General features: G+C 53.3%; 110 protein-coding genes, 5 tRNA genes, 1 other RNA gene and 2 pseudogenes (2 of these 118 only partly in view). 82 read left to right on the top strand and 36 right to left on the bottom strand.

The genetic code is table 11. The annotated features are described in order from the left end of the window. The 34 genes from K349_RS0114975 to K349_RS18900 form a co-directional block, all read left to right on the top strand. Positions 1-1192 carry the 3' portion of a WecB/TagA/CpsF family glycosyltransferase gene (locus K349_RS0114975; protein WP_029166562.1) on the top strand. It extends 548 nt beyond the left edge of the window, so only the last 1192 of its 1740 coding nucleotides appear in the window; its start codon lies beyond the left edge, outside the window; the stop codon is at positions 1190-1192. Continuing rightward, positions 1189-1668 (top strand): CBS domain-containing protein, encoded by a 480-nt coding sequence (locus K349_RS0114970; protein ID WP_029166561.1) that lies wholly within the window; start codon positions 1189-1191, stop codon positions 1666-1668. The genes K349_RS0114975 and K349_RS0114970 overlap by 4 nt, the downstream gene beginning before the upstream one ends. Continuing rightward, a complete protein-coding gene (locus K349_RS0114965; RefSeq protein WP_029166560.1) occupies positions 1643-1999 on the top strand; it encodes a hypothetical protein in 357 nt (118 codons plus the stop codon). Before K349_RS0114970 ends, K349_RS0114965 begins: the two co-directional genes overlap by 26 nt. Further along, a complete protein-coding gene (locus K349_RS0114960) occupies positions 1996-3903 on the top strand; it encodes a V-type ATP synthase subunit I (protein ID WP_157367413.1) in 1908 nt (635 codons plus the stop codon). Before K349_RS0114965 ends, K349_RS0114960 begins: the two co-directional genes overlap by 4 nt. Beyond that, positions 3888-4106, top strand: coding sequence for an ATPase (locus K349_RS0114955; RefSeq protein WP_029166558.1), 219 nt, complete (start codon positions 3888-3890; stop codon positions 4104-4106). Before K349_RS0114960 ends, K349_RS0114955 begins: the two co-directional genes overlap by 16 nt. Positions 4107-4230: 124 nt before the next feature. Further along, positions 4231-4776 (top strand): hypothetical protein, encoded by a 546-nt coding sequence (locus K349_RS19535; RefSeq protein WP_211240370.1) that lies wholly within the window; start codon positions 4231-4233, stop codon positions 4774-4776. Continuing rightward, entirely contained in the window at positions 4709-5785 is a 1077-nt protein-coding gene (locus K349_RS0114945) for a V-type ATPase subunit (RefSeq protein WP_169731364.1), read from the top strand. Before K349_RS19535 ends, K349_RS0114945 begins: the two co-directional genes overlap by 68 nt. Before the next feature lie 14 nt (positions 5786-5799). Then, positions 5800-6066: a cell division protein gene (locus tag K349_RS0114940; protein WP_157367412.1), complete on the top strand. Its 267-nt coding sequence runs from the start codon at positions 5800-5802 to the stop codon at positions 6064-6066. A gap of 10 nt (positions 6067-6076) precedes the next feature. After that, on the top strand, positions 6077-7837 hold the full coding sequence (locus tag K349_RS0114935) for a V-type ATP synthase subunit A (RefSeq protein WP_029166554.1): 1761 nt from the start codon (positions 6077-6079) through the stop codon (positions 7835-7837). Then, the gene (locus K349_RS0114930) at positions 7834-9231 is read left to right on the top strand and encodes a V-type ATP synthase subunit B (protein ID WP_338022326.1); all 1398 of its coding nucleotides are present in this window, start codon (positions 7834-7836) and stop codon (positions 9229-9231) included. The genes K349_RS0114935 and K349_RS0114930 overlap by 4 nt, the downstream gene beginning before the upstream one ends. A gap of 2 nt (positions 9232-9233) precedes the next feature. Then, the gene (locus K349_RS0114925) at positions 9234-9887 is read left to right on the top strand and encodes a V-type ATP synthase subunit D (RefSeq protein WP_029166552.1); all 654 of its coding nucleotides are present in this window, start codon (positions 9234-9236) and stop codon (positions 9885-9887) included. After that, the gene (locus K349_RS20180) at positions 9862-10068 is read left to right on the top strand and encodes a DUF951 domain-containing protein (RefSeq protein WP_420834460.1); all 207 of its coding nucleotides are present in this window, start codon (positions 9862-9864) and stop codon (positions 10066-10068) included. Before K349_RS0114925 ends, K349_RS20180 begins: the two co-directional genes overlap by 26 nt. Next, complete coding sequence (locus K349_RS20175) at positions 10065-10529, top strand: 23S rRNA (pseudouridine(1915)-N(3))-methyltransferase RlmH (protein ID WP_029166551.1); 465 nt, start codon at positions 10065-10067, stop codon at positions 10527-10529. The genes K349_RS20180 and K349_RS20175 overlap by 4 nt, the downstream gene beginning before the upstream one ends. Before the next feature lie 36 nt (positions 10530-10565). Beyond that, positions 10566-10880 carry a YbaB/EbfC family nucleoid-associated protein gene (locus K349_RS0114910; protein ID WP_029166550.1) on the top strand — a complete coding sequence of 105 codons (315 nt, stop codon included), beginning with the start codon at positions 10566-10568 and terminating at the stop codon, positions 10878-10880. An 8-nt stretch (positions 10881-10888) separates the two neighbouring features. Then, on the top strand, positions 10889-11515 hold the full coding sequence (gene recR / locus K349_RS0114905) for a recombination mediator RecR (RefSeq protein ID WP_029166549.1): 627 nt from the start codon (positions 10889-10891) through the stop codon (positions 11513-11515). Between the two features lie 9 nt (positions 11516-11524). Next, positions 11525-12706 carry a PIN/TRAM domain-containing protein gene (locus tag K349_RS0114900; RefSeq protein ID WP_029166548.1) on the top strand — a complete coding sequence of 394 codons (1182 nt, stop codon included), beginning with the start codon at positions 11525-11527 and terminating at the stop codon, positions 12704-12706. After that, positions 12706-13893 carry a 2-C-methyl-D-erythritol 2,4-cyclodiphosphate synthase gene (gene ispF / locus K349_RS0114895; RefSeq protein WP_029166547.1) on the top strand — a complete coding sequence of 396 codons (1188 nt, stop codon included), beginning with the start codon at positions 12706-12708 and terminating at the stop codon, positions 13891-13893. The genes K349_RS0114900 and ispF overlap by 1 nt, the downstream gene beginning before the upstream one ends. 24 nt (positions 13894-13917) lie before the next feature. After that, a complete protein-coding gene (gene guaB, locus K349_RS0114890; RefSeq protein WP_029166546.1) occupies positions 13918-15393 on the top strand; it encodes an IMP dehydrogenase in 1476 nt (491 codons plus the stop codon). 19 nt (positions 15394-15412) lie between these two features. Continuing rightward, positions 15413-15601, top strand: coding sequence for a hypothetical protein (locus K349_RS0114885; protein WP_034265806.1), 189 nt, complete (start codon positions 15413-15415; stop codon positions 15599-15601). A 126-nt stretch (positions 15602-15727) separates the two neighbouring features. Then, positions 15728-16261 (top strand): ribosome maturation factor RimP, encoded by a 534-nt coding sequence (locus tag K349_RS17420; protein WP_169731363.1) that lies wholly within the window; start codon positions 15728-15730, stop codon positions 16259-16261. Continuing rightward, the gene (gene nusA, locus K349_RS0114875; protein ID WP_029166543.1) at positions 16245-17369 is read left to right on the top strand and encodes a transcription termination factor NusA; all 1125 of its coding nucleotides are present in this window, start codon (positions 16245-16247) and stop codon (positions 17367-17369) included. Before K349_RS17420 ends, nusA begins: the two co-directional genes overlap by 17 nt. Then, on the top strand, positions 17348-17662 hold the full coding sequence (rnpM, locus tag K349_RS18910; RefSeq protein WP_084460429.1) for an RNase P modulator RnpM: 315 nt from the start codon (positions 17348-17350) through the stop codon (positions 17660-17662). The genes nusA and rnpM overlap by 22 nt, the downstream gene beginning before the upstream one ends. After that, a complete protein-coding gene (locus tag K349_RS0114865) occupies positions 17646-18002 on the top strand; it encodes a hypothetical protein (RefSeq protein ID WP_029166542.1) in 357 nt (118 codons plus the stop codon). Before rnpM ends, K349_RS0114865 begins: the two co-directional genes overlap by 17 nt. Then, positions 17995-19977, top strand: a complete 1983-nt coding sequence (gene infB / locus K349_RS0114860) for a translation initiation factor IF-2 (protein ID WP_029166541.1) — start codon at positions 17995-17997, stop codon at positions 19975-19977. Before K349_RS0114865 ends, infB begins: the two co-directional genes overlap by 8 nt. Positions 19978-19980: 3 nt before the next feature. After that, entirely contained in the window at positions 19981-20367 is a 387-nt protein-coding gene (locus K349_RS20170; protein WP_084460428.1) for a DUF503 domain-containing protein, read from the top strand. After that, complete coding sequence (gene rbfA, locus K349_RS0114855; protein ID WP_029166540.1) at positions 20285-20650, top strand: 30S ribosome-binding factor RbfA; 366 nt, start codon at positions 20285-20287, stop codon at positions 20648-20650. Before K349_RS20170 ends, rbfA begins: the two co-directional genes overlap by 83 nt. Next, a complete protein-coding gene (locus K349_RS0114850) occupies positions 20595-21644 on the top strand; it encodes a DHH family phosphoesterase (protein ID WP_084460427.1) in 1050 nt (349 codons plus the stop codon). The genes rbfA and K349_RS0114850 overlap by 56 nt, the downstream gene beginning before the upstream one ends. Further along, positions 21616-22551, top strand: coding sequence for a tRNA pseudouridine(55) synthase TruB (gene truB, locus K349_RS0114845; protein ID WP_029166538.1), 936 nt, complete (start codon positions 21616-21618; stop codon positions 22549-22551). The genes K349_RS0114850 and truB overlap by 29 nt, the downstream gene beginning before the upstream one ends. Further along, positions 22551-23513: a riboflavin biosynthesis protein RibF gene (ribF, locus tag K349_RS0114840; protein ID WP_029166537.1), complete on the top strand. Its 963-nt coding sequence runs from the start codon at positions 22551-22553 to the stop codon at positions 23511-23513. Before truB ends, ribF begins: the two co-directional genes overlap by 1 nt. A 365-nt stretch (positions 23514-23878) precedes the next feature. After that, positions 23879-23955, top strand: a tRNA-Arg gene (locus tag K349_RS0114835). A gap of 98 nt (positions 23956-24053) precedes the next feature. Beyond that, positions 24054-24611, top strand: coding sequence for a DUF1850 domain-containing protein (locus K349_RS18275; RefSeq protein WP_029166536.1), 558 nt, complete (start codon positions 24054-24056; stop codon positions 24609-24611). 153 nt (positions 24612-24764) lie between these two features. Then, a complete protein-coding gene (locus K349_RS0114825; RefSeq protein ID WP_029166535.1) occupies positions 24765-26873 on the top strand; it encodes a TRAP transporter permease in 2109 nt (702 codons plus the stop codon). Between the two features lie 100 nt (positions 26874-26973). Further along, complete coding sequence (ileS, locus tag K349_RS0114820) at positions 26974-29760, top strand: isoleucine--tRNA ligase (protein ID WP_029166534.1); 2787 nt, start codon at positions 26974-26976, stop codon at positions 29758-29760. A 186-nt stretch (positions 29761-29946) separates the two neighbouring features. After that, complete coding sequence (locus tag K349_RS18900; protein WP_157367411.1) at positions 29947-30981, top strand: RluA family pseudouridine synthase; 1035 nt, start codon at positions 29947-29949, stop codon at positions 30979-30981. On the opposite strand, the gene K349_RS19795 is transcribed toward K349_RS18900, so the two are convergent. The 4 genes and pseudogenes from K349_RS19795 to istA all read right to left on the bottom strand — a co-directional run bounded on the left by K349_RS19795 (position 30914) and on the right by istA (position 34939). Beyond that, the gene (locus tag K349_RS19795) at positions 30914-31849 is read right to left on the bottom strand and encodes an NFACT family protein (RefSeq protein ID WP_245588071.1); all 936 of its coding nucleotides are present in this window, start codon (positions 31847-31849) and stop codon (positions 30914-30916) included. The two genes, K349_RS18900 and K349_RS19795, sit on opposite strands and share 68 nt — an antisense overlap. Before the next feature lie 300 nt (positions 31850-32149). Beyond that, positions 32150-32539 (bottom strand): annotated as a pseudogene (locus K349_RS20165) (NFACT family protein); the annotation flags it as partial. A 103-nt stretch (positions 32540-32642) separates the two neighbouring features. After that, on the bottom strand, positions 32643-33437 hold the full coding sequence (istB, locus tag K349_RS0114800) for an IS21-like element helper ATPase IstB (RefSeq protein ID WP_029165578.1): 795 nt from the start codon (positions 33435-33437) through the stop codon (positions 32643-32645). Beyond that, the gene (gene istA, locus K349_RS0114795) at positions 33434-34939 is read right to left on the bottom strand and encodes an IS21 family transposase (RefSeq protein WP_029165579.1); all 1506 of its coding nucleotides are present in this window, start codon (positions 34937-34939) and stop codon (positions 33434-33436) included. Before istA ends, istB begins: the two co-directional genes overlap by 4 nt. A gap of 572 nt (positions 34940-35511) precedes the next feature. Here istA and K349_RS0114790 point away from each other — a divergent pair. From K349_RS0114790 to K349_RS0114725, 14 genes are all read left to right on the top strand, one after another. Continuing rightward, a tRNA-Ala gene (locus tag K349_RS0114790) sits at positions 35512-35586 on the top strand. Positions 35587-35620: 34 nt separating this feature from the next. Further along, positions 35621-35698, top strand: a tRNA-Pro gene (locus K349_RS0114785). Positions 35699-35719: 21 nt separating this feature from the next. Further along, positions 35720-35796 (top strand) — tRNA-Gly (locus K349_RS0114780). Between the two features lie 393 nt (positions 35797-36189). Beyond that, positions 36190-36265 (top strand) — tRNA-Gly (locus K349_RS0114775). Positions 36266-36528: 263 nt separating this feature from the next. After that, positions 36529-36861 (top strand): hypothetical protein, encoded by a 333-nt coding sequence (locus K349_RS0114770; protein ID WP_029166531.1) that lies wholly within the window; start codon positions 36529-36531, stop codon positions 36859-36861. After that, positions 36842-38851: a V-type ATP synthase subunit I gene (locus K349_RS0114765; RefSeq protein WP_029166530.1), complete on the top strand. Its 2010-nt coding sequence runs from the start codon at positions 36842-36844 to the stop codon at positions 38849-38851. Before K349_RS0114770 ends, K349_RS0114765 begins: the two co-directional genes overlap by 20 nt. 56 nt (positions 38852-38907) lie before the next feature. Beyond that, positions 38908-39387, top strand: a complete 480-nt coding sequence (locus tag K349_RS0114760) for a V-type ATP synthase subunit K (protein WP_029166529.1) — start codon at positions 38908-38910, stop codon at positions 39385-39387. 19 nt (positions 39388-39406) lie between these two features. After that, the gene (locus K349_RS0114755; protein WP_029166528.1) at positions 39407-39988 is read left to right on the top strand and encodes a V-type ATP synthase subunit E; all 582 of its coding nucleotides are present in this window, start codon (positions 39407-39409) and stop codon (positions 39986-39988) included. A gap of 17 nt (positions 39989-40005) precedes the next feature. Continuing rightward, entirely contained in the window at positions 40006-41022 is a 1017-nt protein-coding gene (locus K349_RS0114750) for a V-type ATPase subunit (protein WP_029166527.1), read from the top strand. A gap of 22 nt (positions 41023-41044) precedes the next feature. Beyond that, the gene (locus K349_RS0114745) at positions 41045-41356 is read left to right on the top strand and encodes a V-type ATP synthase subunit F (RefSeq protein WP_034266330.1); all 312 of its coding nucleotides are present in this window, start codon (positions 41045-41047) and stop codon (positions 41354-41356) included. 117 nt (positions 41357-41473) lie between these two features. Then, a complete protein-coding gene (locus tag K349_RS0114740; RefSeq protein WP_029166525.1) occupies positions 41474-43267 on the top strand; it encodes a V-type ATP synthase subunit A in 1794 nt (597 codons plus the stop codon). Next, positions 43257-44675: a V-type ATP synthase subunit B gene (locus tag K349_RS0114735; RefSeq protein WP_029166524.1), complete on the top strand. Its 1419-nt coding sequence runs from the start codon at positions 43257-43259 to the stop codon at positions 44673-44675. Before K349_RS0114740 ends, K349_RS0114735 begins: the two co-directional genes overlap by 11 nt. A 15-nt stretch (positions 44676-44690) precedes the next feature. After that, entirely contained in the window at positions 44691-45317 is a 627-nt protein-coding gene (locus K349_RS0114730; RefSeq protein WP_029166523.1) for a V-type ATP synthase subunit D, read from the top strand. Positions 45318-45362: 45 nt separating this feature from the next. Beyond that, positions 45363-45887 (top strand): gamma carbonic anhydrase family protein, encoded by a 525-nt coding sequence (locus tag K349_RS0114725; RefSeq protein ID WP_029166522.1) that lies wholly within the window; start codon positions 45363-45365, stop codon positions 45885-45887. Here the strand turns inward: K349_RS0114725 and K349_RS0114720 are convergent. After that, positions 45869-46672 carry a CheR family methyltransferase gene (locus tag K349_RS0114720; protein WP_029166521.1) on the bottom strand — a complete coding sequence of 268 codons (804 nt, stop codon included), beginning with the start codon at positions 46670-46672 and terminating at the stop codon, positions 45869-45871. The two genes, K349_RS0114725 and K349_RS0114720, sit on opposite strands and share 19 nt — an antisense overlap. A gap of 187 nt (positions 46673-46859) precedes the next feature. On the opposite strand from K349_RS0114720, the gene rnpB reads away from it, so the two are divergent. The 29 genes from rnpB (at position 46860) to tpiA (ending at position 78716) form a co-directional block, all read left to right on the top strand. Next, positions 46860-47195: RNase P RNA component class A (rnpB, locus tag K349_RS18320), an RNA gene on the top strand. Positions 47196-47483: 288 nt separating this feature from the next. Then, complete coding sequence (gene mraZ / locus K349_RS0114715) at positions 47484-47912, top strand: division/cell wall cluster transcriptional repressor MraZ (RefSeq protein ID WP_029166520.1); 429 nt, start codon at positions 47484-47486, stop codon at positions 47910-47912. Next, positions 47912-48805, top strand: a complete 894-nt coding sequence (rsmH, locus tag K349_RS0114710; RefSeq protein WP_034265799.1) for a 16S rRNA (cytosine(1402)-N(4))-methyltransferase RsmH — start codon at positions 47912-47914, stop codon at positions 48803-48805. The genes mraZ and rsmH overlap by 1 nt, the downstream gene beginning before the upstream one ends. Positions 48806-48818: 13 nt before the next feature. Next, a complete protein-coding gene (locus tag K349_RS19240) occupies positions 48819-49220 on the top strand; it encodes a hypothetical protein (protein WP_157367409.1) in 402 nt (133 codons plus the stop codon). Positions 49221-49348: 128 nt separating this feature from the next. Next, complete coding sequence (locus K349_RS0114700) at positions 49349-50932, top strand: peptidoglycan D,D-transpeptidase FtsI family protein (RefSeq protein WP_245588069.1); 1584 nt, start codon at positions 49349-49351, stop codon at positions 50930-50932. A 182-nt stretch (positions 50933-51114) separates the two neighbouring features. After that, on the top strand, positions 51115-52611 hold the full coding sequence (locus K349_RS18895; RefSeq protein WP_029166516.1) for a UDP-N-acetylmuramoyl-L-alanyl-D-glutamate--2,6-diaminopimelate ligase: 1497 nt from the start codon (positions 51115-51117) through the stop codon (positions 52609-52611). Next, complete coding sequence (locus tag K349_RS17405; RefSeq protein WP_034265793.1) at positions 52608-54035, top strand: UDP-N-acetylmuramoyl-tripeptide--D-alanyl-D-alanine ligase; 1428 nt, start codon at positions 52608-52610, stop codon at positions 54033-54035. The genes K349_RS18895 and K349_RS17405 overlap by 4 nt, the downstream gene beginning before the upstream one ends. After that, a complete protein-coding gene (mraY, locus tag K349_RS0114680; protein WP_051464399.1) occupies positions 54032-54988 on the top strand; it encodes a phospho-N-acetylmuramoyl-pentapeptide-transferase in 957 nt (318 codons plus the stop codon). Before K349_RS17405 ends, mraY begins: the two co-directional genes overlap by 4 nt. 35 nt (positions 54989-55023) lie before the next feature. Continuing rightward, the gene (gene murD, locus K349_RS0114675; protein ID WP_084460423.1) at positions 55024-56382 is read left to right on the top strand and encodes a UDP-N-acetylmuramoyl-L-alanine--D-glutamate ligase; all 1359 of its coding nucleotides are present in this window, start codon (positions 55024-55026) and stop codon (positions 56380-56382) included. A gap of 5 nt (positions 56383-56387) precedes the next feature. Continuing rightward, positions 56388-57509 (top strand): FtsW/RodA/SpoVE family cell cycle protein, encoded by a 1122-nt coding sequence (locus K349_RS0114670; protein ID WP_029166511.1) that lies wholly within the window; start codon positions 56388-56390, stop codon positions 57507-57509. After that, on the top strand, positions 57506-58648 hold the full coding sequence (locus K349_RS0114665; RefSeq protein ID WP_029166510.1) for a UDP-N-acetylglucosamine--N-acetylmuramyl-(pentapeptide) pyrophosphoryl-undecaprenol N-acetylglucosamine transferase: 1143 nt from the start codon (positions 57506-57508) through the stop codon (positions 58646-58648). The genes K349_RS0114670 and K349_RS0114665 overlap by 4 nt, the downstream gene beginning before the upstream one ends. A 10-nt stretch (positions 58649-58658) precedes the next feature. Next, positions 58659-60044 carry a UDP-N-acetylmuramate--L-alanine ligase gene (murC, locus tag K349_RS0114660; RefSeq protein WP_245588092.1) on the top strand — a complete coding sequence of 462 codons (1386 nt, stop codon included), beginning with the start codon at positions 58659-58661 and terminating at the stop codon, positions 60042-60044. Next, positions 60022-60954 (top strand): UDP-N-acetylmuramate dehydrogenase, encoded by a 933-nt coding sequence (gene murB, locus K349_RS0114655; protein ID WP_029166508.1) that lies wholly within the window; start codon positions 60022-60024, stop codon positions 60952-60954. Before murC ends, murB begins: the two co-directional genes overlap by 23 nt. Next, positions 60926-61723 carry a hypothetical protein gene (locus K349_RS0114650; protein ID WP_157367408.1) on the top strand — a complete coding sequence of 266 codons (798 nt, stop codon included), beginning with the start codon at positions 60926-60928 and terminating at the stop codon, positions 61721-61723. The genes murB and K349_RS0114650 overlap by 29 nt, the downstream gene beginning before the upstream one ends. Next, positions 61720-63084, top strand: coding sequence for a cell division protein FtsA (gene ftsA, locus K349_RS0114645; RefSeq protein ID WP_029166506.1), 1365 nt, complete (start codon positions 61720-61722; stop codon positions 63082-63084). Before K349_RS0114650 ends, ftsA begins: the two co-directional genes overlap by 4 nt. A 51-nt stretch (positions 63085-63135) precedes the next feature. Next, positions 63136-64287, top strand: coding sequence for a cell division protein FtsZ (ftsZ, locus tag K349_RS0114640; protein ID WP_034265789.1), 1152 nt, complete (start codon positions 63136-63138; stop codon positions 64285-64287). Positions 64288-64347: 60 nt separating this feature from the next. Beyond that, positions 64348-65865, top strand: coding sequence for a B12-binding domain-containing radical SAM protein (locus tag K349_RS17400; RefSeq protein WP_029166504.1), 1518 nt, complete (start codon positions 64348-64350; stop codon positions 65863-65865). Positions 65866-66009: 144 nt separating this feature from the next. Next, complete coding sequence (locus K349_RS18890) at positions 66010-66666, top strand: SPOR domain-containing protein (protein ID WP_084460422.1); 657 nt, start codon at positions 66010-66012, stop codon at positions 66664-66666. Positions 66667-66702: 36 nt separating this feature from the next. Beyond that, positions 66703-67932 (top strand): molybdopterin molybdotransferase MoeA, encoded by a 1230-nt coding sequence (locus K349_RS0114625; RefSeq protein ID WP_029166503.1) that lies wholly within the window; start codon positions 66703-66705, stop codon positions 67930-67932. Next, the gene (locus K349_RS0114620) at positions 67929-69866 is read left to right on the top strand and encodes a substrate-binding domain-containing protein (RefSeq protein ID WP_051464452.1); all 1938 of its coding nucleotides are present in this window, start codon (positions 67929-67931) and stop codon (positions 69864-69866) included. The genes K349_RS0114625 and K349_RS0114620 overlap by 4 nt, the downstream gene beginning before the upstream one ends. Next, the gene (gene moaA / locus K349_RS0114615; protein ID WP_029166501.1) at positions 69854-70825 is read left to right on the top strand and encodes a GTP 3',8-cyclase MoaA; all 972 of its coding nucleotides are present in this window, start codon (positions 69854-69856) and stop codon (positions 70823-70825) included. The genes K349_RS0114620 and moaA overlap by 13 nt, the downstream gene beginning before the upstream one ends. A gap of 2 nt (positions 70826-70827) precedes the next feature. Further along, complete coding sequence (moaC, locus tag K349_RS0114610; protein WP_029166500.1) at positions 70828-71310, top strand: cyclic pyranopterin monophosphate synthase MoaC; 483 nt, start codon at positions 70828-70830, stop codon at positions 71308-71310. Between the two features lie 167 nt (positions 71311-71477). Then, a complete protein-coding gene (locus K349_RS17395) occupies positions 71478-72158 on the top strand; it encodes a MogA/MoaB family molybdenum cofactor biosynthesis protein (protein ID WP_211240369.1) in 681 nt (226 codons plus the stop codon). A 38-nt stretch (positions 72159-72196) separates the two neighbouring features. Then, complete coding sequence (rapZ, locus tag K349_RS0114600) at positions 72197-73084, top strand: RNase adapter RapZ (protein ID WP_029166498.1); 888 nt, start codon at positions 72197-72199, stop codon at positions 73082-73084. A gap of 65 nt (positions 73085-73149) precedes the next feature. Beyond that, the gene (locus tag K349_RS0114595) at positions 73150-74211 is read left to right on the top strand and encodes a uridine diphosphate-N-acetylglucosamine-binding protein YvcK (RefSeq protein WP_084460421.1); all 1062 of its coding nucleotides are present in this window, start codon (positions 73150-73152) and stop codon (positions 74209-74211) included. Between the two features lie 83 nt (positions 74212-74294). Next, positions 74295-75113, top strand: coding sequence for a DNA-binding protein WhiA (gene whiA / locus K349_RS0114590; protein ID WP_245588091.1), 819 nt, complete (start codon positions 74295-74297; stop codon positions 75111-75113). 428 nt (positions 75114-75541) lie between these two features. Next, positions 75542-76564, top strand: a complete 1023-nt coding sequence (gene gap / locus K349_RS0114585; RefSeq protein ID WP_029166495.1) for a type I glyceraldehyde-3-phosphate dehydrogenase — start codon at positions 75542-75544, stop codon at positions 76562-76564. 44 nt (positions 76565-76608) lie between these two features. Then, positions 76609-77802: a phosphoglycerate kinase gene (locus K349_RS0114580; protein WP_029166494.1), complete on the top strand. Its 1194-nt coding sequence runs from the start codon at positions 76609-76611 to the stop codon at positions 77800-77802. Between the two features lie 104 nt (positions 77803-77906). Beyond that, positions 77907-78716, top strand: coding sequence for a triose-phosphate isomerase (tpiA, locus tag K349_RS0114575; protein WP_245588067.1), 810 nt, complete (start codon positions 77907-77909; stop codon positions 78714-78716). Positions 78717-79116: 400 nt separating this feature from the next. Here tpiA and rsfS read toward each other — a convergent pair whose 3' ends face one another. The 7 genes from rsfS to rplU form a co-directional block, all read right to left on the bottom strand. Continuing rightward, a complete protein-coding gene (gene rsfS / locus K349_RS0114570; RefSeq protein ID WP_169731360.1) occupies positions 79117-79512 on the bottom strand; it encodes a ribosome silencing factor in 396 nt (131 codons plus the stop codon). A 76-nt stretch (positions 79513-79588) separates the two neighbouring features. Then, positions 79589-80911 carry an LCP family protein gene (locus K349_RS0114565; protein ID WP_029166491.1) on the bottom strand — a complete coding sequence of 441 codons (1323 nt, stop codon included), beginning with the start codon at positions 80909-80911 and terminating at the stop codon, positions 79589-79591. A gap of 6 nt (positions 80912-80917) precedes the next feature. Beyond that, positions 80918-81550 (bottom strand): nicotinate-nucleotide adenylyltransferase, encoded by a 633-nt coding sequence (gene nadD / locus K349_RS0114560; RefSeq protein WP_029166490.1) that lies wholly within the window; start codon positions 81548-81550, stop codon positions 80918-80920. Positions 81551-81800: 250 nt separating this feature from the next. Then, positions 81801-83177 (bottom strand): GTPase ObgE, encoded by a 1377-nt coding sequence (obgE, locus tag K349_RS0114555; protein WP_029166489.1) that lies wholly within the window; start codon positions 83175-83177, stop codon positions 81801-81803. 116 nt (positions 83178-83293) lie between these two features. After that, positions 83294-83584 carry a 50S ribosomal protein L27 gene (gene rpmA / locus K349_RS0114550; RefSeq protein ID WP_029166488.1) on the bottom strand — a complete coding sequence of 97 codons (291 nt, stop codon included), beginning with the start codon at positions 83582-83584 and terminating at the stop codon, positions 83294-83296. Continuing rightward, complete coding sequence (locus K349_RS20160) at positions 83571-83909, bottom strand: ribosomal-processing cysteine protease Prp (protein WP_084460419.1); 339 nt, start codon at positions 83907-83909, stop codon at positions 83571-83573. The genes rpmA and K349_RS20160 overlap by 14 nt, the downstream gene beginning before the upstream one ends. A 12-nt stretch (positions 83910-83921) precedes the next feature. Beyond that, the gene (gene rplU / locus K349_RS0114540) at positions 83922-84239 is read right to left on the bottom strand and encodes a 50S ribosomal protein L21 (protein ID WP_029166486.1); all 318 of its coding nucleotides are present in this window, start codon (positions 84237-84239) and stop codon (positions 83922-83924) included. Between the two features lie 356 nt (positions 84240-84595). On the opposite strand from rplU, the gene K349_RS0114535 reads away from it, so the two are divergent. Continuing rightward, positions 84596-85696, top strand: a complete 1101-nt coding sequence (locus tag K349_RS0114535; RefSeq protein ID WP_029166485.1) for an aminotransferase class I/II-fold pyridoxal phosphate-dependent enzyme — start codon at positions 84596-84598, stop codon at positions 85694-85696. Positions 85697-85827: 131 nt separating this feature from the next. After that, positions 85828-86121 (top strand): YerC/YecD family TrpR-related protein, encoded by a 294-nt coding sequence (locus K349_RS0114530; protein WP_029166484.1) that lies wholly within the window; start codon positions 85828-85830, stop codon positions 86119-86121. 154 nt (positions 86122-86275) lie between these two features. On the opposite strand, the gene K349_RS0114525 is transcribed toward K349_RS0114530, so the two are convergent. From K349_RS0114525 to K349_RS0114505, 5 genes are read right to left on the bottom strand one after another with little or no spacing between them, the layout of a single operon-like run. Continuing rightward, positions 86276-87430 carry a DUF362 domain-containing protein gene (locus K349_RS0114525; protein WP_029166483.1) on the bottom strand — a complete coding sequence of 385 codons (1155 nt, stop codon included), beginning with the start codon at positions 87428-87430 and terminating at the stop codon, positions 86276-86278. After that, positions 87423-88154 carry an endonuclease III domain-containing protein gene (locus K349_RS0114520; RefSeq protein ID WP_157367406.1) on the bottom strand — a complete coding sequence of 244 codons (732 nt, stop codon included), beginning with the start codon at positions 88152-88154 and terminating at the stop codon, positions 87423-87425. The genes K349_RS0114525 and K349_RS0114520 overlap by 8 nt, the downstream gene beginning before the upstream one ends. Further along, positions 88144-90654, bottom strand: a complete 2511-nt coding sequence (locus K349_RS0114515) for a Lon protease family protein (protein WP_029166481.1) — start codon at positions 90652-90654, stop codon at positions 88144-88146. The genes K349_RS0114520 and K349_RS0114515 overlap by 11 nt, the downstream gene beginning before the upstream one ends. Beyond that, positions 90651-91694 (bottom strand): tRNA 2-thiouridine(34) synthase MnmA, encoded by a 1044-nt coding sequence (gene mnmA, locus K349_RS0114510; protein WP_029166480.1) that lies wholly within the window; start codon positions 91692-91694, stop codon positions 90651-90653. Before mnmA ends, K349_RS0114515 begins: the two co-directional genes overlap by 4 nt. 19 nt (positions 91695-91713) lie before the next feature. Further along, entirely contained in the window at positions 91714-92244 is a 531-nt protein-coding gene (locus tag K349_RS0114505) for a cob(I)yrinic acid a,c-diamide adenosyltransferase (protein ID WP_029166479.1), read from the bottom strand. Positions 92245-92331: 87 nt separating this feature from the next. On the opposite strand from K349_RS0114505, the gene hypF reads away from it, so the two are divergent. After that, positions 92332-94635 carry a carbamoyltransferase HypF gene (gene hypF / locus K349_RS0114500; protein WP_029166478.1) on the top strand — a complete coding sequence of 768 codons (2304 nt, stop codon included), beginning with the start codon at positions 92332-92334 and terminating at the stop codon, positions 94633-94635. Positions 94636-94991: 356 nt separating this feature from the next. Here hypF and glpX read toward each other — a convergent pair whose 3' ends face one another. From glpX to prfB, 14 genes and pseudogenes are all read right to left on the bottom strand, one after another. Next, positions 94992-95984, bottom strand: a complete 993-nt coding sequence (gene glpX, locus K349_RS0114495) for a class II fructose-bisphosphatase (RefSeq protein WP_029166477.1) — start codon at positions 95982-95984, stop codon at positions 94992-94994. Between the two features lie 119 nt (positions 95985-96103). Beyond that, positions 96104-97414, bottom strand: a complete 1311-nt coding sequence (gene purB / locus K349_RS0114490; protein WP_029166476.1) for an adenylosuccinate lyase — start codon at positions 97412-97414, stop codon at positions 96104-96106. Further along, on the bottom strand, positions 97407-97868 hold the full coding sequence (locus K349_RS0114485; protein ID WP_245588089.1) for a DUF4416 family protein: 462 nt from the start codon (positions 97866-97868) through the stop codon (positions 97407-97409). Before K349_RS0114485 ends, purB begins: the two co-directional genes overlap by 8 nt. 47 nt (positions 97869-97915) lie before the next feature. Next, a complete protein-coding gene (locus K349_RS0114480) occupies positions 97916-98713 on the bottom strand; it encodes a hypothetical protein (RefSeq protein WP_029166474.1) in 798 nt (265 codons plus the stop codon). Then, a pseudogene (ftsY, locus tag K349_RS17390) lies at positions 98697-99637 on the bottom strand (signal recognition particle-docking protein FtsY). The gene K349_RS0114480 and the pseudogene ftsY overlap by 17 nt, the downstream one beginning before the upstream one ends. A 5-nt stretch (positions 99638-99642) precedes the next feature. After that, positions 99643-101142, bottom strand: a complete 1500-nt coding sequence (locus K349_RS17385) for a PSP1 domain-containing protein (RefSeq protein ID WP_029166473.1) — start codon at positions 101140-101142, stop codon at positions 99643-99645. Further along, on the bottom strand, positions 101114-101824 hold the full coding sequence (locus K349_RS19785; protein WP_029166472.1) for a hypothetical protein: 711 nt from the start codon (positions 101822-101824) through the stop codon (positions 101114-101116). The genes K349_RS17385 and K349_RS19785 overlap by 29 nt, the downstream gene beginning before the upstream one ends. A gap of 41 nt (positions 101825-101865) precedes the next feature. Further along, positions 101866-102216 carry a DUF327 family protein gene (locus K349_RS17375; RefSeq protein ID WP_029166471.1) on the bottom strand — a complete coding sequence of 117 codons (351 nt, stop codon included), beginning with the start codon at positions 102214-102216 and terminating at the stop codon, positions 101866-101868. Between the two features lie 98 nt (positions 102217-102314). After that, a complete protein-coding gene (tmk, locus tag K349_RS0114455) occupies positions 102315-102956 on the bottom strand; it encodes a dTMP kinase (RefSeq protein WP_029166470.1) in 642 nt (213 codons plus the stop codon). After that, positions 102956-104317: an MlaD family protein gene (locus K349_RS0114450; protein ID WP_029166469.1), complete on the bottom strand. Its 1362-nt coding sequence runs from the start codon at positions 104315-104317 to the stop codon at positions 102956-102958. The genes tmk and K349_RS0114450 overlap by 1 nt, the downstream gene beginning before the upstream one ends. After that, positions 104302-105081, bottom strand: a complete 780-nt coding sequence (locus K349_RS0114445) for an ABC transporter ATP-binding protein (RefSeq protein WP_029166468.1) — start codon at positions 105079-105081, stop codon at positions 104302-104304. Before K349_RS0114445 ends, K349_RS0114450 begins: the two co-directional genes overlap by 16 nt. Before the next feature lie 4 nt (positions 105082-105085). Next, the gene (locus K349_RS0114440; protein ID WP_029166467.1) at positions 105086-105871 is read right to left on the bottom strand and encodes an MlaE family ABC transporter permease; all 786 of its coding nucleotides are present in this window, start codon (positions 105869-105871) and stop codon (positions 105086-105088) included. Between the two features lie 25 nt (positions 105872-105896). After that, on the bottom strand, positions 105897-107876 hold the full coding sequence (locus K349_RS0114435; RefSeq protein WP_029166466.1) for a SpoIVB peptidase S55 domain-containing protein: 1980 nt from the start codon (positions 107874-107876) through the stop codon (positions 105897-105899). A gap of 130 nt (positions 107877-108006) precedes the next feature. Further along, positions 108007-109108 (bottom strand): peptide chain release factor 2 gene (prfB, locus tag K349_RS0114430; RefSeq protein ID WP_420834459.1). Its coding sequence is split into 2 segments (ribosomal slippage): positions 108007-109035 and positions 109037-109108, totalling 1101 coding nucleotides; the frame shifts between segments, so codons are not numbered across the junction. Positions 109109-109191: 83 nt separating this feature from the next. Between prfB and K349_RS0114425 the strand changes: the two genes are divergently transcribed. Next, the gene (locus tag K349_RS0114425; protein WP_051464387.1) at positions 109192-110217 is read left to right on the top strand and encodes a biotin--[acetyl-CoA-carboxylase] ligase; all 1026 of its coding nucleotides are present in this window, start codon (positions 109192-109194) and stop codon (positions 110215-110217) included. A 5-nt stretch (positions 110218-110222) separates the two neighbouring features. Next, entirely contained in the window at positions 110223-111257 is a 1035-nt protein-coding gene (gene selD / locus K349_RS17370; RefSeq protein WP_084460417.1) for a selenide, water dikinase SelD, read from the top strand. A gap of 120 nt (positions 111258-111377) precedes the next feature. On the opposite strand, the gene K349_RS0114415 is transcribed toward selD, so the two are convergent. From K349_RS0114415 to ftcD, 5 genes are all read right to left on the bottom strand, one after another. Next, positions 111378-112181, bottom strand: a complete 804-nt coding sequence (locus K349_RS0114415; RefSeq protein WP_157367404.1) for a hypothetical protein — start codon at positions 112179-112181, stop codon at positions 111378-111380. A 50-nt stretch (positions 112182-112231) separates the two neighbouring features. After that, the gene (locus K349_RS0114410; RefSeq protein ID WP_029166462.1) at positions 112232-113167 is read right to left on the bottom strand and encodes a bifunctional 5,10-methylenetetrahydrofolate dehydrogenase/5,10-methenyltetrahydrofolate cyclohydrolase; all 936 of its coding nucleotides are present in this window, start codon (positions 113165-113167) and stop codon (positions 112232-112234) included. A gap of 15 nt (positions 113168-113182) precedes the next feature. After that, positions 113183-113812 (bottom strand): cyclodeaminase/cyclohydrolase family protein, encoded by a 630-nt coding sequence (locus K349_RS0114405; RefSeq protein WP_029166461.1) that lies wholly within the window; start codon positions 113810-113812, stop codon positions 113183-113185. 82 nt (positions 113813-113894) lie between these two features. Further along, on the bottom strand, positions 113895-115160 hold the full coding sequence (gene hutI / locus K349_RS0114400) for an imidazolonepropionase (protein ID WP_029166460.1): 1266 nt from the start codon (positions 115158-115160) through the stop codon (positions 113895-113897). Next, a protein-coding gene (gene ftcD / locus K349_RS0114395; RefSeq protein WP_029166459.1) for a glutamate formimidoyltransferase crosses the window boundary here: on the bottom strand, positions 115157-115343 show its final stretch. The gene runs 737 nt beyond the window's last position; 187 of the gene's 924 nt are visible here — the last part of the coding sequence; the start codon falls outside the window, past its right edge — the gene reads right to left on this strand; it ends in the stop codon at positions 115157-115159. The genes hutI and ftcD overlap by 4 nt, the downstream gene beginning before the upstream one ends.

The raw sequence follows: 115343 nt of genomic DNA, 5'->3' as shown, positions 1-115343 counted from the left end.
CGTGTTCTGGAGCAGGCACGGACACATGTATCGACGCTTGGGGCAGCCTCTCGCGGCGTTTTGGGGCGTCCTCGTCGCAGGTACGTCCATGATGGGAGTGAATAAGGGGGTTACATTTTCGACCTTGCTCCTGCTTCCCCTCGGACTCTTTGCCGTTCCTCTCATGGAAGCCTCGGTGAACGCCATAAGCAGGGCCTTTCGGAACGAAAAGGAGAGGGGAGGAACCATGTTCCTCTATCGGAAGCTTGTGAACAAAGGTGTTGATCACCCGAGCGCCGTCCGGGCCGTGGCGGTGGTCTGTGCGTCTTTGGGATTTTCCGCTGCCGCGTATCAGCTCAGTCCGGAGGGGCCTGGCATGCTGGTGGCTTTTTTTGCACTTTGCGGGGCCGGTCTGTATGTGTGGAGCGTGCTCTATAGTGTGAAAGAACATAAGCCGGAGCGCAGGCCGGAGATTTGGGGAGTGCCTGTGGACAACGTTTCCACTCAGTATGCTCTCGGAAAGGTGCGCATGTGGATCAACGAGGAGGGCCGATTTGCTTCCATCGTCACACCCAATGCGCTCGCTGTCTATGAATGCAGGAAAAACAAGGAGCTGTTCAAAGTTTTCCGAGAGGCTGACCTGGCGATCGCCGATGGCATGGGGCTTTTCTGGGGAATGAATTTCCTGGGCCATCCCGTGCAGGAACGGATTCCCGGTGTCGACTTCATGGAGCAACTCTGCCGGCTTGCGGCGGGGGAGGGGTGGCCTGTTTTCTTTCTCGGAGGAAAACCGGGGATTGCTGAAAAGGCATCGCACTGCCTCGTGGAAAAATATCCGAAACTTCTCGTTGCCGGAGTGGAGGATGGTTTTTTTGATGAGGCGGCTTCCTTGGAGATCTGTGAAAGGATTTCGGCTTCCAAGGCGAAGTTGCTTTTTGTCGCTCTCGGATCACCTCGCCAGGAACTGTGGATTTCAGAGCACCGGGATGCCTTGGGCTCCCTCGTTGCCATGGGAGTGGGAGGCAGCTTCGATATTTTTGCAGGATGCCTCAGGCGTGCCCCTGAAAGGTGGCAACGCGCCGGTTGCGAATGGCTCTTTCGTCTTCTTCAGGAACCTTGGCGGTGGAAACGGATAGTGAAGCTCCCCCTTTATGCTCTCGCCGTCCTTTTAACGAGGTTCGGCTTGCTTGGAAAGGTGCGAAACGAAGAATGAATACCCCCGCAGCAGCGTTCATGGTGCGAGATTTGACGGCGATTGCCGAGGACGACTCCGTGTTGGAAGCGGTTCGTGTCATGTATTCTCAGCGTATTTCCGGCATCCCTGTGGTACGGGACAATTGGTATCTGGTGGGATATCTTTCTGAGACGGATATTCTTCGGGCTGCGGTTCCCACCTATCTGGAAGTTCTTGCACAGAGCACGTTCCTTGAGGATTCGGAGGGAAGTTTTCTCGATCGCCTCAAGGTTCTTGCTCACCGAAAGGTGAGCGATTTCATGTCCGTGAACCTCATTGCCGTGGAACCCACAACGAGTCTCATGACTGTGGCGGATCTCATGCTCCGAAAGCGGATCAAGCGCCTTCCCGTTTCGGAGAATGGTAAACTCGTGGGGATCATTGACAGAGGGGCGTTCTGTGAATTCATGATGGAAGCGGAGACATTCGATGAAAGAACAGGAAACAAGCGCTGAAAATCAGGAACGTATCCGTCGAGAACTGGAGAGCCTTCGCCTCGAGTATGAGGATCTTTTCCTCAGAGAGAAGGATGCCATCGAGAAAGAGCGCCTCCTCGCATTGGAAAAATTGGAGGAAATGGCGGTAAGGACACTGGAGGATATTCAAACGGAACGAACACTGTCTTTAAAAGAGGTGGAAGAGGAGGAGCGGCTTCTGCGAGAATCCGTGGAGTCCAAGATGGCACTCCTTCTTGCAACCCTCGACAAAGCGGAGATTGTGGAGACCCTTTATCGATACGCCTGGGGACGTCTCGTTCTTGAGTCGCCCGAGGAGAAATTCCCTTGATACGCCCTATGGTGCGGCTCGCCCTCTGGGGTGTCGCGAGCAGAAAAAACGAATTGGTTCGAACGCTGCATGAGATGGGGATTTTTCACCTCGTTGCTTCTCCTCGTGTGACGTCGCTGCCCGACGGAGACCTCCACAAGATGAGAGTTATCGGAGCGACGCTGTTGGGGATGTTGGAGGTTCTTTCCTGGGACGAATGGAATACCTTGGACGACGTGCAGCTCGAACGGGCTCGGGCGGGACTCGACCAACTCACTCCTGAGCTTGTCAATGAGGTTGAGCGAAGCATCGAGTCGTTCAGAGCACGACTTGGCAACCTTCTCCAGGAAAAAGAAGCCCTTGAGGAATCCCATAGAGCCCTGAGGAAATCTCACCAAATCACCTCTCATTTTTCCGGGTTTCTCAAAGAAGAGCGTGCCTCTGGAAACGAGGTGTCCCTGTGGTGGATCGTTCCGTCCCTGCAGAGTTCTCTCCTGGGGCGCGTACGAAAGATCCTCAAGAAATACACCTCTGTCAAGGAACGTGTATCACTTCGGTACCATAGCGTTCGCGTGGAAAAGGATGTGTTGCTTGCCGTGAGCGTTCCTCCGTCTGCGCTTGAAGAGGTGGAAACGCTCTTTCGGGAGAACGGCGCAGCGGCGTGGCGGGCTCCTCATGTCTTCGAGAAAAAGACGCCTTACGCATCCTTTTCGGCGGTGGAGGAGGGCTTGCAATGGTTGCCCGCCCGCCTCGACGAGATCGAAAGGGAGCTGTCGAAGACAAGGAAGGAATGGGGACCGAAGCTCGCTGCGCTCTTCATTGCTCTGGATGAACAGGCAGAGGTTGTCGAGGTAGAGAGGGGATTGACGGAGAAAGGAGAACTGTTTTTCGTCGAAGGCTGGGTTCCCGGTGATGCACTTTCTTCCGTCGTGTCACGTCTGCGCGAACGCTTTGACAGAGATGTGCTTCTTTCCTGGCGCTATCCCTCGGATGACGAATGGCACCAAGTGCCTACAGCGCTATCCAACCCAGGGCCGTTCGCTCCCTTCGAACTCTTTCTCAAGCTTCTTTCTCCGCCGAAATATTCCGGACTTGATCCTACCGTTCTCGTCGGCATCTTTTTCCCCTTTTTCTCCGGTTGCATGGTCGGCGACATCGGCTACGGTCTTTTTATCGCCCTCTTCGGTTTTCTTGCGCGGCGTTTCGGAAAATCTGTGCTTGCCTCACACATAGGAAGCATTCTCTATTTCATCGCGGGATGGAGTATCGCCTGGGGAATTGCCTACGGCGAATTCTTCGGGGATACGGGGCATCGTCTTCTGCACATGAGGCCTCTCTGGGTGGAGCGATCCGCAGCGGTCATGCCGGTACTCGTTTTCACGGTGATGTTGGGACTGGCTCACGTCTGTCTCGGTCACTTCTTGGGACTCATTGAAGGAATTCGTCACCGCCACAAACACCTCTGGATGGAAAAATTAGGCAATCTCGTCATTATGTCCGGTCTTGTCCTAGGGATTGTCATCTTCAAGGGATGGCTTCCCGACAAACTTTTTTCGGTTTCTCTCTCCGCTGTCATCGTTGGCACGGTGGTTCTTCTCATGGGAGGTGGGCTGGGAGGAATCATCGAATATCTCGGAACCGTTGGCAATGTCCTGAGTTACGTGCGAATCGGTGCCATCGGTCTTTCTTCCGCAATTCTCGCCATGGTCGCATCCTCTTTCGTGGATGTTCTCGGTATTTCTATTTTGGGAATCATGATGGCGTTGGCCATGCATCTCCTCAATTTCGTTCTGGCTCTCGCGGGGTCGGGGTTGCATGCTGCCAGGCTCCATTACGTCGAGTTTCTGGGGAAGTTTTACGTCGGGGGCGGTATTGCCTATCGACCGTTCGGGAAAAGGAGGAGTCCTTCGTGGAAAAAGCCCTGATAGCTCTTGCTGCGGCTCTCGCGGTGGGAGTTCCCGCCCTTGCCACGGCCTATGCACAGGCCAAGATCGGGAGTGCCGGTGCCGGCACCGTGGCGGAGAAGCCGGAAACCGCAGGAACGATGATCATTCTCGAGGCCATTCCGGAGACGATGGTGATTCTTGGTTTCGTTGTGGCTATCATGCTCATTCTTCGATTTGCCTGAGAACGAGACAGAAACGGGAACGGTGGTTTTCGTGTCTCAGAACGATGTGGAAACACGACTTGAGGCGTTCAAAGAGGCATTGCGCGTGGAATACGAGGCTCGAATAACCTCCGAAAGGCGTCGCATGGAAGAAGAGATCGAGGATCGCGTCGCGGAGCGTCGTCGGCAGGTTGAAAAGCAGGTCGTTCTGTTGAGACGGGAGATTGCGTCGGAAAAAGCACGTCGCCTTTGCGTGCGGAAACGATTTCTCCTTCAAGAGCTTCGGGATAGAGTGGCTTTTTGGGGAGAAGAGCTTCTGAATGCGGTGGAAGAAAAAATAGCGGCTCGCCTGAAAGAAGAGGATGCTTTCGGTTCCGGTATCTCCTCTCTTGAGCGTTTGGTAGCCGAGGCGCTTTTTGTTGCGGGAACTCCCTGCGTTGTTTGCGTTCCACCGGGTACCGCAGAGCGCCTTTCTTCCAGACCGGAGATCGTTGAGGTCAGGGAGGAGATCGACGATCCTTGGGGTGGTTGTACGGTCTACACTGCCTCGGATAAACGAATATTCGTTGAGAATACTCTCCAGACCAGATGGAGACGATGTCGCGCCGAAGTGGGGCGGGAGCTTGATCGATTCCTTATTCCTTTTTTTGAAGAAGTGGATAGGATCTCCAGAGAACTACGGTTATCTTAATGCCTCTCTAAGAGCCAGATCCACGTCGTTTCTCCGGAGTGAGCAATACGCTTCTCTCGCCAGAGGTGGGTTGCGCGGTGTGGAAGCGTTCCTTCTTGAAAGCCGGTACGCAAGAGCGTACCGGTTTGAGTTGGTGTCCACCGAAACGTCTTCCCTCAAACGTCTTGAAACGGCTCTTGCCCTGGGAGTTGCCGAGGAACTTCACTTTGTGCGATCTCTCGCTCAGGGAGAACCGGCAGCGTTGCTGTCGGTTCTCCTGACGAGGGCGGATTTGCACAACGGTCGCCTCTTGTTACGCTCTTTCGCAGTTCCTCGTCGAGATGCTTTGCTTCAGCCTCTCTGGCATGAATACGGCAGTATGTCAGGGGATCTCTACCATGAACTTTGGGAGAGCGCATCGCTTCTCGAGCTTTGCGAACGATGCAGAGCCGTTGTGCATCCTTTTGCTGGAGCCATAGGAGAAGCCGCTGCAGCGCTTGCCCGGGGACATCCTCTCGTATTGGCTGAACGCAGGTTTCTTTTGGGGATACTCGAGGCACTCCGGAGTGAAATGTCTTCCTTCACCTCCTCCAATGGCACACGTGTAAGAGAGTATCTCGGTCGTCTCATCGATCTTTGGAATATTGGAATCTGGCTCAGGCATCACACGGGCTATGAGGAAACGCCTCATCAGGAAAGCGAGTACGTGCCCGAAGGATATTCCCTGTCGCCCCGCCGTCTCGTTCTCGCCCGCTCCCTCGCGGAAGTGGTCCATGGAACAACGTGGCGTTCCTGGGTACGGAATATCGCCGAGACGACGCCTTCGGAATTTCAACGTGCTCTTCACGGCGCTTTTTTGCAGTGGCAAATAGGGCTCATGAGGAAAAACCCCCTTGGTATCGAAGTTGCCATCAGTTATGTGGCCAGGCAGATTACGGAGTGGCAGAATCTCAACACCATCGTCGTCGGCGCAGCCCTGGGACTTTCTCCCGAAGGCATCTTCGAACGGCTGATTGGAATCAAGAACTGAAAAGGCTGATGTCCGTGGACGAGAGAACCTACGAAACACTTGTTCTTGGAACGCGACTCTTCATCGATCTTTGGTCTGTGAAGGGATTTGTTCCCGTCAATTGTGAACATCCCGAGGATGTTCGCACTGTTTGGAGCAGGCTTGTGGAGGACAGGGTAGCGTTCATCCTCGTCGAGGAAGGGTGGTTTGATCGCCTTCCTCATCCTGTGAAGCAGCGGATACACCATATGGGGCGTCCCGTGTGGGTCCCTTTTCCCGATATGAAGCTCCGAGAGGATTGAGGTGACGACAATGACGCGAGTCGGCCGTGTGCGTGCGGTGGCCGGGCCGGTGATACGCGCCTCCATTGATTTTCCTGTGCGCATGTTCGAAGTCGCTCACGTTGGCGAACTCATGCTCATGGGAGAAGTGGTACGCATTCGCGGCGCTGGAGTGGATATTCAGGTCTACGAGGAGACGACGGGAGTGCGTGCAGGAGAGCCCGTATACTTTTCCGGTCGCCTCTTCGAGGTGGAGCTTGGCCCCGGGTTGCTCGGGCAGGTTTTCGATGGTATCGGACGTCCTCTTTACACGCTTGGTAAGGATTCCCTGTGGATTCAGAGAGGGGCTGACGCGGCTACGTTGGACAGGACGGCGCGGTGGGAGTTCACACCGTCCGTCACGGAGAATATTTTTCTCAAGGCTGGCGATTGCTGGGGTGTTGTCAGGGAAGGGCGGGCGATTGAGCATCGATTGATGGCACCACCCGATTTCCCCGGCGGTGTGGTTCAAAAAATCGCCTCGGAAGGGGTCTACGAGGTAGAGGCTCCTTTGTGTTTTTTTCAGGATACCCCTCCCTTCTCTATGATGCAGCGTTGGGAAGTCCGTAAAACGAGGCCTGTGGCGAAGAGGCTTTCCTTGGATGTCCCTCTGGTAACGGGACAGCGCATTCTCGATACACTGTTTCCTTTGGCATTGGGTGGTGCAGCGGTCATTCCGGGAGGGTTCGGAACTGGAAAGACCGTGACGCAGCAATCTCTTGCAAAATGGTGCAATGCCCAGGTGATCGTCTATATCGGCTGCGGCGAGCGAGGAAATGAAATGACGGAGGTCCTGGAGGAATTTCCCACGCTTGTGGATCCTCATAATGGATTTCCCTTGATGGAACGTATGGTGCTCATCGCCAACACGTCCAATATGCCCGTTGCCGCCAGGGAGGCGAGCATCTATCTCGGTATGTCCATTGCAGAATATTTTCGGGACATGGGACTCCACGTTGCGATCATGGCGGATTCCACTTCTCGCTGGGCCGAAGCACTTCGTGAAATCGGAGGACGCTTGGAAGAGATGCCCGGAGAAGAGGGGTATCCCGCCTATCTCGGTTCTCGTCTCGCTCAATATTACGAGAGGGCCGGAAAGGTCGTCTCCCTTGGTTCTCCGGAACGGCTCGGTTCGGTGAGCGTCATCAACGCCGTGTCGCCTCCAGGAGGCGATTTTTCCGAACCGGTGACCCAGGGAAGCCTGCGCCTTTCCGGAGTCTTTTGGTCTCTCGACAAAACGCTGGCGCAACAGCGGCATTTCCCGGCCATCAACTGGAAAACGAGCTATTCCCTCTACGAGGAACAGATGGACGGCTATTTCGAGAACCTTTTGGGAAAGAAATGGAAAGAGGGGAAACGGTTTCTTCGAGAGGCTCTTGCAAGGGAGAAGGAACTTCTGGAATTGGTACAGCTTGTCGGAAGGGATGGCCTCTCCGAAACCGATAAATGGGTGTTGTTTCTCTCGGAACTTCTGCGTGTGGTGTATCTGCAGCAGAATGCCTTCGACGCGGTAGACGCATTTTGTCCTCTCGCAAGGCAGAACGACCTGCTGTGTTTTCTTCGGGACACGGACCTTCTCGTGCGCAACCGCATTGACCAGGGACTTCTTTTCGAGCAGATTCCCACAGCGGGCATGCGTGTCGAGCTGATCCGACTGCGGAGTGAGGATGACGAACACTTCCCTCTGGAAATGGCCAAATGGAGCGCAAGATTTTCCAAAGTACTCGATGAGACCGAGGTGATCGCCCTGTGAGCCCTGCAATGAGACCACTCTATCGCGAAGGATATCGGACCGTTCGGGATATCGTGGGTCCTCTTCTTTTCGTCGAAGGAGTACGGAATGCGGGATACGGAGAAACGGTCACGGTGGAAAGTCCTCAGGGTATTGCCACGGGACAGATCCTGCTGGTGGAGGAATGCTATTGTGCAATTCAGCTCTTCGAGGGAACCATGGGACTCGATGCGCCTCGGAGTACGGTGTATCTCGAAAGAGATATTGTACGGATTCCCGTGGGCAAGATGCTCATGGGACGCATTCTCGACGGGCGCTTCCGACCTCTTGATGGGAAACCCGCGCCGTTGGGCGGTGAGTTGATGTCGATTCAGGGAGAGCCGCTCAATCCTACACAACGAATTGGACCAGACAAGTTCGTCGAAACGGGCATTTCCACCATCGATCTTATGAATACCCTTGTCAGGGGCCAAAAACTGCCGATCTTCTCCGGAGCCGGTCTTCCGGCAGCAAGAATTGCCGCGCAGATCGCCACCCAGGCACGTGTTCCCGGGAGTGAACAGTCTTTTCTCGTGGTTTTCGCTGCCATGGGGGTTACGCAGCAGGAAGCTCGTTATTTCATGGATGTTTTTTCTGAGGCGGGTGTCCTTGCCCATGGTGTTTTTTTTCTCAACCTTGCGAGTGATTCCCCTGTGGAGCGGCTACTTACCCCCCGTATGGCCCTTGCTGTGGCGGAATACTTTGCGTTTACCCTGGACTACGATGTTCTCGTGGTCCTCACGGACATGCTGCAATACTGCGAGGCCCTTCGGGAAATCAGTGCAGCCCGGGAGGAAATGCCAGGCCGTCGCGGTTTCCCAGGCTACATGTATTCGGACCTTTCGACGATCTACGAACGAGCTGGCAGTGTCAAGGGAAGAAGTGGAAGCATCACGCAAATTCCCATCATCACTATGCCTGATGACGACATGACCCATCCGGTGGTGGACCTTTCCGGGTATATTACCGAGGGACAGATCGTTCTTTCCAGGGATATGAATGAACGCGGTCTCTTTCCTCCCGTGAGTGTCCTTCCCAGTCTGAGTCGGCTTATGAACAAGGGTGTCGGGCGGGGGAAGACCTTTCCCGAACACAGGGCTTTGGCCGATCAACTCTACGCTTCCTACGCGAAGGGAAAAGATCTCGAACGGTTGAAACTCATTGTGGGAGAAGAAGGATTGAGTCCCGTGGAACAAAATTATCTCTCCTTTGCGAAAGTCTTTGAGGAGCGTTTTGTTCACCAGGGGAAAGAGGATCGTTCACTCGAGAGTTCCATGAGAGTAGGCATGGAGTGTCTCTCGCTTCTTCCCAGGGACGAGCTTTATCGGCTTCCCGAGGAGTCTCTGCAACGCATGGCCGAAGGAAGAGCGACCTAGACATGGCACTTTCTCCGACAAGGGAACAAATGCTTGCGCTCAGGCGCAGGACGGAAACGATCCGGTACGGAATGGGGCTTCTCCAGAAAAAAAGGGATGCTCTTGTTCTCGCGATCGAACAGGAGCGACGCCTTTTCGCTTCGCTCGGGAAAAGGTTCCGTGAGTTATGTGTGCGCATTTCCATGGTCTATGCGCTGGTTCGTATGTACGAAGGGCAACACATGTTGTCTCTTCTCCATCCGGGGCAGATTCCTCTCGTTGTGGTTATGGAACGTCATTCTCTCATGGGGTGTACCTTTGCGCAGTTTCGTCCTGCCCAATCGGAGGATGAATTGCATCCCTCTACGATGAAATACGATCCTGCACTCTCCTCTATTCATCTTGACGATCTTTTGTCGGCTCTTTCCGATGTGGACGAGATCCTCTGGCGCTATATCAATGTAAGGGCAAAACTCGTGGCCCTTGAAAAGGACCTGAGAAACACCATGAGGAAAATCAACAACCTGGAACACGCTGTTCTCCCGACGTTGCGCGCGGAATACAAACGAATTCGAGAAATTCTTGCGGAACGGGAACGACAGGACCGATACACTCTGAAGAAGATGTCCCGCAAAAGTCGTTTCATCTCCCATGAGTGCGAAAATGGGCTATTATAGAAATCCCATTGAACCGGGAACGCTTCTGGAACTGAAGAAAAAACATCCCTGTGGTTCCCGGATCTGGGAAGTGGTGCGTGTGGGAGTGCTGATACGAGTTCGTTGCCGTGTGTGTGGACGATGCTTGGATATGGAACCTCTCGCGCTTCGCAGCGCTGTCCTGGGTGAGGCGGAGAAATGAAACTCGTGATTCTTTCCGTGGGGATGCCTCGAGCTGCTTGGGCTTTCGAGGGATGTTCTCAGTATGAAAAAAGAGTTGAAAAACTTCTTCCTCTAACGTGGGAAACGGTTCCGGAAGCTCGGGGCATCAAAAATGTCGAGGCTGTGCGTAAAAAAGAGGAAGAGCGCATTCTGCAACGCATCACCGAGAGAGACTATCCGGTGCTTCTTGATGAGGCGGGAATATGTCGTTCCAGCAGGGATTTTTCGATATGGCTTTACGAGTCTCTTCAGAGCGTGCCCGGGCGTTTACTGCTCGTTGTCGGGGGAGCGCATGGTGTGGGGGAACGAATCAAGAGCCGCGCAGCGGAAAGAGTCTCTCTTTCTCCCATGACATTCCCTCACGAACTCTGTCTTGTTCTTCTTTTTGAACAACTCTATCGGGCTGTTTCCATTCGTCATGGAATGCGGTACCATCATTGATCGCATTAGCCTTTCGGAGAAGGAGTGTGGTGTGTGGTGAAGATGGATAAATTGTTCAAACAGGCTCAAAAGATGCAGACCCAAATGGTTCAGATCCAGGAACGTCTTGCGGAGGAAAAAGTGGAGGGTGCGGCCGGAGGAGGCATGGTTCGCGTTGTCGCGAACGGCCAGGGCGATATCCTTTCCGTCACGATCTCGCCCGAAGTTATCGATCCTCAGGATCCGGAGATGCTGGAGGATCTTGTTCTTGCCGCAGTGAACGAGGCATTGCGTCTCAGCAAAGAGCTGGCCAATCAGCGGATGGGCCAACTCGCTGGAGGTATGGGGCTCAACGTACCCGGGCTCTTTTAGAGAGTGCCATGTCTTTACCGGAGCCCCTGGAAAAGCTCGTTGCGCTTTTCGAGAAATTTCCCGGGATTGGGGAGAAAAGTGCCCGGAGAATGGCCTTTTTCGTTCTCCACCAGAGTCAGACCTATGCACAGGAACTTGCCGCAGCCTTGGTTGACCTCCGCTCTCGTCTGGCGCCTTGTTCCGCCTGCGGCAACATGACAGACACCGATCCCTGCTCTCTTTGTCGGGATTCCATGCGGGACAGAAAGACTCTCTGTGTTGTCGAAACAGCGGAGGATCTCATCAGCATCGAGCAGGCGGGAATCTACTTCGGTCTCTATTTTGTATTGGGGGGAAGAGTTTCTCCTTTGGATGGAGAAGAATTGTCCGTGGAGAGGTTGGATGCATTACTCTCCAGAGTGAAAAGCCTTTCGGCGGAGGAGGTCATCGTTGCCACGAATCCGAGGGTTGAAGGTGATTTGACCTATTATTCCGTTCTGGATGCATTGAAGGATTTCGAAGGAAAAATTACCCGTCTTTCCTACGGTCTTCCCGTGGGGGGGAGCATCGGTTTCGCGGACAGGGTAACGCTGCATGCGGCGCTGGAGAGCCGAAGGGAAGCATCGAAAAACGGAAACCCACAGAAGGGGAGGTGAATCGCGTTCATGGAACATGGTCTCGTTGTTATCCTCAGAGGAGTCGTTCGTACGTTGTTGTCCTTTCTCGGTGGTTTTGCGGGGTACCAATTGGCGCAGTACTTGCGCGACCAGGTCTTTCAAGAGATTCCTCTGTTCAGGAATTACTGGCCTTGGGGGAATTTTTCGGCGAATATCGCATTTCTCGGCTTCCTTATCATTTTTATGGCGGGTATAGGATATTTGGTGACACCCCTGTTTCTTCGGGCATTGCTCCGATTCGGTCTGCTCTTTGAGAGCCAGCTCCAGTCCATCAGTTGGACGGATCTCACTGTAGGCATCGTCGGGCTCATCATCGGTCTTCTTGTGGCCAATCTCCTTGCACTGCCCTTTGCGGATTTTCCCGGCGTGGGAAGTTACATTGCGGTATTGTTGAACGTCGTTTTGGGATACACCTTTGTCCGCATCTTTCTGAAACGCCGTGAGGATATCGTGAACATGGTCTCCACTGTCGGAGAATTGAAGGGCAGGATTCTGCCGAAGGTCCGGCGGATTCGGGGGGGAAAGGGAGAGAAGGAGATTACCCTCTCCAGCGATGGCATGGATGTTAAGATTCTCGACACCAGTGTGGCCATCGATGGAAGGATTCTCGACGTTGCTTCAACGGGATTTCTCGAAGGCACACTTGTTCTGCCCAGATTTGTGCTCACGGAACTCCAGGGTGTGGCGGATTCTTCGGATCCTACCCGAAGGACCAGAGGACGGAGAGGTCTCGATGTCGTCAACGAACTGCAGAAACTCGCCACCCTGCGTGTGGAAATCCTGGAAATTTCTCTCAAGGAACTGCAAGTCGATTCCGTGGATCAGGGTTTGGTTGCTCTGGCGAAGCAGATCTCGGGAAAAATCATCACGACGGACTATAATTTGAATAAAATTGCCCAGATCCAGGGGGTCCCAGTGTTAAATGTTAATGATTTGGCGAACGCGCTCAAACCCATGCTTCTTCCGGGAGAAAGCGTCACGGTCGACCTCATTCGGGAGGGGAAGGAACCGCATCAGGGTGTGGGATATCTTGATGATGGGACCATGATTGTCGTCGAGGAAGGGGACCGCTATGTAGGGCGAAGGGTTGACGTGGTAGTTACGTCCATGCTGCAGACGTCGGCGGGTCGTATGGTGTTCGGAAGATTGCGGAGGGATTCACACCTGTGATGGAGGCTTCTTTCATTATCGTTGCCTCGGGAAAAGGAACGCGCATGGGAGGGACTCCAAAACAGTTCTGTCAGCTTGGTTCCATGCCTATGTGGAACTGGAGTGCCCTCGTGGCGAACGCTCTGTTTCGTGAAGGCTTTGTCGGCGAATGCGTTCTTGTCATTCCTGATGTGGGGAAAATGGAATTGGATGTCAATTTTTTCGAGATCCCATTGCGTTTCGCCCCTGGAGGAATGGAACGAGTCGATTCGGTCCTGTCCGGCCTTCGAGAGGCCTCGGGGAAAATGGTTTTTGTGCACGATGCGGCGCGTCCCTTTGTTTCGATCGATCTCTGCAGGCGCCTTCTTCGTGCTGCTGGAGAAGGCGGAGCTATTCCTGTTCTGCCTGAGACGGACGCACTCAAACGGATATCGGAGACAGGAGAAGTGATGCCTGTCTCCAGAGAGGGGATTTTCAGAACACAGACGCCGCAAGTTTTCCCTCGGCATCTCTTGCTCAGTGTTCTTGAGCGGGCGGAGCGTGGGGTGAAGGACGAAGCAGAGGCGTGGATCGCCGCGGGCATGCCTCTTGCGACTGTCCCTGGAGAAAGAAGGAATTTCAAGATCACCTACGAAGAGGATATGGCAATGGCGCAGATGCTGGCGAAAGTACAGGCAAAAGATGTCCTTCGGACAGGTCACGGGTACGATGTGCATCCTCTCGTCCCTCACCGTCCGCTTTTTCTCGCGGGAGTTCGCATTCCCTCGTCCCTGGGGCTTCAGGGGCATTCCGATGCCGACGTGATCGCCCATTCCGTCGCCGACGCGCTGCTCGGGGCGGCAGGAGAACCTGATCTGGGAACGCTCTTTCCCGCCTCGGAAGAACGTTACCGGGATGCGGACAGCATGGTGCTTTTGGACGAGGTGTGTAGGCGTATTTTCTCTAGGGCGTGGGGCGTGGAGTGGGTGGATGTTACGCTGATAGCCCAGGTCCCTCGACTGGGAGTCTTTGTTCCGGAGATCGAGTCCGCATTGAACGCTGTCTTCAACAGAGTTTGGAAGAAAAATTCCGGTGGGAAGACGAGCCGGTGGGTGCATGTGAAGGTGAAATCCGGAGAGCATGTGGGAAGTGTCGGCAGAGGCGAGGCCATGGTGTGCCATGCAGTGGCCACGCTTCGTCGGTTCGAAAACGAGGCGGATCAGATATGACCGCACTTGCGGGAGGTCGATCTCATGGTGCCGAGCGAGAAGTTTGTTTCTTACGAGGGGTTTACATTTGACGATGTTCTCCTTGTTCCTGCCTTTAGTGAGGTACTTCCCTCCGAGGTTGATACCCGGAGTCATTTCACGGAGAACATTGTCGTGAATGTTCCTATCTGTAGCGCCGCCATGGATACCGTGACAGAAGCGAGACTGGCAATTGCAGTGGCCAGAGAGGGTGGTTTGGGAATCATTCACAGGAACATGCCTCCGGAGCAGCAGGCGGGCGAGGTAGACAAAGTCAAGCGATCGGAATCGGGTGTCATCGTGGACCCGTTTTACCTGCACCCCGAAAATCGCGTGGAGGATGCCGTATCCCTCATGTCGCACTATCACATCTCAGGTGTTCCCATTGTTGATGGGGAACTCCGCCTGGTCGGCATCATCACGAATCGGGATCTTCGTTTTGTTACCAACTACGAACAGCCGATTTCCTGTATCATGACGAAAGAGAATCTCATCACCGCATCGGAGGGTACGACTCTTGAGGATGCAAAAAGCATTCTCATGGAGCACAAGGTGGAAAAACTGCCGATAGTGGATAAAGAGGGGCATTTGAAAGGGCTCATCACTATCAAGGATATCCAGAAAGCCAAGGAATTTCCGAACGCCTGCAAAGATTCGAGAGGAAGGCTCCGTGTCGGTGCCGCTGTTGGCGTGGGAGCGGATGTTGCCCGAAGAGCGGAATTACTCGTTTCCTCCGGGGTGGACGTGCTTGTGGTGGACACCGCCCACGGGCATTCCCGAGCGGTTCTGGAGATGGTTCGGTATCTGAAGAAAACCTATCCGGGGATCGGTATTGTAGGAGGAAACATCGCAACGGGAGATGCCGCGAAAGACCTTATCGAAGCCGGGGCCGATGCAGTGAAGGTCGGTGTGGGCCCCGGATCTATTTGTACGACAAGAATTGTTGCCGGTATAGGTGTTCCTCAGATCGCCGCGGTATTTCAGGTTGCCCAGGTTGCCCACGCCCTTGGCAAGATGGTCATTGCCGATGGAGGCATCCGCTATTCCGGAGATATTGTCAAAGCTATCGCCGCAGGTGCGGACGTGGTCATGGTCGGTTCTCTTTTTGCCGGTACCGACGAAAGCCCAGGGGAGGTTGTCATTTTTCGGGGGCGCTCGTTCAAAAGCTACAGAGGGATGGGATCCCTCGAAGCCATGAAGGGTGGATGCAGCAAAGACAGATATTTTCAGGAAGGAACCAAGGAAGAAAAGCTGGTTCCGGAGGGAATCGAAGGACTTGTTCCGTACAAGGGCGGATTTGGTGCCGTCATGTATCAATTGGTGGGAGGGCTTCGCTCCGGCATGGGATATGTCGGTGCGGCGTCGATCAAGGACTTAAAAGAGAAGGGGAAGTTTGTGAAGATCACTCCTGCATCCATGAAGGAAAGTCATCCCCACGACGTGACTATCACCAAGGAGGCACCGAACTACTGGATGGAATGACAGCGAGGAGGTGCTCGTCGTGTCCCCAGGACGGTTGTTTTTCCTCGATCAGAACGAAAAACAGCGAGTATGGATGGGAAACCTCTTTCTGCCTATGCTGGAGGAGGAAGTGCTCGGAGACTCCTTGATGGAGATTCCTATCGAAGAGTCCTTCAGTGTGGGATTGGACGAATGGTGGCCGGATTTTATCGTGGGAGACTGCTTGTAGAGTCTGGGGGCACATGCTATACTCCATTCGTATAGATCGTGTGGACGGGGAGGATTGTCGAGAAGAGTGGGCTGTGCCCACTCTTCCTTTTTTGTGTCCCCTTCCGTGGAAAACGGAGGTGTCGTCGTGAAGGAGCGAGGAAAAAATGTCGCTCTCCAGAAGGACGTGGTTGTGCGTTGCGTCGAAGAGCTCGGATTCGAGTTCGTCGACCTGGAGTGGACCGTGGAGAACGAAAGGAAAATTCTGCGTGTTCTTATCGATTCTATTGGTGGCATTACCATCAAGGATTGCGAGATAGTCTCAAGGAAAATCAACGCTATTCTTGATGAAATGGATTTTTCAAATGTAAAATACTTTTTTGAGGTGAGTTCTCCGGGTGTTGAGCGTCCTCTTGTAAAATATTCCGATTTTCTGAGATTTCTCGGCAAGAAGGCGCTTGTGCGCATCTCCAAAGGAAAGGGAAAGCACCGGGATATCGTGGGGCGTCTCGCTTCAGTGTCAGAGCTGTCGGTGACTCTTGTTTTGGAAGACGCTTCCGAGGAAACGATTCCTTTCGATACAATTACTCGAGCTCATCTTGTCTTTGAGATTGAAGAAGGCGGTCAAAAACAGAAAAAAAAGAAGAGCGGGAAGGAGAAGGATCATGCAGTTAGGTCGTGATTTCCTCAAAGCACTTCGCCAGATAGAAGAAGAGAAGGGGCTCCCCATTGAAATCATTGCCTCGAGCTTGGAAGCGGCACTGGTTTCGGCGTATCGGAAACACAAGGGAGGCGACCAAAACCTCGAGGTTCATCTCGATCTGGGAAACGGAGAGATTTCTCTCTTTGAAATTCGGATGGTTGTGGAAAACGTGTCTTCGCCGGATCTCGAGTTATCTCTCGCACAGGCACATGAAATGGGCTATTCGGACGTTGTGCATGGAGACGTTATCAGAATTGAAGTTTCTCCGGAGGGATTCGGAAGAATCGCGGCACAGACCGCAAGGCAGGTCATCATCCAACGAATCAAGGATGCGGAACGACAGATCATCTTCGACGAATTCGCGAATCGTGTGGGTGATCTTGTGAATGGGATCATCTTCAAGACTGAAGGTGAGCACATCCTCGTTCGGTTGAACGACCGCACCGAGGCGATCCTTCCTCGGGAGGAACGGATTGTGGGCGAAACCTACTCCCCGAATGAACGCATGAAATTCTTTCTGCTGGATGTCCGTCGTACCACGAGAGGACCTCGTATTGTCGTGTCGAGAACCCATCCTGGCCTTCTGCGCCGTCTTTTGGAACTGGAGGTTCCGGAAATCCAGGAAGGCGTGGTGGAAATCCGGGGTATTGTCCGAGAGGCAGGAACGCGTTCGAAGATTGCCGTGGCTACGCTGGATCCAAATGTCGATCCCGTCGGAGCCTGTGTCGGGACCAAGGGGAGCCGGATCAAGTCCATCAGTTCAGAGCTGCGTGGGGAGCGCATGGACATCATCATCTGGCACAGTGATCCTTTGCAGTTTATCCGGAACGCGCTCTCTCCGGCGAAGATCCTCAAAGTGGAACCTGTGCTGGAAACAGACCGTGCTGTGCGTGTCTATGTACGTCCTGACCAATTGTCTTTGGCTATCGGCAAGGCTGGACAGAATGTTCGACTTGCGGCGCGACTCACGGGGTGGAAAATCGATATCAAGGTTCTCGAGCCGGAGAGGATGCCTACTCTTCAGGATCTCTTTGAAGATATAATCAAGGGAGGTTCTTCCGATATATGGGAAGAAAAACAGGAGTGACAAGACAGCGCCCGAGGACGTGTTCCGGATGTGGGGAGGAATCTCCCAAGCGGGACATGGTTAGGGTTGTACGTTGTCCTGATGGTCGCATTGAAATTGATACGACAGGGCGTACGCCTGGAAGGGGTGCGTATCTCTGCTTTCGGAAGGAATGTGTGCTTGCCGCAAAAAAGAGGGACACCCTTTCCCGCGCTTTGAAGAGCAAGGTTCCCGTTGAGCTTTATGACGACGTCCTCACTTTGCTCGCCGGAGAAGTTGAAGGAGAGGAGGGGCGGAATGGTGGGGGCGCGTAACGTTTCATCCCAGGACTCTCTTCGGGTGGCGTCGCTTCTCTCTTTGGCGCGGAGGGCAGGAGTCCTGTTTTTGGGACAGGATGACATCCGGAGGGCTCTGCGGAGGGGCGACCGGATTCTCGTTCTTCTCACGAGTGACAGTTCCGTCAATGTCCAGAGAGCATTGAAAGGGTATGTCGCGCGCGGTATGTGTCGGCAGCTTTTCCTGGCGGCGACACGGGAGGAGATGCACGGAATGACGGGACTCGGTTTGACTCAGATCTTCGGGCTTCCGGAGACACATGGGTTGGCGCGCAAAATTGAGGAATTTGCTGCAAAGGGGGGCGAAAGGAATGAGTAAAATAAGGGTGTATGAACTCGCCAAACTCTTGAGCAAAACAAACAAAGAGTTGATGGAAATCTTAAAAAGTCTTGATGTGGATGTGAAAACACACATGAGTTCTATTGATACGGATGTTGCGCAACTTGTCGAAGATGCTTTACGCAATGACGCGGGTGCTTCTGTTGGAATCAAGGAAGAGAAGATTTCGACGTCTGAAGAACGGGTGATTGTCGCCTACGAGTCCACCGTGGCCGAAACGGCGTCTCTTCTTGGTGTGTCTCCGGCGGATGCCGTGAAAGCTCTTGTCACTGCGGGATTGATGCTGCCTGCAAACGCAAAAGTCGACGACAAGGCACTCGGTGTGCTCGCTTCTGCCTTTGGGAAAAAACTCTCCCGTCCCGTTTCCGGAGGCGAGTTCGAAAAAACTGTGGAGAGCGCGCCGCGACCGACAGGCAAATCCGCCCCCAAAGGGGCTCATCTCGTTCCGCGCCCTCCCATCGTGACGGTCATGGGGCATGTGGACCACGGAAAGACCACACTGCTTGACTATATTCGCAAGACGAACGTTACGGAAAGCGAAGCCGGAGGTATTACGCAGCATATTGGCGCCTCCACGGTGATCCATCAGAATGAGCGCATTGTCTTTCTCGACACTCCTGGCCACGAAGCCTTCACGGCGATGAGAGCAAGGGGTGCTCAAGTCACGGACATCGCCGTTCTTGTCGTTGCAGCGGATGACGGCCTTATGCCGCAGACCATCGAGGCGATCAACCATGCAAAAGCCGCAGGAGTGCCCATCATCGTTGCGATCAACAAGATCGACAAGCCCGACGCACGGCCCGACCGGGTACGGCAACAACTTTCCGATCAAGGGCTGGTTCCCGAGGAGTGGGGCGGCGACACCATCATGGTGGATGTTTCCGCTAAGAAGGGGCTCGGGGTAGAACAGCTCCTCGAAATGATCACTCTCGTGGCCGAGTTGGGGGAACTGCGCGCAGATCCCACAGTGGACCCTGAAGGAATTGTCGTCGAGGCGAAGCTCGACAAAGGGAAAGGCCCCGTTGCGACGGTGATCGTCCAGGAAGGCACGCTCATGCGGGGGGATATCGTCTTGGCGGAGACTACCTGGGGAAGAGTGCGGGCCATGCTTGATGACCGTGGCAACTTCGTCGATACGGCGGGCCCGAGCACGCCTGTGGAAATACTAGGGCTTGATGGTGTTCCCCAGCCGGGAGAGCGTTTCCGAAAGGTTGCACATGAAAGAGAAGCTCGGGACACCATTTCTTTGCAGGCGCAGATTCGCCGCGAAGAGGACGCAACCCGTACGAAACGTCTTACCCTGGAGGAAGTCTACCAGCAGATGCAGCAGGGAGAAACGCCTCAGCTGAACCTGTTGCTCAAATGCGACGTGCAGGGGTCTCTTGAGGCATTACGAAACTCTTTGATGAAGCTTGCCACGAATGAAGTCGGCACGTTCATCGTGCACGAAGGTGTCGGGCGGATTTCCGAATCCGACGTCATGTTGGCCGCAGCATCGAATGCGATCGTCATTGGCTTCAATGTTCGTCCGGACAGCAATGCGAGCAGAATTGCCGAACGGGAAGGCGTGCAGATCCGTCTTTATCGCGTCATCTACGATGTCATTGATGATGTGAAAGCTGCACTGGAGGGAATGCTTGCGCCCAAACTGAGAGAACATATTCTCGGACAGGCGGAAATCCGTGCCGTTTTCAAGGTTCCCAAATCCGGCAAAGTCGCAGGATGTTACGTTACAGAAGGCCAAATGAAACGGAACGCCAAGGTCAGGCTCATTCGCGAGGGCGTTGTTTTCTGGGAGGGCACTCTCTCGGTACTCAAGCGGTTCAAGGACGATGTCCGCGAAGTTGCGGCAGGATACGAATGCGGAATGAGCTTTAACAATTTTCAGGACTTTCGTGAGCAGGATGTGGTGGAGGCTTACGAAATCATCGAGGAAAAGAGAAACCTCGAATAGGGTATGCTTATGGAACCATTTGTCGGACTCCTTGTCGTTGAGTTCCGCATCATGGGAGCAAAGAGCCTCAAGGATAGGCGGCGAATCGTCCGTTCGCTTCTGGACCATCTGCAAAGGAAGGGCAACGCATCGGTTCTTGATCTCGGACCTGATGGTTCGTGGAGTACGGCTGTTGTCTCCGCGGCTGTGTTGGCAGGGTCTTTCGCGCTCGCAAACGCCAGAGTCGATGTACTGGAAAAACACATCGCTCATCTCGAAAACCAGGGCGAATTTGAAGTCCAGAGAAGAAATCGAGAGGTTATGAGCTATGGCGACATTTCGTATCGAACGTATCAACAAAGAAATGCTTCGGGAGATTTCGGAGATTCTTCAGCGGAGAATCAAGGATGAGTCTGTCAAGAAAGTGATTCTGACTGGCGTGGAGTGTTCCCGCGATCTTTCTTATGCAAAGATTCATTTCATGCTTCTCGATCCTTCCGAAAAAGAGGAAGTGAATCAGGCATTGACAAATGTGGCGGGAAAGATTCGTGGAATGTTGGGGAAAATGATGCGGTTGCGTCACATTCCAGAGCTGCATTTTTTCTACGACCACAGCGAAGAGCGGGCGCGGCAGATCGATGCGCTTCTCGATCGTATTGCGGGAAAGGACGGAGGAGGGGAATCGCGTGCGTGATTTCACTGCGGTTATCTCTCTTCTTCAAAAGGCGGATACATGGATACTGATTTCACATGAAAAGCCCGATGGAGACACTTTAGGCAGTGCCGCCGCTCTTGCGGTGGTCGCAGAGGCATTAGGGAAACGTTGGAGATGGGTGGGCAAGGATCCCATTCCTTCTTCCCTCACTTTTTTGCCCTTCTCGGCCGCATATGAGACGATGAAGTCACTTCCGGAGGAAGTCCTGGAGGAGGATGGGGCGCTTTGTCTTGTTGTGGTGGACACGAGCACACCTGAGAGAGCGTTGGTGCCCCTTGCGACGTACGAAGGCAAAGCGCCTCTGATCGTTTTGGACCACCACGGAGACAATTCCGGTTACGGCGCTCTCTCCATCGTTGACTCCTCTGCGGCGGCGGTGGGAGAGATGATTCTGGATCTTTTCGAACAGGCCGTCGAATGGCCCTTTCCTTTGGATGCAGCGGAAGCTCTCTATACGGCCATTGCAACGGATACGGGAAACTTTTCCTACGAGAACACCACCGAGCGTACCTTTTTGGCGGCGGCGAAACTCGTTGCCCGTGGTGTTCTTCCGTCGAAGATCAGCGAACGTGTCCATTCGAGTAATACGGAAGAAGGGTTGCGGCTTTGGGGTCTCGCCTTGTCGCGAATCGTGTCTTTTGCGAATGGGCAGGTGGCGTGCACATTTCTTAGAGACGAGGATTTCATCGCGAGCGGCTGTGAAAGGTCAAATTTGGAAGGGCTCGTGAATGAGCTTTTTCGTATCCGCAATGTGACCTTCGCTGTCCTCCTTTCGGAGCAGGACGGTCAGACTCATGCGAGCCTCCGTTCGAGAGGAGCTGTTCCCGCTCAACCTATCGCTCGTTCCTGGGGTGGAGGAGGACATCCTCAGGCTGCTGCGTTCAGGGTCCCCGTTCCTCTGGAAGAGGTCCTTAAAAAACTTGGTTCGCAGCTGGAGGACTTGTATGAAACAGGGAATTCTCGTTTTGAATAAACCCGTCGGTATGAGAAGTACCGACTGTGTGGGGAAAATCCGAAGGCGTCTCGGAAAGGACCAGAAATTGGGTCATGCGGGCACGCTCGATTCTGGTGCTGAAGGGCTTCTGGTGCTTCTTCTCGGTAGTGCGACTCGATTGAGTCGTTACGCGATGGAGCTTCCCAAAACCTATGTTGCGACGGTTCGTTTCGGTGTTGTCACTGATACGGATGACGCCACGGGGAAGGTGATTGCCACCTCCGAGGTCCCGCCGAAAGATATTCTTCTGGAAAATGTAAGGCATTGCCTTCCCGGTTTTCTTGGCCATCGTCTTCAGCGTCCGCCCTCTATTTCCGCGGTTCACGTGGGTGGGAGACGGGCGCATGAAATGGCTCGTGCGGGCATTTCTCCGGACATTGCCGAAAAGTACGTCTATTTTCATAGGATCGACGTGGAGGCGGCGGAAGGATTGGAGGAAAGCATTCTTCGTTTTCGTATAGAATGTGGTAAGGGTACCTACATTCGTAGCTTTGCCAGGGATCTCGGTTCGTTTCTTGGCTGTGGTGCCCACGTTTCTTCGTTGCAACGAAGCCGTGTCGGTCGCCTCTCTTTGGAGGATGCCGCGCCGGGGGATGTCCTTTACGCGTCTTCCCGCGTCGAGGTGGAGTCGTGGATTCGTCCCATATCCGATCTCTTGCGACACTTTGTCACGTTCCAGGTTTTGTCCGGCCTAGAAGAGCGTCTTGCCAATGGAGGTGCCTTCTCTCTGAGGGAGTTGTCGAGAATCTGTTGGGGAAATATAGCCCGGCATTCTCCGGTGGTGGTTGAATCCTCCAGGCATGTGACATTGGGGAGAATTGTCTATGAGGGGATTCCCCGCTTTGAACCCGAGACAATCATCGTGAAAGCTTCGGAGGTTGTGTGATGATTGCTGCACTCGGTGCATTCGATGGATTTCACAAAGGGCATCAGGCACTTTTGAAAGAAGCTCGCAGATTGAGTGATTTTTCAGGGGAAAGATGGGGTGTCGTCACGTTGACTCCCCACCCGCAGCTCCTTTTCTCCCCGAAATCTCCTGCGCTTCTCTTTACCGAGCAGGAACGCCGCCGTCTCGCCCGTTTTCTTTCCGTGCCGCAGTATGTCCGCATTCCGTTTACGAGAGAGACGGCGGATCTGTCTCCCTCGGAATTTCTTGATGTGCAGTTGGCTCCCTGCGGAATTAAGGGAATTGTTGTAGGGAACGATTTTCGTTTTGGCAAGGGGCGCTCGGGAAATGTCCTCTTTCTTGAACAAGAGAGCCGACGTCGCGGGTGGTTCTTTACCGCTCTCGAACAGATACGACTGGGGGGAAAGCCCGTCAGTAGCACTCGCGTCCGTCGTGTTCTTCTGGAGGGAAACCTGACGGAAACGGCGGAATTGCTCGGGTATCCCTTTTTTGTCTCCGGCCCGGTTGTCCATGGCGATGGGCGGGGAAGAACGCTGGGGTTTCCTACGGCAAACGTGGCTGTTCCTGCGATGAAGCTTCTTCCTCCAAATGGGGTCTATGCTGGTGTCGTTTTCCTTGACGGGAAACGGCATGTCGCAGCGGTAAACATCGGGACAAATCCGACATTTCCCGGTGCGAGAGCGCGACGTTTCGAAGTTCATATTCTCGAGTGCGATGCCGATCTTTACGATCGGGTTCTTTCAGTTTTTCTCTTGCAACATTTGCGGGCGGAGCGTCACTTCTCCGGCCCCGCGGAGCTTGTCGCCAGAGTGAAGGAAGACGTTGCCATGGCAAGACATGTAATGGCACTCCTTTCACCGGAAGAGGACTCGGTATTGGAGCGCCTTTCGGGAGACAAGAACCTGCTCGTTCAGGAAAGGTGTACGGTTTCCGTCGAATGACCCCCTTCCGTTTCACCTCGATGCGAGAGGGGAAGCAATATGTTGCCTTGTCGATGGAGATCGGAAAATGACCGTATCCCCGAGTATTGGTAGATAGACGAAAGCGCGGGTTTCCCCCCCTGAGGAATCTCTGAATAAGGTTATGTCAGCCCCGCAGGGCGCCTCGCAGAGCCTGATGCGACCCGAGTCAAGGGAAAGCGAAAGATTTTTATTCAGAGCTTTTCTGAAACTTTGTTTTCGAACCCTGGTTTTCATGCGTATTCGTGAGAGCAAAACTCCGGACGGAATACATATCCAACGTGGTAAACGTTGACGCTGAAAGGGTTTCTGGGGTATATTTCTCTTCGGCTCTTTGGGAACGTTTTGGGCCCGTAGCTCAGTAGGATAGAGCGACGGCCTCCTAAGCCGTAGGTCGCCAGTTCGAATCTGGCCGGGCCCGCCAAAACGTGAACATCGCTGACGGAGCGGATCGGTGGTCGCCGAATAGGGGAGTGCCATGGAGCCGCTCTTTTTTGTTGTTCACAGAAAGAACGGAGGGGTGTGGGACTCATTGTCGAAGTGAAAAAATTTCCCTTTTCTTTTGCGTTAAGGTTAATAAAATTTCAGACAGTCACAGTCGTTGTTCTCATGTTGCTCACATGCGCCGTTCTTTTTTTCACTCCTGTTCCGTTTCTCGTCGTCACAAACGCCGACACTACTCTTCTCGCCTATCCGATTCTTCCGGGACAGTTTGTTGTGACTCGTTATATTCACTCTGTGGAATTGACTCCCGTGGAGGACGTGTTTGTGATAAGGGGAGGCGTCCTGTGGCAGTGGGAAGAGAGAGTCAAATCCCACAATGCGGGTTTGCCTGTTGCGCCTTCTCGAAACGGACGTTTTCTCACAAAAGATGGGTGGTTTGTTTTCCAGGGTGGACGAGCACGTTTTCCTATCATCCATTATCGTGTGGGCACTGCGGAACTCGGCGTCAACGAACTTTTTCTTCCACCTTCAATCGTGTTGAAGTTGTACGAAAAAGTTCCGCAGGAGAGGCTTCGTCTTTTCGTTGCAATGTCTCCGCTCGTCGGAAAGATCGGCAGGAGCTTCATTTTGAAATGACGATGAGGGGGTGCCGGACGTTCCGGTACGAAAAGAAAGTCGTCTTCATGGTGTGCCGTGTCGTGAGCGTGTCCAAGGGTGGCGATGGACCCCTGAGGGGTTCTGGTCGAAACGGATTTGAAGGGAGCGGATGTTCACTTGCCGAGTGAGAAGATGCAGGAGGATCAGGCTCCGGAAATGCGCACGGAGATCGATCTCGACGAATTGCGCAAAAAATTCGACACGGAGGCGCGCTATCGTTCTCTTTCGGGATGGCAAGCTTTGCTTGTCACTGTCGTTTCCATTGGTCTTTCACTTTTTCACCTCTGGACGGCGGGAATGGGGTTGATGCCCCAGACCATTCAGCTTTCCATTCACTTGGGGCTTATTCTTTTCATGGTGTTTCTCCTCTATCCGGGTCACAAAAAAGCATCTCGGGATCGTATTCCCTGGTACGATTTTCTTTTGGCACTCGCGGCAGCCTATGCGGTAATGTATCACGTCATCTACTATAATGAGCTTGTTTTGCGGCCAGGGTTGCCCACCACCAGGGATATCATCGTGGGTTTTACCGGCATAGCACTTTTGCTGGAAGGGACCCGACGTGTCTCCAATCCCGTGTTGCCCATCATCGCCATTTTCTTTATTCTCTATTGTTACTACGGACGGTATTTCCCGTCGATCTTCGCGCATCGAGGCTATAACACGATGCGGATCATCAACCACATGTATCTCGGCACAGAAGGCGTCTTTGGAACGCCTCTCTATGTGTCGGCCACGTTCGTGTTCATGTTCATCCTCTTCGGCACCTTTCTGGAACAAACGGGCATGGGGCGTTTCATCATCGACCTTGCGATGGCACTGGCCGGGCATTCCACAGGGGGTCCCGCCAAAGTGGCTGTCCTGAGTTCCGGGCTGATGGGTTCCATCTCCGGGTCCTCTGTGGCGAATGTGTGCACGACAGGAATGTTCACCATTCCTCTCATGAAAAGCGTAGGCTATCGCCCTGCCTTCGCAGGCGCCGTGGAAGCGGTTGCGTCAACGGGAGGACAGATCATGCCTCCCGTGATGGGTGCCGCGGCGTTCATCATGGCGACGATGATGGAAGTCCCTTATCTCGAAGTCGCGGCGGCGGCGGTTATTCCGGCCCTGCTGTACTATTTCGCCGTCATGGTCCAGGTGCATTTCGAGGCCACCCGCCTCGGACTCAAAGGACTCCCGAAGGAACAGCTTCCTTTGATCATTCCTCTGCTCAAATCCAAGGGGCATTTGCTGATCCCTCTTTTCGGGATCATCTACTTTCTCATCGCCGGGTATACGCCGCTGAAAGCGGCCTTCAACGGAATTCTGCTCACGATCGCCGTGTCGTATGTCAAAAGGGAAACACGGTTGACGCTGCCCAAATTGAAGGATGCGCTCGAAGGTGGCGCACGGGGCGCTATGGGTGTGGCTTGTGCCTGCGGCACCGTGGGTATTGTGGTGGGTACCGCAACCCTGACGGGCCTTGGACTGTCCATCGCCAATGCCATCGTTAAGCTCGCGGGAGGATATATGTTGCCGACGCTCATGCTGACCATGGTGGCCTGTATTCTTCTCGGTGCAGGGCTTCCCACGACGGCGAACTTCATTGTCACGAGCACCATGGCTGCTCCGGCGCTTTTCAAGCTCGGAGTGCCGCCCATGGCGACCTACATGTTTGTTCTCTATTTCGGAATTGCGGCGGATCTGAGTCCTCCCGTCGCCCTGGCGGCATATGCGGGCGCCGGCATTGCGGGGGCCGACCCCATGCGGACGGGGATGAACGCAGTGAAACTCGCTCTGGCGGGATTTCTCGTTCCCTACATCTACGTGTTCAATCCGATTCTTGTTCTTGTGGGAGTGGAATCCAAAACAGCACTCCTCGCTGTTTTGGTGGTGGTGGTCTTCGGTATTGCGCTTCTCTCCATCCTCAACCGGGAGAAAACACCCAGAGTGCGTATCGCTTGGGGCGCCGCCGCCGCGCTCTCCCTTGCCGTACTGGCCTATCTCATTCACGGAGGAGAAATACCGCTCCAGTTCGTTCTCGCTATTATCACGGCCCTCATCGGCGTGTTTCTTCTTGGAATGAGTACGGTGGGGTACTACAAGATTGCCATGCCTTCCTGGATGCGCGCATTGGCTCTGGGGGGTGCTCTCGGGCTTTTGGTTCCCGGCATTGTCTCGGACTCTGTGGGTATTTTTGTTCTTGCGACGATTCATCTCTTCCAGACCGCTCGGGCAAGAAAAGGCCAGATGAAACGCTAAAAAGACAAGGGAAACATGCTATAGTAGCGGTGTGGAAGCACTTTTGCCGCCTTCTGCGTTTCCGGAAGGCGGCATCCCGTATTCTTGAGGAGGTTTTTACATGTCACAGAACTTCAAGGACTCGTTACACCTTCCGAAGACCGATTTCCCCATGAAGGCGAATCTCGCGAAACGGGAACCTGAATTCCTCTCGTTTTGGAAGGAGCGGGACATTTACGGGAAACTCATGAAAGAACGGGAACGTGCCCCTCTTTTCGTGCTTCATGACGGACCTCCTTATGCGAACGGCAACATTCATATCGGGACAGCCTTCAACAAAATACTGAAGGATTTCATTCCCAAATACAAGTGGATGCGCGGCTTTCGGGCGCCCTATGTTCCCGGATGGGATACCCACGGACTTCCCATCGAGTTGCGGGTTCTGAAGGACGAGGGGCTTGCGAAGGACGACGTCTCTCCGGCAGAGCTGCGGACTCGTTGCACTTCCTACGCGATGAAGTACTTGGATGTCCAGCGCAACGAGTTCAAGCGTTTGGGTGTACTGGGTGACTGGGACGCCCCCTACGTTACGTTCGAGCCCGAATATGAAGCAGCGCAATTAGGCGTCTTCGCCGAGATGGTCGAGAAAGGATTGGTCTACAAGGGCCATAAGCCTGTCTTTTGGTGCGTGGATTGTCAGACCGCTCTTGCGGCGGCGGAAATTGAATACGAAGACGAGACATCTCCGTCTATCTTTGTGGCGTATCCTTTAAAGGATGTGGCGACGCGGTTCGGTGTGTTCGAGGGGCAAGACGTGTCCGTGGTGATCTGGACAACGACCCCCTGGACATTGCCCGCGAGCATGGCTGTGGCACTGCATCCCGAATACACCTATGTGTTCGTTCCCTCTGAAGATGGTCGAGTCTTCCTGCTCGCCAAGGAACTCGTGCCCCAATTCGTGGCGGCGACGAAACTCGCGCTGCAGGACTCCCTGCTCACGTGTACTGGGAAGGAACTCGAAGGGCTCTTCGCCGAACATCCTTTTTACGGCGAACGTTCTGTCCCCCTCGTTCTGGCCGATTACGTTCTCCTCGATCAAGGAACGGGCTGTGTGCACACTGCTCCGGGACACGGCGTGGAGGACTTTGAAACAGGTATCCGATATGGGCTGGAAATTTTCAACCCTGTGGACGACCGGGGCTTTTTCCTTGAAGAGACGCCCCTCGTGGGTGGACTCTCTCTTGAGAAGGGAGCGGAGCGGGTACTGGAGGTGCTCCGGGACAATGTGCGGCTCCTCGGTTCCGGCAAGGTGAAGCACTCCTATCCTCATTGCTGGCGGTGCAAAAATCCGGTTATTTTCCGTTCCACGAGACAATGGTTTGTCTCGGTGGCGGCCTTCAAAGAGGCGACTCTGGAGGAGATCGCACATGTTCGGTGGGTGCCTGCCTGGGGTGAGGAACGTATCACCAACATGGTCCGCGATCGCTCCGATTGGTGCATCAGTAGACAACGCATCTGGGGTGTGCCCATTCCCGCGTTTGTCTGCGAGGAGTGTGGCGAGCTGGTCGTCTCTCCGGACAGGGTCCGCAGGGTTCAGGAAAAAGTTCGCCTCATGGGAAGCAATATCTGGTGGGAAAACTCTCCCGAGGAACTCGTGGGAGATCTCGCTTTTTGTCCTTCCTGCGGGAGCAGAAAGCTCCGGAAGGAAACGGACATCATGGATGTATGGTTCGACTCTGGTGTCAGCCATCGGGCTGTTTTGGAGACGCGCCCCGAACTCCAGTGGCCCGCAGATCTCTATCTTGAAGGAAGCGATCAGCACCGGGGCTGGTTTCAGACATCGCTTCTCACTTCCGTGGCGACAAAAGGGAAGGCGCCGTACAAATCCGTTTTGACTCACGGTTTCATTGTGGACGGGGAAGGGCGAAAAATGTCCAAATCCTTGGGCAACGTCATCTTCCCTCAGGAGATCATCGACGCTTACGGTGCGGATGTGCTTCGTCTCTGGGTCGCTTCCACAGATTATCGTAATGATGTGCGCATTTCCCAGAAGATCATTGATAACCTGGTAGAATCTTACAGAAGAATCCGAAATACCGCGAGATTCCTCCTGGGTAATCTCAACGGGTTCAATCCGAAGAAACATATGGTTCCCATGGAAAAGCTCGTTTTCATGGACCGTTGGATTCTTTCCCGCCTCCAGCAGGTGATCCGGAAGGCTACGGAGGGGTTCGAAAACTATGAGTTCCATATTCCTACCTATGTAATTCATCAGTTCTGCGTGAACGAAGTGAGTTCTCTCTTCCTTGACGTGAGCAAAGACCGCCTCTATGCGGACCGAGAAGATGATCCCGGGAGGCGAAGCTGTCAGACCGTCCTCTGGGAATTGCTCCGGGGACTCACGCGACTCGTCGCGCCCATCCTGAGTTTCACCGCCGAAGAGATTTGGCAGTCCATGCGGCGATTGGATCCGGATCTTGAGGAAAGTGTTTTTCTCGCTTCCTGGCCTGAGGAATGTACGTCCTTGCAGGACGAGGCTCTTCAATCGGAATGGGATGAAATCCTCTCCGTTCGTGCCGCCGTTGTCCGTGCCTTGGAGCGTGCACGCGGTACGGGTGCCATTGGACATTCGCTGGACGCGATGGTGCGCATTTCCCCGTCGGGAGCGGGGAAGACGATTCCCCACGGAGACGAGGAGGAATTCTGGACTACACTTTGCATTGTCTCTGCGTTTTTGTGCGTCGAGGATCTTCCCGAGGATGCATTCCTCGACGAAGAGGCGGGGGTCCGGATCTCTGTGGTGCGAGCCGAAGGTGAAAAATGCCCACGCTGCTGGAAATATGCCGTTCCCCCAGACGATCGTGGACTTTGCCAGCGGTGTGCTTCTGTCCTCGACAGAGGGAACTGAAATAATTGATAAAAGTTGGGAAGCTCTGAATAAAGGCCTTTCGCTTTCCCTTGACTCGGGTCGCATCAGGCTCTGCGAGGCGCCCTGCGGGGCTGACGCAGCCTTATTCAGAGATCCCTTGGTTTGAACCGAATGCTCCGACGCATCCCGACGGCGATTCTCTCTATGTGAAGACGCCGTCGGGATGTGTTCCGCCCAAGACAAGGATGTGATCAAGTGACGGCGCGACAAAACGGAGAGTTGTCGCCTTGTGGAAATGCAGAGATTGAGCCTCACGAACTCTTAGAGAACGAGGAGGACTCTTGTGTCGTTTTTTGTATCGACGAATCTTTGTCCTTGCTTAGGCTGGATGCTTTGGTAGCACGGGAACTTGGCATTTCCAGAGCGTACGCGACGAAACTCATCCGCAAGGGGGCGGTAAGCCTTGATCCCCCGCCGAACGTGATGAAACCCTCCATCAAATGTCCTCCTGAAACATACGTGCGAGTCCGACTGCCTAAGCCGGAGGAAATGGATATTGAACCGGAGGATGTTCCCTTCGATGTACTTCACGAAGATCCTGATTTTCTGGTGATCGACAAACCCTCGGGTATCGTCGTGCACCCTGCGCCGGGAAACTGGACTGGAACGCTTGTGCACGGTTTGTTGTTTCGCTACGGAGATTTTGGCAAACTGAGCGGTGCACGCCGTCCAGGCATTGTTCACCGCCTCGACGCGGGAACCTCGGGGCTCATGGTGATTGCGAGGAATCAGTGGGCTCACGAAAGGCTTTCTCTGGCGTTCAAGAAGCGTTTTGTGGGCAAGGAGTATCTCGCGCTCGTGTGGAGATCCGTTCCCTGGGAAGTTCGGGAGGTGCGTCTCCCCATAGGGCGTGACCCCTGCAATAGAGTGCGCATGTCCGTGCATCCCGAGGGGAGGGAAGCGCATACCACATTTCACGTCCTTCGCCGTTTTCGCAAGGCTACGTTGCTCGCCTGTCGTCTGTACACGGGGAGAACACATCAGATCAGGGTTCATGCATCGGCAATCGGGCATCCTCTGGTTGGAGATGCTCTTTATGGACCGGGATATCCACCGCCTCCAGTGGAACGAATTTTTCTTCACGCGTGGAAATTGCGTTTCCCTCATCCACGAACATGGGAAGAAATCGGATTCAGGAGTTGTCTTCCTCAAGAGCTTGTTGCAATGCTTCGAGTTTTTGACGCCACGATTCGGGATTGACGCGCAGTGTTCTGAATGCCTCGTAACGAACGTGGGAAGGTCCTTTACCCGGGATGTGGCGGACATGTTTTTTCTCCGTGTAGTCCACGAGAACCGAACTATTGTGGGCGGCTTTCCCGTAGTGGGCAGCCAGGGTCGCGGCACAGAGAAGAAAATCCTCCCGCTTTTTCCCGCGTAGATTTTCCACCTTTGCCACCACATGGGCACCTGGCACTCCCTGGGCGTGAAACCAGAGATCGTCCGCACCGGCAATCTGAAACGTCACGTAGCGATTTCCCTTCACATTGAGACCGACGAAGATTATTCCTCCGGGAAGCTGGAAGATCAGATGCGGCGGCGGAGCGGGAAGCCGTTTCTTCCGTCGTTTCGGGTTCTGCGGTGTCCCGTGTTTTTCCGCGGACAACGATTCTTGGAGAAGATGCAGTTCTCTCACATCATCAAGAGCGAACAGGACGGATTCCTGTTCGATTACCTCCTCAAGGGTCTGAGAGAGCGTTTCAGCACGTGTTTCCAGGATTGTGCCGTAGCTCTTCCATTTTTTATAAATCTTGAAATAATTCTGCGCGTTATCCGAGACCGAACATTCCGGGTTCAACGGAATTTCCACGCTCCTTCCGGGATTCTCCCAGGATGTGAGTTGCACGACAGAGGAGCCTGGAGCGATGGTTTTCCCGTGGGCGAGCAGCAGCTCCCCCTTTTCTCGGAATGTCTCCGCGGCAAGAAACCGTCGTTGTTGTTCCGCGACGCCTTCAAGTTCTTTCTCAATGCGGGCTTTTTGCTTCGCCAGGTCTCCCGCGAGGTTTGCGCGACATCGGTTGAGATATCTGGCAAGAAGGCGTGCTCCCGTTACGTCCCAGGTTGCTTCCAATCCGCTTTTCCGGGGAAGCGGAACACTTTCGGGAAGAGGATTGGGAAAAACGGTCAGATAATCCCCGAGAAAGCAGGGTACGCATTCCGCAATATTGTGAGCAAGGCAACGCAATTGCTCCGGCCCGATCATGTTGGTGGAAGGAGCCCGGTGGCGCCAGAGATGCGTGAGGAGAGGTTTTCCAAAGCCACGAAGATTCAGGAAGTTTTCTCGCGTGGCGTGTTTTTCTCCGGAAAGAAGATCCGCAAGGCTCGTCCCTTTCCACGGAGGCGGGCAGACATATGGATGCCCCGGAATGAGCGTTCTGTAACGGTTGATTTCCGGATGTACATGTTTTGCACATTCCAGAATGAGACCCTCTCCGTCAGTGAGGATCAGATTACTGTAGCGCTCGGTTGCTTCAAAAAAAAGTTTTCGCTGAGAGAGGAAGCCCGAACCTACAGTGCGCTGAAAAGTCAAGGCGAGGATCCTATCTTCCTGGATTTGTTCCGCAAGTACGAGGACGCTTCCCTGAAGGTGCGCCTTCGTAGCAGCGATCAGCGGATGTCGCCCCTTGTCGCCACAGAGGAGATCACCAATTTGTTTTTCCGTGACGGAAGAACATCCATATGCGGAAGGGTCCCAGGAAAAAAAGAGGCCTTCCTTTCCGTCGGAAAAGTGGAGCGAAAGCCATGTGGTGCCACCTTCCACTTTCCGTACACGTCCGGGACGCCGAAAGATTTTGTTACATTCCCAAATGGTTTTGTCAATGCAAATTTGATCACCAGGGACAGCCGAATTTTGACCACCCCGGTCATTCTTCCGCGGCCGCCGTTTTGAGTTGTATTTGGCTTCTCTTTCTTCCCTCCCTCAGGGTTTCCTTCAGTCTGTAACTTTCCCACGTGCACTCGATGATGTACGCCTTGTGGGTCATCCGGTCGAGCAGAGCCGCCGTCATGTTCGGATCCCCGAAGACCTCCGTCCAGCTTCCGAATCCGAGATTCGTCGTCACGATGACCGATCCCCGCTCGTGCCGTTCCGCGAAGACCTGAAACAGCAGTTCTCCGCCTTCCTTCGAAAAGGGAACATATCCCAGTTCGTCCACTATGAGCAGGTCATACCGAGTGTACTTGCCCAGAACTCGGGCAAGGGTCTTTTCTCCCCGGCTTTCCAGAAGTTCGTTGACGAGATTGCAGGCCGTGGTGAACCGGACCCGAAGGTTCTTCCGGCAGGCTTCTATTCCCAGGGCTGTGGCAAGATGGGTTTTCCCGCACCCGCTTTTACCCAGGAAGAGAATGTTCCGGTGTCGGGAGATATAGTCTCCGGCGGCCAGTTCACCGATGAGTCTTTTGTCAAGCTGCGGCGCTTCTTCGAAGGCAAAACTCCCCAGAGTTTTGACCAGGGGGAAACGGGCTTCTTTCAACCGCCTCTTTTCCCTGTTCTCGAAGCGGATCTGGAGTTCCAGTTCCGTGAGTTCCAGGAGGAATTCCTCGTAGCTCACGCCCCGTTCTTCGGCCTGACGGAGCCGTTCTTCGAGGTGTCGGGCGGCATTGCCGAGGGTCAGGTTCTTCAGGTTCTCGTGAAGCTGCAGAAGGCGCCCGGTGTTCATCGTCCGGCCTCCAAGACGGAATAGACGGATACGTCCGCCGCGGGGAGGACGGTCCACCGCTCCGACTCAAGGGACGTGGGTGTTTCTTCCTGTCTTTCGGCCGACTCAAGGAGATGGCGGATTCCGGCGGCGTCGCTCAGTCCGTTTTTCAGGGCCTGCGAGGCGGCGGCTTCCACCCGCTTTTGCCCGTAACGCCTCGCGAGGAGCAGCACGTCGATGAATTCCTTGATTCCCCGGTTTTCTCCCTGTCGCGCCTGGAATTGTTCCAAAAGGGAGTTCAGAGAGTCGCTCCAGGTCTTTTTCCACTCCGAAAGGGGCCGGGCGTCCCGGAAGGCTCCGGGACGTTCCCGGAGGAGTTCGAGGTAGTGGTCCGCCTCGAGAACCCAGTGGTTGTTGCCGTACTTTCTTCCGTGGACGGCGAGCCGCTTTTCTCCGCTGTAGAGTGCGACCTCGTCCACGGTGAGCAGTGCCCGGAGGGGCCGGCCGGCGTAGGCGGCGGGGACGGAGTACCGGTTCTTGTCCACCATGACGGTGGCGTACTTGTCCGCCTTCACCGAGACGGTCTGTTCGTTGCCGTAGGGATGGCGGGGAAGGGGGATGAGGATCCTCTTTTCCGCATCGTGCAGTTCCCGTATGCTTCCCTCCCGGCCGGTCATCCTGTGGGAACCGTAGGCGATGCATTCTTCCAGCAGTCTGTCGTTGATGCTCTCCAGGCTTTCTCCCCGAGGAAGGGGAACCAGGAAGTTCCGGCGGGCGAATCCGACGAGCCCCTCTACTCCGCCCTTTTCGTTTCCCCGACCGGGAGAGCAGAAACGGCTCTCGAAGGTGTACCAGGAACGGAACCGGACGAAGCTTGCCTGTTCTTTCCGCTCTTTTCCGAGAAGCACTTTTTCCACTGCCGCCGTCAGGTTGTCAAAGATCATTACGGGAAAGACGCCTCCATAATAGAGAAATCCACGGCTCAGTCCGTCGAAAAACGCCTGCTGCCGTTCACAAGGGTAGAGGCGGACGAAGGGGTTTCCCGAGTACTTCGATCTCATGCAGAAGATTTTTACCCGCACGGCCTCTCCGCCGAGGAAAACCGTGGCACTCCCCCAGTCGACCTCGGCTTCTCCCCTCGGAGAGGGCTCAAGAGGCACGAAGGCTTCGCTGCTTTTCAGACCGAGGCTTCTCTTGACCGAAGATACGTGACGGCGCACCGTCGTTTCGCTTCCGGTAAAGCCATATTCGCTCACCAAACGGGTATATATCCTTTTTGCCGTATGGCGCTGCTTCTTCGGGCTTTCAATGTCCTCCTTCAGCCATCGGTAAATGATTTCGTGATAGGGACCGAGCACCGGAGAAGGCTGGATCTTTCTTGGGGAATAGCCCGTGAATTCACCACGAAGCACTTTCTTCACGGTGTTTCGAGAATGTCCTGTTTCCCTGGCTATTTCGCTCACATTCTTTCCGTACACCCGGTGAGCGGTCCGTATGTATTCGTATTGGTCCACCTTCAGCATCCTTTCTCCTCCGGTCTCATCGTCATGGTGTGCGTTCTCGACGATGATATCCGGAGCGATGGTCAGGTGGTCAATTTTCGGCTAGCGTTCCCTCAAAAAGTGATCAATTTTAGAATGCCAAAACCACCCAAACCCACTTGCGAACAAGTTCCGGTCCGAGAGACATGTCTTGACCCTCCGAATGGACAGTGATTTGATCCCCGCAGGGGGCGAAGATGTACAAAAATATAACACGGACACTTTCTCGACGACAAACAATCAAAATATTTAATTTTTAAACGGTAAAATTCATATTTAATAAATTAAAATGAGAACTCATTAAATGCTTGCCTTGATCATTTGTTTCGTGCTCGCCCTGAGCCTCGCGCCGCTCTTGTCCTTGCTTTTCTCGAGCACGACAGCATGTGAAATTTGGAGAGGCTTTCCAGAGGAGCGAAGAGCATCATATTCTATCATCTTAGCTCAGGAGACGGGAAAAAAGTCACGAATGGGGCCACGACGCGGAAGAGAAGGCGAATTCAAACTTGACAAGGCGGAACAGCCTTACTACAATGGTCGCCGTCACCCAAGAAGGGGCTGTAGCGCAGAGGGAGCGCGATTCCTTCGCAAGGAATAGGTCGGGGGTTCGAGTCCCCCCAGCTCCACCATTTTTATCGAATTGAAGGGCATTTTGGCAAAGAGCGGGGCGTAGCGCAGTCTGGTTAGCGCACCTGCTTTGGGAGCAGGGAGTCGAAGGTTCGAATCCTTTCGCCCCGACCATCAGAAAGGATTGGGAAATAAGCGGGAATAGCTCAGCTGGCTAGAGCGATGGCCTTCCAAGCCGTAGGTCGCGGGTTCGAATCCCGTTTCCCGCTCCAACTCCAATTTTTCTGAAGTATCATGAGGTAAATGGACTAAAGCAAGCGTGTCTGTGGTTTGGTTATTAAAAAGCTAAAATTTTTAAAAATATCATCAGAAAAAGGTTTAAAAAATGCGTTGTTTTTTGAAAAATCAACAAAGAAGTTCTTCATAGGGGATCGGTGGGTTAAACGGTGTGGGAATAAGAAGAGGAATATAGTCTCCGACTGGGTTCCTCTGATGAGGTGTCGTGAGCATTTGGTCTTTCTGGGTTTGTCTCGACGGGCAAGATCTTGTTGGACGTTCACTGTGGGGGAAAAACAAGCCAAAGAGATTCTGCCTGCGTCTAGAGGGGCTGTTGCTAAGCCTTTTGGAGCCATCTATAATTGATTCTTGTTGCAGTGTATTTCAGTGCGGAAATAGCTCAGTTGGTAGAGCATCAGCTTCCCAAGCTGAGGGTCGCGGGTTCGAGTCCCGTTTTCCGCTCCATTTTTCTGTTCTGTAAAGGAGGCCAGATGGCCTCCTTTTATGCTATAAATGACTTGATATGGTGCCATTTGTTCTCTCTTCCTTTGCAAGCGAAAAATGTGAGAGTTGTCGGCATTTCCTTTTTCGGTTGGCCAGAAAGATTGTTACGTTTGACACAATTTGCAGGCACGTCATACAATACCGAAGGCATATGCAATTCCCCGGAGTTCGTATTACTGAGAGTGTGTGTTCAGGAACAGTGAAGGGAAGGGGGTGGAGTCGGTATGGTACAGGATATCGCTGAGGAAATTCGCACCGTAGAAGAAAATGCTCGCCAAACTGTGCAGAATGCACGTATCGAGGGTGCTCGTCTCATTGCTGCGGCTCAGAATGAGATGGATATTCGCTTGAAGGAGACGAAACAGAAAACCACCCGTTTCTTCAAGGAGAGCGTCGAGAAATTCGAGGCTGCGGCTGAAGAGAAGGCGCGGGAGATTGTGCACCAAGGAAAAGAACGCGCAAATGCTTTTGCCTCGGAGGTGGAAAAACGCGTTAAGGATGTGGCGCAATGGATCGCGGAAGAGGTGATGGCGAGATATGGCAGTGGAAAGGGTTAAAAAACTGAGCATTGTCATCCATCGTTCCGCAGAGGAGCGTGTGCTGGACCTCATTCAATCTCTCGGATGCTGTGAACTCATCGAGAGTTCCGGCGGCGAAGGGGTGGAGGCGCAAGGTACGTTGCGCCGTCTTCAGGATGTGGACGACGCGTTGGCGGATGTGCGATTTGTTCTTCGGTTTCTGGAACCTCATTTTTCCGATCCAGACAGTGCGTTGGCCCGTGCGTTGGGGAAGAGACCGAGTGTCCACCTGGAGGAACTTGAAACCCTCCTCGGGGAACGAGGCGTGAGAAATCTTGCCGGAGTCTTCCGGGACCGAGAACGGCGTCTTTCCGAAATCCGGTCCGAAGTGGGACGTTGCACAGGACTTCTCAAGTTGCTGGAGAAGTTGCAGGGGTTTCCCTATAATCTTTCAATTTTGACTCGGGGGACCGAGAGGGTGCGAGGTATGCTCGGTTCTTTACCGAAGGACTCCATCGACGCGTTTCAGTCGGATATTGCGGAAGAGACGGGATCGCTCGGAGAAGTGCTTGTCTTCGATGGTGGTGAAAAAAAGGACAAAGACGCCTTGGTCGCTCTCTTTTTCCCGACGGATTCTGCCAAAAGGGTTGAAGAGGCTCTTAGTGTCTTTGCTTTTTCCCGGATTGAATTGCCTGCAGAGCTTTCCGACTCTGTGGAAAATGAACAACAGCGCCTCACGGCTCTTCTTGAAGAACTTGGTGCGGAGGAGCGGGCGTTGTTGCGCATGATCGACACCGATGCGGCAGAACTCGTTCCGGATATTCGGAAATTATTGGATTACCTGACTGTCTTGCGCTCTCGGCTTGACACCCTGGTCCGGGGTGAACGGACGGAGCAAGTGGTTATCTCCAAGGTCTGGTGCCCTGAAAGTCGGGTTCCCGACGTAAAGAAAGTACTGTCCCCCTTCGAGACGGAAATGGAACTCCTCGCCGAGGATCCAGATTCTTCCGACTCGCCACCGACGGTGCTTTCGAATCCAAGTTGGGTTCATCCCTTCGAGCCTCTCACGAAGCTTTACGGAGTTCCTTCCTATGGTGGTGTTGATCCCACGGCATTCATGGCCCCTTTCTTTTTCGTGTTCTTCGGCATGTGTCTCGGAGACGGCGGATATGGGCTCATCATGGCTGGACTTCTTCTCTATGCGCTGCGGAAATTTCCGATCACGGGAGAAACGAAAAAGTTTTTTGTCCTTCTTTTCCTGGGAGGAATTTCCACGGTGTTTGTGGGCATGCTCACAGGAACCTGGATGGGAAACATGATCGACGCCTTTCCTTTCCTTTCGGTGTTGAAACCGCTGAAGGACAAGGTGATGGTGCTTGATCCCATGAATGATCCGATCACGTTTCTCGGTATTTCTCTCGCGTTGGGAGTCGTGCAGATCCTCTTTGGTCTCTGCATTGCTCTGGTGGAAAATCTCCGCAAGGGAGAATACCTCGCCGGGGTGGGAGATCAGGGAGGATGGCTGCTTCTCCTGGTGGGGCTTCTGCTTCTTGGTGTCGGGACTCAGGGCCTCCTTTCACCGGTTCTTGTTTCGCTGGCCAAGGGAATGAGCCTGCTCGGTGCGTTGCTTCTCGTGGTGACGCAGGGAAGGGAGAAGCCCGGAGTGCTGGGCAAGGCCATTTCAGGCATGCTCAGTCTGTATAACGTGACGTCCTATCTGGGGGACATTCTCAGCTATAGTCGTCTTTTGGCGCTCGGATTGGCATCGGCGGCCATCGCAATGATCGTGAACATGCTCGCGACGCTTGTGTGGGACATCCCTTATGTGGGTTGGGCGCTTGCATTGTTGATCTTTTTCGGAGGGCACGTCTTCAGTTTGGCGGTAAACATTCTGGGTGCCTTCATTCACTCGCTGCGTCTCCAGTATGTGGAATTTTTCAGCAAATTCTTCAGCGCTGGCGGAAGAGCCATCAATCCTTTGCGCTACGAAACCCGCTATGTTTTCATCTGCAAGGATTATCCGGAATAACCAAACGAACTGTTCATTCTATTTTTGAGTGAAATCCGAAGGGAGTGTGTTCCACGATGGAGAATATCATGGGAACCATGTTGGCTTTACTGGGTGCAGCGTTGGCTGCGGGGTTCGCGGGTTCCGGATCCGCTATTGGTGTCGGTATCGCCGGAGAATCCGGAGCCGGGGTCATGACGGAGGATCCGGGGAAATTCGGTTTGGTTCTTCTTCTCCAGGCATTGCCCGGTACGCAGGGAATCTACGGGCTTCTGACGGCCTTTTTCGTCATTCTCAAGGTCGGATTGCTCGGCGGAGAGCCGGTTACCGTCGGTCTGTGGCAAGGGGTTGGAATCCTTTTCGCCTGCCTTCCCATCGCTGTTGCCGGCTATTTTTCTGCAATCGCTCAGGGGAAAACGTCTGCGTCCTGTATTCAAATGATCGCAAAACGTCCTGAGGAAACCGGAAAGGCCGTCATTCTTCCCGCCATGGTAGAAACCTACGCAGTGCTCGCTCTTCTCATGAGCATCATTCTTTTGAACAGTATTAAGCTGTAGGCGTAAAAGGGTGGGTGTAATGGCTCTCGCGGATATCAAGAAGAAAATAGAAGGAGAAGCTCAGCGGGAAGCGGAAGAGATTCTTGAGAGGGCGGAAGAGAAAAAACGTCAGATTGCTCTCAAGACACAAGAAGAGATCGATAGTTTGGAACGTGCTTCGGCGGAACGTCTTAAGAAAGAGGAGAAGGAGATCTTTCGTCGCAGGGAGATCGTGGCGGATCTGGATGTGAAGAAGATAGAGCTGGGTGTGCGCCGTTCTCTTATTGAAAGAACCTACGACGAAGCCTTGCGTGCTCTGGCGGCTGTTCCAAAGGCGAAATACATTGCTTTCATGACCTCCCTTCTGGAAAATGCCCAGCCGGAGGAAAAGGATGTGCTTCTTCTGGCAACGGAAGAGCGCCATCTTGATCAGGCGTGGCTGGATGGGTTCAACCAGAAAAAAGGTATGTCCGTCACGTTGGGAGATAGACGTGTTGCAGCCAGTGGAGGATTTGTGCTGCAGCGAGGAAAGGTGGACATCAACTGCACGTTGGAAATGTTGGTGCGATCTGTCCAGGAAGAGATTGAGGCCGAAGTGGTACAGCGCCTCTTTCCCTCCTGACGCGAGGAGGTGAACACATGGCCCGGGCAGGGAGATACGAATATGTCATAGCTCGCCTGCGGGCGATGGAACGCCGACTCGTCGAAGAAAGTACCTTGCTGCGCATTCTTGACGCGGAGGATCTTGCTTCCGCGCTCAAGATGCTCTCTGAAACGGGATATGCTTCGTGGTTGCCGGAAATGAAGAGTGATGTTGATTTCGACAGTCTCATCGAGAAAGAGCTTCTTTTCATTTACGACCAGCTTCGTCAGTTTGTTCCCGATAAAGAACTGTTGCTTCTTTTTCAGCTTCCCTACGATTTCCACAACGTCAAAGTCGTTCTTAAAAGCCTTTTTCGGCAACGGAGGGGGCAGCCTCGGCGGTGGGATTTGCTGACCTCATTGGGAAGTATCTCTGGAGATGATCTCGTCACCGCGATAGAAAGCGAGGATTACCGTCTCCTTCCCTTCGGGTTGACTCAGCTCCTTCCGGGGTGTGTCGCCCATTGGGAACAGACACAGGATCTTTTGGAGATTGAACGGCGACTTGACCGACAGCTTTTCAAAGTTATGGGTGAACAGGTTGGAAAGCTTGGGTTTGCCGGTGTGACAGCATGGTTCAAAGGGCGTGTGGATGCGGAAAATCTTCGGACCATCCTTCGCCTTCGGCGTTTTGGTTTCGATCAGTCATTGGTGGAGCAGTTTGTGCATGATGGAGGTGCAATTTCCCGGGAGCACGTTCTTGGTCTTTACGCAGAACCTTTCGAAGGATGGGGAAGGTCCATTGCTTATGCGGATGTGAGCCGCGTTTTTCGGGAAATTGAAAACTTCGAGGACGCGGGAGCCTTTCTTGTGGAATTGGAAAAGGGCTTGGATGATTTCATCACGTGGATTCTCGGGAAGAGTGCCTACCTTCCCTTTGCCCCGGAAAATGTACTTCGCTATCTCTGGCTCAAGGAGATGGAAACGCGCAATCTGCGCATTCTTCTCGTCTCCAAGGCGAGCGGGATGAACAGGGATGTGGTGAGGGGGTTGATGCGCCGTGACGTCGCGTAAAAACCAAACGGCGGAACAGCGTATGGCAGCAGTGGGTGATTACGAAACGGTGCTGCCCTTTCAGGCGGTAGGCGTGGAACCCTTCATTCCCGGAAACGAGGTGGCGGAGATGAGGCAGGTCCTGCAACGTCTTGCCGCGACGCATGCCGTGGTGTTTCTCATGGAACGTTGGTTTGAAGAGCTGAGAGAACTTGTGGATGAATTGAATGACACTTTTCCCGTAAGCATTATTCCGATCCCGGATCAACGAGGTTCCTGGGGTGTTGGTGTCCGCAACATCAAAAAAAGCGTGGAACAGGCTGTGGGAATGGATATTTTTTCAGTCCAATCCTGACTTCCTGTTTACCTTTCGGGCAAGAACAAAAGAACAGAAATGATGATTCTGAACGATTCGAGCGGAAGTCGCCGAAGGGCATAGCCGAGGAGATCGTTCATTTGGAGGGGATAACCGGTGGCCCAGGAAAAAACGATAGTGGGTAAGATTGCGAAGATTTCAGGCCCTCTCGTTGTTGCCGAGGGGATGTCCGGGGCGTGCATGTATGATGTAGTTCGGGTGGGAGATCTTGGCCTCGTCGGAGAGATCATTGAAATTAAGGGAGATACGGCTTCCATTCAGGTCTATGAGGAAACCTCCGGTGTTATGCCTGGAGAACGGGTTGTCAGCACTGGAGAACCCCTGAGTGTCGAATTGGGACCCGGGATGATTGAGCAGTTTTATGACGGTGTACAACGTCCCCTCATGCTTATCGAAGATGCCGCGAAAAGCCCGTACATTTCTAGGGGTATTGCCGTTCCCGCAGTTCCGAGGGATAGGAAATGGGAATTCGTTCCCTCGGTGCAGGAAGGAGATACCGTTGCCCAGGGAGATATCCTGGGGATTGTTCAAGAAACAGTTCTTGTGGAACATCGGATCCTTGTCCCTCTAGGAGTCAAGGGGACGGTGAAGAAGATCTTCTCCGGCCAGAAAACGGTGGAAGAACCCGTTGTCCTGATTGCCGAGGGAGAAAAGATCCATGAGGTTCGCATGCTCCAACGCTGGCCCGTTCGCAAACCTCGTCCCGTGGCAAAACGCCTTCCTCCGGAGGTTCCCCTGACGACCGGACAGCGTGTCGTGGACATGTTCTTCCTTTTGGCAAGAGGCGGAACTGCCTGCGTTCCCGGACCGTTCGGCTCGGGAAAGACCGTGATTCAGCACCAGCTGGCAAAGTGGGCCGATGCGGAAATCGTCGTCTACATCGGCTGCGGTGAGCGGGGAAACGAGATGACCGACGTGCTCCTTGAATTTCCGGAACTGGAAGACCCCCGTTCCGGACATCCCCTCATGAAACGCACGGTGCTCATCGCCAACACGTCGAACATGCCCGTGGCGGCCCGAGAAGCGAGTATCTATACGGGGATCACTATTGCGGAGTATTTTCGCGACATGGGGTATTCCGTCGCGCTCATGGCGGACTCGACGAGTCGCTGGGCGGAAGCTCTCCGGGAAATCTCCGGGCGACTCGAGGAAATGCCCGGGGAGGAGGGGTATCCCGCCTATCTGGGAACCCGTCTGGCCTCTTTCTATGAGCGTGCCGGACGGTGCATCTGTCATGGCTCCGACGGCAGAGAAGGTGCCGTCAGCGTCATCGGAGCCGTCTCACCTCCGGGTGGCGACCTTTCGGAACCGGTGACGCAGAACACCCTCCGGGTGACCAAGGTCTTCTGGGGTCTCGACGCGGCTCTTGCGTACCAGCGGCATTTTCCAGCGATCAACTGGCTCACAAGCTACTCTCTCTACGCGGACACGCTGGGGGCTTACTGGGACGCCATTTACGATGAGGAATGGAGCGTGTTTCGTACCGAGGCAATGTCTCTTCTGGAGGACGAGGACAAGCTTCGGGAGATTGTTCGCCTCGTGGGCATCGACTCCCTCTCGAAGGAGGAGCGAATGGTCCTCGAAACGGCAAAGTCCATTCGAGAGGATTTTCTGCACCAGAATGCCTTTCACGAGATCGATACCTACGCCTCCATGGATAAGCAGTTCAAAATGCTCCGCAACATCCTGGAATTTCACCACATGAGCATGGAAGCACTTTCCCGCGGGGCTCTCTTGAAGACGGTCCTTGAGCTTCCTGTCCGGGAGAGTATTGCACGCATGCGCTATGTGGAGGAGAAGAACATGCAGATACTCGACGCACTGTTGAAAGAAATGAGCGATCAGATCGGCGAAGTCATGCCCGAGGGTGGTGAGACCGATGTTGCCTAAGGAATACCGTACCGTCACGAATCTTTCCGGACCGCTCATGGTTGTCGAAAAAGTCAACCAGGTTCGTTACGACGAACTTGTGGAAATCGAACTCAGCGGGGGAGAACGCCGCCGGGGGCGCGTGCTGGAGATCACGACGGACAAGGCTCTTGTGCAGGTTTTCGAGGGGACGACGGGGATTGATCTCGAGGAGACGAAAGTTCGTTTTCTTGGAAAAGTTCTGACCCTGCCTGTCACCGAACAGATGCTCGGACGCGTCTTCAATGGACGAGGGGAACCCATCGACGGAGGGGCCCAGATCATCCCCAAGAAGCGTTTGGACATCAACGGTTATCCCATGAACCCCTATTCCAGGGACTATCCGTCGGAATTCATCCAGACAGGGATCTCCACCATCGACGGCATGAACCCCATTGTGCGTGGTCAGAAACTGCCTATTTTTTCCGGAAGCGGACTCCCGCACAATCGCATCGCCGCTCAGGTTGCACGCCAGTCTACGGTCATCAGTGGCCACGAGGCCTTTGCTGTCGTCTTTGTCGCCATGGGTATTACCTTCGAAGAAGCGTCCTTTTTTATGGAGGACTTTCGCCGTACCGGTGCCATTGAACGGACCGTCATGTTCATCAACCTTGCCGACGACCCCGCCATCGAACGTCTCACCACGCCTCGGCTCGGGCTTACCTGTGCAGAGTATTTGGCGTTCGAGCGAGATATGCACGTGCTGGTCATTCTCACGGACATGACCAACTACTGCGAGGCCCTGCGGGAAATTTCCGCCGCACGAAAGGAAGTTCCGGGCCGTCGGGGTTACCCGGGATACCTGTATACCGACTTGGCGACGCTCTATGAACGGGCTGGGCGTCTGCGCGGAAAAAGCGGTTCTATCACCCAGTTTCCGATTCTCACAATGCCCGAGGACGACAAGACTCACCCGATTCCGGATCTTACGGGGTACATCACCGAGGGACAGATCATCCTCAGCAGAGGACTCCATCGCAAGGGCATCTATCCTCCCGTGGATGTCATGCCCTCTCTTTCCCGACTCAAGGACAAAGGAATCGGGAAGGGCAAGACCAGAGAGGATCACGCGGACCTCATGAACCAGCTCTTCGCTGCCTATGCGCGAGGAAAGGAAGCCAAGGAACTTGCGGTGATCCTCGGCGAAGGAGCTCTTACCGAGGAAGACAAAGCCTTCGCCAAGTTCGCTGACGAATTTGAGAATCGCTACGTTCGCCAGGGTGAATACGAGAATCGGACTGTGGAGGAAACGCTCGAACTCGGTTGGGATTTGCTCGCGATCATTCCGGTGAAAGAATTGAAGCGTGTGCGTGACGCCTACATCGAGAAATACCTCAAGCCGCGACTCGTCAAGGAGGAAGAGGCCGTAACCGAGACGGCTGCGGTTTAGGCAGGAGGTCGTGTCATGGCAAAGCAGCTGACCGTCAATCCGAATAGGATGGAGCTCTCCCGCCTCAAAAAACGTCTCGTTGTGGCGAAGCGGGGGCACAAACTGCTGAAGGACAAGCAGGATGCGCTCATCAAGGAATTTCTGAAACGAGCACGGGAAGTCAAAGATATGCGTGAACGTGCGGAAGAAGAGCTTCTGGCTTGTTACCGGAATTTCCTCTTGGCCAGAGCCCAGACACTTCCTGTCATGCTGGAACAGGCGTTGCTCATTTCCGGTTCCGTGTGCACCCTGACGCGAACGCAGCGGAACGTGATGAGTGTGCTTATACCGGAGTATACGGTGCATCAGGAAGGCAATGTTTTCAATTACGGGCTCGCCACCTCCACGGGAAGCCTTGACGTGGCATTGGAGCGTTTTTCTCGTCTCATTCCAAAATTGATCACGTTGGCCGCCGAGGAAAAGGCTCTCCAGCTCATGGCAAAGGAAATCGAACGGACGCGTCGCCGTGTCAACGCTCTGGAACATGTGTTGATTCCCTCTTTTGTGGAGACGATCCGGTTCATCACCATGAAGTTGGACGAACAGGAGAGGGCGAATCTAAGTCGCCTCATGCGAATTAAGGAGATCGTCCGGTCTCATTGACAGTGGAAGGATGAACAAAGTGCAGCACGAGGGAGGAGTACCGTCGTGAATGGAGAAGGACCGCTTTTTTCCTATGACGGCCTGTTTCCCAAGACGGAGGAGGCGGCGTTTATTGCCGCCTCCTCCGTTCTCGTGGGAGATGTTCGTGTCGGCAAGGATGCAAGCGTGTGGTTCGCTTCGGTATTACGAGGCGACATCAATTTCATTGAGGTTGGAGATTCTTCCAATGTGCAGGACGGGTGTCTCCTGCACGTCACCAGGGAATTGCCTGTCCTGGTGGGGAAGCGGGTCACTCTGGGGCATGGCGTGATCCTGCACGGTTGTCGGATCGAAGACGATTGTCTCATCGGTATGGGCGCCACAGTGCTCGACGGAGCGGTCGTCGGGGAGGGAAGCATCATTGCCGCAAGAGCACTTGTCCCCGAGGGAAGGTTTGTTCCTCCAGGATCGCTCGTCATGGGAATTCCCGGCAAGACGGTGCGATCGCTTGTGCCCGAAGAGATCCTGCATATCCGGGAACATGCCGAAACCTATGTGACGCTCGCACGAAGCTATTTGGGACGGCGATAGAGAAACGGTCCCGCAGACTCGAACCCAAGACGCCGGTATTCGAAAATCTGTTCGGTGGAGCCGACCATGAGATATCCTCCGGGACGAAGGGCGTGGAAGAATTTTTCATAGAGCTTCAGCTTTGTCTCCGGCGAGAAATAGATCACGACATTGCGACAAAGAATGATGTCCATTCCTTCTTCGAATTTGTCCTCAATGAGATTTTCTCGGACGAATTGCACGCGCTCCTTGACGGAAGGTTTGATTCTGAAGGTTTCCGCATCCACCGGAGAAAAGTGGCGCTCCAGCCACGCGGGAGGCACGCTGACGAGCTGCCGCTTATGATAAAGCCCCTCTTCCGCTTTTTTCAACGCTCCCGCGTCGATATCGGAGGCCTTGACCTTTGGAGGAATGACAAGACCACATTCGAGGGAAAGGATACCGAGAGAATAGGGTTCTTCTCCCGTTGCGGCTCCGGCGCTCCAGATGCGCAGTTTTTTGTCGTTGCGTTCGCGCAATAACGTGGGGATGATCTGGTCCTTGAGCTCCCACCATCTGTTCGGGTTTCTGAAAAATTCCGAGACGTTGATCGTCAGGTAGTCGAGGAATTCGCGGAGCTTGTCTCCGTTTTGAGAAAGTGTTTTGAAAAACATGTCATAATCGGTGATTCCCCATCGTTGCATCAGCATGTGGACACGGCGATGGATCTGGAACTTGTACGAGTCTAGATCGATGCCAGTCAGTTCTCTGACCTTCCTCTTAAAGACATCGTATTCCGGCGGAGCGGGGTACGTTTTTTCGATCACAGAGAGACCTCCTCCCGTGGAATAGGGAACAAAAAATATCCGAAATGTCGTCGTGTCTTGATGGAGTAAAAGAACCAGGTCAGTAGTGTTGTCTCGGGTTCAACACAACTACCATGAAACGGGAAAAAGAGCAATATGCGGAAGAATTCGCTTTCAATGCAGGAGCTGCTATACTACTTTCCGCGGGAGAGTATCTCAGGCAACCGCTGCTCGCCTTTCGCGAGGAGAGGAAAGTCCGGGCTCCACAGGGCAGGGCGCTGGATAACGTCCAGTGGGTGTGAACCCAAGGAAAGTGCCACAGAAACATACCGCCTTTCGAGGTAAGGGTGAAAAGGTGGGGTAAGAGCCCACCAGCCGCCAGGTGACTGGCGGGCTAGGCAAACCCCGCCCGGAGCAAGGCCGAATAGGGGAGGATGAGGCGGCCCGCTGACTCCCGGGTACGGTCGCTTGAGGCATAGCGCGAGCTATTGCCCTAGATAAATGGTTGCCCACGACAGAACCCGGCTTACGCGATGCTCTCCCGCTCATTTCTGCTTTACCACTTCACAGTGTAGTTTAAGAATCTCTTCCTGTCATGGCACAAAATAACAAGGAACACGACCGTGCACCCCTTTCCTCAGGTGACTGAGGACTGAGGAAGTGCACGGTTTTTGTTGTTTTGTCTCGTCAGACTCCTATTGAAGTGTTCTTTTTGAGTCGTTCGTCGCAGAATTTTTCAGGAAAAATAGTTCCTGAGACTCATTCCTCCTGCGCAAAGCATGGTAGAGTGGGTCGTAGTGGAGTAGAATGGTATAAATTGGGAGGAATTCCCATGTTTGTGGGGATGTATGAGCATCGCCTTGACGAGAAAGGCCGTATCGTTCTCCCTTCCAGGTTTCGCCAGGGATTGGGGCGTGATGTCGTTGCCAGTGCCGGCATGCAGCGTTGCGTTGCCATCTATCCTCAGACAGGTTGGGAATCCCTTCTCGAAAAATTAGAAGCCTTGCCTCTCCCAAGAGCACAACTCAAGGATTTCATGCGGGTTCTCTTTGCAACGGCCAACGAAATCCAACTTGACGGTGCGGGGCGAATGCTCCTTTCTCCATTTCTTCGTGAACATGCTGCGTTGAATCAAGAGCTTTGCATCATCGGCAACGGTGATCATGTGGAAATATGGGATCGTGAACGTTGGATGCGCCATCAGGAAAAAGTTCTGGCTGAAGATTTCTCCGCCATTGCCAGAGAGCTTGGAGGGCTCTGATGCATCACACCCCGGTGCTTCTTGGAAAAGTTATGGAAATATTGGAAGAGTGCGCCTGTTACGGAAATGTTGTGGATGCGACTCTTGGGCTCGGAGGACATGCGGAACGAATTCTTTCTTCCCGAAAAGAGGTTCGCCTGCTCGGTATCGATCGGGATGAAGAGGCGTTGCAATTTGCCAAGGAAAGGCTGGCGTCTTTTGGAGAGCGATTTGTCGCTGTCCAGGGTAATTTCCGAAATTTGGAGACCCTGGTCTGTGATCAGGGCTTTTCTCCGGCAAAGGCAATCCTTTTTGACCTTGGAGTGTCAAATTTCCAACTTTCGGAACCTCGGCGTGGCTTTTCGTTTCAGAACGAGGGGCCTCTCGATATGCGAATGGGACCTGATGCGTCATTGACTGCTGAAGCAGTCTTGAATACGGCATCTTGCGGCGAGTTGACGCGCATTTTTCGCGATTATGGAGAAGAACGACATGCTTACCTCATGGCAAAGCTCATCTGTGCCGAAAGGGAGCGAAGCGGGGGACTGCACACCACGACGGATGTTGTGGAGGTGCTTCGAAGAGGTTTGCCCGCGCCAATGCAGCGAAAAATGGGTGGGCATCCTGCTCGGAAGCTTTTTCAAGCGCTTCGGATCCATGTCAACGACGAGTTAGGAGCTTTGAATGCAGCTTTGGAGCAGTGTTCCCGCATCGTGAGTGGGGGATCTGTCGTCGTTTTTGTGAGCTATCACTCCCTTGAGGATCGTCTCGTCAAACAGGCTTTTCGCAAGTGGGAGACTGAGGGCTTAGGGAAGAGATGGAATCGAAAGCTTCTTGTTGCCGATGATGAGGAAATCGATGCGAACTACAAGGCAAGGAGTGCCAAACTAAGAGGGTTTATCTTTTCCGCGTAGAGGAGGGTGAGGCATGGCAGTTTCCAGTCGAATCGGAGGCAACGTTCGTGTTGCGCCGTTTTGCGCAATTGCCTGTGTCATCCTTGGTATTTTCTTCCTTGGATTAGGTGGCCTGCGTCTCTATAGCCTGAGTCTCGAAAATCATCTGTCTCAGCTTTCCCAGAGAACGGAAAAAGCTTCAGAAGAGCTTGCCTATCTTCAAATGCAACTGGCCTCACTCGTCTCCCCTCAGAAAATCTACGGAACCGCTCGATCAACGCTCGGAATGGTTCCGCCTTCCTATCTTGTTTTTGTTCGGATTCCTTCTGGTCTATCCTCAGGTTCGGAACGACAACCTCTTGTTGCTTTCGAGGGAGAGCGACATGCCCAAAAGAGTGGTTTTCTTTGGGGAACGCCTGCAAATGCTCGTGAATGACATCTGGTTCATGGGGTGACGTGCGGTTGTTCAGAGCGTTGCGGAATCCGTGGCTTTGGATTGTATCAGCTCTTTTCTTTCTCGCCGGGCGTACCGTAGAGATTCAGTTGTTTCCGGACCCCCGGGTTGTGGCGCAGGCGAAAAAACAGTACTGGGCGCAAGTGACGGTGAGCACAAGTAGAGGTACCATCTTTGACCGAAATGGTATTCCACTGGCGATTTCCATTCCAAGCATCAGCTTCTTCGTTGACCCTCAGGAATGGAAAGCCGAATCGGCGCAGCAGTTGAAAGGAAAATTCGAGGAAAGCACGATACGGAAACTTTCGGGGGCTCTCCGAGGGCGGTTTCATTGGGTGGCGCGAAAAATCGACGGAGAACGTGGCGAAGAACTGAAAAAACTCAAATTGGAAGGTCTTTTCACCATGAAAGAGCAGAAAAGAGTCTATCCGCACGGTTCTTCTCTGTCTCATATTCTGGGGTATTGCGATATCGACGACAATGGGCTTTCCGGCATTGAGCGAGCGTGGAACAGTGTCCTTTTTTCTCCACCCCAGGTGCGGATCGTCGTGAGAACTGCGGGAGGAGAAACGCTGGATCTCCTGTCGCCTCTTGCAGAAATTACCGCTCCAAGGGCAGGCAAAGTCATTCTCACTGTAGATGCGCGAATCCAACATATAATGGAGGAAATTGTCGAAAAGGCGGCAGTGAGAGAGAACGTCTCCTGGGCGGCGGCGGTCTGTCTCGATCCCAACTCCGGTGCTGTCAAAGGTATGGTGAGTTGGCCTTCTTTCGACGCCAACAAGAGGGAAACACTTGAGGTTGCCGAGGCGAAACGGAACAATGTCATTGGTCGCGTCTACGAACCAGGGTCGACACTCAAACCCGTTATAATGGGGATTGCCCTTGAGCATGGTTACGTCTCCAAAGGGGAAATCTTTCACAATTGTCCTGGCAGGATCAAAGTAGCGGATACAACTATTCGCGAAGTTCAGGGAAGAGCCCACGGTACACAAACGCTCACGGATGTTCTTGTCAATTCGAGCAATGTCGGCATGGCTATGATCGGGATGCGTTTCCGCACGCAGCAGATGTACGAGACCCTTACACAGTGGGGTTTTGGAAGACGGACCAACATTGAACTTCCGGGAGAAGAAGAAGGGCTCGTATACACCCCTGAACGCTGGTACGGGGCGATTCCGTCCAATATAGCCATCGGCCAGGGAATCGCTGTCACTCCGCTTCAGCTGGCTACCGCCATCAGTGCTATCGTCAATGGAGGAACACTGCTTCAGCCCTACCTCGTGCAAGAGGCGTCTGATGGATCGGGGAAAAAAATCTATGAAGGACGGAGAACCCCCAGGGGGCAGGTGTTAAGCGAAGAAACGGCTGCGTGGTTACGAAATGCCATGCGAGAAGTCATTCTTCGCGGGACTGGAAAACGGGCGAACGTGCAAGGTGTTTCCGTCTCCGGAAAGACGGGTACTGCCCAAATTGCAGAAAAAGGCAAGTACCTGGAACATCGATATGTGGCCTCTTTCGTCGGTTTCTGGCCCTCGGATAAACCGGAGAACGTCTTGTTGGTCATTTTGGGAGAACCCAAAGCCGGAAAGGACATGGGCGGGCTTATTGCAGCCCCGCTCTTCAAAGAAATCGTTGAGGCGATGCTTCTTCTGGATGCTGAGATGGTAACTCCGATCACTGAAAATCGATGAGCACGTACTGTCAATGCAGGAAGAGTGTATTGCACAACAAAAACAAGGGGTATGTTTCAAGGAAACCCTGATCAAGTAGGAATCGCCCTCTCTCGATTTTCGATTGCATCGCGTTTTTCCGAGATCGGCACGGCATTTTTCAGAGGCTCCTCAAAGATGAGAGAACGTGGGAGGATGGTGTCGTGAAATACTCTTTGTTGTGTCGAGAACTTGAGAGCAAAGGGATACGCATTCGTACCCTGCATGGGGAGCAGGACCCTTCTTTGGAGAATGTCGTGGCCGACCACAGGCAGGTTTCTCCGGGCTCCCTCTTCTGCTGCATCCGAGGGAAAAAACATGATGGTCGGGATTTCGCAGAATTGGCCGCAGCCGCAGGGGCTGCGGCTTTCCTGTGTGAAGAGCCTCTCTCGTTGCCATTCCCCCAGATTCTTGTGTCGGATATTCGCAAGTCGCTTGGGTACGTTGCTGCCGCACTGGAAGGCTACCCAGCGGAAAAACTGCGCATGTTTGCGGTTACGGGTACGAATGGAAAAACCTCTTCCACATATCTTTTACGCTCAATTTTTCAAGCAGCGGGGGAGACCTGTGGTCTCCTGGGAACAATCACCTACAATGACGGCATGGTGGATGAGTATGCAGAGCGGACTACACCTGAGGCGAGCGATATTCAACACTGGTTGGCGCGTATGGTGAGGAACAGGTGCTCCATTTGTGTTCTTGAAGCGTCCTCTCATGGTTTAATGCTCGGTAGACTCCGTGGCTGTCTCTTTGAAGGTGCACTTTTTACAAATCTCACATCGGAACATTTAGATTTTCATGGAACAATGGAGGATTATTTCGAGGCAAAAACGCTGCTTTTCGATGAATATACCTTGAAAGGCTGGAAAGGCGCAGTGAATGTAGATGACGCCTATGGAAGACGCCTCCTGTCGAAATACGGGAACTCCTTGTTGGGATTTGGCTGTACACCTGGAAATGGTGTCGCCGTGTACGGAAGCGACATTTCCTCGACGCTCGAAGGAGTGTCCGGTAAACTTCATTTTCCTGGCAAATCCCCAATTGCCTTCTCCGTTCCCCTTGCAGGGAAATTCAGCCTTGCAAATGCCTTGGGTGCGGCGGCCCTGGCTTATGCGGTAGGTATTGATCCGGAGATGATTCTTGTCGGTCTGCGGAATGTTCCTCAGATTCCGGGGCGGATGGAGCGGTTTCGAACGCACAGCGGGTTCGCGTGTATCATTGATTACGCCCACAGTCCGGATGCGATGGAGAAAGTGCTTTGTGCACTTCGAGAGATCTGTTCCGGACGTATTATTGTGGTGTTCGGATCAGGTGGGGAACGCTACGCAGAAAATCGACCCCTCATAGGGAAAATAATGGCCGAGTTGGCAGATCGCATTGTTGTTACCATGGACAATCCAAGAAACGAGGATCCCGCAGCGATAGCGCAACAGAATTTGGAGGGAATACGCGAAGCCGGTGGTGAAGAACGAGCCCTCGTTATTCTCGAACGAGAAGAGGCAGTTCGCACCGCTTTGGATGCGGCAGGTCCGGGTGACATCGTTCTTCTTGCAGGAAAGGGACCGGAGCGCTACATTCTTCGGGAAAACCGAAGAATTCCCTACAGCGACAAGGATGCTTTTTTACGTTGGGCGAAAGATAGGAGTATTTCATGGGAATGACGCAGGCATCGTTCTGGAAGCGCAGCGAGGCGGCGGTGGCGACGAAAGGTTTCCTGACAGGGCCGGATGGTGTGATGCCATCGATGTTTCGGACCGACAGCAGGGAGGTGCAGCCAGGCGAGGGATTTGCCGCGATTCCCGGTGCCTCTGTGGATGGTCATCGCTTCGTCTCGGACGCTCTTTCGAGGGGTGCGACATTCTTCGTTCTGCAAAGCGACAGAAGGGATTTATTCTCCGTGGATTCTTTTGGCAACGAGAACGCTGTCCTTTGGGTGGAAAATACAGAAAAAGCCCTGGAGGACATGGCACTTGCCTATCTCGCACGTTTCGTACCTCGCCGGCGCATTGCTGTGACCGGAAGTGTAGGAAAAACCACTACCAAGGAGCTTGTGCGTAACGTCCTTTCTCCCGCTCTACGTGTCCATCCCGCTGCCAAGAGTCACAACACCCGGATAGGATGCGCGCTCACCGTGCTTTCCATGCCCGTTTCCACGGAAGTTCTCCTTTTGGAGATGGGTGCAAATGCTCCGGGAGAAATACGTGAGCTTACCGAAACCTATGAGCCCGATACAGCAGTGATTACCGAAATCTCTCCGGCGCACCTTGAAGGATTCGGTTCCATTGAGGGAGTTCTCGGTGCAAAATGGGAGATTACCTGTTCGCAGCAGCTTCGCGTCTTGTCCTATAATTATGATAATGATCTCCTGAGGAGGCGTGTGGAAACCGCTGGCCGACCTTGGCGACTGTTTCCCATAGGGTATCAGGTTCCCTCGGGGCAGGGAGTGCGTATTCTTCATGCGGAATCACGCTTTGACGGTATGCTTCCGCAATTGTCCGTTCGTTACGATGTTTTTGGAAAAGTTCTCGACTGTTCCGTGCCTCTTTTCGGCATCCAGCATGCCTATACTGCTGCCTTTGGATTCGCTCTGGGTGTTGCGTTCGAACAACCTTTGGAAGAGCTTGTCCGAAGGATCGGTACAATGACACCGCCGCAAGGCCGGGGAGTCATCCTCTTTCGAGAGGGGGGCGGATTGCTCGTCGATGAGGCCTACAACGCGAACCCAGCTTCTCTTTCGGTTGCGTTGGACAACCTTTTTGCAATAAGGAAGAAGGGAGAGGAGCGCGTCGTAGCCATCCTCGGAGGCATGCGTGAATTGGGTAGGGAGAGTCCGATTTGGCATGAGCGTCTCCTTGAAAAAGCGCTTCGTTGTGACGTTGTTCTTCTCGTGGGTAAGGAGTGGGAAGACGTCCATGTTGATGGAGAGCGCGGTTTCCGGAGTAATCACGTTTTCCGCGTTGCCAATGCCGAAGAGGCTCTTGCCGTGGTAGAATCCTTGCTTGCGCCGGAGGACATTCTCCTTGTCAAGGGATCCCGGCATTACGAACTGGAAAAGGTGGTGCGGGGATTGACCCGGAGGACATGACGATAACGGCGATTGCTGTTGGCGTTTGTTTGCTTGTGTTGAATGTGGTCATGCAGGAATGGTGGTTGAAAAAACAAAAAACGTTACGAATAGAACAATTCCTTAAATTGTACGGACCTCAAGGGCACCTTGAGCGTAAGGGTGGAACGCCCACAATGGGAGGCGTTGTTTTTCTCGGCGTGGCGATTGTAGGATGTTTCCTTGCTTTTTGCTTCCTCTCTTCGGAGAGGCGGCTTCTTGTCGAGATCTGGAGCCTTCCCTTCGCCGCCGGACTTGTGGGATTTGTTGATGATTGGCTCAAGTTTTCGCATCGCTCCAGTGAAGGCCTCTCAAGTCGTGGAAAGTTTTTTGCACAGATCGCAGTATGCTTACCGTGGTCATTGTTTGTTGCGGCGCAGAATTTGGAATTTTTTCCAGGTTTTCGTCCGGAATTTTTACTTGCCGCGATGCTCTTGACGTTCGCATCTGTCGGTTTTCTCAATGCTTTTAATGTCACCGATGGGTTGGATGGACTCGCCGCTGGCGCAGCGGTCATCTCTTTTACGGGACTTCTTACATTGGGTGATGTGGAGAAGGCCGTTTCCTGGGCGGGGATGACTGGTTTGGTTACCGCTTTGGGGTTTCTCTGGCACAATGCACATCCGGCGAAAATCTTCATGGGGGATGTGGGAGCTCATTTCTTTGGCGGATTGCTCATGAGCACGGCTATTTTCTCGGGTACTCCCATTCTTGTTGTTTCACTGTCGTTTCTCTTTTTGGTCGAGATCATCTCGGTGATTCTGCAAATACTAGCGATCAGGGGTTTCCGGAGGCGGATTTTTCTCATGAGTCCATTACACCATCACTTTGAACTAGTGGGTTGGAGTGAGACACAAATCGTAGCTCGTTTCTGGATTGTTCATGCGTGTGGTATGCTTGCAACGTTTGTGTTGTTGAAATTCTTCTTTTTTTGATGACTTTTTGATGAAAATGGAGTGGCAAGGAGACGGTGGCGGTGTTGGAAAGGTTTGCAGGCAAAAGGATAACGGTTTTGGGAGCGGGCGTCAGCGGGGTGTCGTTGGCGTGTTTTGCCCGACGAAAAGGAGCACAGGTGTTCGTTACGGAGCAGAAAACACTCTCGGAGTCGACAAAAGCTCTCTTCTTCCGCGAGGGAATATCGTGGGAAGAGGGACATTCCGAACGAGCCTGTGCTTGTGACGAATTACTTCTCAGCTCGGGTGTTTCGCCAAAAGCACCTTTGGTGGAGCATGCGCTTTCATTGAATATAAGGGTGACTGGAGAGCTTGATGCGGTGGCTCCTTTTCTTCGGGGGCGTCTTGTCGCTATCACAGGGAGCAACGGAAAGAGTACTACGGTATCCCTTTTGGGACATCTCCTTCGGGGTGTGGGCCGAAATGTTGTTGTGGCGGGCAATATCGGCCTTCCCCTTGGTGATATCGCGGATGTCGAGTACGACGATGTCGTCATGGAATTGAGCAGTTTTCAACTTCACTGGACAAAAAATATCGCTGTTCATCTTGGTATCATTACGAATCTTGATCCGGACCATTTGGATTGGCACGGTTCCTTTGAAAAGTATGTGCAAGCGAAGTTCCGCCTTTTCGATCTCCTCACCGACGGTGGAGCTTTAATCGGGCAGGAGCGGGAACGGGTTCTCTACAGGACTCACGAGAGGATGCCGACAGTGCCCTTCGCCTGGGAGGATTCGAAGGAACTCGAACGAGTGGTCTTTTTCGAGAAGGAGTCCTGTTTTTTGCGCCAGGGTGACGAGAGAATGTTTCTTTTTGATCGGCGAATAGTGCCTATTCCAGGAAAACACAATGCGGAAAATGCCGCCATGGCCATGGCAGCGGCAGTTCTCTTGGGGGAGTGTCCCGAGTGCTTGACGGAAGGGTTGAAGACATTTCGCTCTTTGCCGCATCGATGCGAAATTATTGCAACCATTGATGGTGTTGAATACGTGGATGACTCCAAGGGAACAAATGTGGCTGCTACAGTTACTGCTCTGACTTCGCTCGAAAAACCGAAAATCGTCATTTTAGGCGGGCAGGGTAAAGGAGAATCGTATGGCGGACTTGCCGAGGCGGTACGAGACCATGCCGAACGAGCAGTGGTGATGGGTAGCGAAAGGGAACATATCTGCCGTGCACTTGACGAGGTGGGGTATGACAAATATGAGCGGGCGGCTGATATGGAAGCGGCCCTGATGATTTCGAGGTCCCTCGCCAGACCGGGAATGATGGTTCTCCTCTCTCCCGCTTGCACGAGTTGGGATGCGTATAGCAACTACAAAGAACGGGGAGAGCATTTTCGTCGTATAGTTCAAGGTTTTCAGGCCCGGACGTGACGAAGATGGATACTCAAGTGTTCTCGGCCCAACAGAATGAGGGTGTCATCGAAAAGCTCCGCGAGCCTCTCCTATGGCTTATTCCGATGCTTCTCTGCGGTATCGGGATCGTGATGATCGCGTCCTCGTCCAGCGGAGCTGCCATTGATGTTTACGGAAGCCCCTATGCTCTCGGAGCCAAACAGGTTGTTTGGCTTTTCATCGCTTTGGGTGCCATGGTCTGTGGATATGCCATTCCTATAGGATTCTGGTACAGAACGAGCGGACTATTGTGGATATTGGCGCTCGTGTTGGCTCTTCTCACGCTTTTTACGCCTTTCGGCGCGACTGTCGGTGGAGCTCGGAGATGGTTTCGGCTCGGGTCATTGCCCATTCAGACATCGGAACTTCTCGCCTTTACTCTTGTGATTCACGTGGCGAAAAAAATTACAGGAGAGGGACAGGAGCGAAGCGAAGCTTTTCGACGCTGCATGGGAGTGGTTCTCCTCACTCTTCCCTTGGTGCTTCTGCAGCCTGATATGGGAGGAACTCTTCTCTTACTCGTGCTGGCCATGGGACTTTTCGTTGAGGCTTGGGGTTGGCTTTATCCTCTTTGTACGGGTGCTCTGTCCCTCTTGGCTGTTGCTCCTCTCATCCTTTTCAAGGAGTATCGAATGCGACGCATTCTTGCACTTGTCGATCCCTGGTCAGATCCTTTAAACACAGGGTTTCAAGTCATTCAGGGATTGATTGCCTTTGCCAACGGAAACTTGTGGGGTTTGGGGGTCGGGCATGGCCTTCAGAAACTGCAGTATCTTCCGGCGGCACATACAGATTTTATTTTTGCTGCCATAGGCGAAGAACTGGGACTGTTCGGAACGCTTTTTGTCCTCTTTCTGTTCTTTTTATGGATTTGGAGAGCGTGGTCAGTGTACATTCTCTTTCCGCGGGGCTTTGAACGCTCATTGTTGTGGGGAATGGTGCTTTCCATTGTGCTCCCTCTTCTCATCAATGTAGGTGGTGTTACCAAGGTTATCCCGTTGACAGGGATACCACTTCCCTTTGTCAGCTACGGAGGAAGTGCCTTGGTAATGGCCTGGATGCGGACGGGCATTATCTTGCGTCTGGCCAGGGAGAGCCGGTCGTGACACAGCACGTGAAAGAGCGCATGCCTTTTCTTCTCGTCTCTGGAGGAACCGGGGGACACCTCTGGCCCGCGATTGCCTTTGGGGAGTGGATGGAAAGAAAGTGCAAAGGACACCAGCCGGTATTTCTTTCCGGACAACGGCAATTGGAGCGAGAGATTTTTCAAGCGTGCGGCGTCCCCTATCTCTCTCTAAATATGGTTGGTTCACCGCTGGATTTCTCTGCAACCAATCTCCTTCAAAGATGGTATGCTTTGGGAGGAGCGATAAAAACATCCATAAAATTGCTCAAGGAGCGTCATTTCGGCGCGGTGTTGCTTTTTGGTGGATATGTGAGTTTTCCCATGCTCCTCGCATCTCTTCTGTGTCGTGTCCCTGTGGCAATTCATGAACAGAACGCCTATGCGGGAAAAGTCACTCGCCTGGCGGCTTTTTTTCGGGTTCCCGTGCTGAGTGGATGGTCTTCGTGTTCTCCGTTGTCGAGAGATTTTTTTACGCATGTCGGCATTCCGGTGCGGCGGTTTCGGCATTTGCAAAATTCCGAGGCATGGAATACACTTGTGCGCGGTGTGGTTTTTCGGGAGGGACCGACGATCCTCATTTTTGGAGGATCGCTGGGAAGCCGGAAATTGGAGCAGGTGGTGCGAGATATAGCACAGTTGCCCCTTTTTCGCGAATGGACATTCCTTTTCGTCACGAAAGGCGAAAACTTGCCACGGGTGGCTGAAAACTGTGTTTTTGTTTCTCAGCGCTGGGATCCGTCGCCATTTTACTCGCTTGCTACTGTCGCCGTTGTTCGAGGAGGCGCTTCCACGTTAGCGGAAATGAAAGATCAGCATATTCCCTGTGTGGTCGTTCCTTGGGAACATGCGAGTGATGCGCATCAATTGTGGAATGCTCGAGCCTTTGTGGATGCCGGTGGAGGGGTGCTCTGGCGAGAAAATGAATCCATGGCTGCCCTTGTCGCGGCACTTCTTCACGTAGTGAAAATGGTGCACGATCGAACCAGAAGCTTCAATGATACGACTTCATCCGAATCAGAGACAATTTGTGAACATCTTTACGAAAAAGTGATCGCGTTGACCATGAAGGGAGATGTCCCGAATGGAAGGACAAGGACTCATGCTCAAGAGCCTTCATAACGTGCACCTCATGGGCATTGGTGGTGCTGGAATGAGTGGTCTCGCTCGGCTTCTCCATGAGATGGGATTTGCCGTGAGCGGATGTGATGTGACGTCCACGTCGTATGTGGAGAGGGTTCTTGAGAGAGGAATTCCCGTTTCTCTCGGACATTCCGCAGACCATCTGGAAAATTACGGCGTGGAGCTTCTGGTATATAGCAGCGCTATTGCTCCCACGAACCTCGAACTGCTTACAGCTCGAGAACGAGGCATCGCCGTTGCGCGGCGAGCGGAAATTCTCAGTCTGCTTTTCAATGAAAGGAAAGGAATCGGTATCGCGGGTACACACGGTAAGACAACGACGTCTTCGATGATAGGCTTGATTCTCGAGACGGCAGACCTCTCACCTACGCTCGCCATTGGAGGTGAACTCTGTGATATCGGAGGCAATGCGAAGCTCGGTGATGGAGCTTGTATGGTAGCGGAACTCGATGAAAGCGACGGTTCCTTCGAGCTTTTTCATTGCCAAATGGCTGTTGTGACGAATGTGGACTGGGATCATGTGGACCACTATCCAAATTTGGACAGCGTCAAGGATGCCTTCGTTCGTTTTCTCGGGCATGTCAAGCCGGAAGGCATTTCCGTTCTTTGTGCCGAGGATCCTGGCGTGGCAGCTATTCTCCCGCACATAAAAGGGAAGAACATCCTTACATACGGATGGGGAAAGGGATGGAATTGGGGAGCCACTCATGTCCACCACATACAGGGTGGAGGTGTTTCCTTTGTTGCGCATAAGAACGGGATCCCCATGGGGGATATCATTTTGGGTCTTTCGGGAGAGCATAATGTTCTGAATGCCCTTGCTGCATGTGCGGTTGCCGATGCTTTGGGGATTTCCTTTGCTGTGACGAAAAAGGCACTGCGCGTCTTTCGGGGTGCCAAGCGACGATTGCAGTATGTGGGGAGCATCGGAGATGTGCAGATCTACGACGATTACGGCCATCACCCGAACGAGATAGCTGCTACTCTCCGGGCGGTTCGGAATATTTTCCCTGGTCATCGTCTCATTGCGATATTTCAGCCTCACCGATATACCCGTACAGCTGCGATGTTCGGCGATTTTGCCAAAGTTCTTCCTCTTGCAGACGAGGTCTTTCTTCTTCCCATCTACCCTGCGGACGAAGAACAGACGGATAGCGTTTCCTCAGCTCTTATCGCCGATGCGATGGAACGTGAGGGACATGTCTGCCATTTTTGTCAAAACATGAAGGACGTACAAAAACAGATCACTTCACTTGTCCGCAGTGGCGATGTTATTTTGACCATAGGCGCCGGGAACGTATGTCTTCTCGGTCCGAGACTCTTGCAAGCGTTACGGGAGGGAGTCTTCGAGAATGCAATGGTCGTCGGTGCTTGAGCGAGAGTTCGGCGCCGTCTTTCGAAGAAATGAGGGGCTCGGAGCCTATACCACATGGAAAGTGGGTGGGGCAGCAGAGTTCTTTTGTTGTCCGAGGGAAGAAAAGTCTCTTGCCCTGATCTTGAAGATTAGAAGTGAACATGAATTTCCTCTGTGGATTCTTGGTGGAGGAAGCAATGTACTCATACCGGACAAGGGGTTAGAGGGGCTTGTTCTTTACACTCGAGGACTTGATTCCGTCCTTTTCCAGGAAAAAGGGAACGGGTATGTGGAATGTGTTTTGGGTGCAGGGGTTTTGCTCTCTCGCTGGCTGAGTGAATCCTACCGAAAAGAGTTGGGTGGAGGCGAGTTTCTTACGGGAATCCCCGGTACAATAGGGGGAGCACTTATGGGGAATGCGGGTTCCCGAGAGCGTTACATCGGTGAACTCGTTCAATGGGTGGAGACAATCGAATCGAACGGAGAACGAATTCGCTACGAGGGAAAAGAGATTGCCTGGGCGTATCGTTTTTGTGGTCTCTCGGATTCGTTGCGTGTGATTTCTCGATGCGGCATACTCCTTCGTAAGAGCGATCAGGAGACGATACGAAGGAACGTCCTTCATTACGCGAACGCACGTCGTGGGCAGCCGCGTAATGTGAGAACGGCGGGATGCGTGTTCAAGAATCCCCCCGGAGAATTTGCAGGAGAGTTGCTTGATCGGGCAGGATGCAAGGGAATGCGATGTGGCGACGCAGTGGTGTCCTTGCACCACGCGAATTTCATAGAAAACAGGGGAAATGCCAGAGCAGCGGATATTGTTACCTTGGTAGAAGAATGCCGCCATCATGTTTACCAGGTATATGGTATTCTTTTGGAACCGGAAGTGCGGCTCTTAGGAGATGAATGGGGCTTTTTGGCTAAGGATTAAAACATGGGTTCTCCTGATTGCTTTTTTGGGAGGGGTTGCCTGTTCTGCGGAGGAGCATTTTCAGTTTTTTCGCCTTCGCGGCTTGCGTATGTCGCTTGAAGTAGGTATTTCGGAAGTTGAGCTATTGTCTCTCATCCCCGATAAAGAAAAACGTAACTGGCTTCTTTTCTGGCTCCATGCGAAACATATGGCGAATTATCTGGAAAGTATGTACCCTCTTCGGACTCGGATTTCTTTTGCCGGATGGGGCTTTTTTGAATGGAAGTGTCGTCCCTTGGTCCCTTGGTTCGTTCTTCGTTGGCAGGGAAAAGAATGGTATGTGGACGAGGAGGGGCTTCTGTGGGCGACAGATTTGCCAGAGAATAACATCGTAAAGGGAATTCGAAGACCATCAGGACCCGCTTTGCTTTGGGGTGATGAAATGCCGTCGCCTCAGGCGGTTGTCCCTGAAGATCGCCAGATTTTTCGATCGCGACTGCCTCTTGGAATGCTGGAGAGCTGGAAGAAAACGTTGCAACTCATCGGATGGTTTCCACTTCTCGAAGAATGGGCAGTACACAAGAGAAGCGGCATCGAAATCGTCACTCTTCGGATGACGCTGGACGGACGGCGTATACTTCTGATGGTGGATGGCCGGGACCGGCGTTGGGAGGGCTTGAAGGGAGCGGTGGATGTTATCGTTCGGGATCTTACGCCGCAGCAGGATGCCGTCTATCTCATAGATGCCACATATGATGATAAAATCGTCGTGAGGAAGAACTACGAATGACACGACGCCCGCATTTACGGAAGAGAGCGGGGAAGGGAGCGGATGATGCCGTGATCGCGGAGCCTGAGCTCCTTGTGGGGCTGGACATAGGAGCAAGTAAGGTTGTGGTCGTTGTCGCCGAAAGAGACGGCACGTCCGGTGAGGCTCAGATCATTGGGATTGGACAGGCTCTTTCCAGGGGTATCCGGAAAGGCCTTATTGTCAATCTCGAGCAAGCGGTGCAGTCCGTACGTCATGCCGTTGAAGATGCGAAGAACATGGTCGGTCTTCCCATCGTGGAGGCTACCGTCTCCTTTGGCGGAAGCGATGTGACGAGCATCCGTTCGCGGGGCATGATATCCCTTGGCCGTGTTCCACGGCAGACTACCATTCAGGATATCGAGCGCGTTATTGAGGCTGCGCAAACAGAGGTGAACGTGGCTTCCAATCAGTGTATTCTTCATACAATTCCTGTTGAATATTCCATTGACGGGCACAGCGGTATTGACGATCCTCTTGGCATGACGGGGGTTCGGCTTGAAATGGAGTTGCAGTCCATCATCTTGCCCACGGCGGTGGTGCAGAACGTGGTTACCTGTGTGCAGAGGGCAGGACTCCGCGTCCAAGGAATGATCATCAAACCTTTGGCCAGTGCATTGGGAGTTCTGACGAATGAAGAAGCCCTGGCCGGGGCATCGGTGGTGGATGTCGGAGGAGGCACGACGGGAGTTGCCGTGTACGCCGAGGGAAAACCGAAACGCCTTTCGGTGATTCCCGTCGGTGGAGATCATATTACCAACGATTTGGCCTGTGTTTTGCGAATTCCTATTAGTAAGGCAGAAGCGGTGAAACGGGAAGTCTCGCTCGACGAGAACCCAGAATCGCTTGTGGATGAGTTGGAATTCGAAAATCGAGGCAAACGATTCGTCTGCACAGTGAAAGAGGTTGTGGATGTCATCGCTTGCAGGCTTGAAGAACTTTTCGGAACACTTGTCTCCAAGGAAATTGCTGAATCTGGTGTAACCATGCTTCCCGCTGGTATTGTCCTCACAGGAGGAGTTGCGAAAACGGATGGGATTGATCAATTCATCTCTCAGGTTGTGGATCTCCCCGTGAGAATTGCTCAACCGCTCGATATCCATCGCATGCCTCCGGGAAGAAACGGTTTGGAATATGCGGCGGCATCAGGTGTCATCCGCTATGTACTCGAGAAGGAGCGCAATGCGTTTCGATATCTGGAACCGGTTTTGTCCGTACCCGGAGCGCCGGTTTCAGATGACCGGACAAAGAGAAGTTCTGGAGTAAAAAAAACGCCTCAGGGTAGAACCTCTTTCCAAGGCATCATCGATTCCATAAAAAAAGCATTGAAAGAATTATTTTAATTTAAGTAGTGATGATTTACCTATCAGATCGTGTCGCAGGGGGTTGGCGGAATGGCAGGCATTGGCGATATGTTTGAGATTGATAGAATGCATCGACAATACCGCGAAGTCATAAAGGTCGTGGGTGTCGGCGGTGGAGGGAATAACGCGCTCAACCATATCATCCGTAGCGGTATCGCCGGTGTGGAGTTCATTGCCGCTAATACCGACATGGCACATCTTGAAAGATCAGAGGCCGAATCGAAGATTGCGCTTGGCACTGAACTCACGCGGGGGCTTGGTGCAGGAGCGAATCCGGAAATTGGCTTTAAAGCGGCGAAGGAGTCGCTTGATGAACTTAAGGTACTTCTCCAGGGTGCGGATATGGTCTTTCTTACCGCAGGAATGGGGGGGGGTACTGGAACAGGAGCTACTCCTGTTATTGCCGAAGCGGCGAAGGAATCCGGTGCTCTCGTCGTTGCGGTGGTGACCCGACCCTTTGCTTTTGAAGGGCGGAGGCGAACGAGTCACGCAGTGTCTGGGATTCAAAATTTAAAAGAGAAAGTCGATGCTCTTATTGTTATTCCAAACGACAGACTTTTGCAGATCGCAGACAAGAACACACCTCTTTCTGAGGCGTTCAAGCTGGCAGACGAGGTTTTGCGCCAGGCAGTACAAGGTGTGACGGATCTTATTCTGCGTCCCGGACTTGTAAACGTGGATTTTGCGGATGTGAGGACCGTCATGAGTAATGCAGGATCTGCGATTATGGGGATTGGAGAGGCCCATGGCGATGGACGGGCGTCCATGGCCGCCCGTACTGCCATCAATAGCCCTCTCATGGAGAATCCCATGAACGGAGCGAAGGGGATTCTGTTTAACGTCACTGGAGGCCCAAATCTCGGAATCGTCGAAGTCCAGGAGGCTGCGCAGGTTATCACCGAGGCGGCTGATGAGGATGCGACAATCATCTGGGGACATGTTCTTGATCCCCAGATGGAGGACAAAATACAAATAACGGTCATTGCCACGGGATTCTCACCTGCTGGTGGCGCTCCGTCGGGGACTGCACCGGGGAAAAATGTTCGAGGCAAGGGGCGCATCGAATTGGAGGAATCTGAGGTCCGTTCGGTCCTTGAGGACGATCTCTTTCGCATCAAAGATATGCCACGCAGCGATCTCGACATTCCCTCCGTCGTGAGGCGACGGAAGAATGCAAAGTAACAGTGCTCCTCATTGCTTACCGATGCGAGGACAGCCCCCTCGTTTCTTCGAAAGGGACGCATGACGACAGAGACGAAAAAGAGCAGTAGAGCATTCTCAAAGCCACGGCCTGGAAAAGAAAGGCTCCTGATCCCTCTCAAAGAAGGGGGAGACCCCCTTTGGGCGTTGCTTTTCCCCGCTTCCTATTCGGTGGGAATGGCGAATCTCGGTTTGCATTTGGTCGTGAGGATGCTCAAATCGCTTGGAGTGGGGGTGGAGCGCTTTTTTGGGATCTCCGCCCCCTTTTTTTCTATGGAAAATGGGAGGAGTCTCGGTTCGTTTCCAATTATTACGGCAAGTATTTCTTATGAGGCGGATCTCCTTCATTTCGTCAAGACTCTTGTTGCGGAAAATGTACCACTTCGCTGGAAAGATCGAGTGGCGTCATCCCGATCTCTCGTCGGAGTCGGCGGCGCTCTTTGTGGTATCAATCCAATGGCTTTCGCGGCCATGGCGGATTTTGTCGTTCTTGGCGAAGGAGAGACGGTCATTCCATTTTTGGTGGAGGAAACCAGGCGTTTTCTCCGAAACGGAGACAGGATTGCCTTTTGGAGAGCTTTGGCCTCCAACCCGGCTTTCTTTGTTCCGCCTGTGCATATTCCGTTGTTGCGAAGCGGGAATGCCGTCACTCTCAGGCGCAACACTGTTTCCGATCTCGATATGTTCCCCGGAAGTAGCCTCTGGACGACACCGGAGAGCGTTTTTGGAGAGACGTTTTTGCTTGAGTTGCAGCGGGGATGTTTCAGGAAGTGCTCCTACTGTACCCTCCCCGTGTGTTACTCGAAGCCTAGACGGCGGAGGATGGAGACGCTTTTGGACTTCCTTGAAACCTGCCCTCCCGATGTTGCACGAGTGGGACTCGTTACCCCGGAGGCAGGAGATTACGATGACTTGGACGCATTATTGAACGCTTTAGCGGAAAGGAACAAAGGGGTTTCGTTCGCTTCCCTTCGAGTGGATAATCTCACGGAAGGGATGTTAAAAGCTCTTGTGAAGGGTGGTCATACCAGTATTACTGTGGCGCCCGAAGCTGCGAACGATGCGTTGCGTCGACAGTGCGGAAAACATTTCGATAATGCACTTCTCTTTAAGAATCTTGAGATGGCAAAAAAAATAGGCGTCCGAAAGGTAAAACTTTATTTCATGACAGGGCTTCCCGGAGAGACCGACGAGGATCTCCGAGCCATTGGTGACTTGGTCGAAATCATCCAAGGAAAACTACGGCTTGATGTCGTTCTCTCCGTGAACACGTTTGTGCCGAAACCATTCACCCCATGGAGTGCGCAACCTTTTGTGGGAGAAAAGGAAGCGAAGCGTCGACTTCAGCTTGTTAAACGATCCATTCGGGGCGTCAAGGGGCGGTTCGGGTGTACTTTTCGCCCAGGAAGCGCTCGGGAGGCAGTGTTGGAATACACAATCGCGCATCTCGTGTGCGAGGACAGTGAACGTCTGCTTCAATGGGGAGAAAGCGAAGGGACGCCGTTTGTGACTTTTCTCGGGAGACCCTCTCCAGATCTTCTCCCTTTGACAGTGCTTTAGCGCGACGTGCTTTTGGTGAACTGCCCTTGGCAGAAATCTGATTTGTACCGGAGACGAGAAAGCACGTGAAAGATTTATTCTCTGCGAAGCGTGCAACGGCTCCAAAAATCTTTCCGGTGCGATCATTTCGGAGGTGAGGCCTTGATGAACGCACGAAGGAGCAGGCGTTATAAAATGAGGCGTCCCATGTTCGCTTTCGGGCAGTTGATGTTGCCCATTGTCGGCATCATTGCCGTGGGACTTCTCGTGATCGGAGTAAAACTTTTTTTTCTGCCTACTTCGAAAGGTGGTTCGCTTTATCAGTCCGAAGTATCCCGTTCTGTTACGGTAACTCCCACACATTCTCTCCAACCTGAAGATTCGGGCAACTCCTCCACGTCCAATACTGTTTCCGTACAGAACGGAGACGGACCTGTCGCCGTCCCTGTCGGAGAGCCACAGACCACAGGTGTTCCACCTTCCACAAAAACGAATGGGCAAAAGCAGGCAGTCGAGAAAACTGCTGTACCGGCCAAACCTGTTCCGGGGAGTGAAAAAGCGCTTGCAACAACGATATCGTCTCCAACGAGCGGAAATTGGACTGTCCAAATAGGCGCCTTTACTGAAAAGGGACAGGCGGAACAGCTGGCGAGCAAGGCACGAAAAGAAGGATATACAGTGCTCGTCACTCAGGGAGATGTCAAGGGCGTGTTGTATTATCGCGTGCGGATCGTCGCGGGGAAAAGCCGTGGTGAAGCACTCGAACTGGAGAAAAAACTGAAGGCGTCTGGGTATCCCACCTATGTCGTTCCTCAGAATTGAACGTCTCTCCAAAATCAATGTAAGGAGCGATTCGGCATGGCGGGTTTCGTGCATGCGTTGTCCTCACGGAAGGAGGCTCTGGAAAAAGTTGCCGCATCCTTGGGATTCCCCTGGAAAATAGGGAGTAAACTTCTTCCCCTGCGAAATTCTCTGGGGAAACTCCTTGCCGAAGATATTCGCACGCAGGAGGCGGCTCCAGCCTTTTCTCGGAGCCTTCGGGACGGATATGCGGTGAGAAGCGCCGATGTAATCGGCGCTTCATCCTCTTCTCCGGTTTTTTTGGACGTGCGGTTTGATGTCCCTATGGGCACGCTTCCGTTGCAGGAGGGACTTCCCTTTACCGCTGCGGGGATTTATACCGGTGGTGTATTGCCAAAGGGATATGATGCTGTCGTTATGCTTGAAGATACAGATCGCAGCGCGTCTCTTCTTGAAGTTCGTCGCTCTCTTCAGGAGAGCGAAAACGTTCTTCTTGAAGGCGAGGAGTACGCCCCAGGAGACGTTGTTCTCAAAGAGGGGATGCGGATCGACTATAGAACAGTGGGACTTCTCGCGACATTGGGTATTGTATCTGTACCGTGCAAGGTGCTTCGGATTGGTATCCTTAGCACGGGGGACGAGATCGTTCCTCCAGAAACGACTCCTCTTCCTCCAGGATGTGTTCGAGATGCCAATGGCTGGATGTTGCAGGCGCTTCTCCGGGAATACGGTTTTTCTGTGTCCTATTTTGGAATTGTGCGCGATGATGAGTTTTCTCTTCGCCATGCCATGGAGAAAGCACTGAAACAATGCCAGGTTCTTCTTCTCAGTGGAGGCTCCTCGGTGAGCAGCCGTGATCTCTGCTCCGATCTCTTCGCCTCTTTTCCCTTGCCGGGTTTGATTGTACGCGGTCTCAATATGAGTCCTGGAAAACCAACTCTCATTGCAGGGGACGTAAAGAGAGAAAGGCTTCTCGTGGGACTTCCCGGGCATCCTCATTCCTGTACGGTTGTAGCGCTTGCCGTGCTTCTTCCTTTGCTAGACGCATTGGCCGGTGTTCCGAAGCAAGCGCGAAGGACATTCTTCCTTACCCTGGGAGATGATGTAGTGGGCAGAACGGGCGTGGAGGAGTTTTTCCCTGTTGCCTTAAAAGATGGTCTCGTTTATCCCATTGCGAACAAATCCGGTTTTGTTGGTTCCTTTTCCAGTGCGGAGGGCTTATTGCGCCTCCCGGAGAATAGAGAAACGGCGCGTCGAGGAGAGGTGGTGGAAGTTTGGTTGCCGTGAAACCCGGATCAGAAGAGCCTAGGCACGAGAAATCAAGGCAGAGGGAATATGTTTCCTTGGCGGAAGCGACTGAAATATTGTACGACGAGGTTTTTCCGCACCTGCGTCGACGTGTCGTGAAGACTCCTTGTCGGAATGCACTGGGGCGTATCCTCGCCGAGGATGTGCTGGCCAGACGCAATGTCCCCCACTACCAGGCATCGGCCGTCGATGGATATGCTCTTTCTGCCGCGAGGACCAAAGGGGCGAGCGCCTCCGCACCCGTGGAGATCGACGACACCTCGTGTCTGTGGGTAAATACGGGCAATCCTGTTCCCGAGGAATTCGATTCGGTGTTGATGGTAGAGGATGCGTCATTTCTCCCTGATGGTTCCTTTCGTGTTTACAAGAGTCTCTCACTGGGGGCCAATATTCGCCCGGTGGGAGAAGATGTCATGCGAGGGCAAATCATCGGCAAGAGGGGCGAAAGGGTCACTCCCATGTCCGCTGCGTTGTTTCTCGCCGCAGGTGTTCTGGACCTTCCTCTTTCGGAACCGCCTGTCGTCACCATGATTCCCACCGGGGATGAAATAGAAACGCCGGAAAAAATGGAGGACATGCCGGTGCCAGGTCGTGTTGCGGAGACTAACTCCACTATGATAGCCGGATTTCTCCATGAGTGGGGAGTTCCCTGCATGATTTGTCCGATTGTCGCCGATGACCGAGTCCGTCTTGAAGAGGCTGTGCTCGATGCGGTGAAACGATCGGACATTGTGCTGGTAGGTGCTGGAACCGCGAAGGGCAAGAGGGATCATGCCGAAGCAGTGTTGGCATCGTTGGGGAAGATCCTTTTCAAGGGACTTCGCATGAAGCCGGGACGCCCGGCCATTCTCGGCATGGTGCAGGATACCCCCGTCCTATGCCTCCCTGGTTTCCCCATGTCCTCGGCCGTGGTCGCCTGGAGCGTTCTCTATCCTCTCGTCCGTTGGTTCTTGTTCGGCCTATTGCCCGAGGGGGATCTTCTGCGGGAGGCCCTTCGGGCCGTTCCTGAATCCATGAAGCTTCTTATGCCCCATTCCTCTCCCCAGGGAATTGCGGAATGGTTACGCGTCAAAGGTGTTGAATTGGATGGGGTTCGTTATGCCGTTCCCTTGCCTTCCGGATCCAGCGTCATGTGGGCGATGGCCGAAGCGGACGGTTTCGCGCTTCTTCACCCGGAACAGTTTGAACTTCCGAAGGGGACCTCTGTCAATGTTTTTCTCGTGAAAGATATTTCCTGGAAAACGAGGATTCTCTTTCAGGGATCGAATGATCCTGCGTTGGAACATCTCCTCCCCTTGTTGCGGGATCGTGGGGGCGACATGGTCATTCGTTCGGTGGGAAGCCTTGGTGGACTCACGGCGCTGCGCCGGGGAGAAGGACATGTCGGAGCATGTCATTTGCTCGACCCGGAGACGGGAGAGTACAATACTCCATTCATACAACGCCTCCAGGAGGGTGTCTGGAAACGTGTCCTGATCTACTGGAGGATGCAGGGAATCCTTGTTCCCCGGGGCAATCCGAAAGGAATCTTTTCCGTGGCGGATTTCTCGAGAGAAACGGTTCGTATCGCCAACCGCCAACCTGGAGCGGGCACGAGAGTTTTGCTGGATGCCCTTTTGAAAGAGAAGGGTGTTGCTCCGGAGAACGTGCAGGGATATGGCGTGGTTTGCACGACGCATCTCGACGCAGCCTCCCGGGTTGCCTCGGGATCTGCCGATGCCGCTCTTGGAATCAAAGCTGCCGCTGATGCATTCGATCTGGATTTTCTTCCCCTCACTGAAGAACCTTACGAATTGATTATTCCAGAAAAACATCTTTCGCATCTTGGAATAGAGATTCTTTTCGCCTGTCTTCAGGATTCCGCGTGGAAGTATCGGGTGGAACTACTCGGAGGCTACCGATGGCCAGCCTGATTGGTTCTCTGGGACGCTGTTTGGACTACGCTAGACTTTCCATCACGGACCGTTGTAATCTCAGGTGTCGTTATTGCATGCCGGAAGAAGGAATACCCTGGATTGCGCATGACGATATCCTTACCTATGAGGACATGCTCTTTCTCATAGATATTCTCCAGGATCTGGGTATCAGAAAGATCCGCATTACCGGTGGAGAACCTCTTGTCCGCAAGGGTATCGCTTCCTTTCTGGCGATGCTGAAACCAACCTTTCCGAGCCTGCGCTTTGCTCTGACGACCAACGGAATTCTCTTGGAAAAGTACGCCGAAATTCTTGTGAATGCAGGTTTTTCTGGGATCAATGTGAGCTTGGACACACTCGACCCGGAAAAATTCACCTTTGTCACTCGAGGTGGAGATCTCCGGCAGGTTTTTCGGGGAATTGCGCGTGCAACTTCTGCGGGAATTGCAACAAAGATTAATACGGTCCTTATTCAAGGATTCAACGATGGAGAAATTCCCGCTCTATTGGAGTACGCACATGGAGTAGGAGCGCTACTGCGTTTCATTGAGTTCATGCCTTTGGATGGAGATGTCTGGAGCGAAGGACGTTTTCTTCCGGCAGAAATGATCCTCCAGCGTCTCCCGGAGCCGGAAATGTGGCATTTCATCGAAAAAAAGGATCACAGCGAAGGACCTGCAATGCATCTCCGCCATGAGAAAACGGCACAGCGAATCGGAATCATCGCGGCAGTGACGCATCATTTTTGCGATACTTGTAATCGACTTCGTTTCAGTGCTAACGGAGAAATCAGATCCTGTCTGTTCAGCCGAAAAGGGACCTCTCTCTTTCTTCCTTTGCGAGCACGAGAGCGCAATGCGGTGAAAGAGCTGATCGTGGGCGTGGCGCAGGAAAAACCACGGTGCTGGAAAGATCTGCTTGATGGGGAAAGACACATGTCGCGCATTGGAGGATAAACATGGTTTTTAATCATCTTGACAAAGAGGGCCATCCCGTAATGGTGGATATTGAAGGGAAAGCCCCATCGAGGCGGGAGGCGACAGCCGAAGGATGGGTGCATCTTCCGAGGAGCGTGTATGATGCGGTCGAGAACAACACCGTGGCGAAGGGTGATGTACTGCAAATCGCTGAACTGGCGGGGATTCAAGGCGCCAAGCGAACCGCCGAGTTGATCCCTCTTTGTCACCCTCTCCGCCTTGATGCTGTTGCCGTCCGTTGCGAGATGGACCGAGAGAAACAAGCCGTCCATATCATCGCCACGGCAAAAGCGCGGGAGGCTACGGGAGTTGAAATGGAGGCATTGACGTCGGTATCTCTTGCGGCGTTGACCGTGTATGACATGTGCAAGGGTATTGACAAAGGTATGCGCATCGAGGGCATTCGCCTGCTTCGAAAGAGCGGGGGAAAAAGCGGCTTTTTCGAATGCGAGGTGGAACGATGAGTTCTCCCCGTATTCTCAGGTTTGTTCGTCCTTTCCGTTCTGAGGATTTTTTTGTTGTCTACCTTCATCGAAACGCGAAGGGCTTCTCCGCGATCAACGGATCTCCCGGAAAGATAGTGTTTTTGTCTCCGGGAACGCCTTTGGCGGCCGAGGGAGACGATTTGCATGTGACTCTCTCTGGTTTTTCTCAGATGGAAGAAGGCGTGTTTCTCAAGCCCGAGGATGATGAAGAGGAGTGTTTTCTTCGAGTAGTACGGTGTTCACCTGCGTCTTGCGAGGTGGAGGTCCTCCGCTCGGGATTCCTGACGTTATCCCAAAAATTATTGCCTCTTCGTCCTCTTTCGGTTGGTATCCTCACCATCAGCGACAAAGGGAGTAGGGGTGAGCGAATCGACACGGCGGGGCCGGCTCTCGAAGAACTTGTTCTCGACATCGGCGGCATTGTCCGGCAACGTGGTATCGTTCCTGATGAAAGAGACATGATTGCTGGAACGATAAAGCAATGGATAGATGAAGATGACTGCCATTTGGTTCTCACGACCGGTGGAACGGGGCTTGCTACCAGGGATGTGACCCCGGAGGCCCTCCTTTCCGTCGCATCTCGTGTTGTTCCTGGAATCGGTGAAGCCATGCGGGCTTTGACATGGCAAAACGCACCCAGAGCGATATTGACGCGAGGTCTCGCCGTCACGCGAGGCGAATCTCTTATCGTGTCCTTTCCAGGAAGCGAACGTGGAGCGCGGGAGTGCTTCGGCGCGGTGGCTCCCGTTCTTCGTCATGCGGTGGAGATCCTCCGGAATTGGGAAAAGGACTGTGGTTCGCATACGCACCATCACAGCCATGCGTAATACCCATTCGGCTCATGCCAAAAGGTTGGGAGATCATCGTGCCAGGGGAAAACGACGAAAAAGTGTCCCGCTGTATCATCATTACGGGAATCTCCGGTAGTGGAAAGACGACAACCCTGCATCATCTTGAAGATCAGGGTATGTTCGCCATTGATAACATTCCGCCGTCGCTTTTGCCTCAACTGTTCGATGTACTTCGAACGCATAAAGCGGCAGTGGAGCACGGTGTCGCCGCTGTCGTTGACGTCAGGGGCGAGGCACTTCTGCATGATCTCATCGAGGTGATGGGATTTCTTCGCCGTTCCATTTCCGATGTCAGGCTTGTTTTTCTCGATGCTGATGATGCGGAACTGCTTCGCCGTTTTGAGACGACTCGAAGACGACATCCCCTTGGAGGAATACCGATTCTGGAGGGAATTGCTTGGGAGAGGGATGTCCTGGCACCCATTCGGGATATTGCGGATGTTGTTCTTGACACGTCCGGTCTCTTGCCGACCGCATTTCGGGAAAAAATTCTTGGAGAGCTGGGCTCTTCTCGGGAACATGTCACACTTATTGTCAGTTCCTTCGGGTATAAATATGGTGTTCCCAAAGACTGTGACTTCCTTTTCGATGTCCGCTTTCTTCTGAACCCTTACTACAGTGAGGAGCTGAGGCCTCTGTCGGGCAGGGACGATGCGGTACAGACATATCTCAGAAATCTTCAGGAGTCGGAACGGCTCATGACATCGTTACTGGGCTTTCTCGAGCTTGTGCTGCCCCTTTATGGAAACACGGGGAAAATGCAGATGCATGTCGGGGTGGGCTGTACCGGAGGAAGGCATAGATCCGTCGCTGTGGCGGAATGGATAGGCGCCCATTTTCGAGAAAAGGGATGGGTATGCACCGTTCGTCACCGAGACATCGATAAGGAGGCACGTTGGTAGATGCCATCTTGGGTGGAATTTGCGCTCGGCATCGTAGCGGGGGGATCGGAATATCCATCCTCAGAATGCTTCTTGAGCGATGGAACAAACGACGAAACCACTCAAAGCGCGATGTTATGGCGAAAGCCAGGGAAATACGCCTTTCCATGGGCCCGCAGATTGTCGCTTTCGGAGGTGGGACCGGTCTATCCACACTGTTGAGAGGACTCAAGGGATTTACGAGAAATCTCACCGCGGTAGTCACGGTTACCGACGAGGGGGGAAGCTCAGGGAGACTTCGCCAGGAGTGGGGTGTTCTTCCTCCTGGAGATATCCGAAATTGCCTGGTTGCCCTTGCCGAAGATGACAGTGCTCTCAATCGTCTTCTCAGCTTTCGGTTCGACCGGGGCGAATTGGCCGGGCACAGTTTGGGTAATCTCATTCTTCTTGCGGCTACGGAACTTGCCGGAGATTTCCGTCTCGCGGTGGAGGAAATGAACAATCTGCTCGCTATTCGCGGTAGGGTATTGCCTGTGACGACCGAGGCGGTAAGCCTTCACGGGCGAACCAAGGAGAATCTTCACGTCAAGGGTGAACTCGATATTTCGCGCAATGGCATGAAATTGGAACAGATCTGGCTTGAGCCTCCCGGAGCGACACCTCTCCCGGACGTCCTTTCCGTGGTGGAACGGGCAGAAGTGATCGTCCTGGGTCCCGGTAGTCTTTTCACGAGCATCTTGCCGAATCTCCTACTTCCCGCAGTTGCCTCCGCGATCCGAAAAAGCCCTGCGCCTGTCGTGTACGTGGCAAATCTCATGACGCAGCCGGGCGAGACGGAAACATTCAGCATCTTCGATCATGTAAAATGGATCGCCCGCACGACACGCCGCTATCCTGACTATGTTCTTGCCAATGAAGACCAGGTCCCTGAGGCTGTGGCGAAGCGCTATGCGTTGGCAGGAGCACGTCCGCTTTATCTGGGAGAAGAGGAGCTCGAAAACATGCGCCGGAAGGGCATCAATGTTGTTGTCGGCTCATTCCTCGCCTTGAACAAAGAGAAGATAGTCCGCCATCAGAGCCACAATCTCGCGGAAGCGATCATCCGCATCACCCGTGAATCCCAAGAGAGACAAACGTGGAAAAACTGACGAACCGACTTTGGGACGAATGGGTGCTTTTTGCTCAAAGAGCGGAGGAAACACAGGAAGAAATTGATGGTATTCTCTCGGGAATGGATTTAGTGTCCTCTTCATCCAACGGGAAGGATAAAATCCATCTCGGAAGTCGACGTCTCTGGGTTTTTCGCAGATTGCGAAGACTTTGGAACAGTTCCTCCTGGAAAGGCTTGCAGGAACTTGGAGAATTGCTTTCAGTGCCTAGGGAGAAACACGGGAGAATTCTTCTGACGCTTCCTGGTAGGCTTTATTCCGAGGTGCAGGAGCGAAACGCCGAAGTTTTCAAAAAGCTTTTCTCCAGGCCTGTTCCCTGGTTTAGGGGCATTTGGGGAAATCTTGGTTCGCTCTATTTACCCCGTTTTGGTTATTACCTTGCTTTGAAACAACCACAGGAGGATCAGACGCGTCTTCGTCTTCAGGGAATTCTGAGAGGCTTGAATGTCCGGGCATCGTCGAGGCGGCGAGGCCGACGCGCTGAATGGCTTGTGCGTGACCAGCAGACGATCAGCCGCGTTCTCGAGTGCTTGGGGTTGACGAAGACAGTTACCTTGTTGGAACAAAACGCCAGAGTGCGTTCCCTACGGGAGCGGGCAAATATGATCGTCAACTGTGACTCCGCGAATATCCGGAAGAGCCTGGAGGCTGCTGCCAGACACATTGCACTTTCAAAAAGGCTCGTGGAGATGAATGCCCTCGAATACCTTCCCGACGACTTGAAAGAATTGGTGATGCTTCGTCTCCAACACCCCAGTCTGACCCTCAAGGAACTGGGGCAAATGCTCTCCAAGCCTGTCAGTAAGAGTACTGTGGAATACCGTTGGAACAAACTCAGTCGCTGGGCAGGAGTGGAGACTGCGACTGAGGAGGAGAAGTGAGACCAGACCAGCGTGTGGGATGGTCTCTTTGCGATGTGCTCGGATTGTTCTTGGCTTCCGCGGGAAGGAAATGATTGTTTTTTACTTGGGGGATTTATTGCGCAGAAGAAGTTCCTGAAACACTTTTGTCCGGTGTCGTATGGAAAGGTGCACGAAATGTGCTGATTTCAGACGGAAATGCCGTCTTGCCAAAATCACGAGCACCATGTATTATGAAAACATGGTTTTCCCTTGAAGAGTCCTGTTGATGAGCTCAAGACGAAAAGCGTTGTTCTTTTCTGCAATAACCCTTTGTGAGGTGAGAGAGCGGGGGCGTAGCTGAGCTATGCTTCCGCTTCATGTTCTCTTCCCGCTCCAACGGAGTTTCGGAACTTGGTGGCAGCAGGGTAGTTCCAGCGAATTTCAGCTTGAGTCAGGAGGGATTGATCATGAACAAAATACGCGTGGGAATCAACGGTTTTGGCCGTATCGGGAGATTGACACTGAGGGCATTTTTTCAGCATGGTGCCGTCGAAGACCAGCTTTTCGATGTTGTTGCGGTGAACGACCTTGCACCCCCCGAAAGCCTTGCTTATCTGTTTAAATATGATTCAGTGCATCGGCGTTTTGCTGGTGATGTGGCCTGTGAAGACAATGCACTGCTCATTGCGGGAAACAAAGTGGAAGTCCTTGCGGAGAAGGATCCCGCGAAGCTTCCCTGGAAAGACATGGGTGTCGATATCGTGATCGAATCCACAGGAAAATTTGTCGATGCGGAGAAAGCCAAGGCACATATTGCCGCTGGAGCAAAGAAAGTCCTCATCTCTGCTCCGGCTACAGAAGAAGATGTGACGGTGGTTATGGGAGTGAATGAACAGGTCTACGACCCGAAAAAGCACCATATCATCTCGAATGCGTCGTGTACGACGAATTGTCTTGCGCCCGTAGTGAAAGTTCTGCACGAGTCCTTCGGTGTCGAAAACGGGTTAATGACAACTGCTCATTCATATACGAACGATCAGACAATTCTTGATTTCCCCCACAAAAAGCCCAGCCGCGGAAGGGCAGGGGCTCTTTCCATCATTCCCAGCACCACAGGCGCTGCCAAAGCCATTGGAAAGGTTCTTCCGGAGCTGAAGGGGAAATTGAACGGATTCGCCCTGCGTGTACCGACTCCGAATGTCTCCGTGGTGGACCTCTCTGCACTGCTCAAAAAGAATGTGACGGCGGAGGAAGTCAACGCGGCCATGAAAGTTGCCGCCGAAGGTCCCTTGAAGGGCATTTTGGCCTATGAACCGGAGGATCTTGTCTCCATGGATTTCGTCGGTGATAGCCATTCCTCTATTTTTGCCCCACTTCACACCATGGTGGTCGATTCAATGGTGAAAGTTCTCGCCTGGTACGACAACGAATGGGGATATAGCTGCCGAATCATTGATCTTGTGAATTACATGGTTCGTAAGGGATTCTAAACGGCAGGACTCACCAAGGGGATTGTAGGAGGGGAGTCGTACTCATGAAGCTTCGGCAGATCAATGCTGAGGAATTTCAAGGGAAAAACGTTCTCGTCCGGGTTGATTTCAACGTTCCCATGAAAGAGGGGCGCGTGACCGACGACACTCGGATCCGGGCACATTTAGAAACACTTCGCCTGCTGAAAGATGCCGGGGCGAAGACAGCCTTGGTTTCGCATCTTGGCCGGCCGAAAGGAAAGAAAGACCTTTCGTTCTCCTTGAGGCCGGTGGCGGAATATTTTCGGAAACTAACGGGATGGGATGTCGCTTTTTGTGACGACTGTGTTGGTGATGCTGTTCAGGGCGCCATGGCACAGTGTTCTCGTGGAAGTTTCGTTGTTCTGGAGAATGTTCGTTTTTATTCGGAGGAAGAGAAGAACGACGAAGAATTTGCACGGAATCTCGCTGTACCCTTTGATGCTTTTGTCATGGATGCTTTTAGTGCCGCTCATCGGGCGCATGCATCCACACGAGGCGTCGCGGAAGTGTTGCCTTCCTATCCGGGAAAACTCTTATTGAAGGAAGTAGAATTTCTCGGAGAGGTGCGTGATGCTCCGAGGCAGCCCTTTGTGCTCGTCTTGGGCGGAGCGAAAGTTTCTGACAAGATCGGGGTCATTGAGCATCTGCTGGACAAAGTTTCTTCCATTGTCATAGGAGGAGGCATGGCCTTCACATTTCTGAAAGCCATGGGAAAGAACGTCGGCAATTCCCTCTGCGAGGAGGAGAAGCTCGCCTTTTCGAAAGAGATGTTGGTTCTTGCGCAAGAAAAAAACATCGCGATTCATCTTCCCGTGGATGTTCTTGTGGCGAAAGAGTGCAGGGCTGACGTTCCAGTATCTCTGGTTTCTGTTGATGCCATTCCCGATGAAGAGATGGGTTTGGATATCGGCTCGGAGACGTGCAAACGCTTTGCGAAAATCTTGACCCAGGCGAAGACAATCCTTTGGAATGGTCCAATGGGTGTTTTTGAGATTCCCGCCTTTGCGGCAGGAACTCGTGCGGTATGTGAGGCCATGGCCGAAGCCACCAGGGAGGGAGCTCTCACTGTGGTCGGAGGTGGTGACAGCGCCGCAGCTATCAACGAACTTGGGTTTGCCGAAAAGGTCAGCCACGTCTCTACCGGTGGAGGAGCAAGTCTTGAGTTCTTCGAGGGAAAAACCCTTCCCGGTGTGGAACCGTTCATCGAACATGCCTAGATTATGAACTTGAAGAAGAAAAAGCGGGGAGCTTTTGCTCCCCGCTTTCGTTTGGAAGAATTGGAAGAAGATGAAGATAAAAAGGAAAAAGGAGTGTGGTTGTGGTGAAGAAAAAACGTGGTGTTTTCCTTGCCGGAAACTGGAAAATGTATAACGGTCCTGGAGCTGCCCGGAGCTTTCTCTCGAAGCTGGTAGAAAGAGTGAAATCTTCTCAGACGATTGAAAAGGCGATTATGGAACATCGTCTCGTTGTGGCACTTTTTCCACCTGCGCTGAGTCTCCACGTGTTTCGTGAAGGAAAAGAAATGTTTCCTTTTCTCAAATATGGCACTCAAAACGTACATTGGGAAAAAGAAGGGGCGTATACGGGAGAGATTTCGGTCCCTATGCTGCAGGAGATGGCCTGTGATTATGCTATTATAGGACATAGCGAGAGGCGGCAACTTTTTGGAGAGACCGACATCGCTGTGGGAAAGAAAGTATGTGCATGTATTGCAGGTGGTATCACCCCCGTTTTATGTGTAGGCGAGACGCTGGAAGAGCGTGAACGGAATTCCACTTTTGAGGTGGTGGAAAGGCAGCTCACCGAAGCACTCAAGGACGTTTCCCCCAAAGATGTCCTCGCATCCCTTATTGTTGCCTACGAGCCCGTTTGGGCCATTGGAACAGGGAAAAACGCACGAGACGAGGATGCCCAGGATGTGTGTCGTCATATTCGGGAATTGCTGTCTCGGCGTTTTGGCGAAGAAGCCGGTGAGGCGGTTTCGATTCTCTATGGTGGAAGTGTCAAGCCGGGTAACGTGGAAGGATTGTTGAGACAAGCGGATATTGACGGAGCGCTGATCGGAGGAGCCTCTTTGCAAGTCGATAGCTATTTGGAAATTATTGAGGGTGCTCTGAAGGTTCTCGCCTAAACTCAAGGAATCTCTGAACAAGGCTACGTCAGCCCCGCAGGGCGCCTCGCAGAGCCTGATGCGACCCGAGTCAAGGAAAATCGAAAGGTCTTTATTCAGGGTTTTCTCAAAATAGGAGTCGCGCTGAGTGCGCTGAGATTGTGGCCGGTGATTCAGCCTGACTCCAGCGATATGTGTTTGTCACAAGCCTTATGCAGAGCAACGAAACAACAAGTTGCGAAATTATGGGTGGATCCACAATTTCGCAACTTGTTTGAACAAAGTTCCGTGGATATTTCGAGAAAGCACATGAGAAGAGCTTGGTAGACACCAACACCACAAGTGCAACATAAGATACATTATAGGACACGAAAAAGCATGAGCTTACTGCTCCGCGACGATAAAACGGCACCCTTGTGTCTTACTCACTGTGTTCCCCAAACTGTGTGCGCGGCGCGTCTCCCCAGATGCGCTCGAGGCCATAAAACTTTCGTCCCTCTTTACTGAAGAGATGAATCACTACATGTCCTGCATCAACGAGGCGCCAACGATTGCTGGTTTGGCCTTCAAGCTGGCAAAAAAGGCCTAACTCTCCCATTACCTCTTCTGTTGTATCTTGTAGCGTTTGCAGGTGTGTTTCAGAATTTGCCGTGGCGAGGATGAATGCGTCGGAGACCGTCGTAAAATCACGGAGATCGAGAAACAAAATGTCCATGGCATGCTTATCGTCAAGTGCTTTAATGATGCGATGCGTTTCACGAAAATCCTCATTCGTCCTATTCTCATGTTCTTCTAGCAGTGTCTTATGCTCTTCCATTTGCATGCCCCCATCTTTTCTTTTTTTAATTATATGCGCACATAGAATTCTTTTTTGGATTTGATTGTTAATTTATTTATTGCTGCGCGAGGGCCTGGAGTTTAGAAAGGACTTTTTTGTAATCATGTCCCAGGATAAGCGTGGCATAGGCTACTTTTGCATCAGGCCTGATGAGTCTGGGCGATATCTCACAAAGAACGCCGAGGCTACTTGCCGTTTTTCGTACTTTCTCATTGGCGTTTTGCGGGTAAAGAATATTGCTCGTGTGATAATCAAAATGTTTTGCATTCCCGACATAGCCGACATCAACACCTATTTTTTGCAAAAAGGTAGCCGCATCCTTGCTAATCCCCTTCGTTCCATTTCCATTCAGAACGGCAACACGTTCCACGATGGACTGGACAAGTGCTTCCATGTCCTGTCTTGTGAGGGTTGGTTCGGCCACGGCGAGTGAGTCATCGCCCGAAGTGTTCTCGGAGTCCCCTCTTCCGGGGAAAGAGAGAAGGTCTTGAGAAAGAGGCTCTTCTGCATTCTCGTCTTCTGCCCAGGAAAGAAATTTGGCCGTGGCGTTGAGATCCCCCAACCAATAGCTGATTCCGGAAATGTAGGCAGGGTTTCCCGGAAGTGTCATTGCAACCAGGTCCTCCACGGAGACATCCTTCAAATAGGATGCTAGTTGGAGTGCCTGGGTAGTGTTCATGTTCGTCTCGATATTACGGATAGTTTCCTCAACAATCTGAGGTAGTTTAGGTAACATCGCAGGTTTTTTTATCTTTTCCAGGAGTGCTGCCATGAAACGTTGCTGTCGCTTCACTCTCCCAATATCCCCTTGTGCATCGTTGCGAAAACGAACGTAGTGAAGTGCACGTTTCCCGTCGAGATGTTGCTGCCCCGCGGGGATATCGATGTAAAGTCCACCGGCTCTGTCAACGTAATGGAGTCTCTTCTCGACAAGAAGATCAATGCCGCCCACCAGATCGACCAATGCAGGAAAAGTATCGTAGTTGAGGACGACAAAGTAATCAATGGGGATGCCCAAATAGTTGATGATCGTTTTGTAAAGGAGATCTTTTCCACCAAAAGCATAGGCATGGTTGATCTTCTGCCAGCCGTGTCCAGGGATTTGGACTCGGGTGTCTCTGGGGATCGAGAGAATTTTGATCTTTTTGGTGTCGATGTTGATCGTGGCAACGGCAATCGAATCAGCTCGTCTGGAGCCTTCCGTATAATCCACGCCCACAAGCAGTATCGTGACGGATCCGGATGTCTGATTGTAGTGAAAATTTTCTTTGATATCGCTGGAGTCAGGTTGAATCACCTGCTGCAATCTCAGCGCGACTCCTATCCCGCTGGAAAGCAATGCGAGAAAAATCGCGAGAACGATCTTTATCTTTGTCATGATTCCTCACCGCCCATGACGAAAATACAAGGCCTTTTTGTGAATGAAATGCTCCACCGGCCAAGGAACCAGATAGCGGATACTTCTTTCCGTTGCAACACGTTCCCTGATTTCCGTGCTCGATATGGCAAGAAGTGGAATCTCCAGAGGAACGATGGCTTCTCTGATTTCCGGCGGAAGGTCATCGAGTGCAGAGGTGCTGTAACCGGGGCGTCCTGCTGCGACAATGCGACAGATGCGGCTCAAGGCAAAGGGTTCCTTCCAGGACAGGATGTCCAGAACGGCATCCATTCCCGTGATGAAGAAAAACTCCACGCTCGCCGGAGGGTACCAATGATGCATTTCCCGGATAGTATCAACGGTATGACTGGAGCCGCCTCTATCAATTTCAATTCGCGAAAGACGAAAGTGTGGATTGTCAAGTGTCGCGAGCAGCGTCATGGTGTACCGATCCTCGGGCATGGAGACGCGTGTTTTTGCCTTGTGGGGAGGGGATCCCGTCGGAACAAAAAAAACCTCCTCAAGTCGTAGCGCGGAATAGGCTTCCTCCGCAACGACAAGGTGGCCGAAATGAATAGGGTCGAAGGTGCCCCCCATGATGCCGATACGCCTTTTCTTGAGAACATGTGCGTCCGTCATACTCAATCGGCTCCCGTTCTTTTATTCTTTCCGAACTTTTCGAAAAATCCCGGTCAAAATTTTGGTCGCTGTAGATAAAAAGCATCCACAGGTCATGCGTTGGCGCTCATATTTTTATGTAATAAATTTAAGGAAGCTCTGAATAAAGACCTTCCGCTTTCCCTTGATTCGGGTCGCATCAGGCTCCGCGAGGCGCCCTGCGGGGCTGACGTAGCCTTATTCCCTTATTCAGAGATTCCGTGATTTGAGGTTAGGGATGTTCTTCCTCGGAGGAAGCGAGCGCGTGCCTATTCCCCTCCGCCTCCGCACTTCTCTGGGGAAGAAAATCGAACGCCAATTCCCCAAGCAGAATAGTATCGCCTTCTTCAGCTCCGTAAGCTTCAAGGGCTTCTTCAACTTTATATCGTCGGAGAAGATTGTTGAAACGCATGATTGCTTCGTCGCTTTCGAAGTCGAATCGAAGAATAGCTCGCTCGAGATAGGTGTGTACGATTCTGAAGGTGTGTGCATTTTCCGGAATGATGACGAGAGGCATACGCGTCTCCAGCGTTCTTGAGGTATTCGGTCCACCCTCAAGAGGTGCAAAAAGACGGGATGGCATTGCGTTCCGTGGATGTCGTGCCGAAAAACGGGAGATCCCTTCGATGAGCTTTTCTATTCCAATCCCTTCTTTCGCACTGATCAAGAAGATGCCCTCGGCTTTGTTCCAGGGTGTGGCGTGTGCAGAGAGAAGATGTGAAAGAATGATTTCTCCGTGATCGGAAAGGAGATCGATTTTGTTTCCAACAAGGATAAAGGGTTTTTCCAAAAGCGCTTTGTCATATTCAGCAAACTCTTGTCGAAGAATATTCCATTGTGTACGGACAGTATCCACATTGTTGTCGCTGATGTCGAAAAGATACACAAGCAACCGTGTTCGTTCGATATGTCTGAGAAAATCATGTCCGAGCCCCCGATTTTCGCTCGCACCTTCGATAAGTCCGGGAATGTCTGCAATGACAACACGGTCATCCGCCATGGGTAGAACCCCCAGGTTTGGCGTCAGGGTCGTAAAAGGGTAGCTCGCAATTTTCGGTTGCGCATTCGAAAGTGCGGCCAGAAGGCTTGATTTTCCGGCATTTGGTAAACCCACAAGTCCAACATCGGCAATGAGCTTGAGTTCAAGTCGAAGGGTACGTGTTTCTCCCGGTTCGCCCTTCTCGGCAAAGCGAGGTGTTTTCCTCACCGCGTTCGCGAAATGAGCATTGCCTCTTCCACCTCTTCCGCCTCGGGCTGCGAGAAACCTATCTCCGGGTTCTGTCAAATCCGCGAGAGGTGTCTCTTCGCTCCCCCTTTCAAAGACAAGGGTACCACAGGGGACATGGATGACACTATCTTTTCCGCGACGCCCATGCTGCTTCTTTCCCCTTCCCCGCTCGCCTTCGGTTGCAGCAAAAAGGTGACGATGTTCAAAATCTGCAAGAGTGTGAAGGCTCCTGGTAGCTTCGAGAAAAACACTACCACCATGTCCTCCGTTCCCTCCATCGGGTCCTCCGCGAGGGACGAATTTTTCGCGGCGAAAACTCATACATCCATCTCCGCCCTTGCCTGCACGAAGGGTAAGTATTGCTTTATCGATAAATTTCATGGAAAACCGTCCACTCCCACTCATTTTTTCCCAAAGAAAAAGAAAAAAGGGACCACACACATGGCGGCCCCATAACACAGTTTCCGTTGTGTCCAAGCCAAGTCATTCTCCAGGGATTACTCTACTTCCAAAGACACAGGGGCGATACTGACGACTTTCCGATTTCCCTTCATCTGAAAGCGAACAATCCCTTCTTCAAGGGCAAAGAGAGTATAATCCCTGCCGCAACCGACATTCTTCCCTGGGTGAATAGTGGTTCCCCGTTGGCGAACAAGGATATTTCCCGCAAGAACGAACTGGCCATCCTGTCTTTTGACGCCCAATCTCTTTCCAATCGTGTCACGCCCATTGGTGCTACTGCCCTGTCCCTTTTTATGCGCGAAAAGCTGAAGATTAAAGATCCGCATGGTGATCCTCCTCTATGATCCGTACCATCTCCGGATATCCGGCGGAGATGCCATATATACTTCTCACGATAGATTCCGCAAGCACAGCAACACACGGATGACTCCCATTGTGCCAATGGATGGACATCATCCCATCCTTTTCGTCACATGTGATTTCAACATCCCGGAGGCCAATCACATCCTCTAGGCCAACTTGGAGGCATTGCATAAGAACCGATACGCCAGCACAAACAATATCCTGACCGGACGGAGCATAACCTGCATGTCCCTCGGCTATGACGGCTGCAATGGTTCCTTCTCGTCGAAAAACACGCACAGTCGTCATTTTTTATAGAGATTACTCTACATCAATGCCTTCAATTTTCACTTGAGTGAACTGCTGTCGGTGGCCGCGAAATCTTCGGATGTTTTTCTTGCGACGGTATCTGAAGACCATCACTTTCGGATCCTTGCCATGCGCTAAGACGGTTCCACGCACAGAGGCTCCCTGGACAAAAGGCGTTCCCACCGTCACCGTTGCGTCGTCTTTTTGGACGAAGAGAATCTTCTCAAGACGAAGAGGCTCGCCCTCGGCGAGCTGAAGATGATCGATCTTGACGACATCTCCCGGAGCAACACGATACTGCTTGCCGCATGCTTCAACAATTGCGTACATGAACAGTCTGTCCCCTTTCCGCTGGGATTTTTCAGGTGATCCGAAAGGATTCTTTTGCACCTGTCCCATGCGCATACGAATACTAACCCAAGCATTTTACGAATACCTGTCCTTTGCGTCAAGTTTTTTTGCGGTTTTCTCTTGGCTTGCTGTTTATACGGAACTCGAAGGTCACGGACTAAGCAGCAGTTCTCTGCATTCAGGCAGTGAAAAGAACTCTGAAACTATCGCATTCCTGATGGCCACAAGCAAAGAAAGGGGACTTGACGGGCGAAGAAAGACATGATAGACTGCCCAACGTTGACAAAAACATCATTTTATCGGAGTAAACAGCAATCAAGGAGGAGATAGGGGTCATGCGGTTTGGTCGCGAAGCGTTTTTTGCAATGAACACAGGTGAGGTTTGCCTCGATAAGAATGAGAATCCGTTCGATCTTCCCCCCTCCCCGAGAGAAGAGATTCGGGATCTCCTTTCAACGATTACTTTGAATCGTTACCCTGAGCCGGAATATCGATCCCTCCGGGAGGCCTTGGCGGGATACGTGAATGTGGATGCGAGCCAACTTATTGTGGGCAATGGCGGCGACGAGATTCTTTTTCTCTGTTTTCTCGCTTTCGTCAAACCCGGGGATGTGGTCCTTCGTCTGCATCCTTCCTTTTCGCAGTATTCCCACCTGATTCGTGTGTTCGGAGCTCGCGAGAAGACTGTGCCCGTGGAGTTGGATTCACGGCAGGGAATGTTTCGCATCGACGAAGAGGCGCTTTTGGATGCCGTAGCTGCATCGTCGCCGAAGCTTGTCCTTCTCGACAGTCCCAATAATCCTACCGGTTTTTCCATGGGACCGGAATTTTTGGCGAGATTAGCCAGACTTTCTCCCTGCCCTGTCGTCCTCGATGAGGCGTACATCGAGTTTGGTGGTCAATCTGTTCTGGATATTTTTAAAAAAGAAGGGTTTCCCCGCCATGTGCTTGTTCTCCGCACTCTTTCCAAGGCGTGGGGGCTCGCAGGCATCCGCCTCGGCTATTCTGTCTCCGGGGAAAAAATCTGTAAGGCACTGAATGATGTGCGGGGGCCTTTCAATGTGAATGTACTTACCCAAGAGATCGCGAAGATCCTTCTCCACTACAGAGAATGGATGGAAAGCCGCGTGTACAGTATCCGCTACATGAGAGACCGTTTTGTGGAGAGCATGGCACGAATTCCCGGATGGGAAGCTTTCCCCAGTGACGGAAATTTTGTTCTGCTGCGTACCACAGCCGAGGAACGCTTCGCCCGTTCTCTTTTTGAACGGGCAGGCATTCGGGTGAAATTTCTCAGCGATCTCCCCTGGGAAGGGACATGGCTTCGTATCACCGTCGGCCGCGAGGAAGACATGCGGGCCGTTCTGGATGAATGTAGCCAGGCATGTGTTGGTGGCGAAGAAGAGCACTCCCTGTCGACAAGTGCTCTGGCGTAAGGATGTGTGATTCGCTGTGCATGCTCCACTTTACCGTTGTGATCCTTGAACCTCTCCGGAGTATGTGCTAGAATGCGGTGAAAGGAAATAGGATGACCTGATTTCTGGAACACACGGAGGAGGAATCCTGCATGGCGGAAAAGTGGAAGGATCGTTTGACGGATCAACTGTGCAATGCGTTTTTGTCGCTGGAAAACCCGGAGGAAGTGTACAGTTTCCTGGAGGATATTGCCACTATAGGTGAAATTCGGGCTCTGGCACAGCGTTTGGAAGTTGCGCGCCTCCTGAGTGAGGGATATACCTACCCTCAGATTGCGCAGCAGACGGGAGCGAGCACCGCGACGATCAGCCGCGTCAAGAAATTTCTCGAGTATGGCGCGGATGGATACAAGCTGGTTCTTGAGAGAATGAAGGAAGAAAAGTAGGTCTCTTTCAGAAGAAAACGTTCCGCAGCTTTTTCCCGCAGGAGCGAAAATATTCGCGACTCAAGAGAAAACCATGCACAAAGACCGGAGGAACGCCTCCGGCCTTTGTGCATGGTTTTCTTGTACAGGAGCATCGAGCGAAAGTGAGTCAGGCTCAGGCCCTGTTTCGAATGGCAATCCGAGCCAAAAAATTCTCCTTTGCGGTCATCGCTCCGGGAGGACACATCTCGTGGCAGCAAAGACAGGAAACACAGCGGTTCGAGTCGATAACGGGGTATCCTTCCCGAAGTTCGATGGCATTCACGGGACACACGGTGGCACAGATGCCGCAGCGAACACAGTGCTCCCGCTGAAGAAGCGGCTTAACTCTGACGAGCCCGTGTACCGCACCTCTTAGAAACGTAGGAATCCAGCGGATATTTCCCGGAGCTCTCTTGAAGCCAGGACAGCGGATCTGTTCCCAAGATGCTCCCTGGAGATGGATTGCCTCAAGAGACCCTGGCCCTATGCCGCGTTTGCGGGCAACGCGCAAAAGCGGAATCGAGAAGGGATCCTGGTATCCCATCATCCACGCCGCCACTGCATCGATGGCGAGAGCGTTTTTCCCGGCGAGAATCCAACCGAGGTGGCGAGGGGTTCCGTGGGATGGTCCCTTCCCCTCCATGGCGGTCACGGCATCGAGAAGATGAAATTCCGGTGGGCGAATTTCGAAGATGTCAAGGATAGCATGGCAAAGGTGCTCGTCCGACCTGGAGGTGTGTGCACTTTTTCTCGTCGATGTATCCGCGATGCCGAAGATGTTTTTCAGGCATCCCGTCATTTCCGTCTCCACATGTGTTTTCAGCTTGGCCGCGTTGACCACGGTCCCGGCCTCCAGATAGGTGCGTGCGATACGCATGGACGAGAGAAGAGCCTTCCCCTTCCCCACATTGACGAGCCCCCGTTCGGAAAGTAATTCCACCTTGGCGAGTCCGGATTGTTCCAGTTCTGCCATGCCGCTCTTGGAGAGGAGCATTTCTTTTTGATGACTAAAAATATAGCCGGGATTGTCCGCGATAAGGAGTTCTTGTATCTCCGGATTGCGTGCTTTCAGCGAATGGATTGCTCCCCGAAGAACGGACGGGTGGGTTGTCACCGCATCTTCCGGGTTACGGGGTGCGAGGAGGTTTGCCTTGAAGAGAACATCTCCGGAAATGAGAGGCCATCCACCTGCATGTGCGACGGCGCTGTCCACTGCGGCACGGACCTTTTCCGGCCCGTAGTCCTGGCAGGGAGCGACACCGACAAGATACAGGGTAGCGTCAATCACGAGAAGATCCACCTCCTTTCCCCGTGTTGCAGCGTAGGCGAAGGGGGCATTCCTCACAGGCTGGTTTTCTGGCGCCGCAAACATGGCGCCCGTGTTCAATGAAGTTGAGGTGTGCACCACGGTAGCGGTCCTTCGGGACATATTGCTCCATAATGCGCGCAATACCTTCCGGAGTTGTTCCGGGAAGAACAAAGCCGATACGGGTGCAGAGTCGCGCTATATGTGTGTCCACTGGAAAGGCGGGCATGTCCAGATCGAAGACAAGAACGCACGCGGCGGTTTTCGCTCCCACGCCAGGGAGTGCTTCGAGATAGGCTCTTGCCTCCTCTGGATTCCACCCTCGCAAGGAAGAGAGACTGAAGTCGCCGAAAGCCTCAAGGATCAGCGAGAGAAGGCGGATGATGCGCTTCGCTTTCGTTGGTCCCAACCCTGCTGGACGGATCGCCTCTTCCAGATTCTCCGTCGGTGCCTCGTGCACTTCTTTCCAGGAGGGGAACCGCTGTTTGAGACGCAGGAAAGCGGTGTCTCTGTTCCTGTCGTTCGTGTTCTGGGAGAGGACCGTAAGTATCAATCCATCCAAAGGGTCTTCGGTGGAGACGAAGTGAGGATTTGCCTCCATTCCCCAGTTTGCCTCGAGAATGTCGAGAATCTGTGCCACCCATTTCCGGGAGAGCCCTTTACCCCGTTTTTCCAGGAAATGTTTTTCTCCTCTATTATTCGACATTGTCCGTGTCGTCATTGTCATCCTGTGGGCCTGTTGTTTCTCCAGCATCCTCCTCGTTGTTGGCGCTTGTTTTCGCAGCTGTTCCGCCGTTGGTCTCTCCCAACTCCTTTTTCAGTGAGGAGGCTCGTTTCAGCCATTCTTTGAGGCGTTTTTTCACTTTGCCGTGAATACATTCTTCAGGGTACTCCCCATCGTCGCCCGGCGTCCCCGCGGGAACACCCGTCAGTATTTCAATGCCCTCTCCGATGTTGGATACGGCCCAGACGGAGAAGTCTCCGTTTCTTACCGCTTCGACGACTTCGTGGTGCAGCATGAGGTGTTGCACGTTCTGTACGGGAACCAGTACACCCTGATCTCCGGTAAGTCGTCGTGCTTTGCAATAGCGATAGAATCCTTCGATTTTCTCGTTGGCGCCTCCAATGGGCTGAATGTTACCGAACTGATCCACGGAACCCGTTACGGCAATGCCCTGTCGAATGGGAACTCCGGAAAGGGCGGAAAGGAGGCAGTACAGCTCCGTCGAGGAGGCACTATCGCCTTCGATTCCGTCGTAGGTCTGTTCGAAGGCGATGCGGGCCGACAGAGCTAGAGGGATGTCTTGGGCGTACATACGTCCGAGGTAGCTGCTCAGAGTGAGTAATCCCTTGTTATGGATAGGGCCGGTCATTTTGACTTCGCGTTCGATGTTGACAACGCCCTCCTGTCCCATGAAGGCGTTGGCGGTGATCCGAACCGGTTGACCAAAGGCGTGATCGCGCATATCGATGACGGTCAGGCCATTGACCTGTCCGACTATCGCGCCTTCCGTGTCGATGCGGATTGTTCCATCCTCGAAGATTCGCTGAATGCGCTCTTCGATAAGATTGGCCCGGAATGTCTTTTCTTCGATGGCTTTGCGCACGTCCTCCCGCTGTACGATGTCCTTGCCGTCCATCTGTGTCCATGCGGAGGCTTCCACGATGGTTTCAGCGATACGGTTGAACTGCGTAGAGAGTCGTTCCTGGTGTCCGGCGAGACGCGAAGCCCACTCGGTCAGTTCCGCCACGGCGCAATTCGTGAAGGGAAGCAGGTTTTCTTTTTTCACGAATCCTGCCACGAAGCGAGCCATGTCACGCTCGGTTTCCTCGGAGCGTATCATGTCAACGTCGAAGTCGGCCTTGACCTTGAACAGTTTCGGAAACTCCGGGTCGTAGATGGTAAGGAGGTGGTAGATCCAGCGGGTACCGACGATAACGATCTTGATGTGAAGGGGGATCGGCTCTGGCCGAAGAGAGGAGACGGGGACGAATCCGAGCTGTTCCCCCAGGTTTTCGATAACAAGCTCTCCTGTTTTGAGAACGCGCTTGATGGCGTCCCAGGACATGAAATGGCGGAAAAGGTCATCCGCCTCAAGGAGAAGGTAGCCTCCGTTCGCCTTGTGCATAGCTCCGGCGACGATACGTCTAAAATCGGTGTAGAGATACCCCTGGCGACTTTCATATTCGACTTTTCCGGCCATGTTGTAATAGGTCGGGTTTGTCTCGAAAACCACGGGGGCTCCCTTCTCCGGATCGTTTGAGACGAAGACGTTCACCGTGTAACGACTGAAGTCAACCTCGGCATTTTCATCCCTGGCGGCTGCGATGAACATGCTGAAATTTGCGATGATGTCCTCCGCAAGATCGTCAATCCACTCGCCGATCTTCCCCTCGTGCCCGAATGCATCCCCCAGGTCCTGGAGAAAAGGTTTGATGGCATTTCGGCAGATTTCGGCTTCCAGATCTTTGATGCGCTCCTTCAGAGATTTTTCGAGATCCCGGATTTTTCGAAGTGTTTCAAGTGTTCTCTGAGAGATCTGCTCGGAGTTGCCCTGAAGCTCCTTTTGGCGCTCCTCACTCAGTCCCTCGAATTCCTCCTGCTGCATTTCCCGCTGGGTTGTATTGCCGTCCTCGGTCTGTTCGTTCACAAGAGGGATATTCACAAAGCCCTGCGGGGTGCGTTTGATGGCGAATCCCTTTTCCGCGGCCCAGGTGCGGAGCTCCTCCATGAAGGCGTTGACTTGCTCCTGGAACTCCTTCACCAGTGTCGCTTTGTTGTCCTCGTACTGGTTGTTCTCGAAGGCCTTGTTGAGGGTGATCTTGAGATCTTCCACAAGATCCTCCAGTCGAGAGGCCAGCTCCTTCCCTTTTCCTGCGGGGAGGTTTACCGCGAGAGGGCGTCCTGGATCTGCGAAATTGTACACGTAGACCCAATCCTCCGGAGTGGTTTCTTGTTCCGCCCGGCTCTGGAGCTGCTTTAGCGTGTAGGTGGTGCGTCCGCTTCCTGGGTTTCCAACGACGAAAATGTTGTACCCCTTGGCCGGAACGGCGAGGCCAAAGGAAATGGATTTGACTGCCCGCTTTTGTCCGATGAGTCCCTCAAGACAATCGATGTTCGACGTCGTCGTAAAGCCGAGGACCGCCGGGTCGGTGGTTTTTCGCAATTTTTCAGGTGGGAGCAAAGCATGATCGCGCACGGTCATGAACGATTCCTCCTTACGGTTTTTTCGATGATGCCGCCTCCAAGAAGCCGATCGCCCTGGTAAAGCACGAGAGATTGGCCTGGGGCCACTCCCTCCACCGGGTCCTCTGGTGTCACGACGAAGTGATCATCAGCATGGAGGGTAAAGGTGCATCGTACGGGACGGCAGCGGTATCGAAACTGGGCACAATGCGGCTCGTGTCGTTCTGGAGCGGACACGAGCCAATTCGATCGTGTGCACTGTATTACAGAAACATCCAGATCTTTCCGTTCGCCTACGACAACCTTGTTCGCCATTGCGTCAACGGCGACGACGAACCACGGGCCGCCGGACAAGCCCAAGCCTTCTCGCTGCCCAATCGTATATCGAAAGAGCCCTCCGTGTCTACCAAGCGTCTTTCCGTCGAGGGAGACGATCTCTCCGTCGGGCATTTCTGAAAGAGCTTTCTCGAGGTAGTTTCGAAGCGTCCCCGAAGGAAGAAAGCAGATATCCTGGCTTTCCTTCACCGAAGAAAAGAGGTTGCCGAAATGTGCCTGGCTGATTCGAACGACATCGCGCTTGTGTTGTGTTCCTAGAGGGAACAGAAGAGATGGGAGCCACTCTTTTCGCAGGCGATAGAGCATGTAACTTTGATCCTTTTTTTCGTCCGTTCCCCGGAAAATCCCGACGTCCCCGGAGACAACAGCGCATGTCGCGTAGTGGCCGGTAGCCACGTAGTCCGCGTTTTCCAGATGTGCAAACCTGAAGAGAACGGCGAATTTCACTTCCGCATTGCAGAGAACGCACGGATTAGGTGTGAAACCCCGTCCGTACTCCTCCAGAAAGGGTTGTAAAATCCGATCGGAAAAGAGATCGCGCACATCCAGAGTGCGAAGGGGAATTCCGAGGACGTCGCAGATTTCCTGTACGCGTTCCTCTTCGGTGACGTGTTTATCATGCATTTTGAGAAATATCCCGCGGACGGCGGCATTTTCGCGGAGCAGCGACAGAGCTGCCACAGAGCTGTCGATGCCGCCGCTCATGGCGAGGAGAACGTTCATGGGAGACCTCGCAGAGACATCAATGTTCCCGCCCCCGTGCCGCCTTGATCCCTTTCGAGAAGGGGTGTTTCTTGTCTTCCATGATCGTGACCAGATCGGCGAAACGACACGCTTCTTCGGTGGCGTATCTTCCCGTAAGCACTACTTCGACGTGGGACGGGCGTTTTTCAAGAAGGCGCCTTAAGCTCTCCCAGGAGACCAGACCGTAATGCGTCGCCACGTTGATTTCATCAAGCACGATCAAATCGTATTTCCCCGAGAGGATCCACTCCTCCGCCAAGGCTGCACCGCGGGCGGCTTCCGCGTAATCCTCGGCGTGGGGAGCCTTTTTATCAACGAAGGTCGCTCTTCCTGTCCGCTCAAGATCCACGGAAGGAAGAAAAGACAAACCCTTGATTTCTCCGTAGAAATCCCAGCCCTTGAGGAACTGGATGATGCCGACTCGAGCGCCATGTCCTACGGCACGAAGTACGAGCCCAAAGGCGGCGCTGGTCTTCCCTTTGCCGTTTCCGGTGTAGATGTGTACGATTCCTCGCTCGTAGAGTGTCATGGTCCCTCCTTTGACGTGCTTCGCGCCGTCTCTCTTGTGAAACTTTTCAATGTGTCCTAGAATGCGCCATGGAATGGAGGTTTGTCAATGAACATCCGCGTTTCTTGTCTTGTGATCGGCACCGTGCAGGGTGTCGGATTCCGTCCTTTTTGTGTTCGTCTTGCCGCACGGCACGGAGTGGGTGGTGACATACGAAACACGTCTCGTGGAGTGGAGGTGCTTTTGGAGGGCGAGTCCACTGCGGTTGATGCTTTTCTCCGAGATCTGACCGCATCGCCTCCGCCTCTTGCGATGATAAACGATATTTCCGTGCAGGAGCGAACACTTCTTTCCTCGTCGCCCCGTTCCGCGTTTTCCATCCTTCCCAGTCTTTCCCAGGAGGAACAGCAGGTCTTTATTCCCCCCGATGTCGCAACTTGTGCGGAATGTCTTGCGGAAATCAAGAATCCACGTGAACGTCGCTTCCGTTACCCTTTCACGAATTGTACGAACTGCGGTCCCCGCTTTACCATCATTACATCTCTTCCCTACGATCGTCCTGGGACGACGATGGCATCCTTTCCTCTGTGTCCCTCCTGCGCAAAAGAATATGAGGACGTGAACGATCGTCGTTATCATGCCCAACCCGTGGCCTGTCCTGCCTGTGGTCCACGTCTGCGGTTCCTTTCCCGGGATGGGGAGGAACTGGCTCTGGAAAACGAAGCGTTGCTGCGGGCGAGCTGTGCTTTGAGAGAGGGACACATTGTTGCCATCAAAGGATTGGGTGGATTTCATCTCGCTGTGCGGCCTGAGGATCACGAGGCAATTCTTCGTTTGCGACAGAGAAAGGTCCGTCCTCACAAACCCTTTGCTCTCATGGTGAAGGATACGACGGTGGCAAAGCGGCTCGTGAGGCTTTCCGCAAAAGCCGAAGCACTTCTCGTTTCTCCGGCGGCACCCATCCTTCTCTGCTTCATCAAGGAAAAGGGAATCTTGTCGCCTCTCGTGGCCCCCTATCGAAACACACTGGGAATCATGCTTCCCTACACACCTCTCCATCATCTGCTGATGGAGGACTTCGACGCGCTGATCATGACCAGCGCAAACCTGAGTGACGAGCCGCTTGTAGCGGATACTCCCGAGGCGCTCATCCGGCTCCGCGATCTTGCGGATTTTTTTCTTGAACACGACCGCCCCATACGGCGGCGCATAGATGATTCCGTGGTTGCCTGTTCGTCGGAGTTTCCCGTGGTGATACGAAGAGCGCGAGGCTACGTTCCCACGCCATTTGTTGCTGACGCACCGCTTCCAGAGCTTCTCGCAGCGGGAGCGGAAATGAAGGCGACCTTCGCGGTGACGCAGGGAAACTCGATTTTTCTGAGTCAGTATCTAGGGGATTTGAAGGAACTTGAGACAATGGATCTCTACAAGGATGCGCTCCTGCATTTCCTGGAATTGTTCAAACTTACTCCCCGTTTTCTCGTGAAGGATCTTCATCCTCAATTCGTCTCTTCCCGCCTCGTCGAGGAGGCACTTGCTTCTTCTTTTGAAGCGACGCTGACCGTACAGCACCACCACGCACATCTCGCGGCATGTCTCTTTGAAAATCGCGTTGAGGAATCCTCACTCGGGGTCATCCTGGACGGCGTGGGGTATGGGACGGACGGAACGCTCTGGGGAGGCGAACTCCTCTATGGAAATGCTCGTTTCTTTCGCCGGGTGGGGGCCCTGGAGAGTTTTCCACTCCTTGGGGGAGACCGAGCAGTACAGGAGCCGTGGCGTATCGGTTATGCCCTCCTGGCAGGAGCGGTCGGCGAAAACGAGGCGAAGGTACTTGGGAGTGAACTCTGGCCCGAGAGGGCGAGTGTGTTCGATGTTCTAGATAGGCTGGCCTTTGACGCTCCGAGAACGACCTCCTGCGGTCGTCTCTTTGACGGTGTGGCGGCGCTGCTTGGTTTGCGCTCGGAGGTCTCCTACGACGCTCAAGCCGCCATGGAGCTGGAGGATATTGCTGAAGTCGAGTGTGATGTGCGGGCCCCCTTTTCAGTCGTAGCGAAAGAGGACGTTCTCCGCATCGACTGGAGGCCGACGGTCCGTTGGCTTCTTGAAAATCGGGGAACGATGGGGTCCGGAGCGCTTTCTCAGGCTTTTCATGCTGGCCTTGCTGCCGTTTTTTCTGAAGTGTGCGTTCATCTCGGCAGGTCCCTGGAAACGGAAAAGGTGGCCCTCTCCGGAGGTGTTTGGCAGAATATGCGCCTGCTAGAGGAAACCCGAGCCCGTCTGGAGAGGGCTGGGCTTGTCCCATTACTGCACCGACAGATTCCTCCCAATGATGAATGTGTCGCTCTGGGACAGGCGATGATCGGTGCGGCTCATTGGAAGGCCGCTTGTTCAGAACGAAAATTCAAATGAAAAGGGATGGATCCCCCTCGAAAAAGCAGGTGTGTTCAGGTGTGTTTTTGTGATTTCTCAGGGCACTGTAGCGATTCTTTCTTTTTTGAGTAACTTCATAGGAATCTCTGAATAAGGCTGCGTCAGCCCCGCAGGGCGCCTCGCAGAGCCTGATGCGACCCGAGTCAAGGGAAGGCGAAAGTCCTTTATTCAGAGCTTCCTATAAAAAGAATTGTTTTTTTGAAAAGGAACTCAAATTATATTAATATTAAATAATTTGAGAACGGAGGCAGCTATCAATACACGAAGAAGAAACGCAGGCAAATTGACACATTGCGCCTCTTCTTCGTGCTGGAAAATCTCAGGGGAAAGAACAGCTAAGATTTTCCACTGTAGTTGATGCTGCTGAAAGTCTGCAATTTCTCTGCACTGTGGAGGGCGTCGATATAACGGATGGTCCCGCTTTTTGAACGCATGACCAGGGAATGTGTGTGAATGCGATTCCCGTCGTAGCGGACACCTCGGAGAAGCTCTCCATCCGTGATGCCTGTTGCCGCAAAGAACACATTGTTGCTTTTTACCAGGTCATTGATATAGAGCACTTTCTTGAGGTCGAGTCCCTTTTCCTTGCATTGAGCCGCCTCGATGTCGTTTCGGGGCCACAGTTTACACTGGAAATCCCCTCCCACACACAGGAGTGCGCAGGCGGTGATGACTGCTTCCGGCGATCCGCCTATGCCCATGAGGAGATCTATGCCGCTGCCCTGCTTGCTCGTCATGAGTGCTCCCGAGACATCTCCGTCGGAGATGAAGCGGATGCGCGCCCCCGTAGCTCTGATCTCGGACACGAGCTGCTGGTGTCTTGGGCGATCGAGAACCACGACGGTAATGTCCTCCTTGCTTTTCTTTTTTGCCTTTGCAACTGCGGCGATGTTTTCTGCAACGGGTGCATTGATATCGATCACTCCTGCTGCTTCCGGGCCTGTCGCGATTTTATCCATGTAATAGATGTGCTTCGGATTGAAAAGCGTTCCTTTTTCTGCAACAGCGACGACGCTCACTGCATTGGGACGTCCCTGCGAGGTGAGTGTCGTTCCGTCGATGGGATCCACGGCAATGTCCACGAGGGGCGGTTCTCCCGTACCGAGTCGCTCGCCGTTGAAAAGCATAGGCGCCTGATCTTTTTCCCCTTCGCCGATGACGACGATTCCATCCATTGTCACCGTGTTGAGCATGAAACGCATGGCATTCACGGCTGCGCCATCGGCGCCGTTTTTGTCGCCTCGTCCCATCCATCTCCCTGCTGCCATTGCAGCGGCCTCTGTAGCCCGAACCAATTCGAGCGCCATGTTGCGGTCTGGTTTGTCCAAAAAAATACACCCCCTAATAGATTGTTTCAGTGGTCTCCACGAATGGTTCCTTTTTCCCCATTTGCTTGCTTGGCACACCCCGTGTTAGACGCATCAAGGAAAAGAATATATCCGAGCGATCACCCTTGGTCGGGTGAGGGTGGAAAACGGTTGAAAATGGCATCTACGTGCCGGAGGTAATGGTCCGGAGTGAAGAGCTGAGACATTTTTTCTTTGGAAAGAACAGAAGCCACCTGGGGGATCGCAGCAAGAAGGTCGGCGAAATCACCTTCTCCGTTCCAGCAACGCATAGCGGCGCTTTGAACGTGGTGGTAGGCATCTTCCCGGGTCATGCCGCCTTCCTCGATAAGATGAAGCAAAACTCGTTGACTATAGAGAAGTCCTCTGGTGAGATTCATGTTTGATATCATGCGCCCCTTGTCTATGGTCATTTCAGAAACGATCCGTTTCAGCGCAAGAAGCATGTAATGGACCAGATGGAAGGCATCCGGCCAAATAACCCGTTCTGTTGAGGAATGGCTGATGTCTCGCTCGTGCCAAAGTGCCATGTTTTCCATAGCGGTGACAGCGTAGCCACGGAGCAGGCGGGCCATGCCGCAGAGGCGTTCGCTGATGATGGGATTTCGTTTATGCGGCATGGCGGAAGAGCCTTTTTGTCCTTTCCGGAAGGGTTCTCCCGCTTCGAGAACCTCCGTTCTTTGTAGGTGACGGAACTCGGTGGCCATGCGTTCGATGCTTCCTCCGAGTACGGAAAGCGTGGTGAGGACGAAGGCGTGCCGGTCTCTCTGCAGGATCTGTGTCGATACTGGAGCGGGGTCGAGTTTGAGAAGCTGGCACGTCCGCGCCTCAATGGAGGGAGGACAGTGAGCGTAAGTTCCAACTGCACCGGAGATCTTTCCCGTGCTGATCTGCTCCTTGGCGAGGAGAAGCCGGGAGGTGTTTCGCTCCAATTCCTCGTACCAGTTGAGGAGTTTGAGGCCGAATGTCGTTGGTTCTGCATGAACTCCGTGGGTTCGGCCGACGCAAAGCGTGGTCTTGTATTTCCACGCTTGTGAGAGAACAACGCTCTTCACCTCTTCCAGCTCCTCAAGAACCAGGGAGAGCGCCTCCTTGAGGAGGAGAGACGCTGCAGTATCTACGACATCGCTGCTGGTAAGCCCGAGATGAATGTAGCGTCCGCTGGGACCTACATGTTCGGCGACGCAGCTCACGAAAGCGATGACATCATGTTGGGTGGTTTCCTCGATTTCCGCGATACGTTGTACATCAAAAGAAGCTTTTTCAAGAATGTCGTCAAAAGCGTCCTGAGGAATGATACCCGCCTCAAGCCAAGCCTGACACACGGCAATTTCAACGTCGAGCCATTTCCTGAAGCGGTTCTCGTCCGACCAGATGGCGCTCATGCCAGCCGTTCTGTAACGCTCAATCATGACTGGTTCCTCCTCTTCGCATTGCATCTACCCAATCGTTTCTTACGGCGGACAGGAATCCATGATATCTTTCGTCCCGAAAGTCTGGGAAGGTATACTCGAAGGAGATCCACTTTCCTCGCCGGTACATGAGAGTTATTTCTGCAAACAGACCTTGCCCGACAGGAATGCGCTGCGCCCGATCCTTGGTGGAGGCCAAGATGAGACGGGCTCCATCGAGGATCCCCGGATCGATGTTGACGCTTCTTTGAGGACCACTCGCCCGTTCGAGAGAGAGTGCTTGCTGTTTCCATGTTGCCAGCTCGTCTCCGGAACGAAGTCCTGGAAAAGAGAGGAACTTACGGTAAAGCGGATCACCGATCGAACGATAATATGTGGTGCAATCGAAAAGGAACGGAGGGCTTTCTCGTTGAGGCTCCCCCCAAATCTCCCGAAGGCGCGGAAAAAGCCACATCCACCGTTCCTCCGAGGGGTAGAGAACACCTGTGAGAAAAATGCCTCTCATGATGGATTTTCCGCCGGCGGATCCAGACTTACGTAGCCGAGAAAACGATCCTCCCAGACGCAGGTGAGGACTTCGCCTTCAGGTGAGGTTTGGGGAGCGTCGTCGGTTCCCCATCGGCGTACATGGACGCCTTGTTCCTCAAGGCGGGCCACGAAAGATTTTCCCGCTGCGGCCCAGAAGGCGATATCCTCTGCGGCACGCATGTCGGAACTCACGTCTTCCATAAGATAAATACCGCGGTCGAGAGGCGAGAGAAGTATCGTTGTTTCCCGATTTGAAGCGCGGAACGTGAACAGATGTTCCGATTCACGGAGTGCACGCTCCACTTCTTTGCGCGATATAGAAATGTCTCCGAACAGTTCTTTGCCTTTTCTGTTGATGCGAATTGTATCCTCGCGAACGGACAAGAGCGGAAGAGGTACTTCCCACCAGGTGGGAAGCGCGAAAAGGAGGGACGTGCTTTGAATGTCCAGCATGGAAAGAATGCGGGATCCCTTTTCTTCGACGCAGAGTACGCGTATGCTTGGTGCGAGGCGTTTCACTTCTTGGGGAGTCAAGCAAAAACGCTTCGAAGGATCGACATCATGAGTGTCATCAAGAAGGCTCTCCAGGGGATGTTCTCCACATCCGCGCTCCAGAGAACTGATGAGCTGTTCCTTGGAAAGAAGGCGTGCTTCCATTCCCTTCTCGATATGAAGATATTCAAGGCCCAGAAAGAAGAGATGGCGAAGGGCGTCCTGAAAAGTGTCCTGGAGAAAAAGATTCTCGGACGATTCATCACTGGGCAGGCTCATGGGTTTTCCCTTCTTTCAGCAGAGTTTCGACGAAGTCGCGCGGAGTGAAGATCTGGAGATCCTCCGCACTTTCTCCCAGGCCTACGTAACGAATAGGAAGATGCAACGAATCGACTACGGAAAGCAGAATACCACCTTTAGCGGTGTTGTCGTATTTTGTAAGCACGATCCCAGTCAAAGGAAGTGCTGCATTGAACGCCTCGACCTGTCGAAATGCGTTTTGTCCCATCACTGCATCAAGGACGAGAAGAACCTCTGCAGGGCCCTCGGGAATTTCCCTGGAAACCACACGGTGGACTTTCTGCAGTTCTTCCATCAAATTATGTTTTGTGTGCAGTCTTCCCGCAGTGTCCGCGATGACCATACGACAATCCGACGCTCTGGCGGCACGAACGGCATCGAAAACGACCGCTGCAGAATCACTACCCGGTTCCTGGGCTATGACACGGATTCCCGTTCGCTCCCCCAAATTTTCAACTGATCGATGGCAGCGGCGCGATACGTGTCCGCTGCTGCGAGGAGAACACTTTTGCCCTCTTGTTTTGCCTGAAAAGCGAGTTTCCCTGCCGTCGTGGTTTTTCCGCTTCCATTTACGCCAATAAGTAAAACCACAGATGGAGAGATGTCGGACCGAAGCGGAGCCCCCATTCCAGGAACGCTTTCCAGCAGTTCTACCAAAATCTCCACGAAGACGTTGCGTAGCACTTCGGTTTCTCGGATGTGTTTTGTCCGGTGCTCGTCGCGAAGACGTTCAAGGAGGCGTTCTGTCAGTGAAATTCCGACATCGCCTGCGAGAAGCCGCTCCTCAAGTTCCTCCCAAAACGCGTCGTCGATCGAGTGCCCGGAGAAAAGGCCTGCAATGCCCCCACTCCACCGCTCGGTGACCCCCTTCAGTTTTTCTTTTAAATTACTCCATAATGCCATTGCGCTCACCCTTTGGATGTTGCATCGACGGTCGTGCGATTCGGTTTTTCAGCGGAACGGTTTTCTTCCGAAGGCGAAGAAGCAATCTGTTGTGGTTTACGTTTTGGACGTCGTCTCCGCCTCGTTTTTTGCTTTTGTTCGCCCTCTCCATCGGGGGGAGTTCTTTTCAAAGCCTGTTCTTCCCGCGATGTACGCGATGAATGTTCGACGGAGTCGGCATGCCGTTTTCCTGCGGTGGGTCTGGCCGGGTTCTTGTTTTCCTCGAGAGGCGCAGACTTCTCCTCCTGCTGTGTCCTCGGAGAGATCACGCGTTCTTTTCCCTCTTCCTGTTTCGCACTCGCGTTCTTTTTTCGACGACGGCGAGTTTTCTTCGGCTTCTCGGGAATACTGTCCGAACTTTCTGTGCCACCAGAGAAAGACGTTTTTCCCCGCTTCGGTTCTTTTTCTTCCGGCATGGGGGAAGGCGATGCCGTCCCACGTTCCGAAGATGTCCGTTCTTTGACGGAGTGTGGCTTTTCTTCTGTGGATGAAGTGGAAGCTCTGGTGAATCGTTGATGTTTGGCGTTTTCAGGGAAGGTGTGTGGGACGCGAGACACCTCCTGACTGGGAGAGTCCTCTGTAATCCACTCATTTCCTCGAAGTACGCATTCTTTGAACGCCGGGAAATCGTCCACGGGGACCTCGAATTCCCGTATTCCCTGCCCACAAATTCGGACCGCTCTGGCTTTGATGTCCACACCGGTGACGATGTAGGTTGTTTGGGGCGCACGAATTTTACTCCCCGGATTGGGGAGATGTTCCCAGAGTTCTCGATAGGTGGCGTGTTCATAGGCCATACAGCACATAAGGCGTCCGCAGATCCCGGAAATCTTCGTCGGATTCAGGGCAAGATTCTGTTCCTTCACCATGCGGATACAGATGGGCGAGAAACCGTTCAACCAGGAACTGCAGCAACAAGGGAGCCCGCAGGGGGAAATGCCTCCCAGAACCTTGGCCTCGTCACGGACGCCGATTTGACGTAGTTCGATGCGTGTCTTGAATTCCTTAGCCAAATCGCGCACGTAGGCACGGAAATCGACACGTTGCTCCGAAGTGAAGTAGAGAAAAAGCTTTTTCTTATCGAGCAAATATTCTACGTCGACGAGTTTCATGGAAAGATTGTGTTCGCGCAGGAGTTGACGTGCTGTGACAAGAACGTGGGTTTCTTCTGCCTGGTGTTCTTCTCGGAGCGCCAGAGCAGTGTCCGTAGCATCGGCAACAAAGGTGATCTCCTCAAGTCCCTGTTCGTTTCCGCGGGGAGTGGCGTTTTCCCTGTCCTCGATTCTGCGCTGTGTCCGGTACCGCTCAATCTGCTCCGATGTCAAGGGACCAATGACAAAGGCAAGTTCTTCGCCTCGGGATGTCTGGACGAAGATCCAGCGATTTTTCAGAGGTGCAGCACTCTCGGGCAAATCAACGACGCCAAGATAGCGAGGTTTACCAAAAATCGTCAAAAAGGCATTCAACGGGATACTCCTCCTCAAGGGCCAAATACGCAAGGTCCTGTAACATGGAAACAACAAGGCGGTTCTTCTCCGAAAAATTGCGGAGCGTTTCCAACCGCTGTGCTTTAAGACCATGCCCATTTCGTATCAGATAGGAACACCACTGGCGCAGTTCTTCCGTCATGTCATCGGCTTTTGTGCCCCGTTTTTCGCTGATGCGCCGTATCCACTCCGCTTTCCCTTCCGGAGGTGCTTGTATGGGTGATGGTTCCTCCGAAGAAACGGAAAGCTGCCAGACTCGACTGCGAAGAGTGGGGAGAAGTCGGTTGGTTTCGATAAAAAGGAGAAGATGCGCAGAGGGAGGCGGTTCTTCCACTATTTTCAAAAGGCTGTTGGCAGCCGGAAGTGAGAGGATGTCGGCGCACAACACGACTCCGAGTCGACGAGGCGCGCAAAACGGAGCTAATGAAAGCCCGGCGGCAAGATGTCGACATTCTTCGATGCCTGGCGCCGCGTCTTGAGTTCCAACGATCAGAAGATCGGGATGAAAGGAGTCGCTCCAACTGCGGCAGGACGCGCACGTGTCATTCCCAGTTCCGTGGAAACAGAGGTAGCGATGGGCGAGAATCGACATGGTCCGCAAGAAAGAAGAGCGGGACGTGCGCACCACCATCGCCTGGGGAAAGGATCCTCCAGACGTCATTGCAAAAAATTCCTCCAGTGAATGTTCTTCGTTTTGATTCTCTACATGAACAGTGATATGAGACACCCTTTCACCTCGTTCATAAGTTCCAAGAGTTTACTTCGTTCTCCCTCCTGGGCGAGGACTTTCTCGATTTGATCCAACATATTTTCCGTTTTCTCAATGATGACATAAGTTGCTCTATTCGCTCGCCGCCAGCGAAAATCTTTTTTCATCTGCAGTCCTTGTTCGGCTCGGAAAAGCAGGTCGCCTACAAGACGGCGGTATCTGGCGAGCAGTTGTGGGCTGGGATAGCGGAACAATTGTTTTCCCACCGCTTCCACCTCTTCGAGAAGGGCGCTGATTTCAAGAGATTGCAACGACTCGTCGAAGGTTTCCTTGGGAACTTCCACGAGACGCTGTGCTCCACTGCGTCCTCTCCCACCAGAAACGGATTGTCCGGTATTTTTCGATACGGATCGCGATTTCTGTTCCCTTGGTTTTTCTACTTTCATAGCGCAATACCGAAACTTTCTTTCAGGGTTTTCTTCAACAAGGAGCGGACGTCCTCGAAGACGAGATGCGGAGCACGTGTGCCATCAATCCGAACGATCCGTTGGGGATATTCCTCCGAAAGCGCCGCATATCCCTTCTGCACGGAATGCAAAAAAGTGAGTGCTTCGGATTCTATACGATCCGCACTTCCGCGTTCGGTCAGTCTCTCCCAGGCTTTCTCCACCGGAACATCAATCCACAACGTGAGATTTGGAGTTGGAAAACCGCTCGTAGAAAATAGGCTTTCGATCCATGCGCGAGAGAGGTTCCTTCCCCACGACTGATATGCCAGTGTGGAATCGCAATAGCGTTCACAAAGGACCAGGCAACCTCTGGCCAGTGCGGGTTCGATGACCTGGCGGACGTGTTCACAACGATCCGCAAGGAAAAGATAGAGTTCTGCGTGGCAGTGAAGAAGATCTCCATGCAAGAGCAATTCCCGGATGTGCTTTCCGCCTTTCCAGTCGCCGGGTTCTCTTGTCCAGAGAACACGGTTTTCCCCTAAGGCATGGGCGGAAAATTCCGCCGCAAGTTTTGCCTGGGTACTCTTCCCGGAGCCATCGATACCTTCAAAAGTGATGAATTGTCCACACTGCATCAGAATCTGTAGTAAACGCCCACGGATTGACGAGATTCCGGATTCTGTTCTTCATGCTTGAAGAGAAAACCGGACCGTTCGTTCACACGAATCCGCCCTTCTGCGGCCCAAAAACCGCCGTCCTCGTTCCACCATTGTCCCTGAAGGGAGAAGGGGCTGCTTCCGCTTCCCTGCCATAGAAACCCCAATCCCACGTATCCTCTCACGATTCCTGCCCACACGCGTCCCCATGGAAGATCATACGTGGGAGCCAAGGTCAGCCCATCCTGAAGGCCCACGTTTTCCACACCCAGGAGAATGCCGTACGGGAAATCCCTTTTTCCGATCCATATGGAGGCATCCAAAAGGAGGCTTTCCTCTGCATCGGTTTTCCCCGAAACAGCGCTGTGCAGAGAGACCTGCCCCTCGGTACGGACACTTTCTACTTCATGGATGATGTCCTGTGCCCTTGAGACGGTTTGCCGTACCTCTCGCACCACTTCAGGAAGCGATGCTGTTCCTTCGGAGGCGAAGAGTTCCTCCTCCACACGCAGGGCGAGCTGTTCCACCTGGGAAGCGGCATCCCCAAGCTTTGTTACGGCTCGTCGGAGGTCCTTTCCGGAAAGACTGTCTTCGTTGAAATCTCTCAGGACATCGTCGAGTTGTGTTGCCACGTTTCGAATATGGCGGAGTGTCTCCGCAAACACGTCCTTGTTTTCACGTACGGATGCGTCCACGTTCTCCAGAAGGACGGAGAGTTTGCCCGAGACGTCCTGGAGTTCTTCCTCGGCACGGGAGAGGAAATGACGTGCGTCTTGTGCAGCGTCGCCGATTGTGCCGAACGTAGTTCTTCCTTCCTCGACAAGTTCTGGAAGAGCGTCCAGCATGTCTTTCATGGCGCTTCGCCGCTCTGAATCCCCAAGGATGTCGTTGATGTACGCGAAAGTCCGTCGTACTTCGAGGAAATCTCCCCGGATTTCTTCAAGGGCCTCTTCGAAAGACGGAGGAAGATGCCCTGTGACGGTTTCATCCGAAGAGACCATGCGCTCCGCTCCGCCGCGTACGACCTTTATGCTCGCATCTCCCAACAATCCGCTCTTGCCTATGGAGAAGACACTGTCCTCGGGAATGGCTACTTCGGGAGGGAGCGACACGACGACGAAAACGCCTTCCGGCGTCAGGCGAAGTGCCTGAACCTGGCCGAGTTCCACACCGGAGACAAAAACCGGAGCACCCACCTGGAGTCCTCCTGCGTCGGGAAACAGCACGGAGAAAGAATACCCCTTTCGTCCGAACAAAGCGCCTCCCGTGACAAATACCAGAGCACCGAAAAGAACAAGAGCGGAAAAGACAAGGAGTCCCGCCTTCAGTTCCCGTTCCATGGTTCTTCTCCCCCCTTTGTGACAGGAATCATTCCCTTGGAGAAGAATCTGACACAGACATCATCGGTGGCATGCCATTCCTCTGGCGTGCCACTCCAGGCGATTTGTCCCTCTTCCATGAGCAGTATCGTGTCGGCCACACCGAGAGCTGAGACGAGGTCGTGGGTGACCAGGAGAACGCCTGCTCCGGACCTCCGACCGAGACTGGCCACCAGGCGGTCGATGTGTCGTGCCGTCATCGGGTCGAGCCCTGTGGTCGGTTCGTCAAGGAGGAGCAATTCAGGATCATAGACGAGTGATCTGGCGATGGCAACCCGTCGGCGCATTCCCCCGGAAAGTTCGGAGGGATACAGTTTCTCGATTCCCTCCAGTTCGACTTGGGAAAGCATACGTTCGACCCGGGCGCCAAGTTCGCTTTCATCGGTAATGCCGAGGCAGAACTTCAGAGGGAAGCGCACGTTTTCTCCAACGGTGAGAGAATCGAAAAGTGCGCTGCTCTGGAAAACGATACCCATACGCTTGCGGAGTGCGACGATTACGTCCGGATTGGTCTCGATATCAAGCTGCGTCCCGAAAAGAAAGAGGGTGCCGCCTTGAATGCCGAGGAGTCCCGCAATCAGACGGAGAACGGTCGTTTTTCCGCATCCGGAGGCGCCCATGAGAGCTGTGATGCCTCCGGGCGCGATGGACATGTTTACCCCCGAGAGAACACGCTTGGTCCCGAAAGACATGGTTACGTCCTGCAACTGGACAAGGTGTTTCATGGTCTCACCCTCCCCGGGGCATTCCACCGAAGAAGAGCGTGGATAGAAAATAGTTGAAGGCGAGGATGAGCATGTTGCTCCAAATGACGGCACTCGTCGTGGCGATTCCAACACCTCGAGCCCCTGTCTCCGCACGGAAACCTTCGGAGCAGGAGGAGACGGCAATGAGAAGGCCGAAGACGAACCCCTTCGTCACGCCACCGTAAAGATCGAGCGGTTCGAGCATGACTGCAACGGAACGGCGGAACACAAATGCGCTGACACCATGAGTGCTCACGTACAAATAGGCGCCAAGGATGCTGATGGCGAAGGAGAAAACGGTGAGCACCGGTAACATGATACAACTGGCGAGAAGACGCGGCGATCCGACAAAGGACACATCATCGAGCCCGAATCCCCGAAGGGCATCCAGCTGTTCCGTCACTTTCATGGAACCGATCTCGGCGGCCATTGCGGCGCCGACGCGTCCTGCGACGACAAGACCCGTAAGGACCGGAGACATTTCCCGCACCATGGTGATGGCAATGACGCCCCCGATATATTGCGTTGCCCCGAAACGAACGAACTGGTCAAGGGTCTGTACGGCCATGACCATTCCAGAGAAGGCGCTCGTCACGGCCACCATGGAAAGAGACCCCACACCGATGCGATCGAGCTGTTCGAAGAATTCTCTTCTTCCCCAACGACCTCCAAAAATCCCACAGGCCATACGGCAGCCGTAAAGAGCGAAGGCGCCCAAATCCCCCCAAAACCGAAGAAGCCATCTTCCAATCCAGGCGAAGAATGACATGATCGGCTCTCGACGAGGCTTTTGACTACTGACCGGAATCGGTCGCGCCGTTTTCGGGCCTCACGTGAAGAACGCGTCGCATGAGCCCTTCTACATAATAATTCGACTTGAAGAGACGCAATGTTCCTTCCTTCATCCTTCGTGCCTTGATTTCACTGAGAAGTTTTGGTTCCTCCTCTTCCATCTTGTCCTGAGAAGGCTCCTCGACCTTGGCGAGGAGTTCCACTACGAGTTCGTTGTTCGATTCCTTCGCGTTCAGTTCGCTGAGCAGCTCTTCGAAGGCAGCGATGGACCTCCATCCTTGCAGGATGGACTCTTGTTCGGGTTCTGCGATGCCCCCACCCCGGACGAGAACGTCACATGTCCCCTGGGCGCCTTCGGGCACCCTCAGGGTAAACGTCTTCGTCAGTGGGTTCCTTCGGTAGGGACGTAATTTCACGGTTATGGTCACGTCGCTTCCGGGGGCGGCTTCTTTCGGGTCGATCTCCACATCCTCAATGAAAAGCACGCGAGGAGCCTGCGTTAATTCCACGTCGATCCGAAATCCCAGGGGCTTTACCTCCAGGAATTCATTCGTGGAAAAAATATCCACCAGATCGGAGAATTCCTTTATGGTATCCCTAGCGAGATCCTCGGGAGAGAAGAACATGTTCGCTCGCGTCCACCCCTTTTCGAGCCCGCCTCCGGAGATCGAAACGGTCACATGGGCTGTTCCCTGCCCTACCCTGCCCCATTCGTCGTCCACAATGCCGAGCATTGCCGCAGGAGCGATTTTTGCCACGAGAAAAGGATCGTCCACCACGTGGAATCTTTTGATGACACTTTTCTTCGTCTCCTGGTTCCGGACGGTCACCGTGAACGACACGGAAGGAGCGAAATATCCGATACGTCCACCGATGGCCTGTGGGCGATCCTGGGTAACAGTTCCTACGATTGCCTGGGGCGAGCCTAGTTTGAAGGGAGACTCCAGGCTGGGAATGACATCGTGGACCCAGGCTTTTGTCACTGGAAAGACAACGGCTCCCCGGTTCAGGAAAGGATGGGCGAAGCCAAGAAAGCGTCCATCTTTCCCCACCGCCGTAAGGGTGCCGGTGGCGCCGATGGTAATGTCTCCCCAAGCGAGCAGAACGCCGATGGCATCTCCAGGGGTCATGTGTGCATCGTACTCTACGGGAAGGTCACTTCCGCCGCTTCCCGTGCCCATGGCGAGAATCCTGGTGCCTAAATCCGTCTCCAAAGATTTGGCCGCCCTCGGGCTGAGCCCATCGACAAGAAGAGGTGCGGCGCGTTCGCGGAGTATCCTGTTTACGTTTACGTTGGTCTCCTCACGCGTCACTTCCAGAAGAATGGGATCTTTCGCGCCAAAGGGGAATGAAAGAGATGTGTCTTGCCGATCCGAGTTTTCCTCCTCCATCGAGTCCACGTCGTTATTGTTTTCATTTTCGTCAGGTTCTTTTTCCCCCGGATTCGGCGAGGCGTTTTCCTCGGGTACTTTGTCTTCGGAGGTAAAAAGAGTAAGCCCTTGCGGTAACGGTCGAGAAAAAGGCGGAAGACGCTCCGGCCAGTCCCACACGGAAGCCATGTCTTCGATCGGTGTAACAAGACCAATTCGATGATCGCTGAAATCCCAGCCATATCCAATGGCACCGACGAGTTTCCCCTCCACGAAAACGGGGCTCCCGCTCATGCCTGCGGCGATGCCTCCCGTTCTTTCCATCAAAGGGCCTGATGCTCGAACGAGAATGAGATGTCGCGGGGTTCCCTTTCGTTCGATCACACTCAGGATCTCCAGGGGAAACGAGACGATCTCCCTTCCCTGGAGAACCGTACGTGCGATCCCTTTCATGCCTGGCTTCACCAAAGTGATCGGAAGTGTGGGTATTCCCGCGTCAAAAGCGGGCGGAGAGGCCAAAACCGGCAAGGGAAGAACTTCTTCCGCCGTAAGTATCGCCAGGAGGGGGATCATGAACAAGACTATTCCTCGGAGCATCTTTCTGAAGGTCATGAGATACTCCTTTCTGTCATTGATGTGTAATTTCCTCGTTTCGGCGGATCGAAAAGACTCCCCTGCCCCTTCCCTCCATACGGGACAATTCCGGGTTGGAGGCTTTTGGTACCCCAGGAATCACCGCAGGTCATCGCGTTTTTTTCCAGCGCAGATAGGCCATGATAAAATCCTGAATATCACCGTCCAGGACGGCCTGCACATTTCCTGTCTCATAATTAGTTCGGTGGTCTTTAACCAGGGTGTATGGATGAAGCACATAAGAACGGATCTGACTTCCCCACTCGATGTCTTTCTTCTCGCCTTGGAGCGCCTCAAGTTTCTCCTGGCGCTCCCGGAGTTGCATTTCAAACAACCGCGACTTGAGGATCTGCATGGCCACAGCACGATTCATGTGTTGGGATCGTTCGTCCTGACAGCTGACGACAATACCCGTCGGAAGGTGTGTGATACGGACCGCCGAGTCGGTCATATTCACGTATTGGCCCCCGGCACCACTGGCTCTGAACGTGTCGAGCTTCAGGTCTTCCATTCGAATATCGATCTCCACATCCTCCGGGAGTTCCGGAGAAACATCGACAGAGGCAAAACTCGTGTGTCTCCGCTTTGCTGCGTCGAAGGGGGAAATGCGTACCAGCCGATGCACTCCTCTTTCTGCCTTTAGATAGCCGTAGGCATAGCGCCCTTTAACCAACAACGTGACGCTTTTGATGCCCGCTTCCATATCCTGCAGAAGTTCGAGAATTTTGAGGGAAAATCCCTGAGCCTCTCCCCAACGAAGATACATACGGTAAAGAATCTCCGCCCAATCCTGGGAATCCAGACCTCCTGCACCGGGGTGTACGCTGACGAGAGCGTTGCTCTCGTCGTATTCGTCGTTCATGAGCAATTGGAGCTGCTCCCGTTTGGCGTTTTGCCTCAGTGCAGTCGAGCGGGTGTAAAATTCCGCTTCCAACTCCGGATCCGGCGTTTCTGCGATCAGGGATGCAAGAAAATCAAGCTCTTCCACTTCGGAAGCAAGACTTTCAAATTGTGTTTTTTTATCCTGGAGACGAGCCAATTCGCGACTCGTCACGTGAGCGTCGGCAGTACTCCAGAAATTCGGTTCGGCGGTTTTCGCGAGAAGACGCTCCATGCGTTCGTTCAATGCAGGCAGGTCAAAGACTGTCCTGCAGATCGCGTAACAACGATCGCAGTTCCTCCAAAATCGTGGTGGTGGAGATAATGGCCATTATCCTTCCTCCTCGAGGTGCATTGTGATCTCTTGTTTTTCATTATATCATCGTCGCGAGACCAAGAAACGGGAGAGATGCCGTTGCTGCGGACAAATTCGACGAAAAGAGCTCTCGTGGAATACCTGCTCCGGCATCCCGACACGATTGTTTCGGGAGCCGAGTTGTGCGGACACGTGAATGTGAGCCGTCAGGCTGTGTCCAAAGCCGTGGAGGGACTTCGGGAAGAGGGGTTTCCCGTGGAGTCGCTTCCCCAAAGGGGATATCGCTTCCAAAGTGCTGGAGAAACCCGCATCAGTCCTTCTTGGATCGAGAGTCTTTTGGGTGACATTCCTTTCGGGCACCCGACCTTGGCATTTGAACGCATCGCTTCAACGCAATTTGTTGTGAAGGAATTCGCTCGTGACGGTGCGGAACAGGGACTTCTCGTTTTCGCCGACGAACAAACCCAAGGGCGTGGGCGACTGGGCAGAAGCTGGGAATCGCCTCGCGGAAAGGGCCTGTATTTTTCCTTCCTTTTACGGCCATCGTTGCGTATGAACGAGCTGCAACTTCTAAGTCTTGCAACGGGACTTGCCGTCAGGGACACGCTCGAAGAGCTTTTGGACGTATCCGCCACGTTGAAATGGCCGAACGACGTGCTGTGGAGGGGGCGTAAACTCTGCGGTATTCTCTGCGAAGCCGCTATTGAGCCTGACAGAGTGCATTATGCAGTGATCGGCCTGGGTATCAACCTTTCTCTTTCCCCTGAGCATCTGCCGGAAGACTTGCGACAGCGCGTGACGTCGATTGAGGAAGCGACGGAGCGGAACATACCGAAAAACGCCCTTGCCGCAGCGATAGTTCGCCGCTTTTATGAAGAATTCCAACATTTGTGCGAACCGAGGGGTGCCCTGGAGCTGGTCGAAGCCTATCGGAGGAAATGCGAGACCATCGGCTCCGCCGTCAGTGTTCTCACCGGAGACGAGGTCATTCAGGGAACGGCGATGGATGTGACCGGCGAGGGCACGCTCGTAGTCGAGACGTCCCAGGGAAGGCGTCTCTTTCCCGCAGCGGACGTGGTACACCTTCGTCGCGGGGGCGATGTTCCCTTTCCTGAAGGGAGGTGAAACTCGTGAGACTTTCTGAACTTGCCAGAACAAGTGGGTGAGCAGCCAAGATAGGTCCGGCGGACCTGTCCTTGATTCTTGGCGGCTTGAGGAAACCGGAGCACGAAAGGCTTCTTTCCGGCTGGGATCACGGTGAGGATGCGGCCCTCTGGGATCTGGGCAATGGCCGCATCGGAATTCTCACGGTGGATTTCATCACTCCCGTAGTGGACGATCCGGAAGTGTGGGGTGAAATCGCTGCGGCCAATGCGCTCAGTGACGTGTTTGCAATGGGGGGCGTGCCTCGGGTGGCACTCAATGTCGTTGCCTATCCGGTGCATTGCAGACCAATCGAAGAGCTTGCCCTCGTTCTTCGAGGGGGACAGAAAAAAGTCGATGAAGCAGGTGCCGTTCTCGCAGGAGGGCACAGTGTCGAAGATGAAGAGCCGAAATACGGTCTTGTTGTGTTTGGGGATGTCGATGCGAGGGGACTCTGGAGGGTGAACGGCGCACAGCCGGGCGATGTCTTGCTCCTCACGAAGGCGTTGGGAACGGGTATTCTTGTCACGGCAATCAAAGCCGGTATGGTCGAATCAGAAGAGATTGATGCGGCGGTGACATGTATGCGAACGCTGAACAACCTTCCCGCGTGTCTTCCGACGGAACGGCTCGGAGCTGTCGTTGCCTGTACGGACGTGACAGGTTTTGGGTTGGCAGGACATTTGTTGGATATGCTGGGAGAAGCGTTGGATGTGGAAGTGCTCTTTTCGGAGTTGCCCATTTTGACCGGTGCAAAGGAAAAGGCCGAACTCGGGCTGGTGCCGGCAGGAGCGTACAGAAACAGGGAACTCTATGGTCCAAGAGTTCAAAACCAAGGGACTATCGCCGCTTATGAAAGCGATATCCTTTACGATCCCCAGACGTCTGGAGGGCTTCTCCTCGCTGTTCCGGAGACTGAGGCATCTTCCCTGCTTGCCTCGCTTCATCAGGGAGGTTTCAAAGAAGCTCGCCGGATAGGTCGTTTCACCAAAGGGACGGGCCGAATCGGGGTTGTACAATGACTCACTGCTCGGGGGGTTGACGAACACGCCGTCACAGGAGGCATTGCCGACGTGTTCGTCTCCTTTCCGGGAAAACCATTTCCTCAAAAACCGAGAGGAACTTTTCTCCCACTGGTTTTCTTAGCGAGTTCTCATTGATCGCTGTCTCGAAAAATTCCACACAGCCAAATACTGATCGTAGAGAAAAAGGAAAAGATCTTCGACACGTTCCACATCGGGCAGAGCAAGGGAGAGCGCGTTAGGGGAACGCAGCAGACGTTCTTTCACCACCGAAGGGGTCAGGGGGTCATAGAGAATGATCCAGCCCCCTTTTTCCGCTTCAGCAATGGTTTTTTCAAGGACGTCAAGGCTTTCCTCTTTTTGCCAGAGAGTTATCACGTTTACTGGGGGGCGAATATGGCGTTGTACCGCCGCATCGATCCAAAGGGGAAAGATGGAGGTCAGATCAAGAATCGCCATCTCTCCGAGGAGTTGTCTCCCGACGCCTACGGTACTTTCCAGGCGTGACTGGAATTCCGCGAGGCGCCGTTGGTAATAGAGATAATTTGCGGCATCGAAAGTGGAGAGGGAGATGAGTACCCGTTGTCCGAGAGCGGGCATCGTGGCTGGATCGAGGAAGAATGCATCACCCTCCTTTCGGAGAAACGGCATTCGTTCGAAGAGAGGGGCGGAACGGTATCCTTCGGAAAGGCCGAACTCCACCGCTTCCGTTTCGTCGAGAGCCACCACGCGGGCTTCTGAAGGGATTTTCGTCTTTACGCGAATAAGTCGCCCGTGGTCGTCGTAACGGGAAAGAGCGTGGACGGAGACGTGGATTCCTCCGAGAAAGCGAACCATGAGGGAAAGCAACGGTGTCGTCGCCCAAACTTCTTGTCGGCCTGTGGCAAAGGCGTTGCCGGAAAGGACCTCGATCAAAAGAAACAAGAAGATGGTGCTCCTCAAGAAGCGCTTTTCGAGAGGCGCTTTGTTTCGTCTCATGGGTTCTTGTTTTGCGTGTTGTCGCGTGCGAGTTCGTGTGTGGAAGGAATATCCGCTCTGTAACAGGAGGATGGAGCGGAAGCCCCTGCGCGTAACAGTGCGTTTCGCACGACGTTGGCGAGGAGGATACTCACTGTGACAGGGCCGATGCCTCCTGGAACGGGAGAGAATGCTTTTAAATGAGACGAGGATTCTGTATTCGCGTCTCCAACTAAAGCCCCCTCAGGCGTCACATTTGTTCCTACGTCCACGAGGACGCTCTCGGGCTTCATCTGTAGCGCATCGAGGACATGCGCTTTCCCGACAGCGGTGATGACGACATCGGCACATTCAAGGAACATTGCAGGGTTTCTGCTTCGACTGTGTACTACCGTCACAGTGGCATTTTTTTCCAGGAGGAGGAGGGCCAGCGCCCTTCCTACGGAAACGCTCCGTCCCATCACTACCGCAGAAAGGCCGTCGAGACGATCCAGCGCATACCATTCGAGCAACCGTATCACTGCCTCGGCGGTGCAGGGGATGGGAAATCCCTTTTCACCAAGATAGAGTCTCCCCAGGTTCAAAGGATGGAGTCCCTCCACATCTTTTTCCGGGAGCAGCGCACTACGCAAACATACCTCCCATCCCCCGGGAAGAGGATGTTCTATGAAGACGCCGTCTATTCCAGGATCTGTATTGAGGAAGTGCAAACATTCCAGGACTTTTCCCTTTTCGGTTGTGGCCGGAAAAGGGAAGATGCGTACCGACATACCCAATTTCTCTCCGTTTTTCACTTTCTGTTGGAGATAGGCCTCCGATCCAGCGTCGTTTCCCACTTGGACAATCGCAAGTCCTGGAGGTGCTTTTCGAGTTTTCTCCAGGTCGATGATTTTCTCGGCGCACCAACTCTTCAATGCGTCCGCCAGTGGTTTACCGCGGAGTTCAAGGGTCATGAGAAGCCTCTCTTCTCAGGAAAGCTGCGCTTCGACGAAATCGGTCGTTTGGAGCGCAAACTTTCGAACTGTCTGGAGGTGTTGTTTCGTTTCTTTTTCGAGGCGGGTAACCTGAAGTTGGTCCCGGAGGGCCTTTGTGTTGATGCGTACATTGTAGGCTGCGGTTTGTGCGGCGGAAAGGGCGAACGCAGCAGCGGCGCCTGCGTCTGTCAACGCATTTGGGTTACCGCGCTCCGCCGTCGCGAAGGCGAGGAGTGCGATGTCGGCGCAGAGGCGAAGCGTCTCAAGGGGGACTTCCGCAGCGTGTAAAAGCGCGTTCTGCATGGCATCCGCTCTTGTTTTTTTCTGTTCTTCCGTTTCCTTCGGGAGTTTCATGGCCGCCATAAATTCGTTGAACGCGTCGGCGTCCTCTTTCATGAGTCGAAGAAAGCGAGAGCGCAATACGTCGCTTTTTTCTGCGATCGTCTCCATTTCTTTCCAATGGTCTCGAAATTTTTCCTTGCCGAGGGTCAAGCGGGCGACCATGGAAACAAGCCCGGCGGCGGCGGCAGCACCCAAAGCGGCGACCGTCCCTCCGCCGGGTGCGGGAGAATCGGACGCGAGCTCGTCGAAGAACATGGAAAGAGTCATGTCTGCGGCATTCACTGGTGTTCATCCCCTTTCAGACTTGAGAAACTCGTAGTGTTTTTCCACAAAAGAGCTGCCCGTTTTCTGCTTGAGCGCATTCTCAAACAACCTTTTCTCCGGATTTGTAAACCTCTTCCACGGGGGAAACGCCGGCATGATAGGCAAACAGCGCGGGGCTTTTTCCTGCCAGGAGGAGGAAATCCGCACGTTTTCCCCGATCGAGACTGCCTACAACAGAGGATAGTCCGACTCCATACGCGGCATTTAACGTGGAGGCGACGAACGCTTCCGCGACGGAAAGTCCCATTTGCATTACCGCCAGACCGAAGACGAAGGGCATGGATTCAGTGTAGCACGATCCTGGGTTACAGTCTGTGGCGATGGCAAGAGGAACACCCAGTTCGATCATTTTCCGTGCGGGAGCGTAGGGCTTGCGGAGGCTGTAGGCAGTTGCGGGAAGAAGAATACCCAGTACATTCTTCTCGGCCATTCTGCGGAGGTTTTCTTCGCTTGCCGCGAGGAGATGCTCCGCCGAGAGTGTGCGAAGCTCCGCAGCGAGACCGGCGCCTCCCAGATCGTGGACCTCGTCGGCATGGATCTTGAGCCCGAGGCCGCAGTTTCGGGCTGCCTCGAGAATTCGCCGGCTCTGATCGACCGAGAAGACACCTTCTTCACAGAACACGTCGCAGAAAAGAGCCACGCCCTGTGCTTGCACGGCGGGCAGCATTTCTTCCACGAGCAGTTCCACATATTTTTCCGAATCGTTCCGAAAACGAGGTGGAACGGCATGGGCTCCCATAAATGTGGGAACCACGTCGAGAGGTGTGGTGCGCCGGATCCTGTCGATGACGCGGAGCATCTTGAGTTCCGTCTCCGTGTCCAGACCGTAGCCGCTTTTGATTTCTACTGTGGTCGTTCCGAAGGAAAGAGCGCGCAGAACGGTTGCTCGAGTTCTTTCGTAGAGCAGTTCTTCTTCCGCCGCTTCGACGGATCTGACAGAAGAAAGAATGCCGCCCCCGCGGCGAAGAATTTCCAGGTAAGGTGTTCCCTCGAGGCGGAGTGCGAACTCTTCTTCACGTGGCTCGACAAAACACATGTGCGTGTGGGGGTCCACAAATCCAGGGACAAGACAGCGCCCACAGCAGTCGATTTCCTGAAACGGAACGGAATCCCCTTTTTCGGCGAGAAGCTCTTCCAACGCTTTTCGAACGGGAATCTCCTCTCCGACGCAGGCGATGGTTCCGCCTTGGACCAAAAGAGCTCCACGTTCCCAGATGGTCACGTTCCCCTGTTCCGTTCCGCGCAGTGGAATTCCCCTGTCGGAGGCTGTCCAGATCCGGGCGTTGTGGAAAAGTTTCACGGTCATGCTTGCTCCTCCTCCATCATTTCCAGGAGGCGTAGTTCGATCGCCTGTCGCGGATCGAATCCGTTAGCTTGGAGATAATAGGCGGCACTGTCGAGAAGAGCCTCGGTGGGAACCATGCCGTAGAGTTCGGTCTCCACCACCGGGACACCCCAGCGGCGGGCCTCCATCCGAATGGTCTCCAGC

Origin of the sequence: Aminiphilus circumscriptus DSM 16581 (assembly GCF_000526375.1) — a bacterium.
Classification (GTDB): domain Bacteria; phylum Synergistota; class Synergistia; order Synergistales; family Aminiphilaceae; genus Aminiphilus; species Aminiphilus circumscriptus.
This window is presented reverse-complemented; position numbering and strand designations above follow the sequence as displayed.

What these genes read in the sequence shown, in the direction of transcription:
- K349_RS0114970 (WP_029166561.1), top strand. Translation starts at nt 1,189, where the DNA reads ATGAATACCCCCGCAGCAGCGTTCATGGTGCGAGATTTGACGGCGATT.
- K349_RS0114965 (WP_029166560.1), top strand. Translation starts at nt 1,643, where the DNA reads ATGAAAGAACAGGAAACAAGCGCTGAAAATCAGGAACGTATCCGTCGA.
- K349_RS19535 (WP_211240370.1), top strand. Translation starts at nt 4,231, where the DNA reads ATGGAAGAAGAGATCGAGGATCGCGTCGCGGAGCGTCGTCGGCAGGTT.
- K349_RS0114935 (WP_029166554.1), top strand. Translation starts at nt 6,077, where the DNA reads ATGACGCGAGTCGGCCGTGTGCGTGCGGTGGCCGGGCCGGTGATACGC.
- K349_RS0114925 (WP_029166552.1), top strand. Translation starts at nt 9,234, where the DNA reads ATGGCACTTTCTCCGACAAGGGAACAAATGCTTGCGCTCAGGCGCAGG.
- K349_RS20180 (WP_420834460.1), top strand. Translation starts at nt 9,862, where the DNA reads ATGAGTGCGAAAATGGGCTATTATAGAAATCCCATTGAACCGGGAACG.
- K349_RS20175 (WP_029166551.1), top strand. Translation starts at nt 10,065, where the DNA reads ATGAAACTCGTGATTCTTTCCGTGGGGATGCCTCGAGCTGCTTGGGCT.
- recR (WP_029166549.1), top strand. Translation starts at nt 10,889, where the DNA reads ATGTCTTTACCGGAGCCCCTGGAAAAGCTCGTTGCGCTTTTCGAGAAA.
- K349_RS0114900 (WP_029166548.1), top strand. Translation starts at nt 11,525, where the DNA reads ATGGAACATGGTCTCGTTGTTATCCTCAGAGGAGTCGTTCGTACGTTG.
- ispF (WP_029166547.1), top strand. Translation starts at nt 12,706, where the DNA reads ATGGAGGCTTCTTTCATTATCGTTGCCTCGGGAAAAGGAACGCGCATG.
- guaB (WP_029166546.1), top strand. Translation starts at nt 13,918, where the DNA reads ATGGTGCCGAGCGAGAAGTTTGTTTCTTACGAGGGGTTTACATTTGAC.
- nusA (WP_029166543.1), top strand. Translation starts at nt 16,245, where the DNA reads ATGCAGTTAGGTCGTGATTTCCTCAAAGCACTTCGCCAGATAGAAGAA.
- rnpM (WP_084460429.1), top strand. Translation starts at nt 17,348, where the DNA reads ATGGGAAGAAAAACAGGAGTGACAAGACAGCGCCCGAGGACGTGTTCC.
- K349_RS0114865 (WP_029166542.1), top strand. Translation starts at nt 17,646, where the DNA reads ATGGTGGGGGCGCGTAACGTTTCATCCCAGGACTCTCTTCGGGTGGCG.
- infB (WP_029166541.1), top strand. Translation starts at nt 17,995, where the DNA reads ATGAGTAAAATAAGGGTGTATGAACTCGCCAAACTCTTGAGCAAAACA.
- K349_RS20170 (WP_084460428.1), top strand. Translation starts at nt 19,981, where the DNA reads ATGCTTATGGAACCATTTGTCGGACTCCTTGTCGTTGAGTTCCGCATC.
- rbfA (WP_029166540.1), top strand. Translation starts at nt 20,285, where the DNA reads ATGGCGACATTTCGTATCGAACGTATCAACAAAGAAATGCTTCGGGAG.
- K349_RS0114850 (WP_084460427.1), top strand. Translation starts at nt 20,595, where the DNA reads ATGCGCTTCTCGATCGTATTGCGGGAAAGGACGGAGGAGGGGAATCGC.
- truB (WP_029166538.1), top strand. Translation starts at nt 21,616, where the DNA reads ATGAAACAGGGAATTCTCGTTTTGAATAAACCCGTCGGTATGAGAAGT.
- ribF (WP_029166537.1), top strand. Translation starts at nt 22,551, where the DNA reads ATGATTGCTGCACTCGGTGCATTCGATGGATTTCACAAAGGGCATCAG.
- K349_RS0114825 (WP_029166535.1), top strand. Translation starts at nt 24,765, where the DNA reads ATGCAGGAGGATCAGGCTCCGGAAATGCGCACGGAGATCGATCTCGAC.
- ileS (WP_029166534.1), top strand. Translation starts at nt 26,974, where the DNA reads ATGTCACAGAACTTCAAGGACTCGTTACACCTTCCGAAGACCGATTTC.
- istB (WP_029165578.1), bottom strand. Translation starts at nt 33,437, where the DNA reads ATGAACACCGGGCGCCTTCTGCAGCTTCACGAGAACCTGAAGAACCTG.
- istA (WP_029165579.1), bottom strand. Translation starts at nt 34,939, where the DNA reads ATGCTGAAGGTGGACCAATACGAATACATACGGACCGCTCACCGGGTG.
- K349_RS0114770 (WP_029166531.1), top strand. Translation starts at nt 36,529, where the DNA reads ATGGTACAGGATATCGCTGAGGAAATTCGCACCGTAGAAGAAAATGCT.
- K349_RS0114765 (WP_029166530.1), top strand. Translation starts at nt 36,842, where the DNA reads ATGGCAGTGGAAAGGGTTAAAAAACTGAGCATTGTCATCCATCGTTCC.
- K349_RS0114760 (WP_029166529.1), top strand. Translation starts at nt 38,908, where the DNA reads ATGGAGAATATCATGGGAACCATGTTGGCTTTACTGGGTGCAGCGTTG.
- K349_RS0114755 (WP_029166528.1), top strand. Translation starts at nt 39,407, where the DNA reads ATGGCTCTCGCGGATATCAAGAAGAAAATAGAAGGAGAAGCTCAGCGG.
- K349_RS0114750 (WP_029166527.1), top strand. Translation starts at nt 40,006, where the DNA reads ATGGCCCGGGCAGGGAGATACGAATATGTCATAGCTCGCCTGCGGGCG.
- K349_RS0114745 (WP_034266330.1), top strand. Translation starts at nt 41,045, where the DNA reads ATGGCAGCAGTGGGTGATTACGAAACGGTGCTGCCCTTTCAGGCGGTA.
- K349_RS0114735 (WP_029166524.1), top strand. Translation starts at nt 43,257, where the DNA reads ATGTTGCCTAAGGAATACCGTACCGTCACGAATCTTTCCGGACCGCTC.
- K349_RS0114730 (WP_029166523.1), top strand. Translation starts at nt 44,691, where the DNA reads ATGGCAAAGCAGCTGACCGTCAATCCGAATAGGATGGAGCTCTCCCGC.
- mraZ (WP_029166520.1), top strand. Translation starts at nt 47,484, where the DNA reads ATGTTTGTGGGGATGTATGAGCATCGCCTTGACGAGAAAGGCCGTATC.
- rsmH (WP_034265799.1), top strand. Translation starts at nt 47,912, where the DNA reads ATGCATCACACCCCGGTGCTTCTTGGAAAAGTTATGGAAATATTGGAA.
- K349_RS19240 (WP_157367409.1), top strand. Translation starts at nt 48,819, where the DNA reads ATGGCAGTTTCCAGTCGAATCGGAGGCAACGTTCGTGTTGCGCCGTTT.
- K349_RS17405 (WP_034265793.1), top strand. Translation starts at nt 52,608, where the DNA reads ATGACGCAGGCATCGTTCTGGAAGCGCAGCGAGGCGGCGGTGGCGACG.
- mraY (WP_051464399.1), top strand. Translation starts at nt 54,032, where the DNA reads ATGACGATAACGGCGATTGCTGTTGGCGTTTGTTTGCTTGTGTTGAAT.
- K349_RS0114670 (WP_029166511.1), top strand. Translation starts at nt 56,388, where the DNA reads ATGGATACTCAAGTGTTCTCGGCCCAACAGAATGAGGGTGTCATCGAA.
- murC (WP_245588092.1), top strand. Translation starts at nt 58,659, where the DNA reads ATGGGCATTGGTGGTGCTGGAATGAGTGGTCTCGCTCGGCTTCTCCAT.
- murB (WP_029166508.1), top strand. Translation starts at nt 60,022, where the DNA reads ATGCAATGGTCGTCGGTGCTTGAGCGAGAGTTCGGCGCCGTCTTTCGA.
- K349_RS0114650 (WP_157367408.1), top strand. Translation starts at nt 60,926, where the DNA reads ATGAATGGGGCTTTTTGGCTAAGGATTAAAACATGGGTTCTCCTGATT.
- ftsA (WP_029166506.1), top strand. Translation starts at nt 61,720, where the DNA reads ATGACACGACGCCCGCATTTACGGAAGAGAGCGGGGAAGGGAGCGGAT.
- ftsZ (WP_034265789.1), top strand. Translation starts at nt 63,136, where the DNA reads ATGGCAGGCATTGGCGATATGTTTGAGATTGATAGAATGCATCGACAA.
- K349_RS17400 (WP_029166504.1), top strand. Translation starts at nt 64,348, where the DNA reads ATGACGACAGAGACGAAAAAGAGCAGTAGAGCATTCTCAAAGCCACGG.
- K349_RS18890 (WP_084460422.1), top strand. Translation starts at nt 66,010, where the DNA reads ATGAACGCACGAAGGAGCAGGCGTTATAAAATGAGGCGTCCCATGTTC.
- K349_RS0114625 (WP_029166503.1), top strand. Translation starts at nt 66,703, where the DNA reads ATGGCGGGTTTCGTGCATGCGTTGTCCTCACGGAAGGAGGCTCTGGAA.
- moaA (WP_029166501.1), top strand. Translation starts at nt 69,854, where the DNA reads ATGGCCAGCCTGATTGGTTCTCTGGGACGCTGTTTGGACTACGCTAGA.
- moaC (WP_029166500.1), top strand. Translation starts at nt 70,828, where the DNA reads ATGGTTTTTAATCATCTTGACAAAGAGGGCCATCCCGTAATGGTGGAT.
- K349_RS0114595 (WP_084460421.1), top strand. Translation starts at nt 73,150, where the DNA reads ATGCTTCTTGAGCGATGGAACAAACGACGAAACCACTCAAAGCGCGAT.
- whiA (WP_245588091.1), top strand. Translation starts at nt 74,295, where the DNA reads ATGGATTTAGTGTCCTCTTCATCCAACGGGAAGGATAAAATCCATCTC.
- gap (WP_029166495.1), top strand. Translation starts at nt 75,542, where the DNA reads ATGAACAAAATACGCGTGGGAATCAACGGTTTTGGCCGTATCGGGAGA.
- K349_RS0114580 (WP_029166494.1), top strand. Translation starts at nt 76,609, where the DNA reads ATGAAGCTTCGGCAGATCAATGCTGAGGAATTTCAAGGGAAAAACGTT.
- rsfS (WP_169731360.1), bottom strand. Translation starts at nt 79,512, where the DNA reads ATGGAAGAGCATAAGACACTGCTAGAAGAACATGAGAATAGGACGAAT.
- K349_RS0114565 (WP_029166491.1), bottom strand. Translation starts at nt 80,911, where the DNA reads ATGACAAAGATAAAGATCGTTCTCGCGATTTTTCTCGCATTGCTTTCC.
- nadD (WP_029166490.1), bottom strand. Translation starts at nt 81,550, where the DNA reads ATGACGGACGCACATGTTCTCAAGAAAAGGCGTATCGGCATCATGGGG.
- obgE (WP_029166489.1), bottom strand. Translation starts at nt 83,177, where the DNA reads ATGAAATTTATCGATAAAGCAATACTTACCCTTCGTGCAGGCAAGGGC.
- rpmA (WP_029166488.1), bottom strand. Translation starts at nt 83,584, where the DNA reads ATGCGGATCTTTAATCTTCAGCTTTTCGCGCATAAAAAGGGACAGGGC.
- K349_RS20160 (WP_084460419.1), bottom strand. Translation starts at nt 83,909, where the DNA reads ATGACGACTGTGCGTGTTTTTCGACGAGAAGGAACCATTGCAGCCGTC.
- rplU (WP_029166486.1), bottom strand. Translation starts at nt 84,239, where the DNA reads ATGTACGCAATTGTTGAAGCATGCGGCAAGCAGTATCGTGTTGCTCCG.
- K349_RS0114535 (WP_029166485.1), top strand. Translation starts at nt 84,596, where the DNA reads ATGCGGTTTGGTCGCGAAGCGTTTTTTGCAATGAACACAGGTGAGGTT.
- K349_RS0114530 (WP_029166484.1), top strand. Translation starts at nt 85,828, where the DNA reads ATGGCGGAAAAGTGGAAGGATCGTTTGACGGATCAACTGTGCAATGCG.
- K349_RS0114520 (WP_157367406.1), bottom strand. Translation starts at nt 88,154, where the DNA reads ATGTCGAATAATAGAGGAGAAAAACATTTCCTGGAAAAACGGGGTAAA.
- K349_RS0114515 (WP_029166481.1), bottom strand. Translation starts at nt 90,654, where the DNA reads ATGACCGTGCGCGATCATGCTTTGCTCCCACCTGAAAAATTGCGAAAA.
- mnmA (WP_029166480.1), bottom strand. Translation starts at nt 91,694, where the DNA reads ATGAACGTTCTCCTCGCCATGAGCGGCGGCATCGACAGCTCTGTGGCA.
- K349_RS0114505 (WP_029166479.1), bottom strand. Translation starts at nt 92,244, where the DNA reads ATGACACTCTACGAGCGAGGAATCGTACACATCTACACCGGAAACGGC.
- hypF (WP_029166478.1), top strand. Translation starts at nt 92,332, where the DNA reads ATGAACATCCGCGTTTCTTGTCTTGTGATCGGCACCGTGCAGGGTGTC.
- purB (WP_029166476.1), bottom strand. Translation starts at nt 97,414, where the DNA reads ATGATTGAGCGTTACAGAACGGCTGGCATGAGCGCCATCTGGTCGGAC.
- K349_RS0114485 (WP_245588089.1), bottom strand. Translation starts at nt 97,868, where the DNA reads ATGTGGCTTTTTCCGCGCCTTCGGGAGATTTGGGGGGAGCCTCAACGA.
- K349_RS0114480 (WP_029166474.1), bottom strand. Translation starts at nt 98,713, where the DNA reads ATGAGCCTGCCCAGTGATGAATCGTCCGAGAATCTTTTTCTCCAGGAC.
- K349_RS19785 (WP_029166472.1), bottom strand. Translation starts at nt 101,824, where the DNA reads ATGACGTCTGGAGGATCCTTTCCCCAGGCGATGGTGGTGCGCACGTCC.
- tmk (WP_029166470.1), bottom strand. Translation starts at nt 102,956, where the DNA reads ATGCAGTGTGGACAATTCATCACTTTTGAAGGTATCGATGGCTCCGGG.
- K349_RS0114450 (WP_029166469.1), bottom strand. Translation starts at nt 104,317, where the DNA reads ATGGAACGGGAACTGAAGGCGGGACTCCTTGTCTTTTCCGCTCTTGTT.
- K349_RS0114445 (WP_029166468.1), bottom strand. Translation starts at nt 105,081, where the DNA reads ATGAAACACCTTGTCCAGTTGCAGGACGTAACCATGTCTTTCGGGACC.
- K349_RS0114440 (WP_029166467.1), bottom strand. Translation starts at nt 105,871, where the DNA reads ATGTCATTCTTCGCCTGGATTGGAAGATGGCTTCTTCGGTTTTGGGGG.
- K349_RS0114435 (WP_029166466.1), bottom strand. Translation starts at nt 107,876, where the DNA reads ATGACCTTCAGAAAGATGCTCCGAGGAATAGTCTTGTTCATGATCCCC.
- K349_RS0114410 (WP_029166462.1), bottom strand. Translation starts at nt 113,167, where the DNA reads ATGACCCTTGAACTCCGCGGTAAACCACTGGCGGACGCATTGAAGAGT.
- hutI (WP_029166460.1), bottom strand. Translation starts at nt 115,160, where the DNA reads ATGACCGTGAAACTTTTCCACAACGCCCGGATCTGGACAGCCTCCGAC.